111 protein-coding genes and 1 tRNA gene (2 of these 112 running past the window's edge) are annotated in these 115,343 nt (G+C 32.2%); 30 read left to right on the top strand and 82 right to left on the bottom strand.

Annotated features, from left to right (window positions below; all coding sequences use genetic code 11):
- The 6 genes in view from ABXT51_RS01980 to ABXT51_RS01955 are tightly spaced (at most 5 nt apart) and all read right to left on the bottom strand, a layout consistent with a single transcriptional unit that may run on beyond the window.
- Nucleotides 1–2,017 carry the 5' portion of a glycosyltransferase family 4 protein gene (locus ABXT51_RS01980; protein WP_416695913.1) on the bottom strand. Its footprint begins 254 nt before the window's first position, so 2,017 of the gene's 2,271 nt are visible here — the first part of the coding sequence; the start codon lies at nt 2,015–2,017; its stop codon lies beyond the left edge, outside the window.
- On the bottom strand, nt 2,017–3,954 hold the full coding sequence (asnB, locus tag ABXT51_RS01975; RefSeq protein WP_416695912.1) for an asparagine synthase (glutamine-hydrolyzing): 1,938 nt from the start codon (nt 3,952–3,954) through the stop codon (nt 2,017–2,019). The genes ABXT51_RS01980 and asnB overlap by 1 nt, the downstream gene beginning before the upstream one ends.
- Before the next feature lie 5 nt (nt 3,955–3,959).
- Nucleotides 3,960–5,192, bottom strand: a complete 1,233-nt coding sequence (locus ABXT51_RS01970; RefSeq protein ID WP_416695911.1) for a hypothetical protein — start codon at nt 5,190–5,192, stop codon at nt 3,960–3,962.
- Between the two features lie 5 nt (nt 5,193–5,197).
- On the bottom strand, nt 5,198–6,127 hold the full coding sequence (locus ABXT51_RS01965; protein WP_416695910.1) for an NAD-dependent epimerase/dehydratase family protein: 930 nt from the start codon (nt 6,125–6,127) through the stop codon (nt 5,198–5,200).
- A gap of 2 nt (nt 6,128–6,129) precedes the next feature.
- Nucleotides 6,130–7,041 (bottom strand): polysaccharide deacetylase, encoded by a 912-nt coding sequence (locus ABXT51_RS01960; RefSeq protein WP_416695909.1) that lies wholly within the window; start codon nt 7,039–7,041, stop codon nt 6,130–6,132.
- Nucleotides 7,034–8,206 carry a glycosyltransferase gene (locus ABXT51_RS01955; protein ID WP_416695908.1) on the bottom strand — a complete coding sequence of 391 codons (1,173 nt, stop codon included), beginning with the start codon at nt 8,204–8,206 and terminating at the stop codon, nt 7,034–7,036. Before ABXT51_RS01955 ends, ABXT51_RS01960 begins: the two co-directional genes overlap by 8 nt.
- Before the next feature lie 358 nt (nt 8,207–8,564).
- Here ABXT51_RS01955 and ABXT51_RS01950 point away from each other — a divergent pair, with 358 nt between their 5' ends.
- On the top strand, nt 8,565–9,251 hold the full coding sequence (locus ABXT51_RS01950) for an SDR family NAD(P)-dependent oxidoreductase (protein WP_416695907.1): 687 nt from the start codon (nt 8,565–8,567) through the stop codon (nt 9,249–9,251).
- Nucleotides 9,252–9,335: 84 nt separating this feature from the next.
- On the opposite strand, the gene ABXT51_RS01945 is transcribed toward ABXT51_RS01950, so the two are convergent.
- From ABXT51_RS01945 to tviB, 48 genes are all read right to left on the bottom strand, one after another.
- Nucleotides 9,336–10,319, bottom strand: coding sequence for a 3-oxoacyl-ACP synthase III family protein (locus tag ABXT51_RS01945; protein ID WP_416695906.1), 984 nt, complete (start codon nt 10,317–10,319; stop codon nt 9,336–9,338).
- The gene (locus ABXT51_RS01940; RefSeq protein ID WP_416695905.1) at nt 10,312–10,548 is read right to left on the bottom strand and encodes a hypothetical protein; all 237 of its coding nucleotides are present in this window, start codon (nt 10,546–10,548) and stop codon (nt 10,312–10,314) included. Before ABXT51_RS01940 ends, ABXT51_RS01945 begins: the two co-directional genes overlap by 8 nt.
- A complete protein-coding gene (locus ABXT51_RS01935) occupies nt 10,545–11,273 on the bottom strand; it encodes a methyltransferase (protein WP_416695904.1) in 729 nt (242 codons plus the stop codon). The genes ABXT51_RS01940 and ABXT51_RS01935 overlap by 4 nt, the downstream gene beginning before the upstream one ends.
- Nucleotides 11,274–12,269: an AAC(3) family N-acetyltransferase gene (locus ABXT51_RS01930; protein WP_416695903.1), complete on the bottom strand. Its 996-nt coding sequence runs from the start codon at nt 12,267–12,269 to the stop codon at nt 11,274–11,276.
- Nucleotides 12,270–12,278: 9 nt separating this feature from the next.
- Nucleotides 12,279–13,718 (bottom strand): lipopolysaccharide biosynthesis protein, encoded by a 1,440-nt coding sequence (locus tag ABXT51_RS01925; RefSeq protein ID WP_416695902.1) that lies wholly within the window; start codon nt 13,716–13,718, stop codon nt 12,279–12,281.
- Between the two features lie 14 nt (nt 13,719–13,732).
- Nucleotides 13,733–14,695 (bottom strand): Gfo/Idh/MocA family protein, encoded by a 963-nt coding sequence (locus tag ABXT51_RS01920; protein ID WP_416695901.1) that lies wholly within the window; start codon nt 14,693–14,695, stop codon nt 13,733–13,735.
- The gene (locus ABXT51_RS01915; RefSeq protein WP_416695900.1) at nt 14,692–15,459 is read right to left on the bottom strand and encodes an NDP-hexose 2,3-dehydratase family protein; all 768 of its coding nucleotides are present in this window, start codon (nt 15,457–15,459) and stop codon (nt 14,692–14,694) included. Before ABXT51_RS01915 ends, ABXT51_RS01920 begins: the two co-directional genes overlap by 4 nt.
- Nucleotides 15,456–16,610, bottom strand: a complete 1,155-nt coding sequence (rffA, locus tag ABXT51_RS01910; protein ID WP_416695899.1) for a dTDP-4-amino-4,6-dideoxygalactose transaminase — start codon at nt 16,608–16,610, stop codon at nt 15,456–15,458. Before rffA ends, ABXT51_RS01915 begins: the two co-directional genes overlap by 4 nt.
- Nucleotides 16,600–17,004, bottom strand: coding sequence for a hypothetical protein (locus ABXT51_RS01905; RefSeq protein WP_416695898.1), 405 nt, complete (start codon nt 17,002–17,004; stop codon nt 16,600–16,602). The genes rffA and ABXT51_RS01905 overlap by 11 nt, the downstream gene beginning before the upstream one ends.
- Complete coding sequence (locus ABXT51_RS01900) at nt 16,997–17,914, bottom strand: glycosyltransferase family 2 protein (RefSeq protein ID WP_416695897.1); 918 nt, start codon at nt 17,912–17,914, stop codon at nt 16,997–16,999. The genes ABXT51_RS01905 and ABXT51_RS01900 overlap by 8 nt, the downstream gene beginning before the upstream one ends.
- Nucleotides 17,915–17,999: 85 nt before the next feature.
- Nucleotides 18,000–18,866, bottom strand: a complete 867-nt coding sequence (gene rfbA, locus ABXT51_RS01895; protein ID WP_416696287.1) for a glucose-1-phosphate thymidylyltransferase RfbA — start codon at nt 18,864–18,866, stop codon at nt 18,000–18,002.
- Nucleotides 18,866–19,936, bottom strand: a complete 1,071-nt coding sequence (gene rfbB / locus ABXT51_RS01890; RefSeq protein ID WP_416695896.1) for a dTDP-glucose 4,6-dehydratase — start codon at nt 19,934–19,936, stop codon at nt 18,866–18,868. Before rfbB ends, rfbA begins: the two co-directional genes overlap by 1 nt.
- Before the next feature lie 27 nt (nt 19,937–19,963).
- Nucleotides 19,964–21,427: a hypothetical protein gene (locus tag ABXT51_RS01885; RefSeq protein WP_416695895.1), complete on the bottom strand. Its 1,464-nt coding sequence runs from the start codon at nt 21,425–21,427 to the stop codon at nt 19,964–19,966.
- A 126-nt stretch (nt 21,428–21,553) separates the two neighbouring features.
- Nucleotides 21,554–22,243 (bottom strand): DUF4956 domain-containing protein, encoded by a 690-nt coding sequence (locus ABXT51_RS01880; protein ID WP_416695894.1) that lies wholly within the window; start codon nt 22,241–22,243, stop codon nt 21,554–21,556.
- 11 nt (nt 22,244–22,254) lie between these two features.
- Nucleotides 22,255–22,971, bottom strand: a complete 717-nt coding sequence (locus ABXT51_RS01875; protein ID WP_416695893.1) for a polyphosphate polymerase domain-containing protein — start codon at nt 22,969–22,971, stop codon at nt 22,255–22,257.
- Nucleotides 22,961–24,763: a right-handed parallel beta-helix repeat-containing protein gene (locus ABXT51_RS01870; protein ID WP_416695892.1), complete on the bottom strand. Its 1,803-nt coding sequence runs from the start codon at nt 24,761–24,763 to the stop codon at nt 22,961–22,963. Before ABXT51_RS01870 ends, ABXT51_RS01875 begins: the two co-directional genes overlap by 11 nt.
- Nucleotides 24,753–26,141, bottom strand: coding sequence for a hypothetical protein (locus tag ABXT51_RS01865; protein ID WP_416695891.1), 1,389 nt, complete (start codon nt 26,139–26,141; stop codon nt 24,753–24,755). Before ABXT51_RS01865 ends, ABXT51_RS01870 begins: the two co-directional genes overlap by 11 nt.
- Nucleotides 26,142–26,277: 136 nt before the next feature.
- A complete protein-coding gene (wecB, locus tag ABXT51_RS01860; RefSeq protein ID WP_416695890.1) occupies nt 26,278–27,378 on the bottom strand; it encodes a non-hydrolyzing UDP-N-acetylglucosamine 2-epimerase in 1,101 nt (366 codons plus the stop codon).
- The gene (locus ABXT51_RS01855) at nt 27,378–29,537 is read right to left on the bottom strand and encodes a hypothetical protein (protein WP_416695889.1); all 2,160 of its coding nucleotides are present in this window, start codon (nt 29,535–29,537) and stop codon (nt 27,378–27,380) included. The genes wecB and ABXT51_RS01855 overlap by 1 nt, the downstream gene beginning before the upstream one ends.
- 12 nt (nt 29,538–29,549) lie before the next feature.
- Nucleotides 29,550–30,557 carry a glycosyltransferase family 4 protein gene (locus ABXT51_RS01850; RefSeq protein WP_416695888.1) on the bottom strand — a complete coding sequence of 336 codons (1,008 nt, stop codon included), beginning with the start codon at nt 30,555–30,557 and terminating at the stop codon, nt 29,550–29,552.
- An 8-nt stretch (nt 30,558–30,565) separates the two neighbouring features.
- Nucleotides 30,566–31,819: a glycosyltransferase family 4 protein gene (locus ABXT51_RS01845; protein WP_416695887.1), complete on the bottom strand. Its 1,254-nt coding sequence runs from the start codon at nt 31,817–31,819 to the stop codon at nt 30,566–30,568.
- The gene (locus ABXT51_RS01840) at nt 31,816–32,976 is read right to left on the bottom strand and encodes a tetratricopeptide repeat protein (RefSeq protein ID WP_416695886.1); all 1,161 of its coding nucleotides are present in this window, start codon (nt 32,974–32,976) and stop codon (nt 31,816–31,818) included. Before ABXT51_RS01840 ends, ABXT51_RS01845 begins: the two co-directional genes overlap by 4 nt.
- A 91-nt stretch (nt 32,977–33,067) precedes the next feature.
- Complete coding sequence (locus ABXT51_RS01835; RefSeq protein WP_416695885.1) at nt 33,068–35,626, bottom strand: NAD-dependent epimerase/dehydratase family protein; 2,559 nt, start codon at nt 35,624–35,626, stop codon at nt 33,068–33,070.
- Between the two features lie 177 nt (nt 35,627–35,803).
- Nucleotides 35,804–36,562, bottom strand: a complete 759-nt coding sequence (locus ABXT51_RS01830) for a class I SAM-dependent DNA methyltransferase (RefSeq protein ID WP_416695884.1) — start codon at nt 36,560–36,562, stop codon at nt 35,804–35,806.
- Complete coding sequence (locus ABXT51_RS01825) at nt 36,559–37,683, bottom strand: DegT/DnrJ/EryC1/StrS family aminotransferase (protein WP_416695883.1); 1,125 nt, start codon at nt 37,681–37,683, stop codon at nt 36,559–36,561. The genes ABXT51_RS01830 and ABXT51_RS01825 overlap by 4 nt, the downstream gene beginning before the upstream one ends.
- A gap of 5 nt (nt 37,684–37,688) precedes the next feature.
- Complete coding sequence (locus tag ABXT51_RS01820; protein WP_416695882.1) at nt 37,689–38,117, bottom strand: hypothetical protein; 429 nt, start codon at nt 38,115–38,117, stop codon at nt 37,689–37,691.
- The gene (locus tag ABXT51_RS01815) at nt 38,110–39,414 is read right to left on the bottom strand and encodes a hypothetical protein (protein ID WP_416695881.1); all 1,305 of its coding nucleotides are present in this window, start codon (nt 39,412–39,414) and stop codon (nt 38,110–38,112) included. Before ABXT51_RS01815 ends, ABXT51_RS01820 begins: the two co-directional genes overlap by 8 nt.
- A gap of 37 nt (nt 39,415–39,451) precedes the next feature.
- Nucleotides 39,452–39,883 (bottom strand): HIT family protein, encoded by a 432-nt coding sequence (locus ABXT51_RS01810; protein WP_416695880.1) that lies wholly within the window; start codon nt 39,881–39,883, stop codon nt 39,452–39,454.
- 55 nt (nt 39,884–39,938) lie between these two features.
- The gene (locus ABXT51_RS01805; RefSeq protein ID WP_416695879.1) at nt 39,939–40,712 is read right to left on the bottom strand and encodes an SDR family NAD(P)-dependent oxidoreductase; all 774 of its coding nucleotides are present in this window, start codon (nt 40,710–40,712) and stop codon (nt 39,939–39,941) included.
- Nucleotides 40,712–41,707, bottom strand: a complete 996-nt coding sequence (locus ABXT51_RS01800; protein WP_416695878.1) for a sugar phosphate isomerase/epimerase family protein — start codon at nt 41,705–41,707, stop codon at nt 40,712–40,714. Before ABXT51_RS01800 ends, ABXT51_RS01805 begins: the two co-directional genes overlap by 1 nt.
- A 13-nt stretch (nt 41,708–41,720) precedes the next feature.
- Nucleotides 41,721–42,485 (bottom strand): SDR family NAD(P)-dependent oxidoreductase, encoded by a 765-nt coding sequence (locus tag ABXT51_RS01795; RefSeq protein ID WP_416695877.1) that lies wholly within the window; start codon nt 42,483–42,485, stop codon nt 41,721–41,723.
- Between the two features lie 12 nt (nt 42,486–42,497).
- Entirely contained in the window at nt 42,498–43,313 is an 816-nt protein-coding gene (locus tag ABXT51_RS01790; RefSeq protein WP_416695876.1) for an SDR family NAD(P)-dependent oxidoreductase, read from the bottom strand.
- Between the two features lie 35 nt (nt 43,314–43,348).
- Nucleotides 43,349–44,071, bottom strand: a complete 723-nt coding sequence (locus tag ABXT51_RS01785; protein WP_416695875.1) for an HAD family hydrolase — start codon at nt 44,069–44,071, stop codon at nt 43,349–43,351.
- On the bottom strand, nt 44,064–44,804 hold the full coding sequence (locus ABXT51_RS01780) for an NTP transferase domain-containing protein (protein ID WP_416695874.1): 741 nt from the start codon (nt 44,802–44,804) through the stop codon (nt 44,064–44,066). The genes ABXT51_RS01785 and ABXT51_RS01780 overlap by 8 nt, the downstream gene beginning before the upstream one ends.
- A gap of 44 nt (nt 44,805–44,848) precedes the next feature.
- The gene (locus ABXT51_RS01775; protein ID WP_416695873.1) at nt 44,849–46,117 is read right to left on the bottom strand and encodes a glycerate kinase; all 1,269 of its coding nucleotides are present in this window, start codon (nt 46,115–46,117) and stop codon (nt 44,849–44,851) included.
- 88 nt (nt 46,118–46,205) lie between these two features.
- Entirely contained in the window at nt 46,206–47,207 is a 1,002-nt protein-coding gene (locus ABXT51_RS01770; protein WP_416695872.1) for a nucleotide-diphospho-sugar transferase, read from the bottom strand.
- Entirely contained in the window at nt 47,207–48,076 is an 870-nt protein-coding gene (locus tag ABXT51_RS01765; RefSeq protein WP_416695871.1) for an NAD-dependent epimerase/dehydratase family protein, read from the bottom strand. Before ABXT51_RS01765 ends, ABXT51_RS01770 begins: the two co-directional genes overlap by 1 nt.
- A 72-nt stretch (nt 48,077–48,148) precedes the next feature.
- On the bottom strand, nt 48,149–49,822 hold the full coding sequence (locus ABXT51_RS01760) for an ABC transporter ATP-binding protein (RefSeq protein ID WP_416695870.1): 1,674 nt from the start codon (nt 49,820–49,822) through the stop codon (nt 48,149–48,151).
- Nucleotides 49,823–50,001: 179 nt separating this feature from the next.
- Nucleotides 50,002–50,991: a hypothetical protein gene (locus tag ABXT51_RS01755; protein WP_416695869.1), complete on the bottom strand. Its 990-nt coding sequence runs from the start codon at nt 50,989–50,991 to the stop codon at nt 50,002–50,004.
- 95 nt (nt 50,992–51,086) lie between these two features.
- Nucleotides 51,087–51,950: an alpha-1,2-fucosyltransferase gene (locus ABXT51_RS01750; protein WP_416695868.1), complete on the bottom strand. Its 864-nt coding sequence runs from the start codon at nt 51,948–51,950 to the stop codon at nt 51,087–51,089.
- Nucleotides 51,947–52,906 (bottom strand): GDP-L-fucose synthase family protein, encoded by a 960-nt coding sequence (locus ABXT51_RS01745; RefSeq protein ID WP_416695867.1) that lies wholly within the window; start codon nt 52,904–52,906, stop codon nt 51,947–51,949. Before ABXT51_RS01745 ends, ABXT51_RS01750 begins: the two co-directional genes overlap by 4 nt.
- Before the next feature lie 4 nt (nt 52,907–52,910).
- On the bottom strand, nt 52,911–54,005 hold the full coding sequence (locus ABXT51_RS01740) for a DegT/DnrJ/EryC1/StrS family aminotransferase (protein ID WP_416695866.1): 1,095 nt from the start codon (nt 54,003–54,005) through the stop codon (nt 52,911–52,913).
- The gene (locus tag ABXT51_RS01735; RefSeq protein ID WP_416695865.1) at nt 54,002–54,565 is read right to left on the bottom strand and encodes a class I SAM-dependent methyltransferase; all 564 of its coding nucleotides are present in this window, start codon (nt 54,563–54,565) and stop codon (nt 54,002–54,004) included. Before ABXT51_RS01735 ends, ABXT51_RS01740 begins: the two co-directional genes overlap by 4 nt.
- A gap of 3 nt (nt 54,566–54,568) precedes the next feature.
- On the bottom strand, nt 54,569–54,967 hold the full coding sequence (locus ABXT51_RS01730) for a hypothetical protein (RefSeq protein WP_416695864.1): 399 nt from the start codon (nt 54,965–54,967) through the stop codon (nt 54,569–54,571).
- An 8-nt stretch (nt 54,968–54,975) separates the two neighbouring features.
- Complete coding sequence (gene rfbC / locus ABXT51_RS01725) at nt 54,976–55,500, bottom strand: dTDP-4-dehydrorhamnose 3,5-epimerase (protein ID WP_416695863.1); 525 nt, start codon at nt 55,498–55,500, stop codon at nt 54,976–54,978.
- Nucleotides 55,497–56,528 carry a GDP-mannose 4,6-dehydratase gene (gmd, locus tag ABXT51_RS01720; protein ID WP_416695862.1) on the bottom strand — a complete coding sequence of 344 codons (1,032 nt, stop codon included), beginning with the start codon at nt 56,526–56,528 and terminating at the stop codon, nt 55,497–55,499. The genes rfbC and gmd overlap by 4 nt, the downstream gene beginning before the upstream one ends.
- A gap of 17 nt (nt 56,529–56,545) precedes the next feature.
- The gene (locus ABXT51_RS01715) at nt 56,546–57,577 is read right to left on the bottom strand and encodes an NAD-dependent epimerase/dehydratase family protein (protein WP_416695861.1); all 1,032 of its coding nucleotides are present in this window, start codon (nt 57,575–57,577) and stop codon (nt 56,546–56,548) included.
- Nucleotides 57,578–58,846, bottom strand: coding sequence for a Vi polysaccharide biosynthesis UDP-N-acetylglucosamine C-6 dehydrogenase TviB (tviB, locus tag ABXT51_RS01710; protein ID WP_416695860.1), 1,269 nt, complete (start codon nt 58,844–58,846; stop codon nt 57,578–57,580).
- Between the two features lie 179 nt (nt 58,847–59,025).
- Between tviB and rfaD the strand changes: the two genes are divergently transcribed.
- Genes rfaD through gmhA form a run of 3 tightly spaced genes read left to right on the top strand, consistent with a single transcriptional unit; the run spans nt 59,026 to nt 62,032 of the window.
- A complete protein-coding gene (gene rfaD / locus ABXT51_RS01705) occupies nt 59,026–60,030 on the top strand; it encodes an ADP-glyceromanno-heptose 6-epimerase (protein ID WP_416695859.1) in 1,005 nt (334 codons plus the stop codon).
- Nucleotides 60,027–61,454, top strand: coding sequence for a D-glycero-beta-D-manno-heptose-7-phosphate kinase (rfaE1, locus tag ABXT51_RS01700; RefSeq protein WP_416695858.1), 1,428 nt, complete (start codon nt 60,027–60,029; stop codon nt 61,452–61,454). Before rfaD ends, rfaE1 begins: the two co-directional genes overlap by 4 nt.
- A 2-nt stretch (nt 61,455–61,456) precedes the next feature.
- A complete protein-coding gene (gmhA, locus tag ABXT51_RS01695) occupies nt 61,457–62,032 on the top strand; it encodes a D-sedoheptulose 7-phosphate isomerase (RefSeq protein WP_416695857.1) in 576 nt (191 codons plus the stop codon).
- On the opposite strand, the gene ABXT51_RS01690 is transcribed toward gmhA, so the two are convergent.
- The 7 genes from ABXT51_RS01690 to ABXT51_RS01660 all read right to left on the bottom strand — a co-directional run bounded on the left by ABXT51_RS01690 (nt 62,024) and on the right by ABXT51_RS01660 (nt 68,941).
- The gene (locus ABXT51_RS01690; RefSeq protein ID WP_416695856.1) at nt 62,024–62,950 is read right to left on the bottom strand and encodes a glycosyltransferase family 9 protein; all 927 of its coding nucleotides are present in this window, start codon (nt 62,948–62,950) and stop codon (nt 62,024–62,026) included. The two genes, gmhA and ABXT51_RS01690, sit on opposite strands and share 9 nt — an antisense overlap.
- Nucleotides 62,947–63,807, bottom strand: a complete 861-nt coding sequence (locus ABXT51_RS01685; protein WP_416695855.1) for a glycosyltransferase — start codon at nt 63,805–63,807, stop codon at nt 62,947–62,949. The genes ABXT51_RS01690 and ABXT51_RS01685 overlap by 4 nt, the downstream gene beginning before the upstream one ends.
- Complete coding sequence (locus ABXT51_RS01680) at nt 63,804–64,505, bottom strand: methyltransferase domain-containing protein (protein WP_416695854.1); 702 nt, start codon at nt 64,503–64,505, stop codon at nt 63,804–63,806. The genes ABXT51_RS01685 and ABXT51_RS01680 overlap by 4 nt, the downstream gene beginning before the upstream one ends.
- A gap of 16 nt (nt 64,506–64,521) precedes the next feature.
- Nucleotides 64,522–65,352: a hypothetical protein gene (locus ABXT51_RS01675; RefSeq protein ID WP_416695853.1), complete on the bottom strand. Its 831-nt coding sequence runs from the start codon at nt 65,350–65,352 to the stop codon at nt 64,522–64,524.
- Between the two features lie 216 nt (nt 65,353–65,568).
- Nucleotides 65,569–66,588, bottom strand: a complete 1,020-nt coding sequence (locus ABXT51_RS01670) for an MBOAT family O-acyltransferase (RefSeq protein WP_416695852.1) — start codon at nt 66,586–66,588, stop codon at nt 65,569–65,571.
- 488 nt (nt 66,589–67,076) lie between these two features.
- Complete coding sequence (locus tag ABXT51_RS01665) at nt 67,077–68,159, bottom strand: glycosyltransferase family 9 protein (RefSeq protein WP_416695851.1); 1,083 nt, start codon at nt 68,157–68,159, stop codon at nt 67,077–67,079.
- On the bottom strand, nt 68,156–68,941 hold the full coding sequence (locus ABXT51_RS01660; RefSeq protein ID WP_416695850.1) for a glycosyltransferase family 2 protein: 786 nt from the start codon (nt 68,939–68,941) through the stop codon (nt 68,156–68,158). Before ABXT51_RS01660 ends, ABXT51_RS01665 begins: the two co-directional genes overlap by 4 nt.
- Before the next feature lie 67 nt (nt 68,942–69,008).
- Between ABXT51_RS01660 and ABXT51_RS01655 the strand changes: the two genes are divergently transcribed.
- On the top strand, nt 69,009–69,800 hold the full coding sequence (locus ABXT51_RS01655) for a glycosyltransferase family 2 protein (protein WP_416695849.1): 792 nt from the start codon (nt 69,009–69,011) through the stop codon (nt 69,798–69,800).
- Nucleotides 69,797–71,200: a mannose-1-phosphate guanylyltransferase/mannose-6-phosphate isomerase gene (locus tag ABXT51_RS01650; protein ID WP_416695848.1), complete on the top strand. Its 1,404-nt coding sequence runs from the start codon at nt 69,797–69,799 to the stop codon at nt 71,198–71,200. The genes ABXT51_RS01655 and ABXT51_RS01650 overlap by 4 nt, the downstream gene beginning before the upstream one ends.
- Here ABXT51_RS01650 and ABXT51_RS01645 read toward each other — a convergent pair.
- The 3 genes from ABXT51_RS01645 to ABXT51_RS01635 form a co-directional block, all read right to left on the bottom strand.
- The gene (locus tag ABXT51_RS01645; protein WP_416695847.1) at nt 71,166–72,020 is read right to left on the bottom strand and encodes a glycosyltransferase family 9 protein; all 855 of its coding nucleotides are present in this window, start codon (nt 72,018–72,020) and stop codon (nt 71,166–71,168) included. The two genes, ABXT51_RS01650 and ABXT51_RS01645, sit on opposite strands and share 35 nt — an antisense overlap.
- A 217-nt stretch (nt 72,021–72,237) precedes the next feature.
- Nucleotides 72,238–73,329, bottom strand: a complete 1,092-nt coding sequence (locus tag ABXT51_RS01640) for a glycosyltransferase family 9 protein (protein WP_416695846.1) — start codon at nt 73,327–73,329, stop codon at nt 72,238–72,240.
- The gene (locus ABXT51_RS01635) at nt 73,310–74,512 is read right to left on the bottom strand and encodes an O-antigen ligase family protein (RefSeq protein WP_416695845.1); all 1,203 of its coding nucleotides are present in this window, start codon (nt 74,510–74,512) and stop codon (nt 73,310–73,312) included. The genes ABXT51_RS01640 and ABXT51_RS01635 overlap by 20 nt, the downstream gene beginning before the upstream one ends.
- 66 nt (nt 74,513–74,578) lie before the next feature.
- Between ABXT51_RS01635 and gmhB the strand changes: the two genes are divergently transcribed.
- Nucleotides 74,579–75,106, top strand: coding sequence for a D-glycero-beta-D-manno-heptose 1,7-bisphosphate 7-phosphatase (gene gmhB, locus ABXT51_RS01630; RefSeq protein ID WP_416695844.1), 528 nt, complete (start codon nt 74,579–74,581; stop codon nt 75,104–75,106).
- A 37-nt stretch (nt 75,107–75,143) separates the two neighbouring features.
- Here gmhB and ABXT51_RS01625 read toward each other — a convergent pair whose 3' ends face one another.
- Complete coding sequence (locus ABXT51_RS01625; protein WP_416695843.1) at nt 75,144–76,310, bottom strand: nucleotide sugar dehydrogenase; 1,167 nt, start codon at nt 76,308–76,310, stop codon at nt 75,144–75,146.
- Nucleotides 76,307–77,311, bottom strand: coding sequence for a lipopolysaccharide heptosyltransferase I (gene waaC / locus ABXT51_RS01620; RefSeq protein WP_416695842.1), 1,005 nt, complete (start codon nt 77,309–77,311; stop codon nt 76,307–76,309). The genes ABXT51_RS01625 and waaC overlap by 4 nt, the downstream gene beginning before the upstream one ends.
- 104 nt (nt 77,312–77,415) lie before the next feature.
- Between waaC and ABXT51_RS01615 the strand changes: the two genes are divergently transcribed.
- Nucleotides 77,416–79,083: a glutamine--tRNA ligase/YqeY domain fusion protein gene (locus ABXT51_RS01615; RefSeq protein ID WP_416695841.1), complete on the top strand. Its 1,668-nt coding sequence runs from the start codon at nt 77,416–77,418 to the stop codon at nt 79,081–79,083.
- Here ABXT51_RS01615 and surE read toward each other — a convergent pair.
- From surE to lptG, 5 genes are all read right to left on the bottom strand, one after another.
- A complete protein-coding gene (gene surE, locus ABXT51_RS01610) occupies nt 79,077–79,823 on the bottom strand; it encodes a 5'/3'-nucleotidase SurE (RefSeq protein ID WP_416695840.1) in 747 nt (248 codons plus the stop codon). The two genes, ABXT51_RS01615 and surE, sit on opposite strands and share 7 nt — an antisense overlap.
- Nucleotides 79,823–82,042, bottom strand: a complete 2,220-nt coding sequence (gene clpA / locus ABXT51_RS01605; protein ID WP_416695839.1) for an ATP-dependent Clp protease ATP-binding subunit ClpA — start codon at nt 82,040–82,042, stop codon at nt 79,823–79,825. Before clpA ends, surE begins: the two co-directional genes overlap by 1 nt.
- 100 nt (nt 82,043–82,142) lie before the next feature.
- On the bottom strand, nt 82,143–83,246 hold the full coding sequence (locus ABXT51_RS01600) for a TauD/TfdA family dioxygenase (RefSeq protein WP_416695838.1): 1,104 nt from the start codon (nt 83,244–83,246) through the stop codon (nt 82,143–82,145).
- Nucleotides 83,247–83,314: 68 nt separating this feature from the next.
- Complete coding sequence (locus ABXT51_RS01595; RefSeq protein WP_416695837.1) at nt 83,315–83,614, bottom strand: ATP-dependent Clp protease adaptor ClpS; 300 nt, start codon at nt 83,612–83,614, stop codon at nt 83,315–83,317.
- Nucleotides 83,615–83,618: 4 nt separating this feature from the next.
- Nucleotides 83,619–84,728 (bottom strand): LPS export ABC transporter permease LptG, encoded by a 1,110-nt coding sequence (lptG, locus tag ABXT51_RS01590; protein ID WP_416695836.1) that lies wholly within the window; start codon nt 84,726–84,728, stop codon nt 83,619–83,621.
- Between the two features lie 45 nt (nt 84,729–84,773).
- Between lptG and guaA the strand changes: the two genes are divergently transcribed.
- Nucleotides 84,774–86,348 (top strand): glutamine-hydrolyzing GMP synthase, encoded by a 1,575-nt coding sequence (gene guaA / locus ABXT51_RS01585; RefSeq protein WP_416695835.1) that lies wholly within the window; start codon nt 84,774–84,776, stop codon nt 86,346–86,348.
- 70 nt (nt 86,349–86,418) lie between these two features.
- Here the strand turns inward: guaA and ABXT51_RS01580 are convergent, their stop codons facing one another.
- Nucleotides 86,419–87,393, bottom strand: a complete 975-nt coding sequence (locus ABXT51_RS01580) for a glycosyltransferase family 9 protein (RefSeq protein WP_416695834.1) — start codon at nt 87,391–87,393, stop codon at nt 86,419–86,421.
- A gap of 352 nt (nt 87,394–87,745) precedes the next feature.
- On the opposite strand from ABXT51_RS01580, the gene ABXT51_RS01575 reads away from it, so the two are divergent.
- Both ABXT51_RS01575 and tadA read left to right on the top strand, forming a co-directional pair.
- Nucleotides 87,746–88,366 (top strand): LysE/ArgO family amino acid transporter, encoded by a 621-nt coding sequence (locus ABXT51_RS01575; RefSeq protein ID WP_416695833.1) that lies wholly within the window; start codon nt 87,746–87,748, stop codon nt 88,364–88,366.
- 30 nt (nt 88,367–88,396) lie between these two features.
- The gene (tadA, locus tag ABXT51_RS01570; protein WP_416695832.1) at nt 88,397–88,846 is read left to right on the top strand and encodes a tRNA adenosine(34) deaminase TadA; all 450 of its coding nucleotides are present in this window, start codon (nt 88,397–88,399) and stop codon (nt 88,844–88,846) included.
- Nucleotides 88,847–88,879: 33 nt separating this feature from the next.
- On the opposite strand, the gene fabG is transcribed toward tadA, so the two are convergent.
- The 4 genes from fabG to rplU form a co-directional block, all read right to left on the bottom strand.
- The gene (fabG, locus tag ABXT51_RS01565; protein WP_416695831.1) at nt 88,880–89,620 is read right to left on the bottom strand and encodes a 3-oxoacyl-ACP reductase FabG; all 741 of its coding nucleotides are present in this window, start codon (nt 89,618–89,620) and stop codon (nt 88,880–88,882) included.
- Nucleotides 89,613–90,548, bottom strand: coding sequence for an ACP S-malonyltransferase (gene fabD / locus ABXT51_RS01560; RefSeq protein ID WP_416695830.1), 936 nt, complete (start codon nt 90,546–90,548; stop codon nt 89,613–89,615). The genes fabG and fabD overlap by 8 nt, the downstream gene beginning before the upstream one ends.
- Before the next feature lie 76 nt (nt 90,549–90,624).
- Nucleotides 90,625–90,882, bottom strand: a complete 258-nt coding sequence (rpmA, locus tag ABXT51_RS01555; protein WP_271541775.1) for a 50S ribosomal protein L27 — start codon at nt 90,880–90,882, stop codon at nt 90,625–90,627.
- Nucleotides 90,883–90,892: 10 nt separating this feature from the next.
- A complete protein-coding gene (gene rplU / locus ABXT51_RS01550) occupies nt 90,893–91,204 on the bottom strand; it encodes a 50S ribosomal protein L21 (protein WP_271541774.1) in 312 nt (103 codons plus the stop codon).
- 118 nt (nt 91,205–91,322) lie between these two features.
- On the opposite strand from rplU, the gene ABXT51_RS01545 reads away from it, so the two are divergent.
- A complete protein-coding gene (locus ABXT51_RS01545) occupies nt 91,323–91,811 on the top strand; it encodes a peptidylprolyl isomerase (protein ID WP_416695829.1) in 489 nt (162 codons plus the stop codon).
- A 35-nt stretch (nt 91,812–91,846) separates the two neighbouring features.
- Complete coding sequence (locus ABXT51_RS01540; protein WP_416695828.1) at nt 91,847–92,554, top strand: UDP-2,3-diacylglucosamine diphosphatase; 708 nt, start codon at nt 91,847–91,849, stop codon at nt 92,552–92,554.
- On the opposite strand, the gene ABXT51_RS01535 is transcribed toward ABXT51_RS01540, so the two are convergent.
- From ABXT51_RS01535 to ABXT51_RS01525, 3 genes are read right to left on the bottom strand one after another with little or no spacing between them, the layout of a single operon-like run.
- The gene (locus tag ABXT51_RS01535; RefSeq protein WP_416695827.1) at nt 92,531–94,342 is read right to left on the bottom strand and encodes a ribonuclease catalytic domain-containing protein; all 1,812 of its coding nucleotides are present in this window, start codon (nt 94,340–94,342) and stop codon (nt 92,531–92,533) included. The two genes, ABXT51_RS01540 and ABXT51_RS01535, sit on opposite strands and share 24 nt — an antisense overlap.
- Nucleotides 94,343–94,389: 47 nt before the next feature.
- Nucleotides 94,390–95,052 (bottom strand): inner membrane-spanning protein YciB, encoded by a 663-nt coding sequence (locus ABXT51_RS01530; RefSeq protein ID WP_271541767.1) that lies wholly within the window; start codon nt 95,050–95,052, stop codon nt 94,390–94,392.
- A gap of 4 nt (nt 95,053–95,056) precedes the next feature.
- Nucleotides 95,057–95,260: a PP0621 family protein gene (locus ABXT51_RS01525; RefSeq protein WP_271541765.1), complete on the bottom strand. Its 204-nt coding sequence runs from the start codon at nt 95,258–95,260 to the stop codon at nt 95,057–95,059.
- 172 nt (nt 95,261–95,432) lie between these two features.
- On the opposite strand from ABXT51_RS01525, the gene ABXT51_RS01520 reads away from it, so the two are divergent.
- The 17 genes from ABXT51_RS01520 to ABXT51_RS01440 all read left to right on the top strand — a co-directional run bounded on the left by ABXT51_RS01520 (nt 95,433) and on the right by ABXT51_RS01440 (nt 112,792).
- Nucleotides 95,433–96,350, top strand: a complete 918-nt coding sequence (locus ABXT51_RS01520) for an alpha/beta fold hydrolase (RefSeq protein ID WP_416695826.1) — start codon at nt 95,433–95,435, stop codon at nt 96,348–96,350.
- Nucleotides 96,351–96,433: 83 nt separating this feature from the next.
- A tRNA-Leu gene (locus ABXT51_RS01515) sits at nt 96,434–96,521 on the top strand.
- A gap of 204 nt (nt 96,522–96,725) precedes the next feature.
- Nucleotides 96,726–98,114 (top strand): uracil-xanthine permease family protein, encoded by a 1,389-nt coding sequence (locus ABXT51_RS01510; protein WP_416695825.1) that lies wholly within the window; start codon nt 96,726–96,728, stop codon nt 98,112–98,114.
- Between the two features lie 357 nt (nt 98,115–98,471).
- Nucleotides 98,472–99,560, top strand: a complete 1,089-nt coding sequence (locus ABXT51_RS01505) for an ABC transporter ATP-binding protein (RefSeq protein WP_416652526.1) — start codon at nt 98,472–98,474, stop codon at nt 99,558–99,560.
- Nucleotides 99,561–99,588: 28 nt separating this feature from the next.
- The gene (locus ABXT51_RS01500) at nt 99,589–100,674 is read left to right on the top strand and encodes an extracellular solute-binding protein (RefSeq protein WP_416695824.1); all 1,086 of its coding nucleotides are present in this window, start codon (nt 99,589–99,591) and stop codon (nt 100,672–100,674) included.
- 122 nt (nt 100,675–100,796) lie between these two features.
- Nucleotides 100,797–102,191, top strand: a complete 1,395-nt coding sequence (locus ABXT51_RS01495; protein ID WP_416695823.1) for an ABC transporter permease — start codon at nt 100,797–100,799, stop codon at nt 102,189–102,191.
- A gap of 2 nt (nt 102,192–102,193) precedes the next feature.
- A complete protein-coding gene (locus ABXT51_RS01490) occupies nt 102,194–103,099 on the top strand; it encodes an ABC transporter permease (protein ID WP_416687489.1) in 906 nt (301 codons plus the stop codon).
- Nucleotides 103,100–103,148: 49 nt separating this feature from the next.
- On the top strand, nt 103,149–104,333 hold the full coding sequence (locus tag ABXT51_RS01485) for an MFS transporter (protein ID WP_416695822.1): 1,185 nt from the start codon (nt 103,149–103,151) through the stop codon (nt 104,331–104,333).
- 73 nt (nt 104,334–104,406) lie between these two features.
- Entirely contained in the window at nt 104,407–104,814 is a 408-nt protein-coding gene (locus ABXT51_RS01480; protein WP_416687485.1) for a RidA family protein, read from the top strand.
- Nucleotides 104,815–104,818: 4 nt separating this feature from the next.
- On the top strand, nt 104,819–106,885 hold the full coding sequence (gene recG, locus ABXT51_RS01475) for an ATP-dependent DNA helicase RecG (protein WP_416695821.1): 2,067 nt from the start codon (nt 104,819–104,821) through the stop codon (nt 106,883–106,885).
- 50 nt (nt 106,886–106,935) lie between these two features.
- Nucleotides 106,936–107,412 (top strand): chorismate--pyruvate lyase family protein, encoded by a 477-nt coding sequence (locus tag ABXT51_RS01470; RefSeq protein ID WP_416652511.1) that lies wholly within the window; start codon nt 106,936–106,938, stop codon nt 107,410–107,412.
- A complete protein-coding gene (gene cmoA, locus ABXT51_RS01465; RefSeq protein WP_416695820.1) occupies nt 107,405–108,118 on the top strand; it encodes a carboxy-S-adenosyl-L-methionine synthase CmoA in 714 nt (237 codons plus the stop codon). Before ABXT51_RS01470 ends, cmoA begins: the two co-directional genes overlap by 8 nt.
- 34 nt (nt 108,119–108,152) lie before the next feature.
- Nucleotides 108,153–108,737 carry an aminodeoxychorismate/anthranilate synthase component II gene (locus ABXT51_RS01460; protein ID WP_416695819.1) on the top strand — a complete coding sequence of 195 codons (585 nt, stop codon included), beginning with the start codon at nt 108,153–108,155 and terminating at the stop codon, nt 108,735–108,737.
- 2 nt (nt 108,738–108,739) lie between these two features.
- The gene (locus ABXT51_RS01455) at nt 108,740–109,153 is read left to right on the top strand and encodes a rhodanese-like domain-containing protein (RefSeq protein ID WP_416695818.1); all 414 of its coding nucleotides are present in this window, start codon (nt 108,740–108,742) and stop codon (nt 109,151–109,153) included.
- Nucleotides 109,154–109,158: 5 nt separating this feature from the next.
- Nucleotides 109,159–110,133, top strand: coding sequence for an NAD(P)H-dependent glycerol-3-phosphate dehydrogenase (locus tag ABXT51_RS01450; RefSeq protein WP_416695817.1), 975 nt, complete (start codon nt 109,159–109,161; stop codon nt 110,131–110,133).
- Nucleotides 110,134–110,170: 37 nt separating this feature from the next.
- A complete protein-coding gene (locus ABXT51_RS01445; RefSeq protein WP_416695816.1) occupies nt 110,171–111,940 on the top strand; it encodes an ABC transporter transmembrane domain-containing protein in 1,770 nt (589 codons plus the stop codon).
- 126 nt (nt 111,941–112,066) lie between these two features.
- Complete coding sequence (locus ABXT51_RS01440; protein WP_416695815.1) at nt 112,067–112,792, top strand: glucosaminidase domain-containing protein; 726 nt, start codon at nt 112,067–112,069, stop codon at nt 112,790–112,792.
- Nucleotides 112,793–112,864: 72 nt separating this feature from the next.
- Here ABXT51_RS01440 and rpsI read toward each other — a convergent pair whose 3' ends face one another.
- The 3 genes from rpsI to ABXT51_RS01425 all read right to left on the bottom strand — a co-directional run.
- On the bottom strand, nt 112,865–113,260 hold the full coding sequence (rpsI, locus tag ABXT51_RS01435) for a 30S ribosomal protein S9 (RefSeq protein ID WP_271541311.1): 396 nt from the start codon (nt 113,258–113,260) through the stop codon (nt 112,865–112,867).
- 11 nt (nt 113,261–113,271) lie between these two features.
- Nucleotides 113,272–113,700: a 50S ribosomal protein L13 gene (gene rplM / locus ABXT51_RS01430; RefSeq protein ID WP_271541310.1), complete on the bottom strand. Its 429-nt coding sequence runs from the start codon at nt 113,698–113,700 to the stop codon at nt 113,272–113,274.
- Nucleotides 113,701–113,824: 124 nt separating this feature from the next.
- Nucleotides 113,825–115,343 carry the 3' portion of a phosphoethanolamine transferase gene (locus ABXT51_RS01425; protein ID WP_416695814.1) on the bottom strand. It continues 74 nt past the right edge of the window, so the window shows 1,519 of its 1,593 coding nt (coding positions 75–1,593); the start codon falls outside the window, past its right edge; it ends in the stop codon at nt 113,825–113,827.

The following is a 115,343-nucleotide window of genomic DNA, read 5'->3' as shown; positions in this document are numbered from 1 at the left end:
GAGTCTTCATTGCCAATGCTTGCAACACAACATTAGGAAAGCCTTCTCTATAACTAGGTAAGACTAAAACATCTGAAAACTCTAAATAAGGCCTAATATCATCTTTAAAGCCAACCCAATGAATTCTATCATCAAGTTGAAGTAAGTCTAATAAATCAACTTTAATAGGTTCTCGTTCGTCCAAATTACCTACAAGAACTAGTGCCATATTTTTTGGGAGATCTTTAAAAGCCTCAATCAATTCTTTGATGCCTTTATCTATTGCCAATCTACCAACAAAACATAGTACAAAACTTTCTTTATGTATTGGTAAATCAATATCTGTTAAATTGAGCGAACTTGGCGCATAATAGCTTGTATCAACTCCTGCAACATTACCATCTCCAATTATCTCAATCTCCTTATTAGTAATTTTATATGTTATTAGGTCATTTTTAACACCTAAACCCTCTGCAACTATATATTTTGCGCAAAAACATAATAATTTGTCTGTAGACATAATAATCTTTTTCTTAAACCCACTTGAAGTTGGAAAGATTAGCCCAGTAAATGTATGAATACGAATTGGTGTTCGACATATCCATGAGGCTATCATAAAGATAAACCCTGCCTTAGGTGTGAAAGATTGGACAATTTTAGGCCTTAATTTGAGAATTAGCAATATTGCACTGAGTAATGAAAAAATGTCTAAGATAGGGCTAATGCCTCGATTCATAGAAATTTTATGAACATTAAGATCTTCATTTTTAATAATTTTTTCAGAACCTAAACTATCTCCAGCTGCAAGAGATACTTCATAGTGATTATTTAGATATTTTGGCTGACCACTTAAAATATCTGAAAAAAAGATACAAGAACTAGTTACTAATAAGAGTTTTTCCTTCTTTTTTGTAACTTGCTCAAACTTATCTATAATTAATTCATTAACTTTATCAACGTTAAATTGAGCTTCAGCAATTCCTCTGGAGGCAATTCCCATTTCTAATATAACTTGAGGATTATCAAGCATACTTATCATTGCTCTTGATAAATCTTCAGCTGACCTTGCTTTAACTAAATAACCATTTATATTATTTACCACTGTATCTCTACATCCAGGAACATCAGTAGTTATGATTGCCCTACCCATAGACATTGCCTCTAATACAGATCTAGGCATTCCTTCTCTATAAGAAGGCAAAACAAACACTGAGCAATCTTTTATATATGGCCGAACATCCTCCACTTCACCTAAATATTTAATAGAGCCATCAAGCTCCCATTTTTTTAAATCATCTGGCTGAATAGATGCAGGACTAGAATCAAATCCGCCTAATAAATAAAAATTGATTTTTTTATATCTGTTTAATTTTTTAACATTTCTAGCAGCTTGAACATATTCTTTAATACCTTTATCATTTAATAGTCTGGCTACCATAATAAAATTTAATTCTTTTGGAAAGCTCTCAGTAAAGCTATAATAATCTAGGTCAACTCCTGAGCCCATAACTCTTATACAATTTGCATTTTGAGTTACTACTCCCTTAGATCTAAATAAATTTAAATCATCATTATTTTGAAAGAAAACAACTTTTGCAGAACTTAAAGATAACCTGTATAAAAACGAAACAGCAAGTCTTAAAAGTTTTTTGCCAATAGAATCAACAGAAGTGAATACATAACCAAGTCCAGTTATCATGGCATAACGATTTGAAATGCCAGATAAACGCGCAGCAATCATTCCAAATATTACTGGTTTAATAGTATAGGTTAATATAGCATCGGGCTTTATTTTTCGAATTATTAAAATGAGTTGAAACAATAAAAATATATCATTAAGTGGATTGATGCTAGTTCTCTTAATATTTGCAGGAATATATTCAATGCCCATTTCATGCAATTTCATAGTAATTTCTTGATCAATGCCATCAGAGCAAGCTGTTACCACATATCCTTTTTTAATAAAAGACTCTAACAATTTACCTCTAAATTGAATAAGTGACTTAGGATAACCTCCAATAATGAGTATTTTTTTCATCAAGATTTTCCACTATGCAACCACGTCTGAAACATTAAAATATTCCATAATTTATGATGATGATTATACTTTCCACTTTGATGCTCTAGCCAAATTTTCTTAATTTCTTCATATTTAAAATAGCCATCAGAGCGAATCAAATTTTCATCTAATAATTCTAGAGACCATTCAAATAACTCATTTCTTAGCCATGAGTCTATTGGTATGCCAAAGCCCATTTTTGGTCTATTTATTAGAGAACTGGGTAAATATTTATTTAATAGTTGGCGTAAAGCCCATTTACCTTGGCCATTATAAATTTTCATTTCTAACGGCATATTCCATGCAAACTCTACAACATTATGGTTTAAAAAAGGAACTCGCGCTTCAAGGCCTATGCTCATAGACGCTCGATCAACTTTAGTTAAGATATCTCCTGGTAAATAAATACCAAGATCAAGAAACATCATTTGTTCAGCATTACTATTTCCATAGATATTTGGAAAATTATTATCAACTTTTTGATTACCCAAAACTATATCGTCTGCCTGCTCCCATAATGAAGTAAGGCACTGGTATAAGTCTTCAATGTTCAGCTTAGATAATGACCTTGAAACTTTATGAATTTTTTCTCCAGGTAAGCGCATCTTATACCTTATGGGAATTAAAAATTCTATTATGGAATAGATTTTATTAATCCTTTGCTCAGATGGTATTGAAATAATTACACTTAAGCTTTTCCGAAGCCATATAGGCAAATGTCTCATTCTACTCCAGGCACTATCTGCCCATCGGTGACGATTATACCCACCAAAAACTTCATCTCCACCATCACCAGTTAGCACTACTTTAACATCCTTTCTTGCTAAATTACAAACCAAAAAAGTAGGGACCTGAGATGAGTCAGCAAATGGCTCATCATATATATCAGACATTCTTGGTATTACATCTAACAATTCAGCAGGAGATACAATAAGCTCAGTATGACTAGTGCCTAGTCGCTTTGAAACTTCATTAGCATATTCAGACTCGTCATAAGCTGGATCAGTAAAACCAATAGAAAATGTGTTGATAGGTCTATTAGAATGACCTTGCATTAGTGCGACAATTAGTGAAGAATCCACTCCACCAGAAAGAAATGCCCCCACTGGAACATCGGCTATAATTTGAGATGCAACTGCATCATCTAGTTTTTGATGGAGCTCCTTTAAAATTAAACTTTTATTGATTGGCTCATCTCTACTTTGAAAAGCAGCAGGGCCCTCTAATGACCAGTATGAAGATATAGTCTTCACATTTTTTTCAAAGTCAATACATAAAATATTTGCTGCTTGTAGTTTGGAGATATTTGAATAAATACTTTTTGGGGAGTGTATGTAAGAATATCTTAAAAAATTAGTTATTGAACCACGGTCTAAACTATTATCAAAATTAGGGTGTGCCTTTAGTGCTTTTAATTCGGAACCGAATACAAAATCTTTGCCAACATTACCATAATATAACGGTTTTTCACCAAATCGGTCACGTGCTAAAAATAGCTTCTTATCAAGGCCATCCCAAAGGGCAATTGCAAACATACCTTCACATTTCTGTAAAGCAGCCTTTATACCCCATACTACAATAGCTAAAAGAAGCACTTCAGTATCAGAGTTACCTCGAAAACTGTATTGTGCATTAGATTCAATTAACTTTTTGCGAAGAAAATGGTGGTTATATATTTCACCATTAAATACAATAGTATATCTTCTGCAATCAGAGCTCATCGGCTGGTGTCCATTAGAAGAGAGATCTACTATAGATAATCGTTGATGAGATAAAGCAATATTTGTATTTTTATCAGCCCAAACCCCACTATCATCTGGGCCACGATAAGCTATAGCGGAAGCCATTTCACTTGCGATATATATAATTTTTTCGCGAGTCTTATTCGGTGAATATATTCCAGCAATACCACACATTCAAGTTATATGTCAGTTAATTGTTTAAACATAATTTCAAACTCTTTAGAAACATAATCATTAGAGTACCTTTCTTTTTCTTTTTTAATCGGTGATTTAATAGATTTATTTTTTAAACTACTAATAGCATACTCTATCCCATCAGAAATTGAGTCGATGCTATTTGGAAATGCATGCAGACCTCCTATATTTTTTAAAATATTTAAGCAACTTCCTTCAGGTGTAATAGCAAGTATTGGGAGGCCAGATCCAATATAGTCAACTAGCTTACTTGGGAAAAAAACACTACTAGTAAAAGGCGCATCTATTACTAATAATAAATCAGAGTTAGAAATTTCAGCAAGAGAATCAACATAGGTTACTGGACTTTTAACTTCAATCAGGCCCTCTGGTAAGTCATTAATTTTTAAGTTCCAATCATCATTACCAAACCATTTTCCAATAAACCTAAAAACAATCTCATCAAAAAAATCATTATCCTTTTGATAAATTTGACTTAAAGACTTTAAAAGTAACAGTGGATTTCTGGGTCCATAAAAATTTCCAACATAACTAATTACAAATTTAGTTTTTTTAGCATTATTTTTCTTATAAAGACTTGAGTCATAAGAATGAGGGGTTACATATGTTTTATCCATCCATGATAATGGATATTTACTCATAACCAGCTCTCTTGACAAATTAGTTGTAAAGTTTATGGCATTTGAATTTTTTATAACCCTCTTCTCAAAAAAATACTGTGAAGCCTTATAGCCTAGAAATCTTGCAAGGAAAGGGTTGTCTGACCATGGATCACTAAAGTGAGAAACCCATTGAAGTGATGGATACTTTTTCTTAAGCTTAGATGCAACTAGATGGATAGAGTGCCACTGAGACCAAGAAATAATTAAATCATAACTTTCGACATTAATTTCTAAAGCCTTTTTGTATATTTGACTATTAAAAAATCTAAATCTATCTGGGAAAAAGGATACAAACCTCATCATCTTAAATATCTTTTTATTAATCCACTTAGAAGGTTTTGCTCTGTATACCTTTCCAAAATTATCATTGACATAATTTTCAAGTGATTCGTCTCTTGCATAATTAATGATTGAAGCATCAATTGTTAGAACATCAACTTCGTGAGATTGAATTTTAGCCAATGCCTTTACACTAAGAAATGATTCAGGGGCCTGCAATGGAGGAAAAGCATAAGTTAATAATAGTATTTTCTTGGATGAAGATTTATTAATCATAAAACTTAACTATTAATTTTCATCAACCAGTCGCAAGTGTTTTTTATGCCATTTTTTATATGTGTATTAGCAGAGTAACCTAAAAGAGAATTTATTTTACTAATATCAGCTTTACGATGAATGACACAATCCCAGTCCCTTTTATCCTTAAAAACAATACCAGCTTTGTTATTACAATTGACATTAATATAATTTGCAATTTTAATTATTGAAGTTTTATTGCCAGTAGCGATATTGAAAATAGATCCAGGTTTTGTTTTACCAAATAAAACTAAGCAAATGCCATTTACTGTATCGTCAATGTAACAAAAATCACGAGTCTCTTCACCAGTCCCTGTAATAACAAGAGGCTCATTATCAATTGCAAGTTTAATAAAATTAGGTAGCACACTTCTGTAAGCACCAGGAAAATCACCCGGACCATAAACATTAAACAAACGAACTGAAGCAATATTTAAATTGTGGTGTTTTGACCAAAACTGGGCATACCTCTCACCTAGTAATTTTGTTATCGCATAAGGAGTATCTGGATGGAAATCTTCATCACTCTCTGACATTAATTTCTTATCACCATAAACGCAAGAAGATGAGGCGTATACAACCTTTGAAACGCCATTTTTATGGCACCAATCCAAAACTTTTATAGTCCCTAAACCATTGATATTAAGATCTAGATCTGGATGATCTACTGAATTTTGATTTGCAAAAAGTGCTGCTAAATGAATAACATAATCTGGATTATATTCAAAGCATTTAGACAATGCTAGGTCGTCAACTATACTTCCTTCAACAAATATAGCCTTATCATGAATTGACTCTCTATATCCTGAGGAAAGGTCATCAATAATAATAACTTCATATCCATCATGGATTAACTTATTAGCAAGGTTTGTACCTATAAATCCGGCACCACCAGTAATTAAGACTCGGATCACAATCAGATAGAGGTGATTAAATCATCAAATGAGGTATTTTTAAGATTCTTGGTCATACTCATACACTCAAAAAAAGGCTCCCAATCATAGACTTGGGATGGGTCAGCATAAATATTAAATACACCACTAGTAGATGGATCTTCAAAAAAATCAATCATCTTTTTAAATTGTTGAACATAGTCATTTTCATTAAGTTTACGCGTTGGTGAAAATCTAAATCCCCATGAATCAAGTATTCTTGACGGGTAATCATAGCAGCCAGAAACAGGGATTTCTAGTATACCTGAAGGTGTTTTTATAATGGGTCCATTCCACATTCCAGACACTGGTGTAGTTGAAGATGAAAATGAATATTTTAGATCATGTAGTATTGAATATAAATACTTAAGTTGTTTGTTTTTTTTGTATGTTCCAAAATGTGGAGTCCTAAAACCCTTTGGGCTTTCACCTAAAATGTCTTCAAAGTTATAATGCCCATTAAAAATATCATCTTTAACTTCAATATTGGTTAACTTATCATAAAATAATGAACTGATATATGATCTATCTTTTTCAATATATGAGGTATGAGATAAATATCCATGATTAATAAACTCTGCCCCATCATTCTTTAAACCCCTGTATGTAGAAGAGCCAAGCTTAAGGAGCTCTCCTGGAACAGCATAGGATGGAATTATATTATATTGGCTTAATCGTCGATGAACATCTTCAACAACTTCAATATCTTTTACAGTATCACAATCAAAGGATAAAATGAAATACTTACCATTAAGGCCAAATTTCTTTGATTTTTCTACGTACCGCTCTCTAAAAAATTGAGGCACAATGTTGCCCATTAAAAAACTAGCAGAATAAAGTGGGTCGCTTAAGCCCTTCCTTAAAAAATTAGTTACTTTATGATTAGTTTTAGTCATTATTTAATTGGTACTTTTTATTTATAATGTCTTGATAAATTTTTACAAATTTTTGTTCAGTTTTTTCAGGAGACCAATTTTTTTTTGCATAGCTATATGCACACTTTCCTAAATTCTCTCTAAAACTATCATCCTCAATGAGTTTTAATAAAGCCCCATGATAAGCATCAATTGTATTTGGCACTAGTATACATATATCACTGGTAAGCTCTTTAACTGGTTCCCCTTGACGCTCATTTAGCAGCACTGGAAGGCCTGTTAAGAGTGGCTCTAACACAGACTTTGAAATCTCCCAATATTCAGTATGGGTAGCAAAAATATCAAACTCTTTAAGCATGGTGCAAAGTTCGTCATTAGTTATTGCTTTATGAAATTGAACTCTATCTTCAATATTACACTCTTTTGCAACATCTAATAGATGCTGGTGATAGGAACCATCTCCTACCAATGTTAATTCAGCATTATCTAATAGAGCAACTGCTCTAATTAAGTTCTCAGGATTTTTTTCTTTAAACTGCCTACCTACAGAAATTATTTGAGTTGGCTCATGTAAAGAATAATTCACTTTCTTGCTCAAATATTTTGAATTTAAAGTGTTATAACATACTTCAAATCTAACAACTCCTAATCTTTCGAGATATGGAACAATTGGAGTGTAGACTGGCATTACTAGATCAGCATTTAGTAATCCAATACTTTCAATGGTCTTTTGAGCATGAGTAACAATCTTCTTAACAATACTGCTTGCTCTGCCCCGAACATCTTCATCAGGATTGATATGCATACTAAGGACATAAGGAATATTCAATTCTTTTTTTATTTGAGAGGCAGCAAAAGCATTTAACTGTCCGCCATGGCATCGAATAATATCTGGTTGGATTTTTTTAGCAAGTTTTTTCGCTTTTATTGCCCATGACCTTAGAAGCAAAGGCCTCCAACCTAAAGATAAAAAAAACATTAGATTTGCACTTGGTAGATTATAGATATAAAGTTTTGCTGAACCAGCCATTTTTTGCACCGCATTTGGATCAGGGTTATCATCATTTGTAAGAACTAAGTGAACTTCTGAGAAGAGGTTACCAGGGTTATAATAACGCTCAGTCACTTCACCTTTTTCAATTATATTTGAAAGTAAATCAGGAATAATTACCATAATCTTACTCATAACCTCTCTCCAAAACACATTACGTATAAGAAAATTCAATTTATGAATTGATATATTATCTCAATTTCACCAACTACTCGACTCTACTGACTTACGATATGAATATTATAAACAATAGCCATAATGAAATACTCTTTTAGTTAACAAAGACAATCACGAAAAAGAATCAAGAATACTAAGAAGAATTAAGGTAGAAGTTAAAATCTCAATTTTTTTAGCAATACTGAATAAATTTAAAAAAACTATACAAAGTAAATAATATTTAGAGAGAAATAAAAACAATAATAGCTATTCTTATTTTATTAATGCTTAGTAGCATTATAATATTACTAAATATTCTTGAAAAAATTAATCTTATATGATTATTATAACTGGCGCTAGTGGCGGGTTAGGCAAAAAAGTAGTAGAACAGCTTAAAGAGATTGATAATATTTTGGCTATTTATAATTCATCCCCACCACCAATTCAACATGAGGACAATGTAAGGTGGATTAAAGCTGATTTAAGTAAGATCTCTGGAGCTAAAAAAGTTGTTAGTGAACTTAAAGATCACCAAGATGATAATATTACTTTCTTAAATATGCTAGCAATAAAAAAAGATAAATTATTAGTTGATTATGATATCGACACATGGCACGAAACACTAAACATTAATATCACATCTTCATTTTATTTTGCTAAATTACTTCTGCCTCTCATGATAAAGGCTAAATGGGGAAGGTTCATATTTTTATCATCAACTGGTGGAATTCAGGGAGATATTGGGACCGTTTCATATTCAACTTCAAAAACCGCTATAATCGGATTTTCAAAAGTTATTAGCAAAGAATACTCAAGGTTTAATATAACTTCAAATATCTTATCACTAGGAACGTTCGATACAGGATTATTTCATGATTTAGACAAAAAAAAGCAAGAAACCATATTAAGAAAAATCCCTTCTAAGAAGACTGGGAAAATTTCAAACATAACTAACGCTATTGATTTTATAATTAAATCAGATTATGTCAATGGATCTATAATTAATATTGATGGTGGAGTATAAATTATATGCTGTATAGGGAAAATATTTTTCAAATCTTTCCTAGTTATATTTTTCTAATAGACTAAGTCTAAATTCATATAGCAATCAATATCTTAATATTGAGCCACTCCAAGAGAGTCCAATTCCAAATCCAAATAATAAAAGCCGATTACCCCTCTTTAACAATTTTTTATCTTCCGCCCTTTTTAATGCAATAGGTATGCTTGCAGAGCCAGTATTACCTATTTCTTCAAGATCAATAAGCATCTTGTGATCAGGTATATTAAGTTTAGCTTGGATAGTTTTTAATACTAATAAGCTTGCTTGGTGCAAAACAACAAGATCTATATCATTAAAAGAAAGCTCATTTTCCTTCATGAAAGTTTTTATTTCATCAACAATAACACTCATTGTGAAAAGATAAACTGCAGCCCCCTGCATCTCAAAACGACCATTATCATTGATTGAACAATTAGGCATATTACTATTTTTAATAGTTGTATTTATACCAGACATGGGATAAATAATATTTTTAAACCCTGCCCCATCAGTACCAAATAAAAATGGCAAGTTTTCTTTAGGCCTCTCAAGCAATGAACAAGCAACTGCATCTGAAAATAAAAGATAACTCGTTTTATCATTTTCATTAATAATTTTCGAGTAAGCATCTCCAGAAATCAAAAAAACACTATGTGACAGGTCTGATTTCAGCATGCTATATGCAATACTAAGTCCATAAGAATAACCACTACATCCTAAACTTATATCAAAGCATTTGGTTGAAGTTGGCAGCTTAAGCTTATCCTGCAATAATGCTGAACAATGAGGAATCGTAAAATCCGGCGTTTGGGTGCAAAAAATTAAAGTGTCAGGAATTTCATCACTTGACATCTTAGAAAGTACTTTGCTAGCAGCAATATAAGCCATATCAACAATTGTTTCATCTTTATCAGCATGATGCAAAACTTTAACACCAGTCTTTTTTATAGAGTTTTCAATGTCCCAATCTTTATGAGCGTCATCTAAATCTATAACATTTGTCCTGTTGCTAGGAATATAGTATTCTATTTTTTTAATAAAACTACGCACTGAGTAAATTATTTGAATCCAAAATTTGAGATAGTTTTTCTACAGAAGTAGCAACCGCTAACTCTTTAATTCTAGATGCTTTACCATCAGTTTCCTTATCAATGGTGATAATAATCTCAAGTTGTGCCAGGCTATCCCACTCCTCAATGTTATCCATAGAATCACTTAAAGAAACACTCTCAACTTTGAGAGCTAATTTAATTATTTCATATAATTTTTCTTGTGTCATTTTCTACCCTTTATTAAGCTTGCTTTATAAATAACAGTTTCCCATAAATACATACCAAATTTTTCTTCAATTTGAATATGTCTTTTTTCATTAAGTTTCAAGATTAACTCATTATTCTTGTCACTCAACTCTTTAGGCAAATAAAAAACTTTCCTAGATACTTCCTCAACTGATTCAAAAATGGATTTTGTATGCTCAATTATTCTAGTGGCATTAGAAAGTGATAAAACTGGGAAAAAAATAACCCCATCATCATTTAAATAGTTTTTACACTCCGATAAAAAAGCTCTTGTTAGTGCAGTTCCATCTTCACCTGATTCACAACTTATACTATCTCCAAACCATTCAGAAACTTGGGCTAATTCTTTAGCAACACCAGAAATATCATCAATAATTATATCGAACTTATTTCCAATCCATGGTTCAAATAATGAACCACTTTTAGCCACAACATCAACATTATTGATCTTTGAATTTGCAATAACATTTAATTTTGCATTTTCAGATATATCTGATGCAAAAATAGAATTTTGAAACCCCAGAGCCTTAAGTGAGACACTTACAACACCAGATCCACATCCTAAATCTAAAATAGAATTATTTGGATTACTATAACTTTTAGCTTCAGATTTAAAAAAATCAATAAACATTTTTGAAGTTTCTGTGGGATAGAAAACATCATCAAAAACCTTTATATTTATGTTTTCATAAGAAAATAATTTCATTTACTTCTCTCTATTAATTGGAAACAAAGTATTTTCTTTATTATTAAAAAAAACCCTTAGTACGATTCTTTTTACTATAAATCTCATGAATAGATCCTTCCAAATTGGGCCTAATCTGTACCAGTAAATATTACTTTTCATTAATTTTTTTAGGCCTATTAAACCTTTTTCAAAATTAAGTACAAATACATCAATTTCACCAATTGAATATTTATTAGGCTCAACCTCAGTTCCTTCAAAAACAATATAATTATCAATCAAACACCTGTATGGATCAATTACTTGAAATTTTTTATAAACAACTTCATTTTTAATTTTAATTCGACACATAATAGGGTAATTAAGTTCCTTATAAATATATTTATAAGAGGTAAAAAATTGCTCAATGTAATGAAAAGAAATTGAGGCTGGTCTTACTCCAATCGATATTTCTTTTGCATCCATTTCATATAATTTGGCGAAAGGGGATGCATCATGATAACAAAATTGGTTTTTTTCATGATCGGCGATGATATATTGAGCATTTTTACCAAATGCACACAAAGAATGAGTTGGATGAATACTTCTTAAAACCCCATCACTTGTTCTAAATATTTCATTAAATAAACTTAATCTCCCAGGAGATTTATTGACGTCAAAAATTGGATTTTCGGATAAATACATTAATGGACTTTTATCGAAGGTGTAAGCTGATAAAACAATATTACCATCTTTCCCAAAAAAATCTTTTAAAAAATCTACAAATGCAATTGCACCGCCTTCAAAAGCATTAGCACAAGAAAAAGTAGTTCTAAGGAAAACAGTATCATTTGCCTTAATATTTGCCTCTAAAAATAATTGCTTCCACTCTGAGGCAGATGTCTTAACTTTAGGATTGAGTTCTTTATTAAACCCAAGTTTTTTTTTATATAATATTTTATCTTTAGCTTTTTTTTCTCTGAATCGCGGATAAAATTTGTTATACAAATGAAAAATTAATAATTTAAATAGATGCATAGAATTTTATTAAAAATAATTTCTTTCACTAAGTTTTTTTTGCCCTGCTATAAAGTAAATGACAAAACTTAAAATTGAAATAATTATAAGTGAAGATTTTAGCATGAAGTTTAAATGATGCATGTAAGAAAAAAGTATGATAGATACGATTGATAAAGTTAGGTACATTTTCACAAAGAATGTTATTCTTATATCAATTAACTTTATTGCTATTTTATATCTAACTATATTAACAATAATTACAGACACCATTAAGCCTAAAACTGCTCCATTAATTCCGTACAGATAGACAAAAAAAGGCATTAAACCCACTAAACTTAAAAGCTTAATTGAATTGACCAAAGTACTTAGCTTAGGTTTTTCAGCAAGATTAAAAATAAGTTGATATTGGCCAAAAAGCTGATCAACAGCAACACCTGCTGATAGCCATAACAAAATATGTGGTAATTTTGAATACTCCTCTCCAGCAGTTAAAGACAATATCTCTTTAGATAAAAAAACTAAAATAATCATCAGAATTGTAGCAGCGGATATATACAAGTATTGCCATATTTCATATAAATTTCGTAACCTTTGAAATTCTCCTTTATCATAATATAATGCTGAAAGTGACTGAAATAATGGCATTATTGAATAAGATATAAAAACAATATAAGATGCTAGAGTGGCTGAAAATGCATAGACTCCAAGTTCAACAGGGCTTAGCATCCAACCCAATATAATTCTATCAGTTTGGATTATTATCCAGGCAAGTAAAATACTAGGGACCAAAAGATATGAAAAATTTAGAAATGTATCTTTATTTTTTAGTTCAACCTTATCTCTCTTAATTAATTTCTTTTCCAGAATTAACCATGGATAAATAATTAGCTTAATAGAAACAACTATCAAAATATAAGAAAATATTGCATTTGATACATGAGAGAAGCTCATAAAATAAAATACACTAATTACTGCTATAACCTCTGCAAATGTCCTAATAAATAAATAGGTTATCTGTTTGTTAATTAATATCCTAGCTTTAAAATACTTATCTAAATGACTATCAAGAATTGACCCCATTGTCATAACACAAGACACCATTAATAACCACTGATACTCTCCCTTTATGTTTAACAAAGTCCCAATATTATTATTAAACACGTAAACAAATACTGATAAAACTGCCAAAAATACTGCACTTTTTTTAATTGATAAAATAATATATTGATAAGCTACATCTTTACTAGCATTGGGGCCATATCGCATTAATGCTGTGCCAAGACCCGCTCCACCTAGGGCTGTTAGTAGAGTTTGAAGAACAAGTACAAGGGACCAGGCTCCAAATGCCTCAGGACCGACTGATTTTGCTAAATAACCTATTGTAAAAATCATAGGAATTCTAGATAAAATTTCACCTATGCTTAATAGATAATTATTTTTAAAATTACTTTTTTTTTGATCCTTCATTTATAAAAAATAAATTATTTACTGAAAGTTCTGATTTGATCCAGAATTGATGATTGCATTAAAAGCTTATTCCACTCTTTTGAAAAAAGTTCATTATTAATATTTCTTGTAAAACTATCAAACATTTTTACAAAATGATTATCTTGTCCTGAATCAATACTTTCTCTAAGCTCTCCATTTTTAGATACTTCAATTAATGAATTATGTATATCAAGTTTAGAAAAAGCTTTTTCTGTCAATATAATCCCATCTTCACACCAGATCTTTATTTCATTTTTATAACTTACACCCATTGACCACTTACAAATAGCTTTTATATCTTTATTTCTAAGTATTGCAATACCTGAAGTATCTACTTCATAGTTACTGTGATGATTAATAGAAGAAAAGATTAACTCAGACTCCTTGCCTAATAAATTTAATATCGCAGAAATTGTATAAGCACCAGCATCATTTAATGCTCCTCCAGCAAGCATTTTTGAATACCTAATATCATCTTTTTTCAGATGTGGATATCCAAAATCGGCTTCGACAAATATAACTTCTCCATATTTTTTTGATTTGATTAGCTTTTTCAATTCAATAAATTGCTTATGAAAAGTAAACATGAATCCCTCCATGACCAAGAGATTAAATTCTTGAGCTAATTTATAAATACTTTGGGCTTCTTTTAAGTTAGCAACTGCTGACTTTTCTACAATGACATGTTTTTTATTTAAGAGACATTTTTTTACATGTTCATAATGTAATGCATTTGGACTTCCAATATAAATCGCATCTATTTTATTGTCAGCAAGTAACTCATCCTCATTAGCATATGCTAAGCAAGCATATTGATTGCTTTGACTTATAAGTGTCTTTTGATTCCTTGTTAAAATTCCAACTAAATTTACGCTGTTACTTTTTTCAATAGCAGGAAGTATATTACGAATAACATGATTACCAGAACTCCAAACAGCTATATTGATAGCACTCATAAATGAGAAATAATACTTCTAATATGGGGCCCAACCCAACTATTTTCTTTAATTAGAAACTTAATTTGATATAGTGATAACCATTTAAAGGAAGATGGCATTTCTGGTAAGACAGTATTATTATTAATTTCAACAATCATTCCTTTATTTTTTTTTAAATACAATCTACCTCCATCTTCAGACATCCATTGATCGAACAAAACTTTACTATTTAAATAGCCTGGGTTTTCAAAAAATTCAGAAAATTTAGGTTTATTGCCTCCATGAGCTCGCTTTAAATTACTAAACGTTGCCTGAAGAGTTGGACTTATTTGAACTTTATCTGGGTTTCCTGGCTCAGCTTTTGCTTCAACTAAATAGTATGGAACAGAGTTAATTTTTTTTCTAAGAAGGCCCAATAGGCCACCATTGTAGCCAACTTGTGTAACTATAGGTTGGTCCCAACCCCCTACCACCTCACGTTTCATAGTGTTTTTTATTCTCAAACCTTGTATATAAAAAAATTCTCCACTTTTGTGCTCTAATACTCCTTTTATCTCATTATAAGACCAGCCATCACAGTCCATCAAGGAAATCTCTTCAATTGTCATTAAACATTGATCTTGTTGCTCTTCAAACCATTGTTTAATTGTATCTATAGTGTCTAGTTCTGACCAATCCTTAATACCTTCAATAACTGCTTCATTTCGAAAACTCTCTGCATCTTCGTTAGCAATGTTTAGTGAAAATATAGTAAAGTCCTTTAGTGCATCTTTAAAATTCATAATCTATATTCTATAAGTAATTTAATTATCATTTGTGAAATCATGAGTGAATCCTCTTTAATCATATTGTGATGAAGAGGGAGCCTTAAAAGTCTTTCAGAATATTCTTGAGTTAATTTTAAATCTTCTTTGGAATAGCCCATTTTAATCCCAACTTTTGAAGAATGAAGAGGAACATAGCCAATATAAGCATTAATATTATTGTCTAATAATGAAGTGCGTACAAAGTTACACTCCTCAATCGAAGCAAAAATTAGCCAAAAAGCATGGTAATTTATCTTAGAATCAGCTTTAACCTTATGAAAGTGCAAATTTTTAAAATTTTGATTTAAAAAAGCTTCATAGTAGCCAAGAAAAATCTCCTCTCTTTTAATCAGATTCTTTTCAAATGACTTTAATTGCGGAAAAAGAAAGGCAGCTTGTAATTCAGTTGGATAGAAACTGCCACCAATTTCAACCCATGAATACTTGTCTTCAAGCCCTTTTAGAACTTCTTGCCTATTAGTGCCTCGTTCCAAAATATGCATAGCTCTTTGATTAAATTTTTCATTATTTATTACTAAAGCACCCGACAATCCTGCATGTAAATTTTTTGTCTCATGGAATGAAAAACAACCTAAGTCCCCTATTGTTCCAAGGTGACGATCATTCTCTTTTGACCCATATGCTTGTGCAGCATCTTCAATCAAATATATTGATTTACCATCACAAAGCTCTTTAAATAATTCAGCACTTGCTCCAAATCCTCCATAATGAACAATAATAATAGCTGTTGTTCTATTTGTTAATTTCTTAGTAACATCATCAATGTCAAGCATCATTGTATGAGGATTAATTTCAGCAAAAATAATCTTAAATCCCACCTTTGCAAAAGCTGCAGCAGTTGAAGTAAAAGTATATGATGGCAGAATAACTTCTTGCTCATAATCCCAGTCTCTTAGCAAAAGAGCTGCCATTTCGAGAGCAGAAGTACAGCTATCTGTTAGAAGTACATTTTTAGCACCGACTCTATCTTTAATTATTTTCTGGCACTCTTGAGTGTAATACCCATTCCCATAAAAACTATTTCTTTCAAATACATCTTTTATATATTTTTCTTCATCACCAGAAATATAAGGTTCATTAAAGTTAATAACTCTATTATTTGGCATTTGTTATACTAATAGTCTCATTTTTATCCAAAATAGTTCGACTACCTCCAGATAAATTTGCGTAAGCCAGGATCATTACCCCCATGATAATCAATGCATAAGCTACAATCTTTATCAGATTTATTTCCTCACTAAAAATATAGTAGCCTATCATCCCACTTATAACCACTGTAAGTATATTAGCTGGAATTAATACTGAAAATTCAATTTTAGATGCTGCAATAAACCAAAATAATAATGCTAAGACGAGCAAGAAAATGCAAAGATAACTCAGAGGGTCTTGCAAACTTTTAATGATACTTCCACTATACTCAATAGACAAGCTTTTCAATATAGCCTGAACTATTGAAATTAATATAATGACAATTAATAAAAATATATAATATTTAATCATTAGTAATTTTTTTTACAACATATTGTGGCTTTTTATTTAAAGATAGATAGGATCTACCAATATATTCACCGATAATTCCCAAAGACAGAAGAATTAAGCCACCTAATAATAACTGCAATACAATCAAAGAAGTCCAGCCTTCAATTACATTATCAGATATAAAGTACTGAAAAATATAATATAGGCCTAATAAAAATCCAACAATAGATGCAATAAAGCCAGCCATTGAAGCCAACCTTAAAGGAAGCACAGAAAACCCTGTAGCATGCTTTAAAAATACTGATATAGATTGCCTGATATTGTAATTTCCTTTACCTTTATATCGTTTATGATGATTAATTGGAATTTGTGTTATTAAGTTTGTAGTTCGGCATATCAGACCATCCACATATGGATAAGGCCCATTATGCTCAATAACTGAATTTATGACCAGGCGACTAACTACTTTAAATGGTGACAAGTAAATATCTTTAGGTTTATTGGTTAAATACTCTGAATGCTTTGAATTTATATAGCTACCAATATTCTTCCACCAAGACTGATGCTTATTTGCGCTAAAATTTGCATAACAGACATCCCAATCATTTGATATTTTATCTAGTAAAATAGGAATGTCATAGGGTGAATGCTGCAAATCATCATCCATAATAACAACATAATCGCCTTTAGAAGACTGTAAACCAGCCATAATAGCATTATCTTGCCCAAAATTATTAGCAAGGCAAATACCACGAAAGGTGTTCAATTTATTACAAGCCTTTTTAATCTCATTCCAACTGTTATCATGGCTACTGTCATTAACAAGAATAACTTCAAATTTATATTTTTTCATTGCGTCACAAATTTGAAGACAAAGCTCTGGAATTATTAGTTCGCTATTGTATACGGGTATAACTATACTAACTTTCACATCATCTCCAAACTATTGGCAAACAAAAAACTTATTACTGATTAATTTTAAAATAATAATTTAATCTAAAATGGATTGAGCCTAATCATAATAAAGAAAAAATGTATTTTCCATAATTATTTTTAGATAGTCTTTTTGAGATTTTCAATAACTCATCCCTTGAAAGCCAGCCATTATTGTATGCAATCTCTTCCAAACAAGCAATTTTATAACCTTGCCTAGCTTCGATTGTCTGAACAAACATTGACGCCTCTAACAGACTCTCATGCGTCCCAGCATCAAGCCATGCAAAACCCCTACCAAGAGTTTCAACATTTAATTGATCGTTATCAAGATACATTTGATTTAATCCAGTAATTTCTAATTCACCTCTTTCTGATGGAATGACTTCCTTTGCCATTTGAACTGCTGAATTATCATAAAAATATAATCCAGTAATAGCGAAATTAGACTTTGGATTCAAAGGTTTTTCTTCAATACTAATTGCATTTTTATTATCATCAAACTCTACAACTCCAAATCTTTCAGGGTCATGTACCTGATAGCCAAAAATAGTTGCCCCAGTTTCACGATTTATAGCATCTTGTAAAATAGGAGTAAATCCATGCCCCCAAAAAATATTATCACCTAGAGTAAGGCAAACATTATCAGTGCCAATAAACTCCTCACCTATAACTAAAGCTTGTGCAATTCCATCAGGATTTTCTTGAACAGCAAATTTAAGATTAATTCCAAAATTACTACCATCTCCTAAAAGCCTTTTAAAAGCTGCAGCATCATGAGGACTTGTAATAATTAATATATCTTTTATACCAGCCAACATTAGAATTGATATTGGATAGTAAACCATTGGTTTATCGTAAACAGGTAAAAGCTGTTTAGAAATTCCATAGGTTACAGGATTAAGTCTCTCACCCAAACCACCAGCCAAAACAATACCTTTCCATTTAATCACTTGCCCTCTCCCAACCCAAGCCGCTCTCCTTGATAACTTCCTTTTTGAATGTTCTCACACCAAAGAGTATTATGAATAAACCATTCTACAGTCTTTCTTATTCCCGTCTCAAATGTTTCAGCTGCGCTCCAATGTAGTTCTTTTGAAATTTTAGTAGAATTAATAGCATAACGCTGATCATGCCCAGGCCTGTCTTCAACATAACTTACAAGTTCAGAATACTTTGAAATTCCTTTTGGGTGATTCGGTAATAGCTCATCAAGAAGTTTACAAATTTCTATAACAACCTCAAAATTAGTTTTTTCATTGTTTCCACCAATATTATAAGTTTCCCCATCCACTCCTTCATGCATAACTTTCATTAAGGCTTTTGCATGATCTTCTACATAAAGCCAGTCACGAACCTGATTCCCCTTCCCATATATAGGAATTAATTTTCCATTAATGGCATTCATAATGACCAAGGGAATTAATTTCTCAGGAAATTGATATGGACCATAATTATTGGAGCAATTAGAGATGACTACAGGCAACTTATATGTCCTATTCCAAGCTCGAACTAAGTGATCAGAACTTGCCTTAGATGCGGCATATGGAGAGCTTGGTAAATAAGGAGAATTTTCTTCAAATAAATCTTCATTATTTTTGAGATCTCCATAAACCTCATCTGTAGATATATGATGAAATCTAAAGTTATTTTTTTTATCAACGCCTAATGATGTCCAATAATTTTTTGAAACATCAATCAAATTAAAGGTACCAAGTATATTTGTAGTTATAAAATCTTTAGGTCCATCAATAGACCTATCTACATGGGATTCTGCAGCTAAATGCATAATTTTGTCTGGCTGATAGTGATTAAAAATTCTTGTTAGCTCGGTGCGGTTGGAAATATCAACTTTTTCAAAGAAATATCGAGGTGAATCATCTACTTTTAATAATGAATCCAAATTACTAGCATATGTCAACTTATCAATATTAATTACAGTATGCTCAGTATTTGCAATAATATAACGAATAACACTAGAGCCTATAAAGCCTGCACCACCAGTAATCAAAAAAACCATCTTAAATCTCTCCTATATTTAAATACATTATAGAAACTTATTTAATTGATTAAATTTTACATCCCAATCATCAATAACTTTTGAATTAATTTTAATTTCACTTTTAAGATTATTTTCATAAACAACAAAAGGATAATTTAGATATAAAATTCCATATCCGTCAAGATTTTTCTCATATTCTTGGACATACTCAAAACTAGATATAGTATTTATTGATTTAGCTCTTTTAATATTATTTGTATAAAAAATATACCTTGTATTAATGATAATATACTTAGGTGGTCTAGTCTTGTCAGTTATGAATTTTAAAAAGTTTGCCTGATAATTCGCAAGATATAAACCAGTTCTATCATCCGAGAGTATATGATCATTATGATTTAAAACTAAAAGTGGCTGTATTTTTTTAACTAATTGATTTTGATCTTGATAGTACTTAAATTGCCAAGGCTCTTTCAAAGAATATATTCCCGTAATTAGAACTATATTTACCAAAATAAATAAAGTAATCCTTTTTCTTGAAAAAGCCCCATACTTCTTTAAAATTAAAAATATCACAGGTAAGACTGGAAGAACATAATGCTCATGAGTCCAATATGACATGACAGTTCTATCTGAAAGAATACAGTATGAAAAAATTGGAAAAATTAATAGGGCATAAGTTAAAAAATCATTCTTACTAATATTTTTTAAATCAAAAAGAAATATAAATTGGATAAAAAAAGCTGAAATAAGTGCAATCTTAACCATAAAGGAATTAAAAAATATTTCAAAAAAAACTTTAATATTGCCATTTAAAATATGAGAATAAGACAAATTTAGAAGATTTCCAGTAGTGGAATGAGCAAATAAAAATTGGCGACCAAAGAGGTAGAGCAAAAAAATAATAATTGATGTAGAAACATAAAAAATAAATTTTTTGTCCCTACTTTGATAATATATAGCAAGTAAGAAAAAAGGAAGAATTATCCAGAATTGAATTTTTAACAGAAGTAATGGTAAATATATAAGTATAGATTTATGATAATCATTTTTAATAAAAGCAAAAAAATATGCAGCCATTAAAATAGGAGGAGAAATATAGATTGAGTTCCAACCATTGAAATTTAAGGCATAGTGAAAGATTACAGTGGTAGAGCAGAAAAATAGTATGAAAGATTTGAGGAAATTTTGATAATTAAACTTACCAAAATATAGTAAATAAAAAGTTAGAAACCAGCTCAAATATGTTAAATAATATAAAACATATGAAAACAGAATAGGATTCCTTATTAAAGCCAAAGGACTTATAAGAAGCAATAAACTATGTTCTGAGAAATTGTGCCTATCATTAAAAGAAGTTACGAATTCACCAGAATGGATAAAGTTATACAAAGAATTTATCCAATAACCTTGATCTGTTACCCCCATTAATTGAAAAGGTATTAATAATATGGTTAAAGCAAGAAATAGTAACGAGAAAGCAAAAACTATTTTTGAAATATTTCTTAACATCTAATTAATTCCTTAAAAACAATAAGTTAAAATCTTTCAACAGAAAATTATTAAAGAAAAAAGAACTGAAAAATTATGAAAAAAATTTAAGATAGGCTCTAGAGATGGCTCTCAATATCCAATTAGTTACGAAATATAATCTCCATTATAAGAAATTAGTGATGATTTTTGAATTTTTGGAATAGATTGAAGATTCCCTGTAAAGCTAATCTTTTTTTCTTCACTAAGTCTTATCTCAATAGCAAGTTCAGTTGTTTTTTCAGTTGTGGTTTCAGACTTAATATTAACTTCACCAAATAACTCTTTTAACTTTTCTTTAATAAACTCACTATCTGAAGAATTGAAATCGAGTATTAATAGATAAGGTGAGTGCGAAGATTTGTATTTTGAAAATAAAATAAGGGCAAACCCAACTACAATTGACCCAACTATTGATATCTTAAAATACCCAGCTCCATTTGCAATGCCAATAGCAATAGCCCAGAACATAAAAACAATATCCATACTGTCCTTAATAGCCGTTCTAAATCTTACTATACTCAATGCACCGACCATTCCTAATGAGAGAATAATGTTTGAAGATATAGTCATGATCACCATTGAAGTAACAATTGAAACTAACACCAAAGAAATATTAAACGATTCCGTATAAAGAACACCTCTAAAAGTCTTTTTATACATGTAGAAAATAAATGATGACATTAAAAAGGTGGATACGAGTATTACCAGTATATCGCTCACACTCATAGTTGAAGAAAAGCCATCATCTAGCAAGCTTTTCTTAAACACATCTACGAAACCTAATGATTCATTCATAATTTTTTCAATTAATTATCTTCCCAGGAGTTTAATTTTGTAAATTTTCTACAAATAACAAATTTAGAAATAGCATACCTCGTAGAGGATTCAATTTGTATTGCATTTCTAATAACGTCAGGCAAATAATTATCATATTTTACCTCCATTATTAATTGAGGTTCCTCAATAACTCGTACCATTTTTAAATCCTTGTCAAATAATGAAGTTTGATATAAGCCAGATTTAAGGTCTTTATCAAACGTTACTCTAACATTTCCAAGTCTGTATGTGAAAGGTTCTCTAAAATAATCAACTATTACTGAGGGGCGATAATTTTCTGATCTTAAGTCAGCATAAAAAGAATTTTGTAATTTATTTTCTGCTTCTTTGAGGCTAATTATATCACCTTCTAAAATTTTTTGACAATCGGTATATTTAAGAAGTGAAGAATATTTTCTAATGAACTGGCCAACTCTTTCTTTTCTCTCAAGCTTAATAATATTTTTTTCCATATTATATATTCTTATTCTGTATTTTTTTCTCTGCAAAATTCCAGACTGTTTTTCAAAAATTCCTGAATTTTTGAAATTATCAAAATACAAACTTCTTATGTGGTACTGATTTTTGGATAGTACATTTGAATCATATTTCATAATCAAAGAAAGTCTTCGCCTTAAGACTTCATATTCATGGTAATTTATAAAATATTTAAATTCATGGCGAAAAATTTTCTTATTAGAGCTCATTATATAAAGGTTTATTTTTCTCAATAATTAATAAAATTTTATTTCTAAGTGAACTTAGTTCATCTGATGAGCTATCTAAGAGATATTCATTTTTTTGAAATGTGATAGATTCAGAGGATAGCTCTTTAAATAAAGATGGCTGGCTATAAAATAATTTTTTATTATACAAGCTAAAGTTAATCGAGTTATTTTTAAACCTTGAACCTATCGAAAAAGCATTAGACCCATCTTTAATTGCCACACCAATATTATTTCCCTCTATAGAATTATTTTCTAAAATTGAAGACGAAGACTCTCCTATGGAAATACCCTTATCATAAAAATTATTAAAACTGTTGTTTTGAATCAGTACCATAGAATTACTTAAATCTAACCCATCACCATTAGACTGTTTAGAAATTTTATTTGCTTTACTATCAATCATAAAAGAATTTCCTAAAACCATACCAATACCATTATCAAGATCAACTTGATCTGAAAAATTATTCTTGAAGGTATTCTCAGCTATGTAAAAACTGGAATCTTTAATATTCAGTCCATCTTCGCCATTATTATTAAAAATATCAGAATCTTGGATAACTACAAACTGATGGTTGTAAATCGATAATGCACCACTTAAATAAGATCCATTAATTTCTGCTTCACTTCCTCCTGATAATTTCAAATGGCTAATAGCTACTCTAGAAAGAGAATTTCCAATTACTCCTAGAACTCCAAATGGTGATTGTAATTTTTTAATCAAAACTGGTTCTTTTTCTGTACCTCTTATTTCTAGTCCACCATAAATAATAATTGAACTTCCATTTTTAATACTGATAGATACATCTTTTTCAATAATTAGATTTAGGCCATAAGGTAGCACCAAATTATCATTTATTTGATAATCTCCTGATTTAAGAATAATAGTTTGTGGATTATCAACTTTCAGGTTTAGATTTTTATTTTCTGTTAAAAATAATTGGATATCTCTTGTAATATAATCAAAAGAGAAATTTTCTATTTCTGGAAGGAGAATAAAGTAATTATCCTGGGAGCTTATTTCTTTTAGAGAAAATGAGTTTAAGAATTTTGGATTAAAACTTTCAATATTTAAACCAAGCCCAGTTAATGTAAAGTTGCTATAGTATGGTGAAACTTCTAGGTTATCCTGAATAATATTTTTAAATTGATAATCCTTAAAAAATTTATCTATAGAGTTTTTATGTACTTTGACAACTTGAAAACTATCATTAATTTCCACATACTCTGGAATTACCCCAACTAAATTTAACTTTTGAAGAATAATATTGACATTAGCATCAGCTGAAATTGTTAACTTATATTTGCCTTTTTTAATATTCCTTAAACTAGAATAAACTTTGTTGTATTTAAGATATTGCTCTATCTTATCTAAATTTGATTGGAGTCTAATTTTTCTTAAAGAAAATGGTATTTTCAAAATTTGGTCACGGTTTTTGATTAACTCTCCTAAATAGAAATTTCTTTGAGTTAATGTTTCATTATTAAACATTTTTTTTCTATTAGCCTCTAAAGACTCATAAAGTTTATAATCAAAAGTTTTACTGTAACCCTCTTGTAATGGATTAATTTTTTTTATTTTGCAAAAATTTTCTTCTTTATCAAAAGATAAAACTCTAGAGGCTTGAACTTTTGAATAATTATCTCCCTCAAGTAAATGAGGATCATTACAACTATAACTGTATGGAAGTTCTATTTCATAATCATATGAAAAAACTATAAAAATAATAGTTAAAACTATTATTATTAAAGCTGATATTTTTTTAAAACTCATAATAAAACTTCTTGCCAGTAACCATATTGGTTATCTCTAAGTCATTATTTATAGCATCATCAGAAATTCTCATGCTATTTTTTATTGGGATCAAATCTGAATTTATTTTTGCAGCAATAATCTCATCTATACCATTTCCTTGTAATCTTAAGGGAACGTTACTATCATTTTCAAATAGGATTATATTACCTTTATCTTCGTCATAAGCCCTATAAATATTGTATTCGGTTCTCTCTAAATACTCACTTATAACTTCAAAATTAGCCCATAAAGCTTCGAATTTCTTATAATCATCATAAACTATTGTTTTGCCACTATTATGATGTGTTGGATCAGATAAGATTGCGCCCTCATAAGTCTCACGCATATCTTTGTACAAATCTATTAGCATTTCTTTTTTTGATAAAATTCTCCATAACTCTTTATTTCGCCTAAAACGAAAGTCATCGTCTTGAATTAAATTAACAAAAAGTTCATTTTGATAAATTTCATCTATTAAATATAGATTTCGATCTAACGAAACTCTTCCATCACTTTTGGTAATAGGAAAGAAGCTATTTTCAATACGAAAATTTCTTGAAAACCTGCCAGTAGAAGTATTGTAAAAAAGTGACTCATTATCCCCATAAATAGGATCATTAAATAGCGCTCTAAGGGCTTCAGTCGTTGATAATCTCTGCAAATCAAGCTTGGCTTTAATAGTTTTAATATCATTACTTTTATGAAGTTTTTCATATGTTTCTAGCTGACCTAGATTTCTTTCAGAAAGATTTTTAAAGTTGGTATATGCAATATTCCACGTATAAGGAAAAATATGATAACTATTATATTGATGGTCTTTTTCATCAAAGGGCTTTAGAATGTCATAACCCGCCATTCCATTTTTTTCAACTAATTCTTTAGATAGCTTTTCTTCAAAAAAATATAACCCCTGATTAATGCCATTTATTGATACTTTAACAATGTCAACTTCTACTCTATACCCAAGAAAAATTTCTTGAGCCTTATAACTGAATATTGCAGGTAAAGAAGCCTCATTCATTACAATTAAGGCAAACCTTCTCATTTTTTTATAAAGATTATCTTGCGAAAGTTTTACACTGAATGATTTCTTATCTCTAAGAAAATGAGCTAAGTTATTACCATGAAATTTTAGCTTTCCATTATAAGTAATTGAGTTTATTAGAAGCTTCGTATCAACCCAAGGGTTGTTATTAGCGCTCATAAATGGAAGATTCAAGTAGGATAAATCACTATATGAATTTTCTATTGTCTTATTAAGTTTGTTAAATTCTCTTTTATTTATATTAATGTCAATATTTATAAGATCTTTAGAAGATAAATTTAGCTCGCTAATAAATGGATTAAATGCATCCATAAATTTATAAAAGTAATTATTAGCTGTATAAAGTACAGGGTAATTTTTAGAATATAGAGCAATTTTATTAGACAACAAATTACTGTTAAGGTAGAAAAAAATTGGAACAAATAACATACCTATTAAAATTTTTGACTTAGTTTTCAAGCAAAACCTTAATTATTCTTTTTGAAGCGTTGCCATCCCAATATTTTGGTATTTTTTTCTTATGAACACTTTGTGCTAGAACATCATCAACATTTTCAATAATATCGCTATATTTTGTTCCAACCAACCTATTTGTGCCTTTTTCAACAGTTATAGGTCGCTCAGTATTTTCCCTTAAAGTAATACAAGGAACTCCCAGAGCAGTTGTCTCTTCTTGCAGTCCACCACTATCAGTAAGTACAACTTTAGCATCCCTCCAAATATTCAAAAACTCCATATATGGCAAAGATGAAATCAAAAAAATATTTGAACTAAATTCAATATTGAATTTTTCTAGATTTTGCTTTGTGCGAGGATGTACTGGAAAAATTATGGGTAACTTATTAGAGATTTTATTGATAGCTTTTACAAGCTGACTTAATTTTTCCAAATTATCTACATTTGAAGGTCTATGAAGTGTTACAACACCGTAATTACCTAAAGTTTTTTTAAGTTTATTAGTTATGAATATTGATGAATCCATTTTATTTAATTTTTTTACTTGATAACTAAGATTATCAATCATCACATTTCCAACATAATGAATAATAGCTCTGTCATGTCCTTCATGCAACAAGTTATCAACTCCAGCAGGTTCAGTTACAAAGAATAGATCCGAAATAGAATCTGTAACCATTCTATTTATTTCTTCAGGCATCTCATGATCACCACTTCTGAGGCCAGCTTCAACATGAACAAGTTTAATGCAAAGCTTTTTAGAAACTATAGCACAAGCAAGTGTTGAATTAACATCTCCAACAACTAAAACAATGTCTGGCTTATAGTTAACACAGTCAGCCTCAAAATCAATCATTATTCTTGCTGTTTGTTCTGCATGAGTGCCTCCCCTTCCGTTTAGATAAATATCAGGCTCAGGAATACCAAGTTCACTAAAAAAAACATCATTCATTTCAGAACTATTATGCTGGCCTGTATGAATTAGGCGATAAGTAAAATCCTTAGAAGCCTTCTCTAATGCTCTTACTATTGGAGCTATCTTCATAAAGTTCGGCCTAGCACCAACCACTAATGAAATAGATCTTTTAGTCATTATAGTTTTTTATTTTTATAATTTAAATAGATACTAACCAAAGCACACAAGCAGATTGCAGTAATTAACATAATACCTGCATATCTATATCTGACAAGTGCCCCTACATTTGGGTAAGCATAAACAGGGAATACTGTAAAAAATAAAGAAAAAGATATCATTACCCAAAATTCAACTTTACGCCTCCATAAGTAAATTGCAAATACAAGGCCTGAGAGTGATATATATATAAATAACATTTCAATTTGAACAATCGTCTGCATAATTTGAGATTGTAATGACCTATACATTTTAAATTTTTCATATAAAAATGGCCGAGGAAAGGGAGCCAAATAAGCAACTTGAAGAGCCCTAGGAAGGTATTCAAGCATCTTAATAGAACTATTTAAGTCTTTATCACTATCGAATGTTGAATTTGCATTAGACTGGAATAGATAAAAATAGCTCCTTTGATCATAGATTTTTTTAAATTTCTGATCGATATAGTATGGTATTAAGGCTGTTTCTTGCCATACACGTGATTCATATTTTTCAAAAAGCTGGGACATATCTTTTTGAATATAGGGGTTAAAATTAACTTCTTTAGCATAGGCTATAGCCTCAGCATCACTTTCACTAATGATTCTTGGGATAATATCACCATCCACCTGAGTGCTTGTTATATTTTTATTGATGAATTCATACTTAGCTTGCTTAGCTATAAATTCCATTTCAGTTTTGATTTCAGCCATCATTTCATCAGCTGCTATTCCTGCAGCAATCTGAGAATCAAATAAAGCCGTTTCTTTTTCCAACCTTTCTTGAGGGGATAATTCTGAAGCTTTGCTTTCTTCATAATCGAGTAGTTCTGAAACTTCACTTTCTTCATAGCCGGGTAGTGCTGAAGTTAATTGTTTTTGGGAAGCATTAATCTTTTCTATAGCAACCATTTCAGCCTGAGTTTCCTTCATCATTTCATCAGCTGCTATTCCTGCAGCAATCTGAGTATCAAATAAAGCCGTTTCTTTTTCCAACCTTTCTTGAGGTGATAATTCTGAAGCTTTGCTTTCTTCATAATCAAGTAGTACTGAAGTTAATTGTTTTTGGTAAGCATTAATCTTTTCTATAGCAACCATTTCAGCCTGAATTTCCTTCATCATTTTTTTAGAGGCTCTTTCAGCATTAAACTTGTCTACTTGAGATAATAATGATTCTTTTTTCTCAATGACATCATCATCCTTCTCCCAGTATCGATTAACACTTTTTCTAAGAAGGCCAGCTTCGTCGAGTGCTTTTAATTTAAGAATATTCATGTTATTTTCTTCCTCTGCATCAGCTGTATAGCCTGACCAAGTTGCAGAACTCATCTTTGGTGTTACATCCTCGGTAACAGAAAGAAGTTGCAAAATCATGTAAAGTAAAGATAATTGAATAAAAATACTAATTACTACCAAACCTAATTTAATTTTTCTTTTAGCTAATTTATAAACCAGCCAAATGTTAAAACTAATCAATAAGAGTACTAAGTATAGATAGTTCAATTCAACCATATAAGGTCTAATAACGAAAACAATCGCAAAACTTATATATATCAATGTGGCAGATAATAATTGTAACTTTATGCCTGCTTTAATTGAGTTTGCTTTCAAAATCCCAAATAAACTAACTACTCCATAAAGCATAATGAGAGTCGCATTAAGGGTAAAGACGTCTTTTAGTATTTGAGATACCCACATTACAGATGAGGGAAAAATCAAATATGGAAGGGCTGAGAAAAATGCAACACTTCTTTTGATGCCTAATTTCTGCATTAACAAAACAATGCACAAACTACCAAAAGCATGAAGAGAACTATAGAGTGGGATTAAAATAAAGGGCTTAGAAATTCCAAAAAAAGCATAAATCGCTGAGGTAACTCCAACCAAACCAAATCCTTGAGGATATAGACTCCAGTAGCTCCAGCCATTTACAGCTATATACGTAGCATAGAAGTCAGACCAGTATTGATATACAACCCAGTCACCTCCATACATTACCCCAGACCCCCTATGAAAAGATGGGAAAATTAATGGCAACACTATAAACTGAACAACTAAAGATATAATGGAAGAATAAATAAGGAAAATAATCCATATTCGAGATATTTTCATATTATTTACTTTAGCTAATAATAACTTCATAATATTTTCGAACTAAAACCAATCATGTAAAACACCTTCGCAACTTTCTATAATAGATTCTTTATAGGATTTCTGATTCTCCCAATGTTTAAATGCATTATCACTCAACTTATAATATGAATCTTTAGATTCCAATAACATTAAAATGTCTCGCACAGCCTCAACATTAGATTTAATAATAATTGCATTGTCACCATTACAGTATCTTGAGATTTCTCCTACAGCTGTAACAATAGGAACAAGGCCCAATTTCATGGATTCCATTACAGACATTGCAGCACCCTCATAAAGGCTAGTTTGAAGATAAAAACATGATTCTTGAGCATGCTGCCTAATTTCTGAAAAAATTGTCTCATTATAGAAGAATACAGAATGGTTAATTTTCAAATCATCACATAGTTTTTTAACATCTCCTAGCTGGCCTCCATCTGACCCAATAATTTTAAAAGTTGCTTTTGGATAAAATTTTAAAATTTTTGAAAATATTATAATCGATCTAGTAACTGCTTTTTCACGGCCAACCCTACCCCAGAAAATAAACTTTGGCTCAACACTTTTAATCTCAAGTCTTTCAATAATTCTTGAGTCAAACGAAACTACCCTTCCATTTTGTATTTTTTTTGAATAATTAAATCTCTGATTCAAGGATGTAATTGAGTCAGCCCAAACTTCTGTAGATAAAAATAGAGCAATTCTTGAAGACAAAAAATCAACAAAATGGACGTCAGCTTCACTATGAATAAAAAATATGAGTTTAGTACGAGGTCGAAAAAGTTTAACAAAAATACCGACTACTTGTGATCTCCATAATGAAATAATTAATACATCAGGTTTAATAAAAACTATTTTTTTAATTGAGTTAAATAGTTGAGATAAGCTATAAACTTTTGATTTATCTTTAAATATATACTCTATGTTGAATTGATATTTATTATTAGATATATCTCTAATATTTTTAACTGCAACTTCAACACCCCCACTAATTGAATCCACTGGAATTAAATAAGTAATGTTTATCATTAATACTTTTAATTATTCCAACAATAGCGCTTGGATTGAAAATCACGGCAAATCTCATTAATCACATTTAACCGATAATCATCTTCATAAACCTTTAGCTTCTGTTTACCTGCAATAACCAAATTTTTCTTAAACTCTTTATCATGAATTAATTTATTTATATGGACCGCCATGCTATCTGGATTGTTTAAATCTAATAATAATGCTGCGCCCTCAACTTGTTCACGCAGCCCATCTAAATCAGAATAAAGAACTGGTACACCAAGAGTAAAAGCCTCTAAAGGTGGAATATTTGTTGGGCCAAAATAGGTCGGCATTACTAAAGCAATTGAATTATTGTAAATATGCGGCACCATTTCATCTTCCACAAATCCTACAAAGATTAGCTGATCTAATATATCCAGCTCATATGCAATTTTTTTTACATATGCAAGATTTCCTCCATCACCGCCAGCAAAAACAGCGCTTATTATTACTCCATAATTTTCTTTTAATATTTTCAATCCCTGTAATATGTATACGTGATTTTTATGGGCCCAAAATTGTGCTGGATAAAAAATGTAGTCTTCAGGGATACTATATTTTTCCCTGATATTGATTGCTTTATCATAATCCCCATCAATAAATTTTTTAATATAAGCTGCTTCACTAAATGGCATAACATAAGTTCGGTTTTCATCTACTCCATAGCGACGAATAATGTTTTCTTTGCCTAACTCAGATTCAGCCATAACAGCAACTGCCTTTATAAGAGTTTTTCTATAAGACGACTCCCTTTCTTCAAAAGTACGGTTATATCTAACTTCAGGAAATTCAGGATAATCTCTATGACATAGGTCCCAAACAGTCGTTATATAATTAAGTTGTTCAAGATAGCCAGCCCAGCCTGAAGGCGAAATGAAATAAACAAGATCAATATCTTTATCAACTAAAGCCTTTTCAAAAGAATTAAGCCCAATAAGCTTATTTAAAAATTTCGCGAGCTTTTGTGAAGACACAATTCCACGAATCTTCAGAAACAAGCGACTTAATTTTGAAATATTCAAATAAATTACCTCAATACCAAGTAACTTTAAAGTGTCAACATTTTCTAAATGATTGGTAAAAAATATGGGATGACAGTATTTATTATTAACTTTTTTCACTAAAGTAGCCGCATTAATTGCCTGCTGGTATCCTCCACCAACATTAAGAATCTGATCAAAAATAACTGCCATTCTAACTGGTGAAACGCTATCTAGTGATGATTGTGATTTATTCATTTCATCTTGCCATCAAAAGTATCTATTTTATACAGCTCAATTTGAGAGTACTTGTAATCTGACATTAAAAAATATTCTTTAGCTTTTTTAATATAGCCTTCTTCTAAGCTAATTAAACCTAAATAATATGCAACAAGATCAGTGATATCATTTCGATTTGTATCTATTATAGTATGATTATTTTCTCTTTTATAATTTAAGAGTAGGTCAAGTAGTAAAGCCTTAGATGCCAAGTAATTTGCGTCTTTATAATAAAGGATTGCAAGGTTATATTTAGATTCCTTTGCCCAATAGCTATTTGGAAATTCTTTTATTATCAATTTATAAGAATTAGTAGCGCTCTCAACTCGATTTGCCAAACTGTAGTTTCTTGCTTTATAGAAAAGTCTAAAAGCATTATCATTTGTGTCAGAATAATTTCTAATCCACTTACTGCCTTGATCACTTATTTTTTTTATTCTATCAGACTCTAGGTACTGATCCTGCAACCAATAATAGTACTTATCCCCAAAAACTGAAAAGGCATACACTCCATAAACTTCAAATAATCTTCGGAACAAATTATAAGAGCGATATTCTATAAACTCAGGGCCAATACCATTCTTCCATCTAACTTCATTTTCAATAAAAATATTTTGATAGTTATTACTAAATGAAAGTGGTTTTGATGATTTTGAAGATGCTTTAATAATCCCCATAAAATCATCAATATTTGGATTTTTCAAATCTTCAATACCCAAATATTGACCATCATTATCTAAGAATATAAGACTAGAATATGGATCAACAACTATCCATTTATTAGCTACTCTTACCTCAGAATATGTATGGCCCTGAACATCTCTAAGTCTTGTTTTACTAACTCCAGATTTATTTAATAAATGCATTAATAGAAATGCCTGTTGATCACACCAACCAACACCTCTAACTAAATCAATAAAGCTATTTCTATCAACTACTTTTGAATTTTTATAAGTATGTAAATTATTTGCTACATACTCAAACATATTGATAAGAGTAGCATCTTTGCTATTACCAATTAAATCTTGCGCAACCTTAGAATATGTAATCTCTCGATAATAAAAATCTGAAACCTTTTCGGGTGCAAAAGGAATAATAAACGCAGGAAGAAGAAGAAACAAAATAAGCACGCTCATTGAAAAAAATAATTTTTTCAAATTAGTGGATTTAAGTAAATAACTCATCTTCCAAAAAAATATCCCAGATGCATTATTAAAACAAAAAACCTTACCAGTTTAAATCTTTTAAAGTAACAAATTTACATCCTGCTTTTACCAAATCGGGGTTATTTTTTTTAATATCATCTAAAAAATTCCACGCCAAAACTAAAATATAATCAGGAGTGCTAATTAAAGCCATTTCTTTTGCCTTAATAGGAATCTTCATTCCAGGCAAGAAGCGGTTATGCTTTAACTCATTATCTTCAATAATATAATCTATGTGTTTATTGGAAATACCATAGTAGTTTAGAACAGTAGTTGCTTTAGCTGGGGATCCATATCCAACAATAGATTTACCGCTATTCTTAACTTCTTCAACTTTACTTAAAGTTGAGGACTTAAGGCCCTCAATATTCTTACTAAAATTTTTATAAACTTCGAACTCACCCATTCCAAAAGTAATTTCTGAATTAATAAAAGTAGATACTGAAATATCAACTTCAGCATTTGACTTATTTCTTATATAGACCCTAATAGAGCCTCCATGGGTATCAACATGCTCAACTCTAAACAATTGTAGATTTTGCAATTTAAAGAAGTTATTAAGAGAAGTTACTGACCAATAGTTAACATGCTCATGATAAATATTATCGAAAGTAGTGTCTTTCAAAGTATCTAATAAATACTGCACTTCTATTACAAAGACCCCATCACTTTTTAGAAGTTGAAACACATTTTTTGCAATATCTTTCAAATTATCTGCATGTGCAAATACATTAAAAGCTGTAACTAGATCGGCATTCCCTTTATTTTTTATTATCTCATTAGCTACATCTTCATTAAAAAACTTAGGAATTGTTTCAATACCATTTCTATTAGCAATATCAGATAAGTTTTTTGCAGGATCTACGCCTATAATTTTGACACCTTTCTCCTGTATAGGCTTCAAAAAGACACCATCGTTACTTCCAATATCTACAACTAAAGAATTAGATTTCAGACTAAAGTCATTAATCAATGTATTAGCAAGATTTGCAAAATGTTCTCTAAATGTTTTATTTGTTGAAGAGACATAAAGATACTCATTAAACATTTTTTCTGGTGGAACTACAACAGAAAGCTGACAATTAAAACAATCAGGACAATAGTTTAATTCTAAGGGATATAAATCATCAACAGCATCAATAGAGTCTAACAGGCTATTTGCCAAAGGAGATAATCCAAGCGAAACTACTTGATTTAACCTTGGATTTCCGCAGCATCTGCATTCAGCCTTATAATGGTTAACTATAAAATTATTCAAATCCTTATTCACAAGTTCATAAGGCATAGTATGTGTTACACCATAATTTTCATGCTCTCTCTCACCTCTTACCAAATTTAAGAAAATTGAGTCTTCTAAAAACACCATTGTATGTGCAACATTAGGATGTATTGAAGAAAGATCACCAGCGTTCATTATTTTTGTTTCCATAACGGCATCTGAAAAAGATAAATCTTTCAGAACACTTATATACTTTCCCTTTATCAACAGACACTTTTGCTCCTGTATTGGATGAAAATGATTTGCCCTAACCGTTCCTGCTTTTGATTCAATATAACCAATAAGATTAATAGGCTCACTCAACTCATAGTTACTTATTTTGCCTCGCTCATCAATATATTCATTGCCTCCCTGCTCAATATTTTCTAACTCAGAATATTTTTCTTTTTTAGACCAATTCTCAATCATCTCCTTAATTGCAAGTTTAACTGGGTGTTTGAATTCAAAGCCCACATCAAGTAACTTTTGTTTTGACATTGTATATCCAAGATTTGGCACCTCGTCATCAGTTTTAATAATATCTACTTTTGGAGCAAATTCTTTGCAAATTTGAGCAACATCTTTAACTGTAGTGTTATCACTTGAACAATGAAATATTTCTCTCTTAACTGAGTCATATTCTGCTAAATATTTTAAGCACCGAGCTACATCAAATACTGTAACAATACTTTTATGCTGTCTACCTCCCGAAAACAATTTAATTTGCCCTTCTTGAGATGCAATTTTTGAAAAAAGATTGGGCATTATATTAATTCTCATTGTATCTAAAGAATAGCCAATTACAGAACCTAATCTGATTATTACGTAATTTAATTTTGATTGAATTAAGTCGTTTTCAGTCTGAACTTTACCTTTAGCATAAGTAAGTACTGGCTTTACTTCTTCATCTTCAGTAACATTAAACACCTCAGAATCAAAACCTTCAAAAACAACATGTGTAGATGGAAAAATAAATTTACATTTGCTAGGGCAATTCCTCATAACGATTCTTGAGCCATTTTCACCCACGTTTGTTATAGCTGCGTCTTTTACAGTATCTGACTCAGTATTTGTATAGGCAACATCTGTTATACCTGCAAGATGATAGACTATATCAGCATTCTCAAGAGTTTTTGAAATAAGCTTTTCATCTAGTATGTCTCCATGAATAAATTGTATCCCCCAATCTCTAAGCTGTTTTACTCGCTCTGAAACAAATCTATTATCTAGAACAACAATTTCTTTAAATCGAGCTTCGCCAGAATATATCTTGCATAATTCAGTTCCAATATATCCAAGGCCACCAGTAATAACTACTTTCATTTTTTCTCCCAAATTAAAAATCTTTATTTTATCAATTAATATATTTGATTTTTTTTATAAAATTGCGACAAATTTTATCCTAGCTTTAAATCAAGAAAAAATAAGAATCAAGATATTATTAACACAGAAAATTACAAAAAATTTATTATACAGATATGTGTGATTTTATCTTAGAATTCACACTTTTTTTCTTGCAATAATAACCCCTTGCCAGCTATTTAAACTTAACTCATCATCACTCATCCAGCTCAATGAATCTAGTATTTCAATATTTAAATCTTCAAGTATTTTTGTTAGCTCAGGTAAGAACAAATATCTCATAGAATGTCTTTCATTAAAAACACTTGTTTGATTATTAGCCTTATCAGTTACTTCGATATTATAATTAACATCAACAATGTTTTCATTACATCTAATTTGAGGCTCAGCAACTCGTAAAACATCGATGTTACTATCATGCATTTTTTTTGTGCGAACTGAGGGCAAGTCAGTTAATACAGCTGGCCCATACCAAAAATCAAAGATCAATACTCCACCTGGAATTAGATGAGTAGATGCAGTCAAAAACATATCTTCCAAGTCTGCATTAGATGACTGATAACTCGCAACGTGAAATAATGATATTACAACATCAAACAATTTATTAATACGATAAGTTCGAACATCGCCAACTTCATAACTAGTATTCTCCAGTTTATTTTGAAAGTTAGCAATATCTACCATGGATTTACTAAGATCAATCCCATGTATATTAAAACCAAAATTAGCTAAATGTGCGGCATGCTTTCCAGTTCCAGACCCTAACTCTAAAATATCACCAGAACTAACTTTGTATTTTTTTAGGAGCTTAAAAATATAATCTACTTCAAGTTTATAATTCTTATCCCGATATAGAAGGTCATAATAAGCCGCATAAGAGTCAAATACTTTACTCATTTTAAAACCTTAACTAAAGCCTCAGCTACACGATTTATCTGTTCATCACTTAAGGCCATGCCACTTGGAATATAAAAACCACGCTGATAAAGTTTTTCTGCTTCTGGATAATATTCACCTTTAAATAAGCCCATTTTTCTTAGGACAGGCTGTTGATGCATTGGATAAAAAAAGGGACGACAACCAATACCAAGCCGCCCTAATCTTATCATTGCTTCTTTAGCGTCAAAATCAATAGATTTATCTAATATTAATCCAAAAACCCAATATATATTATTTGCATATGGAGTACTTTCCAGTGGTAATTGAATACCTTGAACTCCTTTTAGAAGCTTATTATAAAGCGCTCCCATTCGAGTTTTTCTATTAACAAATTCATCTAATCTTGATAATTGAGCTACTCCTAGAGCAGCTTGCATATTTGTCATTCGATAATTCCACCCTAACCTCTCATGGACAAATCTCTTATTTGGTTGGAAGCAAAGATTACGTAAGCTTCGACAATTTTTAGCTAACTGGGCATCATTAGTAAGAATCATCCCCCCTTCACCAGTCGTAATATGCTTATTAGGATAAAAACTTAAAGTACTAATATCACCAAAACTACCACAAGGCTTGCCTTTATAGGACTGTCCATGCATTTCTGCAGCATCCTCTATAACTTTAAGATTGTAATTTTTTGCTAAACTTAATACTGGATCCAGATCAACTGGAAGTCCATAAATATGCACAACCATAATTGCTTTAGTGCGCACAGTAATTTTACCCTCTATTTGATTTATATTCATATTCCAAGTATTAGGATCACTATCTACCAATATTGGTATAGCCCCTACTCGAACAATTTGATTAATACAAGAAATAATTGTAAATGAGGGCATGATGACCTCATCGCCCTTACTAATTCCTAGCGCTTCAATTGCAACATCTAGAGCCGCTGTTCCACTGCTAACAGCAATTCCAAACTCCCTAAGCGAGACTTTTGCTAATTTTTTCTCAAACTCTTCAACAAATGCTCCTTCAGAAGAAATCCAACCAGTCTCTATACACTCTAAAAGGTATTTCTTCTCTTTTTGTCCTAATAAAGGCTCATTGACTGGAATAAAGGCTGTTTTACTCATGCTTGCTAGGTTATTCTCAAGTCTTCAAAATTAACTGGCTCAAAGCGAGTCTTATCACTATCACCAATATATGGGCCTTGCTTTATCTCAATGATTTCACTTTTCTCAATCATTTGAAATCCATGACCCCCATGTGCCAAAAGAATAACATCACCTTGATGCAAGATTTTACTTTCAAGGTAAAGCTTGTTATTGTCATAATAATCAACTCTAACCTTGCCACTTTTTATATATAGAACTTCTTGAGTAACAAGAACCTCACGTTGAACAGTATTATGTAAATGAGGTAGAATGGAATACCCTTCCTCTCTAGTCATATATGCCAATTGCTGTGAATATTCATTTGGCGTGAAAAACTCAATACCATTAGAATGATAATTAGATCGAATAATAATAGATAAAACTTTACCATCATGTATAACTTCTTCAACCACTTAAATTTTCTCCATTTAATTCAGTCTCAATATAGTCAACTATAAATTTACCTGCGCCTTCTATGTTTGGTCTAACCAAAGGAATATTTGCTAATCTTTTATCCAATAAAACATCTTCTTTATTAATCACAACATCTGTAATAAAGGTTTTTATTAAGTTATTATTAGTTGATGTGTAGTAACTTTTAACTAACTTTTCTCCAACTTCATTATACCGAATATTATTTAATTTGACGAGACGGAGAATTGGCTTTTTAGTTGGCAAATATTCTGCCAAAAATGAACCGCAGTCAGTAATTAATGCATCCGAGTCTTTAAAAATGTCAAAATATTCAGGATCATTATAAAAAGAAGCATTAGTCAATTTATCCCATGCATTATAGTAAGCATTAACCTCATCTTGACTCATAAATCCTATTTCTACCAAATAATGTTTTAATCTCTGATGTGGCTTAAAAACCCAATATATATTTGGATGCAAAGATGCATACTCAAGAAAAAAATTATAATTTTCATCAAATGTTGAATAACTATCTTTGTTTAACCCTATTGACCAATGAGGTGCCCAAATAATTTTTTTGAAGGATCGACTTATATTACTGTTTGGTTTATTATACTCATCCAATTTTGGAAAGCCTGAGGTCACTACATTTTTTCCCTTTAGAGGACCATAAATACTAAATTGTTTTTTGTGCCACTCACTTTCAGCAAAAACTTTCCAGCTACAATTTTGAAGAGGCATATTAAAATGAGCTTGAAAGAAAGCCGCAATCTTAAAGCCATATGGAATATAGCAAACCAATGAATTTTTACTTAATTTATTCCATAAAAGTGATTTATGTATTTGAGGAGAGGGCTGATCATAAAAAATAATATCAGCATTAATTTCTCCTGCAGAAAGATAAATATTTTTTTGTGAATCATATCCTTTTAAAACATTCATGCCTTTTTTTTTGAAAAAGACATAATTATCATTAATAGTTGATTCAATAGTATTGACCTTATCTTCATAATTTGGAAAAACAACAATTAAAGGTTCAAAATAATCACTTAAGAAAAACTCGTCATACAGAGATTGTCCAGCCCAAAGTTGTTTTTGAGTTATAAAAAATACCACTTTGATTATTTTTTTTTCAAATAATTTTCTCCTTTTTGAAGCAACTACACCTTTATATCTTCTTTGAATTAAACACATATTTATCAATTCAATATTTTTATTAATGAATGATAAATAAAACCTAATTCCTGAAGCAATAGAAATTGAAAATGGAATTTTTTTTAAAACACGTCTTAGCATATAAAAATAGTTAAAAATATTATCATATTAGAAACAGTCAATTTCTCTTAAATTGATCTATAAGATCTGCGAGAATTTTTTGCTCAAGGGGAAACTTGATACTATTAATTTTATTTAGAGCAGGTAAAGAGGGCCAACCATAATCTTTAAAGATAAAACCATGAAATAAAGTGTCTTTTGAGTATCTTGGAATTATATGATAATGGACTTCAGGATCTTGCATCATTAACATCAAGTAGTTTATTTTGTCACAATGAAAAAGTGAACTAAGTATAGGTTCAATTTCTTTAATAATTTTAGAAAGCTCCATAAATGATGACTCACTTATTTTAGAATATTGCTTTTCTCCATGCTTAGTAATCAGAATTAAAGACCCTAATGTAGGCTGCTCATATCTAAGAATTAAATACCAGTTTTCATACTCTTTAATAAGCAACTCTGGAAATTTAAATTTTAAAAGAGTATTCACTTTAATTAAACTATGACTTACTTAGCTTTATAAATTTATTCATTTTTTATCTAATTTACTCAGAATCAAAACTCTTTAAATCTATATATTCACCATTTGGAAATGAATTTGAGGATACTAATTTAATTATCTTATTTGCTACAACTATTGGACTAAGTAATTCACCCTTATTAAACATTTCTACAAATTTATTCTTTAATGGACTTTGTTCAGCATTACTCTGTCTAATTTCTTCTTGCATCTCAGTGTCTAATGGCCCAGGATTAATTGACACTGATTTAACTGGATATTTCCAACTATTTGTATCAGAAACAATTACTGCTGTTAGCATATTTAAAGCTGACTTTGAAATGCAATATAAACCCCACCCTTCGACTGGATTTAATGAAACTCCTGAGCTTATATTTAAAATCATCGAATTCATAGAGTTGCTTTTTTTACTATAGGCCATAAAAAATTTACTAAGAATTATTGAAGAGGTTAAATTCAGACTAATGATGTTAGTTATTTCATCCATTTTAACTTCATCTAAACGGCTGATTGGTGATATTGTGCTCGCATTATTAATTAGCAAATGATTTGAAAATCCTTCCCAATTAATTTCACTAAAAATTACCTCTAATTCAACAGAAGATTCAAATTTAGACAAATCAATAGTATGCATATCTACTGTTGCACCTAAAGAAATACAAAAAGATTTTAATTCTAATAATCGCTTCTTATTACGAGCAATAATTATTAAATGATTATTTTTTTTTGCTAACTGCTTTGAAATTGAAGCCCCTAAGCCAGAAGAAGCACCAGTAATAATATATAAATTTTTTAACATTATATTTCTAATCCATTAAGATATTTAACTGATAATTCCATATCATTTAATTCTGATAAATATATACTTTCTGGTGATTGCTTGTTTTCCCAAGTAGATTTAATTTCAATTTGAGTTTGGTAATTAGACTCAATGTACTTAATAAAATTTTGTTTTCTAAAATCACTCACTTCTGGCAAAGCATTCCAGAAATCATCAACATAGATATCAGAATTTCTTGAATTTAAAGCGCCCAGTTCAATAGTTACTGGTATTTCAATTTTCTTTTCTTTAAAGAAAGATAAGATATCAGAAAAATTAACCACTCCTTGACCTAGTGGACATCTTGAAAGTTTATAACCCAAATCTGTTTTATATATTTTGTAGTCTTTCAGATGAATATTTCCAATATAAGGATACATGGTATTAAGAAAATTATTTGGAGATTCTAGTGCAGGAAGCGAGTTACCAGTATCCCAATTTACCCCAATATACTCTTTTGGAAATCTATTCCATAACCTATGATAGTCATCAACTATTATGTCTTGATGATTTTCAATTAACAATTGAATACCAAACTCCTTTAAGAAAGGCAAAATTTCATCTACATATTGTGAAAATAATTCGAAATCAGATTCAAATTCAGGGTGCCGGTATCTATTGCACCCATAAAAGTTTGAAACCTTTACTCTGAAATATTTGATGCCATAATTAGCTAGTATAGGAATAATATTTTTTGAATATTCAGCAGAAATATTCTCAAAATCTATTTTGATCCCTAAATTATTCTTATAAATATTGTCAATAAATGAAGTAATCTCTATCTTATCAAAGGTTGGGAAATATCTATCTACCGGCAACTCAATTCCAGAATAGCCGTATTGATGACAAATTTTAATCATTCTTGCAGGAGTTATTATATTAAACTCATCTCCTCGCCTAGAATCACTAATAAAGCCTGCAGAGTAACCAAAAGAATAAATACTTATATATACATCATTAAATTTAAAGCTCATAATTTTATTTATTTCAATGTTGTGTTGAAAACTTTCCACCGCTAACTTCGAGACTAGTGCCTGTAATATATGATGCCATATCTGATGATAAAAAAAGTATGCTATTTGCAATATCTGAGGACTCTCCCAGCCTACCTAATGCAATTGGTTTAATTAATCTATCATAGTTTTCATCAATATATTTTGACGTCATTGGAGTTCTAATTACTCCTGGAATTACACAGTTCACTCTAATATTTTTTAGTCCTAGCTCAGATGCAGTAGATTTTGTAAAAGTAACAATAGAGCTTTTAAGTGATGAATATATACTTGAATTTTTGATAGGCAGTACACTGGCAAATGACCCAAGATTTATGATTACACCTTGATTTTTCATATTTTTTGCTGCATACTTAGTACATAATACTGTAGTTTTAAAAATATTATTAAATTGCTCGTCTAACTCTATAACACTTAATTCATTTACTGGCTTAATTATCCATGTTGCACAATTATTAATCACAATATCAATACTCTTAAAATGACCAATAACCTTCATAAAAACTTCATTTACCTCATCATCTTGAGATAAATCACAAGGAATTGATATGACCCTATTATTTGAGTTATTTACCTCAGAAGTCATCTTTTTTACTGAATCGATAAGCACCTCCTCCCTTCTTCCCAGAATTGCGACATTAGCACCATTTTGAAGGAATGATTTAGCAATCTCATAGCCAATTCCACTGCCTCCTCCAGAAATAATAACTGTTTTATTAATAAAATTAAAATTACTCATAATTAAATCTATTTATATTGGTGAAATTGACTGGCCGCCGTCTATTCTAATTATTTGTCCTGATATGTATTGCGCCTCTTCAGAAAGCAAAAAATTTACTACGGATGATATATATTCTGGCTCAGCAGGTTTAAGAAGTATTGAATTAGACTGACTAAGAATCTTTTCTCTATCTTCAGCTGATCTATTTTCAAGAGTAGCATTAAATCGGCCAGATAAAGAAGCTCCAGGAGCAATGCAGTTGACATTGACTCCAAAAGCCCTTACTTCAGCTGCCACACTTCTAGTTAATTGTGCAACTGCAGCTTTTGAAACTGAATATGTTGTTTCTTGAACCACACCATAATTAGCCGAAGCAGATGACGTAGTAACAATCTTACCAAATTTATTATCTTTAAAATGTGGAACTATAGACTTTAATGAGTTTAATGTTGTTTTGTAATTTCGATTAAAAACAGCATCATGATCAATCTCATCAATCTCAAAATTATTTATTATGGCTTTTCCACCACTTGCATCTGAGTCTTGGCCAACTACGTCTCCACCAACATTTAATACACAGCCATCTATTTGACCAAAATCATTTATGATCTTATTAAAAGTATTTTTAGCTTCAAGAAAATTGGTTAAGTCACATTTATAAAATTTGTTTTTAGAACCATTAATAGAAAGTTGTTTAACTAAGTCATCGACACTATTAGTCTCCCCATAAATAGTACCAGCATTTCTACTAATATCAATTAATGCGAGATTATGGCCTTTCTTAGATAAATACACAGCATGGCTTAAGCCAATACCTCTAGTACCACCCGTAATAATTATATTCATAAAAAATATGTCTCCATTAGATATCTAAATTAGTACTAAAATCCAATAAAATCACTCATATTATAAATTTTTTTATGTTGCTCTGAGTCAACATCGCCCATGTAACCCCAGCTCGTAAAAATAGTTACAATATCCTCTTTCATAGAAGCAACTTCATCTAAATTTGTAATATTATCATCGATGAAAATAAATTTGTTAGAAGTATAGTCAAATTGATAATCAGAAAGAAGCCTTTTTATCAATTGCTCTTTATATACCGATATCTCTTTTGAATAAATATCACGAATCTTGCTAAAGTACCCAAAATATTTAGCTAAAATTTCAACAGACTCTTTATCTTTATTAGTAATAATAAAAAATTTACTCTCTGGCTTTAACAAAAATTCAGATACATTTTGATATGTTTTATGGAGCGATAGCCAGTATTCTAAATCATCTTTAAGGGCATCTCGTTGCTTATAAAAACTACTTTGAAATAATTGAATTTCTTCTAAAAACTGTAATTTTAAATAATGAAAAATCTTAATATCAATATTCTTAAATAGTTCATAAGCCTTCCATAAAATAAAATACTCTCCTGCAGGCCTAACCATCCATCGATTTTGATAAAAAAAAATACGCTGTGCAGAGGAGATACTATCTACATATCTTAAATCACATTTATAATAGGTGTTGTAACTAACTATTAGCATTTCATCAAGACCATTACAAAGAACTCCATCAAAATCTAATAGAAGTACTCTGTCTTTTTCAGACATACTTTTCTGTGATTTGACTATTTATCCATTTTGCTTTTTGTATGTCACTTTGATCATCAATATCAGTCCATAATAAATTCTCAGTACTACATTTATATATTGAATGTTTATTGAATAAACTCACTAATGGATCATGAAACCCAGCATTCATATCTTCAGCTAAGGATTTTTCCGCCTCAATAAAAAAAGCAGTTGATAGTTCACTTCTAAAACTATATAAACCTATAGCATACCCCTCATTCTGTTCAAATGGAATATGCCTACCCAAATCAGAAATTTTGTCACCATTAAGAACAACGCCTGGAGAATCAACTGGACCTTTATACTCATAATCATCTATAGCTATTGCTGAAACATTATTCATAGCAGTTAATTTTTCAATTATCTCATAATCAAAAACCATATCACCATTACATAATATAAAGTCTTTACCATCTACAACACCTCTCGAGCAAAATAAAGTATAAAGATTATTTCTAGAGCTATAGAATTCATTATAAATAGGATTAATAGTTATTGACTCTGGACAACGCTCTTTAAAGCGCGAAATTATTTCTTCTGAACAGTGGCCAACAATTGGAATAAACTCAGTTACACCAGCTATAATAAAATTATTAATTAAATGGTCTAGAAGAGTATAGTCGTCGAGTTTAACTAAAGCTTTATGATTTCTGGTAGCCTGATTCCCTCCAAATCTTCTCCCAACACCTGCTATTAATATTACAACTTTCATATAAAATCCTATTTTTGCCCAACACTTATATAATAAAAACTAAATTAATCTTTAATAATGTTATATTTCTTAAACAGCTCTTGCCCAAGATAATCTTTAATACTTGATTTAAATATTACAGGAGTAATACTTTCAAACATTTTATTTCTTATTGCTTCATTTAATGGTATTTCAACATCATTATAGTAATTATGGCAACTAATTATTGCATGAATACCATTATTTTTATATTTCTGTGGCAAATCTAAGGCAAGATACTGATTAAAATACTTCTGCATTGAATCACTAACGCTTCCAGTTAAAAATAAAGCTAATTTATTATGACTTTTGGCTAATTTACAAATTCCTATAGGAGTTTTCCCATTGAATGAATTATCAAATCTACCCTCTCCAGTAATTACAAGGTCTGCTTTTTTAACTTTTTCAGCAACTTTAAATTTATTTATAAAGAACTCATAGCCCAATTTTGGTTTAAGATTAAAAATAAAACTTAGACTTAAATTAATTCCTCCAGCAATACCAAAATACTGTTGTTTATTAATTGGTAAAAATTTAAGTTTTGATATTTGTGTTAAAGTCTTTTCAACAATAACTCCATATTGCTTAATACCTAATTCAAGTTGATCATTTATTAGCTTATTGGTATCGAAAAAATACTGCCCAATTTTCTGATTATTTGGGGTTTTCATATCCCTAATTGAAGCAGTTCCATCACATAAAGTTTCAATGTAGATATCTTTATAATCATCGTTGACATTACTAATGTCAACTCTATTAATATTTACCAAATCATCCCCAGTAAGATAAATTCCATTTTTAGGGATTATTTCATTACTCTTGCTGTCATAAAAAATAACTCCCAGAGCTTGGGCCATTCCAATTCCACAATCAACTGTATTAGTGCCTCCAAGACCAATATAAATATTCTTATATCCTTTTGACACAACTTTAGCTATCATTTGTCCTAATCCAAATGAGGTCAATTTTAATGGATTCTTATATATATCTTCTTCTGGCAATAATCGCAATATACTAGAGGAATCAATATAGGCAGTATCTTCTCTAATCTCTAGATAGGATGAGCGAATATTATTACCATAAGGGTTAATAATATTATTTACATATATGTTTTTTAGATTAAAGTTTTCTTGCAGGGCAACTGCTGAGTACTCACCTCCATCTACCATTGGAACTTTATCAATAGTAACATTTTGAAGACCTAATGATTCTACAACAGAACCGATCATATCACATGCCTGCATTGGCGTAAAAACGTCTTTGAATGAACCTGAGGAAATTAAAATATTCATCATTGAATCCTCTTAAATATTAATTTGGCAATTATTATCAAAACTAAATAAATTTCACAAATATTTTTTATAAATTATATTAGTTTTATGACTAATTATTCTTCAGTAAGTTTTTAAAATATTTTAATGGTCTAGTTACCCACCTAGGGAATCTAGTATCAATATAATAATAGATATTATTAATAAAACTTCTATGAGAATTATATTTGAAGTTTAATTGATCAAAAACCCTATCAATTACTATAAATTTTGGGTGCTTTAATGGAAAACTAAGTTCATTTAACTCCATGTTTGAGTATCTACCATTCATAAGAATGGTATGAGTTGCCTCAGTATGGCCATGCCCTATATTTCTAATAAGATTTTTAGATGGCATGATATTAATAGAACTATTAATAATCTTTGTATATGTCCATTGAAAATCCCAAGTACTTTGAGTACTATAAGACATTTCGAACCAATTTAATAGTAATCTTTTAACTTCAGGTTGCCCATTAAGCAAACTATCAAATAAATTCTCTTCTTTGGCTTGAAGATAACTTTCCATTTCATACTCATATAATGCCCAAGCCCTTCTCCATGTTGCCCAACCCCATACTCCTCCTACGTTACAAAAATGGTAGCTATAATTTTGGAAATTATTTGGTTTTTCTACATATGTCATACCTGCAACATGCATCACTCTTTTATCATCTTTAAATTTTTCTAACATTTCTTCACAATACCAAAAAAAACTTTGGCTTGGTAAACAGTCGTCTTCAAGAATAACTCCCATTTCTTCATTTTCAAAAAACCAATCTATAGCACTAGTGCAGCCTTTTTTACAGCCTAAGTTTGCCTCATTGAAGCGAGTCTTTACTTCGCAAGGCCAATCAACGTTAGATATCAAATAATCTCGCACTATTGTAACCATCTCCAGCTCCCCCTCAATTTCAGGTCGGGCTCCATCTGAAGAAATATAAAGCCTAGGTACCTTTGCTTTACGTATTGACTCAAATACCTCTTTGGTTGTATCAAGCCGATTAAATGTCATCAATAACGTTGCTGTATTTAGTTTATTAATCTTAACAATATTTGATTCATTTTTACTCATTACAACTTCCAGTTATTTTTTTCAAGTTTTCTTATATAGTCTTCAATATTATGTTTAATAAACCAACCCAAAGCTTCAGTTTTAGTAGTTATAACATCTCCAGACATTCTATTGCCTTGTCTTTCTGGTAGCATTTGAACGTTACCCCCAAACATTTTTGCAATTTCAAGAATTGAATAGCTTTTTGGATTGCCAATTCCAAACTCATCGCCATGTCCTTTTTCGGCAACAAGAATGAGTCCCTCGATAATATCATCAACATGCGTAAAATTTCTCCTCTGAAGTCCGGGGTTAACAACTGTAAGATCTTCGCCTTTCCTCATCTTATCAATAAATGATGCAATAATAGTCGCATATTTTCCTGAAGATATTTCTCTTTTTCCATAGACATTATAAAAATAGGTAATTGCATAAGAAATTCCATACCATTGCCCATAATTTACAATTAATTCAGTATTAGAGGCTTTTGTCCATGCATAAGGACTTTGAGTTCTCCCAAGCGCACCATCACTATATTTTGTACTACTACCAGAATAAATTAACTTAGACTTGGTTTTTCTTACAAATTCAAGCATTGCAAAAATACCCAACTTATTGAATTTCCATACTTTCTCTATATCATCAAAACTTTGCTCTACTCTTGAATATTCACCAAGATGATAAATAATATGAGGTGAAAAATTTACTAAATTATCGATATTACCAACATCACCTTCAATATAAGTAACGTTATCAACATGATTATCGCGACTCCCCATAAAATAATTATCTAGTGAATAGACAATATTATTAGGATCTAATGAGAGCCTCTCACAAAGATGACTTCCTATAAATCCAGCTCCCCCAGTTACAAGTATTTGTTTTTTCATATATAAATATAATCAAATAAAATAAAATAAAATAAAATAAAATAAAAAGTCCATTACATTTATTTCATATTGCTACATGCTAATATCGCTATATTTGATTTCACGAAGCCCATTTGGAACTGTTAACTCAATTATCTTATTACAATGTTTCAAAGTTGTAAGTCTATGAGCAATCATAAGGATAGTTACATCTTTATTTGAATCAATTATTGATTTGATTGTATTTTCCTCTGTTTTATTATCTAAAGCACTAGTTGCTTCATCTAGAATTAATAAATCTGATTCTTTATATAAAGCCCTAGCTATACCAATCCTTTGACGCTGACCACCAGAAATTCTTACACCATGTTCGCCAATTAGAGTTTGATATTTGTCATCCCATCCATCAATTAGCTTAGAAAGTTGAGCTACTTTTGCAGCATCTAAAACTTTAGCATAATTTATTTCATCACCAGTCATACCAAAAGCAATATTTTCTTCAACAGAAGTATCAAATAAATTAATATTTTGAGGCACATTAGAAATTTTTTGCTGCCATAAATGCCTATTCTTAATATTTATTTCCTTACCATCAACTAATAACATGCCATCTGAAGGCGACAACAGCCCAATAATTATATCAATCAATGTACTTTTACCACTTCCAGTTTCCCCAATAAAACCTACTTTATCTCCTTTATTGATTACTAAATTGACATTTTCTAAGACAAAAGTAGAGTCTTCTGAATATTTGAAACTAACGTTCTTCAATTCTATCCTATGAGAAAATAAAACATCATTAAATGAATTATTTTCTAAATATTCTGGCAGAGGTTGTTTAAGCAACACAAGAACTTCCTTAAAAGATTCATCAGCACTCTTGTAAGAAATATAAGAGTTATAAACCTGTTGCAAAGCAGGTAGAATCCTTTGCGCTCCAATTGCAAAAGCAGCCAAAACAGGAATAGCGCCCAGAGGATGGTCACTTTGAGTAGTCATTAAATATGCTAAAACAGCAACTATTGACATCCCAAAGGCTTCAATAGCAAATTTTGGACACCCAGCTAGAAATTGACTATTTGCCATTGCATTACGAACAGGCAAATCTGCATTTTGAAAAATTTTTGAATAAAAATTTTGAGCTTGATTTAAAAGGACCTCCCTGAAACCCAATAAACCCTCTTGGAGTGCTTTTACTTTTTCAGTAGATTTAAGATTGATAGTAATACTATTTTGTTTAAGGCGAAAACTAGTTGATTTCATTATCGAAAAATATATTATGCTCAAGCTTGCAAATAAAACAAATGCAACTGCAGCATCAATAAAAATAAGAACTGATATCAAGCCAGTAATAATAAATATTGAACCAAATAATGCCAAGATTGGACTTATTACTTGATCGCTTACCATGTTTGTTTTTAAAAGGATACCATTGACTATTTCGCTACTATTGCGAGAAACATGGACTAAATAATCCTGATATAAAGTACGTCTATATATTTCAATACTAAGGTCTGCTCCAATTGCTTGCGTCAAGTAAGTCGACAGATATAATAATGTTATACGAATAACTCCAGCAAATAATGTAGCACAAACAAATATAACACTAAAGGGGAAGGCCATTTGATCAGGCCTAATTATGCCTAATAGTTCAAAAAGAGGCTGCATATACTTATTTTGAAAAAGATGTTCTGGATTAGTTAATGCAGCAATAAATGGCAGCACGGACCCAACACTCAGCATCTCTAAAAACGAAGTTAAAATCATAAGAGCCAAAAGAAGGACTAATTGTTTTCTCCGCTTTTTTGATATGTTTTGCCACAATATTAGCAAGTTAGTCATTTAAAAACCCTTTAAAAAGAAAACTTATAGTTAGTCCTATTAACAATACCTTCACTAAGAACTAAAATTCTTCTGAGCTCATTATTAATTGCATTAGCACTCACCTAAACCTTTATATTTTTTGATCCAAATAAATAATAATCTGATGGGAGATGTTCAATTTTATTATCAGCCCAAAATAACTTGTCACGTTTTTTTTGAAAAGAATTAAAATATTTTTTATTATCAATAGACGCAAAATTATCTTGATAAGCGATCAAAAAGCTTGATACATTATCACAACAATCTATAAATAAATCTCTTACCGAAATTGGCGCTTCACTTAATGACCATGTAGCAATAAGAAGCATTTTAGTTTTATTATCAAAAATATCTAAAATAGCCTTCAATTGTTCAAGATCAGAAATACAAACCACTCCTTTCTTAGTTTTCATAAATTCATTGACACTTACAACAGGAATATTGATATTTTTTAAATAGTACTTTTGTAAAAGTGAGAAATGAGAAAAGTCGAAAATTATATAGCCGCCATCAAACCCTAAATTATAGTTTAATCTACACATACTTCCAAAGCCACCACCAAATTCTAAAATACAATCCTGGTCTATTATGTTCGTATTTGTAATTGATTCAAACTGTGCAATATGATAGCCATGATGAATCAAAATAGCAGATGAGCTAGGATAGAAGGCATACATAGATCTATGACCAAACCAGTCTTCTCTTATGCCCTTTTTATATATCTTCCAATTCTTATGTTTTTTTAAATATTTAATCTCATCATAAATAAAATCTGCATTTATGCCTAAATTCATTGTCTTTGAAATTACTGGCCAACTCAAAAATAAATCTATTTGATTATTAAGAACTGATTCTCTTAGTACATTTAAATTTTGTTGCCATGCTTCTAAAGCATGCTCTTCACTTAAATTTGTAGAACTGATATCACCATAGGTAGGAAGCTCTTTATAACTAGCCCAAAGCTCATTTACTAACTCTTTATCTGGAGTTTTTATAAATAAGCTAATATTAAATAAATTTAATATTAGGGAATTAAGCTTAAGAAAAAATCTAAAAACTAAAACTCGCATCATGAAGCCTCTTAAAAATATATTTATTAGTTGAGAAGTATACCTTCTGGTAAATTTTTATCGCTTTAATCTAATTAAGTTAATATTATTTTCATACATTAATCTATATCAATAATTTCAGACCATGATGGTTGTATACCAGGATGAGACTCCACTTTTTCTCTCCAGCCATGCCAATATTTTGGAAAAAAAACTTTTTTCCTGTACTTCATTAAATATGAACCCCACCATGCAAAAGTACTATTTGACCCTATCCCATATTTACATAATGTCATTAGAGAAAAATCAACAATTGGATGATTAGAGGATATATACTTATCAGAATCACTTATGTGTCTAAATGCTTGCTCAACATATTCAGGGTCATCAGATAAAAAAATATAGTAAGGAAAATTTACCTCGTTTTCAATTAGACTAATTGCATTACTATAGTAGGAAAATGGAAGATTTACCCCTCTTTTGTTATTATAAAACTCTCTTAGATAGTCTCCTCTGCGAACATGAACAAATACCTTTGTTCTATCATTAGGGAAGCTATTAAAAATTTTTAAAGCACTTTGAAAATAATGATCTTTAGTCTTAACTTTAATATTATCAATATTAAATAGCATCTCACTTTGAAAAAAGCCTTGTTTAACTATACTGACTGGAATCAAGCCAGTTTTTTTAGACACTTTTTTATCGTAAACTCCTTTTTCATCCCTTAAATGTTCAAAATAATTGAATATGCGTTTTTTAGCAAGCCAATATAAAGCTGGAAAAATAAGGATTCGCATAATGGAGTTAATAGCTCTTGAAGGTATATAGATATGAAAATTTAAATCTTTTAGATCAAAGCCATCCGCCAACTCTTCCATCCCACCCAAGCAAAAAATATTTTCATTATTTTTAGCTAAAGATCTCAAATAAGCATACTGAAATAATTCATTACCTACCCCCCAAGAAGAATAATATACTATCATAAGTCTATTTTTTTCAAATAATCTTTGTAAGTAAGTTCGAGGCCATCTATTAAATTTATTTTGGGCATCCATCCCAACTTATTTAACTTTTGGCTATCTAGTAATTTTCTATTCATGCCCTCTGGAAGCGAAGAATCATATTTAACTTCCCCAGTATAGCCAACAACACTAGTAATACAACTAACTAAATTCTTAATTGAAATATCTTCTCCATAACCTGCATTAAGATGACTACAATTAAGATCAACAACCTTTTCATAAACACTATTTTCAATTTTCATTATAAATATAGATGCTGAAGCCAAATCATCAACAAAAAGAAATTCCCTTTTAGCATCACCACTTCCCCAAACAGTTAGTGTTTCATTCTTAATTTTTGCTTCATGAACTCTTTTAATTAGTGAAGGAATAACATGGCTATTTTTTGAATGATAATTATCTCCAATTCCATATAAATTGGTTGGCATGATACTTCTGAAACTTAAACCATATTCTTTGCCATATTGTTTATTATAACTTTCACACATTTTAATCCCTGCAATTTTTGCAATTGAATATGCCTCATTAGAAGGCTCAAGTGAGCCAGTCATTAGATAGTCCTCTTTCATTGGTTGGTCAGATAGCTTAGGATATATACTACTAGAGCCAATAAAAAGTAATTTTTTAACACCACTTTCAAATGCAGCATGAATAATATTAGTTTGAATCATTATATTTTCATAAATAAAATCAGCTGGAAATGAGCTATTGGCATATATACCACCGACTTTCCCAGCAGCAATATAAACCTCACTAGGCATTTCTTTTTTGAAAAATTCTAAGACTTGAGCTTGATCAGTTAAATCCAACTCAGAATGTGCTCTTGTAATAATATTTACTGGTTCATTTTTTAATTGTCTAAAAATAGAACTTCCAACCATTCCATTATGACCCGCTATATATACTTTTGATTTCATAGGGTTAGTTATAAAAATCTTTTATTAATCCACAAACTCTTGTAATGTCACTATTCTCTAATTGACTCGATGAAGGAAGCCATAAACCATTATTTCCAACAAAATTTGAGACAGGATGACTACCAGGAACAGAATAAGCAAGTTGATTATTAATTGGAGGATACATTGGTCTTGTACCAATATTATTTTGCTTTAAAAAGATAGATAATTCATCTCGTTTTTCTGCAATACAGTCAAAAAACCATGGAGCTGTATATTCAATATCATGATCAAAAAGATTTATTTGTTTGATATTTTCTAAATTACTAGCATAAGCTTGATATATTTCTTTTTTTCTTTCAACTCTATATTGTAATTTTTTCATTTGCTCAATACCAATGCAAGCCTGCAACTCAGTAAACTTAAAATTATATCCTATGGAATCATGTATATCATTTCCTCCACTAGATCGGCCAAAATCTTTTAGCCGCCTAAGCTTAGCCATAACTCCATCATCATTAGTGATAAGTGCGCCACCTTGACCTGTTGATATAATCTTTGGAGCAGAAAACGAGAAACTACCTACCATTCCTGCATTTCCAATATGCCTTCCATCTTTATAAAATGATCCAAGAGATTGAGCAGCATCTTCAATTAGGATTAGCCCTTTATCCTTACAAAGATTTTCAAAAGCCTCAATTCCTGATTTTGGATACCTTCCATTTGCAGTAACCAACATGATGGCTTTTGTTTTATTTGTAATGGCTTGCTTAACTAGTTCAATATCTAAACATAAAGTTTCAGCCTCTACATCAACAAATATTGGCTTAGCTCCAAGCAATTTAATTGAATTAGGGGTTGCAATCATTGTGTAATTAGGAACAATTACCTCATCATTAGCCTGTATTCCAGAAGCAATTGCTGCTAGTGTCAAACTAATAGTACCATTGTTAACTACTATGCAATGTTTAGCACCCGTATAGTTAGCAATCATTTTTTCAAATATTTCAGTACGCTTAAACTCAGTTATAAACCCATCTTCATCCATGTAACTACAAACAGCTTGTTTTTCTTCCTTGCCAAACCAAGGACGCATCTGCATAATAAAATCATCACTCATATTTTAGTAGCCTCAACGTTTAAGCTAACTAAAATACCATTTTCTTTATCCATATGTGGGAAGTAAGATTGTGAGTGATCATCATAATCTTTATGAAGAGTTTCTTGCCAGTTGTATTTCTTTACATCTTTGAAGCCATTATCACCAAGTAATTTTGACATACTATTAAAGTTGTAAACAGTCTTGTGAAAAAGAGTTATTTTTTCTGTTTGAGTTTGAATATCCATCTGACCATATAGTGGTCCAAGAATACTTTCAATCTTTCCACTCTTATGATAAACCTCAATCAAACTATCAAAATCTGGCAATGCTATTCTCAATAAGCCATTTGGCTTTAAGACCCTACTCCATTCCTTTAAAACTTCAAGAGCCTCGGCAGGATTAAAGTACTCAAAGTTATGACTAGAGTAGATTAAAGATACTGACTCATCTGTAAACATTGATAAATCATCTATTCCAGACTTATAATCAATATGACTCATATCACATAAATCTATATGAATAAAGCCCGGAATATATCTATGCCAGCAACCTAAATGTAGTTTTATGTCTTCACTCATAATTTAAAATTTATTTTTATCATGTTCTACACTTATAAATGGTCCATTTTTTGACTCAATGACTTGAGTATCATTTTCTAATATCTCATAACCATGCCCGCCATAACCAAATACTGCAAGATCTCCTTCATAAAGAATATACTCTTGTAAGAAGCTCTCCTCTTCAGTAAAAAGTGACACTTTCACAGAGCCTTTCTTTATATAAATTGATTCTTGTGTGCGAGATGAATTACGATCGAACTCCTTATGTACATGTTTATCTAATTTCTTACCTTTATCGTACCACCATGAGCCTACTTGAATAAATAGCTCATCCGGTGTAACAAAATTAAGACCTTTAACCCAGTCTGAATCTCTATAAATAATAGATATAATTTTTCCTTCATGATTAATTGTTTCCATCAAAACTCCTATCTGTCTCTGTTTGAAAGTAAAGGTGAATTGGACAACCAATTAATATTAATTCTTGGATCATTCCATTTTACGGAGAACTGCTCATCAGCATCCATATAGTTGCCCTCATAAGCAAGTTTATAATGATAAACTGCAAGCTCACTCTTTACATAATATGCGTTACCAACACCTGGAGGAATTAATATAAGTTTTTGATTTTTTTTACCAATATTAAATTCTTGCCACTTTAAATAAGTTTCGGATGACTCTCTCAAGTCTACAACTACTTGCTGAATCTCTCCAAAAACAGATGTAACTAACTTCCATGATTTTGTATCACCATGGATACCTCTTAAAACATTAAATTTTGATGTAGAAAACTTATCATGTTTAAAAAATAATCCATTTGGCAATAATTTTTCTAGGTCATATTTTAAAAATGATGTCCAGATATCTCCCCTCAGATCTTCAGAAATTGATGGTTTAATTATCCAAACTCCTGACATTTCATTTGACTCCTCTATGGAGAACTCTATACTCATTCAATTCCACCAAAGTCATCATTGTTCAAGTCATACTTAACCATCTCTGTAACTAATTGCTTAAAAGAAATCTCTCTTTTCCAATTTAACTCATTTTCAGCTTTAGATGGGTCTCCAAGAAGCAATTCAACCTCTGCTGGACGGAAATATTTTTCATCAATTTCTATTAAAATTTTTCCTGAATTTTCATCAAAACCTTTTTCATTAACACCACTTCCTTTCCAGCTAATAGACACTCCAATTTCCCTGAATGCTACTTCTACAAACTCTCTAACTGTATGGGTCTCACCAGTAGCAATAACATAATCTTGTGGCTTTTCTTGTTGAAGCATTAACCATTGAGCATAAACAAAATCTTTTGCATGACCCCAATCACGTTTTGCATCTAAATTTCCAAGTTTCAAGACATTTTGCCTTCCTTGGTGAATCCGAGCAACTGCTTGAGTAATTTTTTTAGTTACAAAAGTTTCACCTCGCCTAGGTGACTCATGGTTAAACAATATACCATTACAGGCAAATAAACCATATGACTCTCGATAATTTACAGTTACCCAGTAAGCGTAAAGTTTTGCTGCACCATAAGGTGATTTAGGATAGAAAGGAGTTGTTTCACTCTGAGGCTCAGTACCTGGAATGCCTCCAAATAGTTCGGACGTGGATGCTTGATAATATTTACAAACAAGTTTTAAATCACGAACAGCATCTAGAAGCCTTATAGCTCCTACACCAACAACTTCAGCTGTATATTCAGGAACCTCAAAAGAAACTGCAACATGAGATTGTGCACCTAAATTATATATTTCATCAGGCTGAACTTTTGTAAGTATTCTATTTAGATTACTCGAATCTGTTAAATCTCCATAATAAGTATAAAAATTAGGATGTCCATCTAAATGATCTATTCTCTTTGTATTAAAAATAGAAGTTCTTCGCATTATTGCATGAACCTCATAGTTTTTTTCTAATAAAAGTTCGGCTAAATATGAGCCATCTTGTCCAGTAACTCCAGTAATAAAAGCTTTTTTCACACAATCATCCTAATTAGTTATTTTTTTAAATACCAATCTACCAAACTTTCTAGCCCCTTAGCCAGAGAGTAATTTGATTGATAACCGAGCAATTTTTTAGCTTTACTTATATCTGCCAAAGAATGCTTCACATCGCCCACTCGAAATTCTCTATATTTTGGTTCTTTTTTAATTAAACCTTGAATTCTTTTGATAAGAAGCCCTTCTATAATTTGATGTAAATCATTAAGGTTTGTTTTTTCACTCACAGCAACATTATAAATTTGGTTAACTGAGTTATTATCTTCTACTAACGCTGCCAATATATTTATTTGAACAACATTATCGATGTAACAAAAATCTCTACTCGTTTTGCCATCACCATTAATGAATATAGGATCATGATTAAGAATGGAAGAAATCCATGCTGGAATAACAGCAGCATATGCACCATTAGGATCTTGCCTCTTACCAAAAATATTAAAATATCTGAGACCTATTGAATCAAACCCATAATTATTAGAAAAAACATTTGCATATAACTCATTTACAACTTTAGTCACAGCATAAGGACTTAGAGGGTTACCAATATTTTGTTCTACTTTGGGTAGCGAAGGATGATCTCCATAATTAGCACTAGAAGATGCGTAAACGAAACGTTTTATTTTTGCATCCCTTGAAGCTATCAGCATGTTTAAAAAACCATCAATATTGGTCCTATTAGTATTTATAGGGTCCTCAATTGACCTAGGGACTGAACCTAATGCGGCATGATGAAGAACAAAATCAACACCTGCACAAGCTAGATGGCAATCTTCTAAATTAGTAATATCACCTTTTATAAATGTAAAATTATGACCAAGTAACTTCCCCGAAGAATTTTCAGCATCCTCAATTGCTTGATCAATATTATGCTGGAAGCCAGTTTCAAAATTATCTACACCAACAACTTTTTGGTTCAATATAAGAAGATTTTCTAGTAAATTAGAGCCAATAAAACCTGCTACTCCTGTTATCAACCAATTTCTCTGATTAGTTTTTAACTCATTTATGATTTCTATATATTTCATTTATAGCCTTCCATCAACTTCTTCTTTATTAAGAATATGCTTAATATCATAAAGAATAAATTTATCCTTACTAAATTCCTTAATCCTATCTTTACTCATGCTTTTGAAATCATTATGTGCGACAGCCAAAACAATACAGTCATATTTTTTTTCAACCGGTTTATCTATAAGATTAATATTATAATAATTACTCACCTCTTCTTTTGAGGCCCATGGGTCGTAAACATCCACGTTACAATTTAAATTTTCAAACTCTTTAATTACTCCAAATACTTTAGAGTTTCTCAAGTCAGGGCAATTGTCTTTAAAAGTTAATCCCATTATAAGAATATTAGACTTAGGGATTTTAATTGCTTTTTCTTTCATTAACTTCAAAATTTCTTGAACAACATATGTACCCATACTGTCATTAATTTTTCGACCTGCAAGAATTACCTCAGGCTTATAGCCAATACTTAAAGCTTTATGAGTTAAATAATATGGATCAACACCAATACAATGTCCACCAACCAAGCCTGGTGTGAATGGTAAAAAATTCCATTTTGTAGCTGCAGCCTCTAAAACAGATTGAGTATCTATACCAAGCTTATTAAATATAATTGAAAGCTCATTAATTAGTGCAATATTAACATCGCGCTGCGTATTTTCAATTACCTTTGCAGCTTCTGCAACTTTTATACTGCTAGCCATATGGGTTCCTGCTTTAATAATCTCACGATATAGAATATCTATTTCAATAGAAACTTCCTTATTAGAACCAGAAGTAACTTTTTTAATATCAGCCAAACGATGGTTCTTGTCACCAGGATTTATCCTTTCAGGAGAATAGCCGCAGTAAAAATCTTTATTAAATTTCAACCCAGAATACTTTTCAAGTAATGGAACACAAACCTCTTCAGTTGCGCCAGGATAAACTGTTGATTCATAAATCACAATATCACCTTTTTTAAGAATTACTCCAATACTCTGGCTCGCCTTCTTAAGTGGAGCAAGGTCAGGATTCTTATCGCTATCTATTGGTGTAGGAACAGTAATGATATAAATTTCACATGCTTTAATTTCATCTAATTTTGATGTAAAACTCAGGTAAGAGGCCTCGTTTAACTCTTGCGACGTTATTTCAAGCGTGGAATCAAAGCCATTTTTTAAGTCAATTAACCTATTTTTATTAATATCAAATCCAATCACATGGCGCTTTTTACCGAACTCAACAGATAAAGGTAGGCCAACATAGCCAAGCCCTATAACTGCGATACTCTTCTCGGTCATTATGATATTAATCCTTAACTGTTATCGAGATAAAATGATAAAAAATACTATTAAAATACAGAAAGCATTTTAAACCAATATATTCTCGAATAATAAAATCCTATACCAATTATATAACACCGTGATTTTTTGAATTATTTATAATAAGACATTAGTTGAATTAATTTGTAAAGAGTAATATGAAATATAATAATATTAACTTTAATAATAAAACTATCTTGATAACTGGTGGTGCAGGTTTTATCGGCAGCAACTTAGTCTTTTATTTTCAACAAAACTACCCTAACTCAAATCTTGTCGTATTTGATTGCTTTCGGAGCGAATTAACTTTTTCTAATGGTAATCTTCAAAGTTTTGGTCATTATAAAAACTTAATTGACTTTAAAGGTGATGTTATTTGTGGAAATATAAATAACAAAAATGATTTATTACTACTTAAAAAGTATAATTTTGATTTCATCTTTCATCAAGCTGCTATTTCAGATACTCGAGTATATGATCAAGAAGTTGTTATGCAAACAAATGTTAACTCTTTCTATGACATTTTAAATATTGCCAAAGATAATGAGGCTGTAATAGTATATGCAAGCTCTGCTGCAACCTATGGCAGTCTTTCATCTCCACAAACTGTTGGTCAAGAAAGCCCTGAAAACCCTTATGGCTTTAGTAAGCATATGATGGATCAAATTGCATATCGCTTTGGAAATGAAAACCCAAATATGACAATAGTAGGTTTAAAGTTTTTTAATGTATATGGACCTGGTGAATATTACAAAGCTAAAACCTCTTCAATGGTAATTCAACTTGGTCATCAAATCTTAGATGGTAATGCGCCAAAACTATTTGAATCTTCTGATCAAATTCTAAGAGATTTTATATATATTGATGATGTTATACAAGCTAATATTAAAGCATGTAGTCCTAAAATAAATGGAGTCTATAATGTAGGTACAGGGATACCTAGGAGTTTTCAAGATATTGCCGATATTCTGCAAAATGAATTAGGAAGTAACCTTGGTACTGAATATTTTCCTAATCCACTTAAAGGCTACCAGATGCATACGCAAGCAAATATAGATTCTTCAAAAATATACTTAGACTTTATGCCTAAATATAGCCTAGAGGAAGGAATTAAGGACTATATATCTGAAATTAAGCGACTGCATGGAAGTGATAATAAATGATTGAACTCCAAAATAAAAATCCTCGAGTGCTTGTTATTGGAGACTTAATGATAGACCATTATCTCTGGGGACATTGTAAAAGAGTATCTCCTGAAGCACCAGTTCAAGTTATAGATATTGAGAGTGAGAGCTCAGTTTTAGGTGGTGCTGGAAATGTTATAAACAATCTGAAATCATTAGGGGCCAAAGTTGATGCGATAAGTATTATAAGTGATTCAAAGGCTTCTCATGAACTGCAAAAACTTTTAACTGATATTAATGTTGATACTAATTTTCTAATTACTCAAAAAAATCGAACTATCTCTAAAAAAAGTAGAATTATTGCCTCTCAGCAACAGGTCGTTCGTTATGATCAAGAAAGTACTGAAGACATAAGTGAAGCATCACAAGATCTAATTCTTAATACTTTTAAAAAAATTATTGATAATTATGAAGTTATTTTGCTATCTGATTATGGAAAAGGAGTCCTTACTAAAGGACTTACTAAATCTTTAATTACCATTGCAAATAAATATCAGAAAAAAGTATTAGTTGACCCAAAAGGTACTGATTTTTCTAAATATAAGGGCGCTTATCTTCTCACTCCAAATCAAAAAGAAGCTAGTGAAGCTACTCAAATCAATATTAAAGATAATACAAGCTTAATTAAAACAATTACTAAATTAAAAAATGATTACGATCTTGATGTTTCACTTATTACTCTTAGTGAAGATGGTATAGCAATTTTTGACAATAAATTTCGCATTCATCCTACTAATACTAGAGAGGTATTTGATGTAACTGGAGCTGGCGATACAGTTCTTGCATCACTTGGTTTTGCTCTAGCTTGTAACCTCAAAATTGATGATGCTATTAAATTCTCTAACCTTGCCGCAAGTGTTGTAGTAAGTAAAATTGGCAGTGCTACTGCTTCTCTCGATGAAATTATTGAACTTGAATCAAGCCTTAATAAATCTTCTAGTGTTGAGCATATTAAAACACTCGATGAAATTAAAGCATTAAGCAAAGACTTAAAATCAAGAGATAAGAAAATTGTTTTTACTAATGGTTGCTTTGATCTTTTGCATGCAGGACATGTTCAATATTTAGAGGCTGCCAAAAGCTTTGGGGATATTTTAATTCTTGGTCTAAATTCTGACCGATCAGTAAAAGCAATAAAAGGATCAGGACGACCAATTAATAATGAAACTGATAGGGCTTATATAGTTGCCGCTCTTGAAGTAGTAGATTATGTAGTAATTTTTGACGAAGATACGCCATATAATTTAATCCAAAAGATCAAACCAAATACCTTAGTTAAAGGCAAAGATTATGAAGGAAAAAAAGTAGTAGGACAAGATATTGTTGACGAATTAATACTAATTGAATTTATTGAAGGCAAAAGCTCAAGTCAAATTATTAATAAAATTCAAAAAGGTAATTAGTTATGAAATCAATCATATTAAATGAATTTAAAAAACATATCGCAGTTAGTTCAAAAACAATGGAAGCAATTAGTGACCTCATTGAAATTGCTGCTAATATTTGCATTAATAGCCTTAAAAATGGAAATAAAATATTACTAATTGGTAATGGTGGAAGTGCTGCTGATGCTCAACATATTGCTGCAGAAATTATTGGAAGGTATAAAGAAGAGCGAAAAGGCTTACCTGCTATTGCATTAACTACTGATTCATCTGTGATTACATCTATTAGCAATGACTTTGGATACTTATCTGTATTTACTCGTCAAGTGGAAGCTCTAGCTAACAAAGATGATGTTTTGATTACTATTAGTACTGGTGGAAGCAGTCCAAATATAATTAGCGCATTAAAACTTGCCAAAGAGCTTGATTGTAGAACTATTGGCTTTAGTGGTAAAGATGGTGGCGCTTTTAATGATTTATGTGATGTCAACCTTGTAGTTGCCTCTGACGATACACCAAGAATTCAAGAAATGCATATTTTAATTGGACATACAATCTGTCAATTAATTGACAATGCATTCATTGATTCACACTAGACCATCAATTACATTAAGAACGTCTTTTGCCTTAATAAGTTTCATGCAATTATGGTGTTTTAATGGGCAACTCCTCTTCATACATGGCTGGCAATCCAAGGTTTTTTTTAGAACAAAGCTACTCTTGTTCATCCACTGTGATGTTTCATTATCTTTTGTTGGGCCAAAAATTGAAACAGTAGGAATTTGAAAACATGCTGCCAAATGCATTGAACCACTATCGCCAGTAATAAATAAATCAAGATTTGAAATATGATTCATTAGCTCAGAAATACTAGTATGAGCTGCCAAATTTTGATAGTTAGTAACTCCTTTTTCAATTAAAGTTTTTTCTATATCTCCTGCAATATCTTTTTCACTAGGTCCTCCAAAAATAACAATATCATATTCAATAGACAAAGCACTTGCAACATTTGCAAATTCATCAGGATACCAACGTTTGGCATCCCCATATGAGGCACCAGGATTAATGCCTAATATTTTATTTTTTCCAGATTTAATTTTTCTTACATTATGTAATATCAATTTACCTGGACTAGAATTAGAATTAACGCAATCATTAATGAAGTTATTATATTTTTCAACTTGATGCCCTTTAGCGTATTTTTTTTTATCAAATTGAAACTTACTTTTAGATGAGACACAAAACTTTATTAATTTTGAGCGAAGAGAGCCTCTAAAAGAAACAAATGCATCAAACTCACCAAGGTCCATTATTAGCTGAAATGTTTTTTTGAAAGTTTTGTCTAAAATATAAGTTTTAAAAACCCTAGGATGACCCTTAATCGCCTCAATTGCAACAGATGAGCCTATTAATGTAATTTCAGCATCATCAAAGTGATTCTCCAAATTTTCAATAGCTGGAGTAGCCATAACAGCATCGCCAAGCCAAGTAGGAAGCTCTATCAAAACCTTCATTTAACTAACTTATAATGTTTTTTACTTAACTCTAGACCGAATAACAATTCCAGTTTAATCATTTGTCGATGTTTTTTTTGTTTTGTATTTAATTGATAATTAGCATCAGCTAAATACACGCCCTTCTCTTTTGGAAGCCAATTTAATACGCAATAGGGATGAGTCCCAGTAAACTCTTTAATAATAGACTGATCTATTTGAGAGTAATCAATCTTACTAGGAGACTTGCCCCAATATTTTTGAACTTTTTGACTCTTTAGGTTCATTTGAGCCTCACTTCGAACCCACCCATAATGATAACAATAGGCGCCTACTTTTTTAGCCTTAGGATACCTTCCTTTTTTATTTCCATCGAGAACGAGCCAAAATAAGCCATCAGGAGCATATGACCTTACAGAGCTCTTAATGACTCTCGCTTCAGATCGATACCAGCCAGGTGATTCTAGAAAACTATTAGAGTTGCCATAAAAATGGTAAAAATCAAAAACTAAAGCCTCTACATTTGAGTCATTTAAATGCAATTTCATTGACTCTTTAATTTTTTCTAAATCATTTTCATGGTAGATCTCGTCGCCTTCAATATAGAAAAGCCAATCTCCAGTACAATTAAACTGAGCAATCATTTTTTGCTGTCCATAAACATAGCCCTTGTCTTGCATCTGATCATTCCATTTAGATTCAATAATTCTAATTTTTGGATTATCAATTGCACGAATTTGCGACAAGGTATCATCTTCACTTTCACCAATATTTATTACAAATTCATCAACAATTGACAAAATAGATTTTATCGACTCTAAAAATGGATAGCCTAATATTTGCCCATTTTTTATAAATGTAAATGCACTAATTTTCATTTTATTTTTTTAATTACCACTTCCAAATTTGAAGAAAGAACCCCTTTAGATTGACTTGAAATTGATCTTATAAATTTTTCAGTTAAAATATGCAAAAATAACCTTATCAATCTAGAAGGCATCTTAAGTATATTATGTCTAAAAATAAAAGGTCGTATATCTCCTCTATAAAATATTACCTTTAAATCTGAGTTATAGCACCAGTAATTAAGCTTAGGTAAAGTAACAATATTACAATGAGTTACATCGCCGTGCTGATTCCCAAGCCCTAAAGGACTTGAGCCATTTGGAAACCTTAAAAATATTGAGCCAGCTTCCTCTAAATGAACATTAATTTCTTTAAAAAACTCTTCAACTGCATCTGCATTAATATGCTCAATAACATCAAATAAAATTATTAAGTCATACTTAGTTTCTGTATCTATCTTATCGAGAGAGGTGTATGCTGAAAAATTATTATCAATAGCTAAATCAACTAAATTTTCATTTGACTCAATACCATCATAATTAAAGTTTTGACTAACTGCATAACCAAGAAATGCACCATTACCAAAACCAATTTCTAAAATTTTAGAAGACTTCTTTAATTTTAATAATTTCACAATATTATTAAAATAAGTCTCTTCTAATTGAGAAGTCTTACCGAAAGAGTCTGTATCCCAATTCTTCCAATCTATATATGTGTTATTTTTACTCATAACTATTTAAAAATTATTAATTATCTTTAATTACAATATTACCAATATCTTGGCTTACAAAAGACAAATAATCATTTAAATTTTCTTTTGTTATCTGTACCCCTATTCTTTGATTTTCAATTGGGACTCTTGGCTCAAAAACCTCTTGAAATATTATATTGCTAACTTGAGGCTTAAAATGCCAACCATTATCAATAAAATTATTTTCTTTTTGAGTAATATTGTTTAGCCCATAATAAGACCAAACCTGAGCCTCAGTATTATTAACTAAAGTCGATATGGCCGAAAAATATTTATTCTCAATATCTTGATATTTGGCGAATAAGTAATAAAAAGACGCATGCTTTGGCAAGATTATAAAAATATCGTCCTTTGTTCCTAATTTAGCTAATTTAACTACCTCTTCAGATGAATAAGATTCAAAATTTGAAAAATTACTTTTATCCAAATTATTTAATACCCCTGAACTATTTAAAGATAAATTAAATCTAAAATCAGAATAGCGAGAGTTTTGTTCTAAATGCTGTTTATTTAAATTCTCTCCTCTAAGAGATTTGATAGCATGTTGAATAGATCTAATTGTAATGTCGCTATTAAAATATTTATTAAAAAAAATACTGCCCTCTAATTCTTTTAAATATGCCTTATATCTGGCATTAATTTCACTATATTTCTCCCTGCTTTTATTTGAAGAAAAAACATCAAAACTATAAATAAAAAAATTACCCTGTTTTTTTACCTTTGATGCAAGAAGTCTATTTTCAGACAAAGTTGCACCATCGATTTTTATATTATGAGTTTTTTTACCTGTGATATTTTCTATTACTATAGGATTAACCCTTGCCATCCTTGAGCTGCCAATTAGGTAGTAATAGCCATCAGAATGAATCCTTGCATTTGCAACATTTGGCTTATTAAACATTGTTAAATTTTTAACAAATTTATCATCTCTAGATTGATAGCCATATGGATCAATTAGATAATTCATTACACTAAAAAGAAAAAGTGTTAATAAAAATGAAAGGAATATTTTTAGTGTATGTTTTTTATACAAAAATTACCCCTAAAAGTTAAAGTAAATAAAGTCAACATTTTTATCTAAATTCATTAAAGAAATAGTAAATATTGAGACAATAAAGAACACAATTTTATTATCAGGCTTGTAAAAACTTACTATCTCATTCGAATTTTTAAAAAATAAGCATATAAATAATGCTATAAGCAACCACAAAGTAATTTCAGTATCACTATTAAAGTTAGCAAAAACCTCGCCAATTACTATCTCATTTCCTTGCAAAAAAGAAATATTTAGAAAAATACTTGGCAATACTACTCCTGAAAATCCAAACATTCCTTTTAAAACCTTTATAGCATCTTCCCATTGCTCAGCTCTAAAAAATATCCAAGATATATTTATAAAGTTAAAGGTTACAAACCAAGCTACTAGTTTATTTAAGTTAACCCCAGTATTACACCAAATCCTATGACAAATAATCGCTAATGCATGCAGAGCCCCCCAAAAAATGAAAGTCCATCCAGCTCCATGCCATATTCCTCCAATTAAAAAAGTAGCAAGCAAATTACAATACATTTTGAAACTACCTTTTTTATTTCCACCAATAGGGATATATACATAATCTCTTAAAAACCTTGAGAGTGTTATATGCCACCTTTGCCAAAAATCTCTAATATTTATTGCTTTATAGGGACTATTGAAATTTAATGGCAATTTGATATTAAATAAAAGAGCAACACCAATAGCCATATCTGTATAACCAGAGAAATCAAAATACAATTGAAAGGTATAAGAAAGAGAAGTTATCCAAGCTTCTATTAGACTCAATTGCTCTAACACATCAAATCCATTTGAGGCCCAAATAGAGAAAGTATCAGCAATAACTACTTTTTTAAATAGTCCTATAGAAAAAATAAAAACACCTAAGTAAATATTCTTATAATTTATGAACTTATTTCTTTTTTTAGTAAATTGAGGCATCATTTCTTTATGATGCACAATTGGGCCAGCAATTAGCTGAGGAAAAAATGTGACAAAAACAATATAGTTAAGAAAAGTATGTTTCACAACATAACCTTTAAAACTATCGACTAAAAAAGCTATCTGCTGAAATGTAAAAAATGATATGGCTAATGGTAAAGTTAATCTTAAAAGAGAATAGTTAGTGTAAAAAACAAAGTTTATATTTTGAATGAAAAAATCACTATATTTGAAGTAGCCAAGCAATAATATGTTAAAAAAAAGGCCAAATATTAACAAGGTTTTTTTATACAAAGTCGACTTGGTCATTAAGAAGCTAAATGCATAATTAATGATTACTGAAAATAGAATTAATGGTAAATAGATGATATTCCACCAGCTATAAAAAAATAAACTAGCAAATGCTAAAGATCCAGTAGCTAGAGTTGTTAACCTTTTTTTATTTAAATAAAAATATAAACAAAAAGTCAATGGAAGAAATAAAAAAATAAACTCAAAACTACTAAAAATCATTATTTGGATATTCCTTATTTTTTATCGGATGCAAAGTTTATAAATACTAAATTTAAATAGCTCTATCTTTCACTTTTAATCAACTTCATTAAATCATTTGCATGAACTAAAATTGATTCTACAGAAAACCCTTCAAGACTCTTACTATTGGCTGAAAATACAGTTCTATTTAAATCACTCGTAGGTGCAAATAATTTATAACTTTCATCATTATTTTCATGAATGGTTATAACTGGTATATTAAAAGTTGACGCAATATGAGCAATGGCTGTATCTGGTGTAATAATTAAATGTAAATTATCAATCAACGCTGATGCATCAAGAATATTATTTGTCCTATAAGCTATTGAAACATAATCTAGCCTCATATTGACTAACATTTCTTTTACACTTTGCTCCTTCTGCGGAGTAGAAAGAATAATGATTTGAATGTTGCGATTTATTTTATGAAGACCTTTACATATATCTATTAATTCTATGTAATGAATTTTTTTACCTTTAACCGCGCCTTCTAAATTAATGCCTATTAATATTTTATTTGGGTACTGACTAAGAAAATTAATTGCTATATTTTTTTGCAAATCATCATAAAATATATCGTATCGTTTTGATTCAGGCATCACATTAAAAGGCTTTAGAGTAGCTAACCAAATATCTCTAAAATGATTATCTTTTGGTTTTTCAGTATAGTAATCATAAATTTGTAACTTAGAGCCATGTAAACCATATCTTCCAGTCTTCTCAACTGAAATAACCTTCTTAGGATTAATTATTTTTAATCTAATAATAGCATGCCTTACAACAGAATGATCAAACTCAAAACAAACATCTATTTTTTTCTTTCTCAACTTAAATAGTATTGGCAAATCTAAAAATATATTATTTTTATTATTTAAATAAATACTATCAATATAAGGATTATTTTTTAAAATCATATGATTAGCTTGACTAGCTAAAACGTTAATTTCAATGTTCGGATACGATTTTTTTAATTCCCTAAAAACAGGAGTTGTTATAACCATATCACCAATTCTGTCATAACGAAGCATTAAAACTTTTGAAGATTTTTTAACATCAAACTTAATATTTTTTTTCTTCGTGATACCACTTAGAAGCAATGCTTTCAAATAATTTGTAACTATCATAAAAACTTATTAATGCCCTGGTCGCACCAATCAAGATTTTCAGTCACAGCTTTTTGAAGAAGCTTATCATTTACTGCTAAAGCCTTTCTATCTGCCTCATCATGCCAAAGATGATATTGTATTGCTGAAAATTTAAGTGTTATTCGATTAATGCCTTTATTTAGTAATCTGACAATAAATTCACTATCTTCGCGACCCCAACCTTTGAATTCATTATTAAACCCATTAACACTAATAAAGTCTTTTTTAAAAAAGGACATATTGCAGGTTTTTATACCCTTTAAATAATTTTTTTTAGTTGAAAAAAACTTAGATAAAAAATTTGAGTGGATTGAATTGAAGCGATTATTCAAGCCACTAGATAAAAAATTAAAAACTAACTGATGTCTGATAATTACATCTTTTGTTTTTTTTTCTGTAAGTAGAGATCTAGAGCCTTGAATAAAAAAACCAAATTTAGCATTTTTGAGATGGTCAGCAACAAACTCTGGATGAAGAACCATGTCACCATCTACCAATATAATATAGTCACTTTTAGAAATTGATATAGCCTTATTTCTTGCTTCAGCAGCTCTGAAACCTAGATCCTCCTGAAAGGAGTGTATTATTTCTAAATTTGACTGTGAATTGAATTCAGAAATTAGATCTTTAGTTTGCACATCACTTCCATCATCTGCAATAATTACTTCAGAAGGAGGCAGTATTTGACACTCAACACTTTTAAGAACTAGTATTAAAGCTTCAGGACGGTTATAAGTAGTAACTATTAGACTGATACTCATTTATTTGTTAAAAAAACACTCAGTAATTGGGTAACATTTAACCACACATTGCTGCTTACAACTAATAATGAAAATTTCGGTCTATATTATTGCCTTTAATGAAGCTGATAAAATCAGAGATTGCATTAACAGCGTCTTATGGGCAGATGAAATTATTGTTGCTGACTCAAATAGTACTGATGGTACAACTGAAATTGCTGAAAGTTTAGGTGCTAAAGTTGTCCAGATACCCTTTAGTGGCTATGGAAACTTAAGAAATAAAGCGATTTCTTATTGCACTAAAGATTGGATTCTTAGCATTGATTCTGATGAAAGATGTACTGAAGTTGTAAGAGATGAAATATTATCTTTAATAAAGACTACCTCAATTGATATTTTCAAAATTCCCAGAAAAAACTATTTTATGGGTAAGTGGATAAAACACTCAGGCTGGTATCCAAACTATAGACAGCCTCAACTATTTAGATCTGGAAAAATGTCTTATGACTCTATGCCAGTTCATGAAGGCTATATAAGCCATAGTGATAAAAAAATTGGTGTTCTTAAAAATAATTTATGGCAGTTTCCCTTTAAAAATACTGAAGAAGTAATTTATAAAGCAAATCGGTACTCAACTCTTGGTGTGTCAAAACTACAAGACAGAGGAATAAATGGTAGTGTTCTTAAAGGCTTTATTCATGGAAGCTGGTCATTTATAAAACATTACATTTTTAAACTTGGTTTTTTAGATGGTGGTGCGGGGTTTGTTATAGCATTTGGAAACTTTGAAGGAACTTTTTATCGTTATGTAAAGTTATCAGAAGTTCAAGCTGATTGGAAGCCTCCAAAATCAAATATAATACAAAAAATTAATAAATGATTGCACCTATTATTATTTCTGGAGGAAGCGGAACAAGGCTCTGGCCTCTATCTCGAAAACTTCAGCCAAAACAGTTCATTAGCTTGGGTAATGATACTACTCTTTTTCAAGATACTATTTTACGTCTCCCCAAAGAAGCCAAAGATCCTATTATAATTTGCAATGAAGATCATCGGTTTTTAGCAGCCGAACAGCTTCGAGAAATTAATAAATTATCAACTGGAATTATTTTAGAACCTATTGGTAAAAATACTGCCCCAGCAATAGCGTTAGCTGCACTAAAACTTTATAGCTCCTCTGAGGATCCAATATTACTTGTGCTTCCAGCAGACCATATGATTGAAGATACACAATCTTTTCATGAAGCAATTAAAATAGCTGAAACTCTTGCAATTCAAAATAAACTTGTTACTTTTGGAATATTACCAAACAAGGCTGAAACTGGCTATGGCTATATTGAAGCTGAAATGAATTTAAACTCTAAATTCTATAATATTAAATCTTTCAAAGAAAAACCAAGCCAAACTAATGCTAACAAATACTTTAAATCTGGAAAATATCTCTGGAATAGTGGGATGTTTATGTTCAAAAGTTCAATATACCTTCAAGAATTAGAAAAATTTGCACCTGAGATTCTTGCTTGTTGTAAAAATTCTCTCAAAGATGAGCGGCAAGATCATGACTTTATTCGCCTTATAAATGAAGAGTTCTTAAAGTGTCCTGAACTTTCAATTGATTATGCAGTTATGGAGCATACTAAAAGCTCAGTTGTAGTTCCATTAGATGCAAATTGGAATGATGTTGGGTCTTGGGAAAGTCTAATGAGCTCTAAATTAAAAGATACTGAAGGGAATGTTGTTGAAGGCGACGTTATTCTGGACAATGTTGAAAATACATTTGCTTATAGTTCAAATAGATTAGTTTCAGCAGTTGGAGTTTCAGGTCTAATTATAGTTGATACAAGTGATGCATTATTAGTTACAAGTAAAGAATACTCTCAAAATATCAAAAATATTGTAGCTAAGCTGAAAGATCAAAATCGTCCAGAAGCTGTTAATCATCGTAAAGTTTTTAGACCTTGGGGATATTATGATTCACTTGATGTTGGTGATGGCTTTCAAGCAAAAAGAATTTGCGTTAAACCAGGTGAAAAAATTTCCCTTCAAAAACATAAACATAGATCGGAGCACTGGGTTGTAGTGAGTGGAACTGCAAAAATTACTTGTGGGGATAAAATTTACAATCTAGAAAAAAATCAATCAACATATATTCCTAAAGGGGAAGTTCATAGGCTTGAAAACGAAGGCGCAGTTGATTTAGAAATTATTGAAGTTCAAACAGGCGATTATCTAGGTGAAGATGATATCATTCGTCTTGAGGACGACTATGAAAGAGATTAAAGGCCTCATGGTATTTTGACAGAATGTCATTAACTGAAATTGTATTTACATTATTAGCATCATACAAACTAAAAGCTGAAGTGTTTTTTGTTAGTAACATTTCTGGAGTAAGTCTTGCCAAGAGAGCCAGCGTATTAGCATTTACTGCTGTCGCACCATGAAGCAAGCCTCCATCACAACATAAGAATAATTTTGATTTCCTAATTACTTCAATGGTCTGATTGAAAGTAAGTCTTGCAACAAAATTTAAAAAATTATGTTCTGAAAATTTCTTTATAATTTCTAATGATTGTTTTAACGCATTATCAGATCCAATTAAAATAATACCTAAGTCCTGATTCTGATCAATTATTTGTTCAATTACTTCATCCCATTTTGTATAAGTTTTATATGGCCATTCGCCGCCTAATGCAATAGCAATATAATTTTCAGCTACAATGTCATTAACAATTAACTTGTCAGGTTTTGAAATTGTTATAAAATTTTTTGCTATCTTATTAATTTCACTCTCATTTAAATTATTACCAAGTAAATTATTCATTTGATGGAAACTAAAAAGAATTCGATTCACTTCGGGTCCATTAAAATAACCAAACATTCCAACATAGGGTGACTTTGGAGCAATTAATGACTTGACCTTAATGCTCCTGGTACTATAAGAATCTAGAATGACAAGATTATATTTAATATCTTGCATCTCATTTATTTGAGAAAAAATATTATTGAAAATTTCATCACTCTGGTAAATATGTTTATTTTTTTTATTAGTAAATAAATCAACATTTTTATCTGAAAGCATCACCCTGCTTGATAAATCCATTAAGCTGTCCCCTAGGCTTGATGCAGATAAATTTATCCAAAGAATTTTATGATGACAAGGATGAATAGAAAAAGTTTCAAGATTTTTTTGGCCTTTTAGTACAATAAAAATATACCGTTTAAAAAATTTAATAAACCGTTGATAAATATTTTTTTTCTTTAAGTATTGTTTCGTATAAGTTGGAATTGCATATTTAAAAGGCAACTTATAACTTCTATTAAATACTAACATTTTTATACCAATAACTTACTTCATTAAAAATCTTTTCAGGCATAATGACATAAAGACACTCACTCCTTCCATTCTTATCATTGCAACCCGCTTTTCCACACGAAACACATGGAAATGATGCTTGAAAAATTGTTATATTATCATAAGTTTGAAGTGGGTTATTTTGTGTAGTTCCAGTTTTTAAGGCATTTGACCATGGAGACCACATAGATAAATTTGTAGGCCCAAAAATTGCAAAAATACGCTTACTCTGACTTGCTGCAATATGCGTATTGAGAGTATCCATACCAATGTATGCTAGAGCAGTTTGACTCAGAGCAATATACTCCTCTAGGCTTGTTTCCCCAATGAAATCATAAATATTTGGCAATGATGGTAGTTCATTTTTTATATTTAAATCAATCTGATTATTGGTTCCAGTAATTAAAATTGGCACATCTAGCGAATTAAGCAAAAAAAGAAATCTATCCCTCAGATGTTTTGGATAAATTTTGTATAAATACTGTGCAGAAGGATGGAAGATAATATACTTATTTATTCCTTTTTTCTTAAGCATACTTCCAACAATTGAATGAGTCTCGGCAGAACTTTTGATTGGCTCTTGAATCTTTTCATGGTTAATATTTAATAAGTTTAAAGGCTCTAAATTATTTAACAATATGTGCTTTGATGAGTCAAAATAGTAATAAAAAGATAAAAAATATTTTTTCCACCAAGATTTTGCATGATTTTTTTCAACTGCACTTATTGATTTTTTACTAGCTAAAAGAGCATAGATAACACTTCGATCACTTGATGTCAAATTAACACTTAAATCATATTTTCTAAATATAGATGCAATAAGGTTTTGCTCTTGCTTAAATCTACTTGATTGTTTTTTTAGATATGAAAAAGTATAAATATGATTTATAAAAGGCAAAATTTTTGCAACTAGAATCGTATCGTCATTAACCAATATATCAATCTGTGGTTGATTAAAATTTTCAAACAAAGCCTTAATAAGAGAAAGACTTAATAAAACATCACCATTCGATCTTTGAATGATCAGTAAAATTTTATTAGTATTCTTTGAAGTCATTGTATATAAAAGAACTAAAAAAAACGTATAGTAAAGTTGTGTAATGACCAAGGAGATAGCTTTCTCCAAACATAATTAAAAGAAATAGCAAAGGAAGAGTAATTCCAACATCCCTCATAAACCTGCTAGGAGATTGAAAAGACTGCTTAATTTGATAATAAAAAATTGATAAAAAACTTAGCAGTCCTAAAAGTCCAAACTGAATAACTACTAAGTTATACATATTGTGTGGATTATCAGTTCTAATAAAGTCACGGTTGGCATTCATGATGCTGACTTTCAAAAATTCATTAGGAAAATCTCCTGTACCAACTCCTATGAAAGGGTTTTTCTTAATAATATCAAATGAATTAACCATATAATCAATTCTTTTTCCTACAGAAGTATTGGAATTAATTTCATATGTCACTACATCATTAATCGCAGCATTAACTCGATTTTCAAATAATGTGCTAGATTGATAAGCAATAAAAAATATCCCAGGAATTAGAATTGAAATAGTAATTAGTGATTTAATTTTTTCAGCTTTGAAAAATTGAAATATCAATATAGCAATCATAGCAAAAAACATTACGTGTCCTGAACGTCCTCCAGTAATAAACATATTAATAGTCATAGTTGTTGCAAAAAAACTATACATAAAAAACTTAAATTTATCTAAGTCTTTGTTCAAAAACATTTCATGGGCCACTAAATATATTGCAAAAGCTAAAATAGGATTATATGAAACATGGCTCATAAAAGGAACTGGGTTAGAGACACTGGCCATCTTGAAAGGTGGAATAATTTCAAACCATATTAAGTAAGAGACCAGCTCTGAAAAGCTTATAGCTACTAAAAAAGAAGTAATGTAGTATTTGATGTATTTTTTTTGTACAATTGTATAAAGAACTGGAAGTAGAAGAATAAAATACCACATTTTATGGAGCATCTCAAAACCCCATTTCAAATCTGAAGTCCAAATTAGGCCAACAACATGTAAAAGATAAAATAATCCACTTGCAATTAAAAATTTACTGCTGATTATCTTACGATATTTCAGCTTATAGTTTCCAGAAAAAAGCCATATTAAAACTATTAAAACAATAATTAGGTTAGCCCCAAATACTGTTAAAGGAAGAAGGAAGGCTAAAAATACTAATAAAAATTGATAGACCTTGCTTAAGAAAAATTGTTCTTTCATACCTTCCTTTATTTAAAAATTTAGAGTAGAAACTTTATTTGGAATTGATTATACTTACTTTAATATATGGCTATTAAGACAATTTTTCTTGACCGTGATGGTGTAATAAATCATGAAGTAAATTACCTTCATAAAATAAGTGAATTTAAGTTTATTGACGGTATCTTTGAAGCCTGTATTTCTTTTAAAAAATTAGGCTATCAAATTATAATAGTATCAAATCAATCAGGTATTGCAAGAGGATATTACTCTGAAGATGATTACCAGATTTTAACAAGGTGGTTGATAGATCAATTTAAAGAAAAAAGAATCAATATACTTGATTCAATTCATTGCCCTCATAGTCCTGATGATGGGTGTAACTGCAGAAAGCCAATGCCAGGAATGTTTTTGGAAGCACAAAAAACTTATGATATTGATATGAAGAAATCCTGGATGATTGGAGACAAAGAAACAGACATTCAAGCCGCTATTGCTTCTGGAATTAGTAACACTATCCTAGTAAGTAGTGGACATATCATCGATAAAGAATCTTCTTCAGCGCATTTCTTTCTTACCTCAATCAAAGAATCTAGCCAGGTAATAAAAAACTAAATATTGAGCTATAAGAGCATTATGTCTATTTAAAAAGTTAATTGTCATTAAATATATCCCGTGTATATACTTTTGACATTACATCACTTATCTCATCTGAAGTTCGGTTTGCAATTATTAGATTAGATATATTTTTAAACTCATTCAAATTTGATAAAACTTTTACTCCTTTAAAAGTTTTTTTATTAATTGAAGGCTCATAAATTAAAATTTCAATATTATTATCTTTTAATCGCTCAATAATTCCAATAATAGATGAGTCTCTGTAATTATCTGAGTTAGCCTTCATAATAAGACGATAAATTCCAACTACTTTTGGCATTTTCTGAATAATAGAATCAGCAATAAAGTCTTTACGCGTAGAGTTGGAGTTAACAATTGCAGAGATTATATTATTAGGTACATTTTTATAATTAGCTAAGAGCTGTCTTGTATCTTTTGGTAAGCAATATCCACCATAACCAAAAGATGGATTGTTATAGTCTGAACCAATTCTAGCATCTAGTCCAACTCCATCAATTATTTGTTTACTATTTAAATTATGAACTTCAGCATAAGAATCTAATTCATTAAAGTAAGCAATTCGCATAGCAAGATACGCATTAGAAAATAATTTAATTGCCTCTGCTTCAGTTGAGTTGGTTAATAACACTTCAATATTATCTTTAAGAGCACCTTCAACTAACAGATTAGCAAAGATATTTGCACGTTCAGATTTTTCACCAATAACTATTCTTGATGGATAAAGATTGTCATGGAGAGCCCTACCTTCTCTTAAGAATTCTGGTGAAAAAATAATATTGTTAAAATTTAACTTATCCTTCAAGGATTTAGTAAAACCTACAGGGACAGTTGACTTGATTACAATAATTGCAGTTGAATTAATACTAATAACATCTTGAGCAACAAGCTCAACAGTTTTAGTATCAAAACATTGTGTTGAAGGATCATAGTCAGTTGGTGTGGCAATAATAACAAAATCTGCATCTTTAATCGCCTCATTTTTATTCATTGTAGCTTTAAGATTGAGATTTTTTTTCTTTAAAAAATCCTTAATTTCATCATCATCTATTGGAGATTCAAAACGATTCAAGAGATCAATTTTTTCAGAGATTATATCAAGAACTATAACGCTATTATTTTGAGCCAATAAAACAGCATTAGATAGCCCAACATAACCTGAACCTATTATTGTAATGTTCATTTGGAATTACTTAAAATTAAAGTTGCTATTTTAACTATTTCATTAGCATCTATTTTTGAAATTGAATAATCATTTTTATTTATTTTTAATGGGTTTACTATCGAGTCAGAATTGATAATTTTGTTAAGCCTTGTTTCATAAGTGTTTCTATATCCTGGTGTACAGCCAAATAACATTAGTGATGGAACGTTTAGTCCCCAAGAAATATGACTTGGACCAGTATCTGATCCAATGATCATATCTGATTGCTTAATTAAAGAAATCAACTCATCTATGGATATTTTTTTAGAAATATTCACACTTGGATATAATTTCTTGATCTTCTCAGCTATCAGCTTTTCACTATCACTTCCCCAAATAATTATAAAATTTGCATCAATTTTTTTAATTACTTCAACATAACTTTCTATTGGATAACATTTAGAGGGATGAGAAGCTCCAGGAATTAAAATAATGTTTTTCATGCTTATGGAAAAACTACTAGGTACATATTTTTTATTAGGATATAAAAATGGTTCTTTATTTTTTATCTCATTTTTGTTAAAAATAAAATCTAACGAATTAGCAACAAGAGACAAATTACGCAAAATTATATTTTCTTTATAATCCATTTTGAATTTATGACTATAAAAGATAGATGAAATACTTTCTCTAGAAGAAGAGTGATGAAAACCAACAGTTTTATTAGAGGATATAAGACGACTTACAAATGCTGATTTTATAAGTCCCTGCATATCAATGACTAAATCAAACTTTCCAAATTGACGAATTCTTCTAATCTCTTTAAAAAAAAATAGCAAAGATTTTTTTTGTTTTGCCAGTTTAAAATTGACTGTATGAACCTCATTGATGCTTGGATTATTAGAAAGAAGCTCCTCATATGACTTTTCAACTACCCAATCTATCATTATATTTGGATTATATTTTTTGATAAATTGTAAAACTACCATGGCATTTACAATATCGCCTAACGCAGAGAGTTTAACTATAGCAATTTTCATGAAAACTATTTTACAACGTCATAGGCATTTGAAGCGCAACATATTAAATTAATGCTTTTAATGATATAATTTCTAAAGCCATATAAACCTCATAATTAATATAAATGAAGTCTCAAGATAAAGAAGATTTGTCAACTAATTTCATACGTAATGTTATAAATAAAGACATTTCAGCTGGTAAACATACTAGTATCAAGACTCGTTTTCCGCCTGAACCAAATGGCTATCTACATATTGGTCATGCCAAGTCTATTTGTCTTAACTTTGGAACTGCAATTGACTATGATGGTTCTTGCAACTTAAGATTTGACGATACTAACCCTGCTAAAGAAGATATTGAATATGTTAATTCTATAAAAAAAGATGTTGAATGGTTAGGGTTTAGTTGGGGTGGTGAAGTTAAATTTAGCTCTAGTTACTTTGATATATTTTACAAATGTGCTGAAGAGCTAATTTCCAAAGGTTTGGCATATGTTTGCTTTTTAAGTAGTGATGAAACTCGGACATATCGTGGAACACTTAAAGAATCTGGGAAAAATAGTCCCTATCGTGAGACAAGTATTAAAGAAAATTTAGTACTTTTTAGAAAGATGAAAGCACGTGGATTTAAGGAAGGTGAATGTGTATTGAGAGCTAAAATTGATATGTCTTCAAGTTTTATGTGTATGCGTGATCCAACTCTATATCGCATCCAATTTAAAGCACATCATCAGACAAATGATGATTGGTGTATTTATCCAATGTATGATTTTGCTCATTGCCTTGGTGATGCCATTGAAGGTATTACTCATTCAATATGTACCCTAGAGTTTCAGGATAATCGAAGAATTTATGACTGGACTTTAGAGAATTTAGATAATTTTAATACCATTAATCGACCTCACCAATATGAGTTTTCTCGTTTAAATCTAGAGTACACAACAACGTCTAAAAGAAAATTAAAACTCTTGGTAGATGAAAATCATGTCAATAGCTGGAATGATCCTAGGATGCCAACTATTTCAGGATTGCGAAGAAGGGGATACACACCAGCATCAATTAGAGATTTTTCTGCGAGAATTGGAGTTTCTAAAGTTAATAGCTTAACTGATATTTCAATTTTAGAATCGTCAATTAGGGATGACTTAAATAATTCTGCTCCACGGTCAATGGCTGTCATAAGACCTATTAAGTTAGTAATTGAAAATTATCCTAAAGGCGAAATTGAGTCTCTTAAGGTTCCGGTTCATTCGCAAAACGAAGAAATGGGAACTAGAGAAATTTTCTTTAGTCGTGAGATATATATTGATAAAAATGACTTTAATGAACTAGCCCCAAATAACAAATATAAACGACTAGCAATAAATAAAGAGGTCCGTCTTAGAAATTCCTATGTTGTCAAAGCAACTCATTTTGATAATGATAAAGATGGTAATGTAGAGATTGTCTATTGTACTTATGACTCAGAGACACTAGGTAAAAATCCATCTGATGGCAGAAAAGTTAAGGGTGTTATTCACTTTGTTGAGTCTAGCAGAGCCCTTAGTGCTGAATTTAGAATATATGATCGCCTTTTTTTAGAATCAAATCCCACTAACTTTGATGATTTATCATCTTCAATTAATCCAAACTCTCTTGAGATAAAAAATGGATTTATAGAGCCAAGTTTATCAAATGCAAAGGCCGAAGAAGCATACCAGTTTGAACGAGAAGGTTACTTTTGTAGAGATAGTGAGTCTGAAGGATTAGTATTTAATAAAACAGTTGGACTGAAAGATACCTGGAGTCAATAATCCATTTGTTGAACCCAGTCATTCACTCGCTTTACTTCGGAGTAGTTCGTTGTATCAATCTGAAGAGGAGTGACTGAAACAAAGTTATTAGAAATTGCATGAAAATCTGTACCCTCTGAATTGTTAGCTTCCTTTCCATTTTCACCAATCCAATAAAGAGATGCATCCTCTTTATCCTTAATACTTGGTTCAGATTTATATCTACTTCCTAGGTAAGTACTTTTAATTCCTTTAATTTCGCTAAGAGGAATATCTGGAACATTAACATTAATAATGGTGTTGTGGGATATTTCAGATTTATTAATTTGAGCAACTAATCTCTTGGCAATTTCTCCCGCTGTCTCGAAGTGATTACACTCCCAACTAGCTAGGGAGATTGCAATTGATGGAAGTCCTAAAAATCGCCCTTCTATAGCCCCTGCAACAGTTCCAGAATAAATAGTATCATCACCCATATTTGCCCCAAAATTGATACCGGTTACAACTAAATCAATTGATTCCTTTATAAAACCACACAATGCCAAATGAACACAATCAGTAGGCGTTGCATCGATTGCATAAATGTTTTTCTCAATTTGAATTGGTTTTAATGGTCTTCCAAGGGTTAATGAACTGCTTGCTGCAGACTTATTCTCACTTGGAGCAACAACAATCACTTCTGCAATTTCACTCAGAGATTTTGTAAGCTGCTTGATGCCCTTAGCTTGGTAGCCATCATCATTACTTATAAGAATTCTCATTAACTAATTGTTAAGGCAATCTTATCTTTACTAACACCTACTTTAACTATTCCACCAGAGCTTAATTTACCAAAAAGAAGTTCGTCAGCGAGAGGTTTACGAACTTCTCTTTCAATTAATCTCATCATTGGACGTGCACCCATCATAGAGTCATAACCATTTTTTGCAAACCATTTTCGAGCTAAATCTGAAACAATTAATGAGACATTCTTTTTTTCAAGGACATCTTCAAGCTCAAAAAGAAATTTGTTGACTACATAGACAACAGTCTCTTCATTAAGTTTATTAAAGTAGATAATTTCTGAAAGTCGGTTTCTGAATTCTGGAGTGAATATTTTTTTAAGCTCACCTTCATAGTCAAGGGAATGATCTTGCTCATTAAATCCAATGGAGGCTCTTTGAACATTTTGAGCTCCAACATTAGAAGTCATAACGAGTATTACATTACTAAAGTCAACTTCACGGCCATTAGAATCAGTAAGCTTTCCATGATCCATGACTTGTAATAGGATATTGAAAATATCAGGATGTGCTTTTTCAATCTCGTCCAATAAAAGAACCGCATAAGGATTACTATTTACTGCCTCCGTTAACAGGCCTCCTTCGTCGTATCCAACATAGCCAGGAGGAGAACCTATAAGTTTAGAAATAGCATGTCTCTCCATATATTCAGACATATCAAATCTCAATAATTTGACGCCCATGATTCTTGATAGTTGTTTACAAATTTCAGTTTTACCTACTCCTGTAGGGCCAGCAAATAAAAAAGACCCCATTGGTTGCTCAACTGGAGAAAGTCCTGAGCGAGAAAGTTTAATAGCAGTTGATAAAGACTCAACAGCATTATCTTGGCCAAATACTCCTAACTTAAGATCACTCTCTAGGCTTTTAAGCAAAGACTTATCATCACTAGTAACTTGACGAGAAGGAATGCGAGCTAATTTAGCAACAATATTTTCTATATCAGGAACGCCAATATTGACTTTACGTTTTGATTTAGGAAGTATCTGTTGAAGAGCACCAACCTCATCAATGACATCAATAGCCTTATCTGGAAGACGCCTGTCTCCAATATGTCGATGCGTTAACTCTGCTGCTGAAACTAAAGATGCTGCTGAATATTTAACCTTATGGTGTGATTGATAGTATTTTTTAAGTCCATGCAAAATTTTAATTGTATCTTCGACTGAAGGCTCCTCAATATCTACTTTTTGAAAGCGCCTTGTAAGCGCATGATCTTTTTCAAAAATCTTACGATACTCCTCATAAGTTGTAGACCCTATACACTTAAGTGATCCATCAGCAAGTGCTGGTTTAAGAAGGTTAGATGCATCCAAAGAACCACCAGAAACGCTTCCTGCACCAATTAAAGTATGAATTTCATCAATAAAAAGAACCGAATTTTTAACTTTCTCTAAATCTGTCAGCACTGACTTTAAGCGCTTTTCAAAATCACCCCGATACTTTGTGCCAGCGATTAAAACGCCAACATCTAAAGAATATATAGTTGTATTCTTAAGAATTTCAGGAACCTGACCATCTACTATTCTCTTTGCTAAGCCTTGAGCAATTGCAGTCTTACCCACACCAGCCTGGCCAACAAGTAATGGATTATTTTTACGCCTTCTTGATAAAATTTGAACAGTTCTAAGCACCTCTTCCTCTCTCCCAAGAAGAGGATCAATTTCACCAAGTCTAGCCTTTTTACACAAATTAATTGTAAAAGCCTCTAAAGAGGATGGCTTAGCTTGCTTATCACCTTCAACTTTTTTTGTTTCTTCAACTGGATTATCAGCTAGGTGAGAAGAAATTCCTTCCATAACATCCAATCTAGAAATATTATTTAATTTAAGCATGTAAACAGCGTGTGATTCTTTTTCAGAGAAAATACTAACAAAGACATTCATCGCATTAACAGAATTTTTTTGTGCAGACTGCGCCTGATAAACACTCCTTTGGAGAACTCTTTGGAAGCCTACTGTTGGAACGATATCTATTTCAGCGTCATCAGAAATAATAGGAGTGTGTGAGTCAATATATTGATCAAGCTCAGCCCTAAGTTCGTCGATGTTAACTCGCTTACCTCGAAGAAATGCAATAACTTCATCCATATTAAGAAGGGCGAGCAGTAAATGCTCTACCGTTACAAACTCAAGACGACGATTTCTAGCCTCAGTCATCACCATATTTATCTCTTGCTGTAATCCTTGTTCAATCATAAAGTACTGTTTTAGTTATTAACTCAATTAATCTTTAATTTTAACATCACTATAGGCAATTTTAATCAAAATAAAATTCAAATTAATCTTAAATAAATAGTTAGATAGATCTCAATTTGCTTTCAAAATCTTCCCTGTTATGATAACCACCACAAAGCTGACGATAACCTGTTAAAGATGAACGCGCATGAAGAAGTCGCCAATTATCAAAAGTTAAAACCTTTCCAGGATCCAACATAAATTCAAATTGACGACTTGAGTCATTTGCTAGATTATGAAATATTTTATAAGCATCATAAAACTTAACCATTAAATCACTTTCCAGCCTAAAAGGTGCGCGGTCATGATTATTAAAGCTTACTTGAATAACATCACCATTATCATTAACCCGAAATAAAGGTCGATGTGCCTCTAAATAAGTATCTGGCTTGATATAGCGTCCAGGAATATTAACATTGCATAAAATATTAAATGCATCTAGATGCTCAACTCTCATCTTTTCTGCAATTGCAAGGCCATCAATTAATTGATTTTCACCACCAATAGAATCTCTCTTTATGCAGTGCAATGTCTGAAGTCCTGGTGCGTCATGTAAATATGTTCCATCTGTATGTGGCTCAATAGCTAGTGATGTAAAAGCAGTATCATCTGGATTTTCAAGCTTATTATCCCAAACAGAAAAACCTCCAAAAATAGAGTTTCTGATATAGGCCATTTTCTCCATAAGATCTTTTGTTATCTCTGGAGCTTCAGGAGTCTCTGTTACTAACGCAAAGCCAACTCTTTGAATATGATTTAGCCAGGTTTTTATCCCCCCAACACTCACAAACTCCTGATAGGTTATTTCAGGGAAATTTTTAATTTCATTTGAAGAGTTCCATACATTGGTCGAATTCAATCCATATGACTGAGGGAAACTTGGCACTGACATAGTTTGAAGTAATTCAAAAGAAAGGCAGCTTTGTGATTGATCATCCCATTTAACACAGACACTTTCCAAGGCTTCATCAATCCAGGCTTTAATAACATTATTATTAAGAGGGTGACTAAATGAATCAATCTGACGCTGCTTAGTATCTGGATGCAAATCTTCTTTGCTTTCACTATGGTCTCTGAGCCAAAACCAAGGATAGCAACTCAAGGAATCATCACTCCAAAAAACATTTAAACCTTTATCTAATGATTCAATAGATTTAATTAACATTTCTCTTCCTTATTTAAATTTATACAATATTAAAATTTTATCATCTCAATTGGTATTAAATTAAAAAATTATATACTTAACTCCCTCAATACAGCCATCAGTGGCTGATCATTTTCTCTAGAATAGCCGATCACTTGTTTAACTTTTGTTTGAGCAACATCGTAAGAATATGATCCACATACTGCTTCTCCATCTAGATGAATTTTAAGCATAATTGCTTCAGCAGCTTGGAACTCTTTATGAAAAAATTTCCTCAACACATCTATGACAAACTCCATTGAGGTGTAATCATCATTTAGTAAAATAACGTCAAAACGATTTGGAATTTTCAGTTTCTGTTTTACAGTTTTTAAATTAGCCTGGCTCATTTGATTAGCTAAAAGATTTTTTTAATAATAAAATTATTGAAATAATCATTACTAATGCAGAGGGCAACATAGCACCTAAAAGAGTATTAAAGTCAAAGCTCAACGCCATTGCACTAGAAATTCTAGATAACATTTCAAATAACAAGCCAAGTGCGGCTCCAAAAAATATTTTTCTTCCAAGACTAACATCTCTTGTAGATCCAAAAATAAATAGCATAGCTAATAAAATCATAGCAATAAGGGTTACTGGTTTAATAAGACGCTTGTATAGCTCAACTTCAAAAACTCCAGATCTTAATTTATTATCAGATAAAAATTTAATCTGCTTAACAAGAGTCCAAGTAGTGAGGTCTTTAGGCTCTTTTTTAATACTATCAATTAAATCTTGATCAAATGATACTTTTTTATTGTAAGAATTACGTTCTTTTAAAGAAATCTTATCAAAAGTATTTGAGTCATCGACAGAAAAAATTTTACTACTACGACATTCCTCAATATTTGTTGGGCACTTCATATCTAACGAGCTTCCATCAAAAACAGCGTTATCTGATTTAATAACTCTTTCAATTTTATTTGATGAGCTAACTTCAATAATAGTAACTTCCGTAAATAAGTTACCATTAATATTTTTTTTAACATTAATAAAGTTATCGCCATCCCTAATCCAAAAACCCTCTTGGCCAATAGATACTGAATTATTGCCTAAAGCCCTAGTCCTTTCATTTTCAGAAAAATTACTTGAAATTGGTGCTAAAAATTCGCCAATAGTAATGATAATAAAGATAAAAATAAGTGCGTTTTTTAGAGTTATTACTGTAATTTTTAATATTGAAGCTCCAGAAACTCGAAAAATAAGTAGCTGACCAGTTGTTGCTAAGTGACCCATACCCAAAATACACCCTAATAATATTACTGGGGATGCTTGGTTGTATGCAACTTCAGGCATTTGAAAGGCTACATATTTAAATGCTGCTAGAATTGTATAGTTCTGTTGACCAACACTTTTTAACTCAGCTAAAAAGTTAAAAAAACTATAAATACTAAGCCAAACTAGAAGTACAACTAATGTGTAAGTAAAAAGTGTTTTAGCAATGTAGCGATCTCTTATTTTCATTAAAATGCAAGTAATTGATTGTTAATTTTTAAAAATACATCTCCTATGTCACACATTCACCAACATAAAATCTTAATACTTGATTTTGGCTCGCAATATACTCAATTAATTGCAAGACGTATCAGAGAAATTGGTATTTATTGTGAATTAGTTCCATATGATGTCAGACCTCATTTTATTGAAAATTTTAATCCTAATGGCATTATTCTTTCAGGTGGTCCTGATTCAGTTAGCAAGATTGATTCAGCAAGAGCTCCAAAAATTGTATTTGACTTAAACATACCAATCTTGGGAATATGTTATGGCATGCAAACTATGGCTATACAGCTTGGTGGGGAGGCAAAAAGTGCTGCTAAAGCAGAATTTGGTTTTGCGCAAATTCGTGCTAGAAATCAGTCAAAACTCTTATCTGATATTAGTGATGAAATTAACTCTGAAGGTCATGGCCTTTTAAATGTTTGGATGAGCCATGGTATTGAAGTTACGAAATTGCCAGAAAATTTTGAGTTAATTGCATCAACTGAGAATTGTCCTATTGCTGGATTTGCAAATAACTCAAAGAATTATTTTGGACTGCAATTTCATCCAGAAGTTACTCATACAAAACAAGGAACTCAAATATTAGATCGATTTGTTACAACTATATGTCAGTGCGAAAAAAAATGGATAACAGAAAATATTATTAATGATCTATTAACAAAAATAAGATCTCAGGTTGGCAGCAATAAAGTTCTTTTAGGGCTCTCAGGTGGAGTTGATTCATCAGTCTCTGCAATCCTTCTGCAGAAGGCAATAGGTGATCAATTAACATGTGTTTTTGTAGATAATGGATTATTAAGACATAATGAGGGAGATGAGGTAATGCATACGTTTGCTCAAAATCTGGGTGTCAAAGTCATTAGAGCTAACGCTCAAAAATACTTTTATGATCAACTTTCAAATGAGAGTGATCCCGAACAGAAAAGAAAAATTATAGGTAGAGCATTTATTGCAATATTTAACCAAGAATCTCAAAAATTGAAAAATATTAAATTTCTAGCTCAAGGAACTATTTATCCAGATGTTATAGAGTCAGCTGGTGCAGCCTCAGGAAAAGCAAAGGTTATTAAATCTCACCATAATGTTGGTGGGTTACCAGATGATCTTCAGTTCGAATTGGTAGAGCCACTTAAAGAGCTTTTTAAAGATGAAGTAAGGACTATTGGTGTAAAACTTGGACTTCCAAAAAAAATGCTGGACCGACATCCTTTCCCAGGACCAGGGCTTGGAGTCAGAATTTTGGGCCCAGTAAAGGAAGAATTTGCAGAAATACTTAGGCTCGCTGACAATATATTCATGGAGGAGCTAAATAATTTTGATTTATATAATGAAGTTGATCAAGCCTTTGCAGTTTTTCTTCCAGTTAAATCGGTTGGAGTTACTGGTGATGAAAGACGATATGACTATGTAATAGCTCTAAGAGCAGTTGAGACGGTCGATTTTATGACTGCACGCTGGGCAAGACTTCCATATGATTTTTTAGATCATGTTTCAAATCGTATAATGAATGAAATTTCGCGAGTCTCTAGGGTGGTATATGATATTTCAGGCAAACCACCTGCGACTATTGAGTGGGAGTAGCTCAAAAATTATATAAAAATCAATTTAATTAAATACAAGTTAATTGATACCAACTTTTTTTACTAGATTTTTATTTTGTAATATTTTGCATTAATTTAGAAGTCTTATTTACAATACTATCTACTTCAATGGATTTCAAACTATCTTCATAATCTGAAAAAACCACATAGTTAAAATCTGAAATTGGGTGCCATATTTTAAAGAGTGTCATATGATTTCTATATATTGCAACTAATGGTTTATTAAATGCACATGCCATATGAACTATTGATGTATCAGGCGAAATAATAAGATCTAGACTATCAATAATTGCAGCTAAATCAAGTATAGATTCAGTTGGATAACTTGGGAATGCATATAAAGAAGCCTCATTAGGAATTAATTTACTTATCCAATCTTTGTCACCTGGCTTATGTAAAAGAATAATAATAATATTATTATTGATAGCATGGAGTCCTAAAATAATCTTTTTTACATCTTCATTTGAGATTTTTTTTTCATCATTTGAACCCTCTATATTTAGGCCAATAATAATTTTTGATGATTCAAATAATGAAAGGAATGACAAGGCATCAAGTTTATTTTTTTCAGGATAAAAAACATCATAAGACTTATTTTTATAATCAATATTTAACAATCTAAGAATATCTAAACACGTATCTCTTTGATGAATGAGGCTTGAATTTGTATAATAATCATATGGCATTATTTCTTGTGGACTCATTCCATACCTTCCTTCGCTTTTACTAACTGAAAGAATGCAATTAGGATTTACAATCTTTAATAAAATTATGATTCTAGATATTACCTTGTATTCAAGTTCAACAGCTACATCAAAGTTTAATTTTCGAAGACTAAAAAGAATAGGTAGTAACTTTTGCCATTGATTTTTATATACATGAACTTTATCAACATAAGGGTTTGATAAAGCAAGCTCCTTATTTACTTCACTAGCCATTACATGTATATCAGCATAGGGGTATGCTGATTTTATTTCTCTTAATATTGGACTACAAACAATCATATCTCCAATTTTCTGATTCATTAGAATCAAAAATTTTGGAGCGGTACTTAATATTAAAGGACGAACTTTATGACGACTGATAATTTTTAAAAAATTTATCTTTATATAGTTACTAAAATTCATAATAATTGACTAATATTATTATTTAAAGCTTTTTATCATAAATAAAAAAACTTATAAGCTTATATCAATAATTCCTATAACTTGAAAGGGATATTATAAAATTTTGTTATTATAAAAGTTAACTTTTTTTTCTATTAATAAATTAGACGAAAGCCTAATAATTTAATTAGTTATTCATCTATAATTATTTACAAACTTTATAAGGAAATTATGGATTCTCTTCAAAAAGTGCTAAAAATAAAACCTTAAATTGATATCATCTTTTTTTACAGGTTTTTTTCTTGGAATCTCTCTAATAGTTGCAATTGGGGCTCAAAACACTTTTGTCCTAAGACAAGGTATTCTTGGCCAACATGTCTTTTATGTAGCTTTATTTTGTGCACTTTCTGATGCTCTACTAATTTGCATTGGCGTTGCAGGTATATCATTTTTTTTAAATAATTTCATTAGCCAAAATTTAAATATTCTCTTTGGCTTGTCTTCTGTTTGGCTAACTGGATATGGATTGTTAAGATTAAAGTCTGCACTTAAATCTAATAAAACTATTGAAATTGAAGCGTCAACTTTAAAAGGTCTTTTCCCAACTATATCAGTTGCTACAGTTTTAACTTTTTTAAACCCACATGTATATCTTGACACCATGATCCTTATTGGGTCAATATCTCAACAATTTTCAGGATTTCACAAAATTACATTTGCATTGGGTGCCGTATTAGCCAGTTTTGTTTTTTTCTTTAGCCTTGCTTATGGAGCAAGGTTATTAACACCAATAATGCTACGCCCTTTTTCATGGAAAATCCTTGATAGTTTAATAGCATTTATTATGTTTACTATTGCATTTAAATTAGCCTCAGCAGGAAACTGGCTTTAATGGAATTAAACTCTTTGTTAAAAACAGCTTATGATTGAAGATGAAAAGTGGATGAGTTTTGCACTCGAACAGGCTGGAAAAGCTGAAAAGGAAGGTGAAGTTCCGGTAGGAGCTATCTTAGTTAAAGATGATCTTATTATAGCAAGAGCTCACAATAAACCTATATCTACAAATGACCCAACAGCTCACGCTGAAATCCACTTATTAAGGGCTGCAGGTGAAGAGCTAAAAAATTATCGCCTACCTGGAACTACACTCTACGTTACTCTGGAGCCATGTGCTATGTGTCTGGGAGCTATAATGCATGCAAGGATTAAGCGTGTTGTCTTTGGTGCTCATGATCCAAAAACAGGTGTTTGTGGTTCATCAGAAAACTTTATGGAAGCAAGCTGTTTTAATCATAAAATTGATATAGCTAGTGGAGTGCTAGAGAATGAAAGCAAGCAGCTACTTAAGAATTTTTTTAACTCACGTCGATAAATTTATAACTTAAAATATATTTAATGACTGACCTTATGGCGCGTACATCCCACCATTAACATGTAAAGTCTGAGCGGTAATATAGGAGCCGCTTTCACCGGCAAGGAACAATACAGATTGAGCGATTTCATCAACCGTACCCAGTCGAGTCAAAGGAATTTGAGATGCTAAAGCCTCTTTTTGCTCGTCAGGGAGAGCATCAGTCATATCAGTCTTTATAAAACCTGGAGCAATTGCATTCACTGTAATTCCTCGAACTCCAACTTCGCGCGCCAATGACTTAGTAAACCCCATAATTCCAGCCTTAGCGGCAGCATAATTTGACTGTCCAGCATTACCCATAGAGCCTACAACTGAAGTAATAGAGATAATTCGCCCAGATCTTTTTTTAATCATACCTCGCAGTACAGACTTTGACATCTTATAAACAGATGAAAGATTAGTATTAATAATATCATCCCACTCATCCTCTTTCATTCGAACAAGGATATTATCACGAGTGATACCGGCATTATTAATAAGTATATCTACAGAGCCGTAATCTTCAGTGATGCTATTTATAAGAGCAGAAATTTGATCATTATCAGTAACATTAAGTTTCATACCTTTACCAAGAATGTTGTTTTCAGTAAATGTTTTAGAAATATTTGCAGCCCCCTCATCACTTGTTGCAGTTCCTATAACGGTTGCCCCAGCATTGCCTAATGTTAAAGCAATTGCCCTTCCGATACCCCTACTCGCTCCGGTTACAAGGACTAATTTTTTGTTAAGCATTTGATACTTCCTCAATAGTAGATTTTAATGTAGTCACATCTATTATAGCCGAACCGCTAAGAGACTTATCAATACGCCTTGTTAGTCCAACTAATACTTTTCCAGGGCCAGCCTCAATCAATTTTTCTACGCCTGAATTTTTCATTTTTTGAACTGTTGATGTCCATAGCACTGGCTTATGAAGCTGTTCAACTAATTTTGATTTTATCTCGTCAATATTACTTGAATAATCCGCATCAACATTATGAAGAACTTTTTTATCTCCAATTTGAAAATTAATATTATCAACCGAATACTTATATTCCATTGCGGCATCTTTCATAAGTGAGCAGTGAGATGGAACGCTTACCGGGAGAACCAATGCCCTTTTTGCACCAGCCTCTTTCATTAACTCACATGCATGGGCTAATGCGTCTTTTTCTCCAGCAATGACAACTTGTCCTGGTGAATTGAAATTCACAGCTTCAACAACCCCTTTATCGCTCGCTTTAAGGCATATCTCAATCACTCTTGTATCATCAAGTCCGAGTATAGCGGCCATAGAACCTGAGCCGCTTGGCACTGCCGCTTGCATGAGTTCAGCCCTTTTTCTCACTAATTGAACCGCATCAAAAAAACTTAAAGACTCAGAAGCCACAAGCGCCGTATATTCACCTAGGCTGTGCCCAGCAATCGAGATAGGCGTTAAATTAACTTCACTTGCTAAAACTCTATATGTTGCATAGCCTGCTGCGAGCATTACTGGCTGAGTATTCTCAGTAAGGTTTAGTAGATCTTGATCCTCATTAACGATCTTCCATAGATCTACATTAATTGCATCACTTGCCTCTTGAAAAATCTCATTGACAACTGAGAAATTACTTCGAAGATCAGACAGCATGCCTAGAGATTGAGAGCCTTGTCCTGGAAAAACGATTGAATATTTCATATAAATACTAATTATAAATGAGATTAATAATAAAAAAGCGCCAGAAGGCGCTTTTTAAAATAAGTAACAGTAAATACTAAGCTGTCTGGATTGAAACGTATTGACGATTAAATTTACCTTTCTTTTCAAACTGCACTTTTCCGTCAGCAACTGCAAACAAAGTATCGTCTTTACCTTTTTTAACGTTAGTGCCTGGATGAAATTTAGTCCCTCTTTGACGGACTAGAATATTTCCAGCTAACACCACTTGGCCGCCAAAACGCTTGACTCCAAGTCTTTTAGATTCGGAATCTCTTCCGTTATTAGTACTACCGCCTGCTTTTTTATGTGCCATAGATTACCTCTTATGCCTTAATTTTATCAATTTGAATTTCAGTAAACAGCTGTCGATGCCCTTGTTGCTTCATAGAGTGCTTACGACGTCTGAATTTTAAAATGTGTACTTTTTTACCTTTGCCTTGAGAGATTACTTTAGCTTCAACGCTTGCTTTAGCAACATGTGGAGAGCCAACTTGTACTTTATCGCCATCAGCGACCATCAAAACCTCATCAAAGGTTACTTTCTTTCCAGGCTCTATTTCAAGCTTCTCAATTTTTAGAGTCTCACCTTCTGTAACTCTGTATTGTTTTCCACCTGTTTTAATAACTGCGTACATAACAAATCCTAATCTGATTGCTAAAAAGGAAGGAATTATACTTGAACGTTGCTCTTAATGAAAGCACTGTTAACGAAATAAGTTATAATTCTCTGTTTTAAATCAACAGAGACAAAACATGATTATTTTAGAGACGAACATGGGTGAAATTCATATCAATGTTGACGCGGATAAAGCGCCAATTTCAGCTAAGAATTTCACTGATTATGCAGAAGACGGTTTTTTTGATGGAACCATCTTCCATAGAGTTATTCCTGGCTTCATGGTGCAAGGCGGAGGCATGACTGAAGACATGCAGCAAAAACCCACGAAAGCTAATATTGAAAACGAAGCTAAAAATGGCCTAAAGAACGTTAAGTATAGTCTTGCTATGGCAAGAACTGCCGCGCCACATTCAGCCAGTTCGCAGTTTTTTATTAATGTTAATGACAATCAATTTTTAGATTTTCCAGGCCAAGATGGATGGGGCTATTGCGTTTTCGGTGAAGTTGTTGCAGGCAAAGATGTTGTTGATAAAATTGAAAAAGTTGAAACAATAAATCTAGGCGGTCATTCCGACGTCCCTGGTGAGGCTGTAATGATTATCAAAGCCTCTATTAAAGATTAATTTTATAGGGCCAGATTAATTTTGGTCATAAAGATATGTTAACTTCATTAATCATCGCTGATCTTCACCTTACAAACGTTGAGAGTGATAAAGTTAATTTTTTTAATACCTTTTGTGAGACTCATGCGTCCAAAGCAGATCAGCTATTTATTTTAGGAGACTTGTTTAACACTTGGCTAGGCGATGACGTCTCAGTTGCAAGCCACAAAGCTATTATTTCCACGCTAAAAAAATTAACGCAACAAACAAAAGTATTTGTAATGGTTGGCAATCGTGATTTTCTGCTCTCACACAATTTTGAAGCTGCAACAGGTTGTAAATTAATCAATGAGCCTTACGAGCTTGAGCACAATACAAAGAAGTTCCTTCTTATCCATGGAGATAGTCTTTGCACTGATGATATTAACTATCAAAAGTTAAAGAAGGTTCTCAGAAACCCTCTGATTCAGTATATTTTTCTGCATTTACCAAAAAATATTCGCCTTAAGTTAACGGGTCAGCTCCGCAAAAAAAGTGTTGAAGCTCAAAGCTATAAATCCTCAAAGATTATGGATGTAAATCAGCAAGCAACAGATCTTTTAATGTCAGAATATCCAGACCATGATTTAATTCATGGACATACACATCGTCAAAATACTCATACTATGAAAAATTACATGCGCTATGTCTTGGGGGACTGGTCTCAAAATAAAGGTAACGCAATTAAATTAAGTGAAAGCCTAGAGTGGCTTGAAATTAACTGAGCGCTCAAAAAGATTAATTGAGCTGACCTTTAACTTCACTTTATCTTCAATAGTAACGTTTGATTTGAATTTGATCTGAGTCATCATCGCAAGAGATGGAATGTTGACTAAAGCCTTCTCGCCATTTACTTCAACAACAACGCCCTCCCCTTCCCAAGTATTATTTTGCTTCAGGTATAAACACTTAAAGTGCTCAATACTTTGACGAATTGCTTTATTTACTTTGGGTAATGAAGTGTTGACTGCTTTAATTCTCTCTTTAACAATGCTGTCATCCAAAATCGGTAATTTACTTATAAACCTAATTAATTGCTGCTGAACCAATAAATCAAGATAGCGCCTCATTGGACTTGTCACCCTCACATATGCTAAAAGCCCTAAACCTAAATGCATAGAAGGCTTTACTGAAATCTTTGATCTCTTGAATCCTTTGGTCGCCCCAAAAGCTTGTGCAATAGTTAAGTTTTGTATATTGTCAATAATGTCACTGCTGAAATTACCAGTCTCTTGAGTAAGGTATGGCATTGAAATGTTGTTTTCAATTGCAAACTGCGCAATTGTGCGCCCAGCAATCACCATCATCTCAGCAACTAATTCTCTACTAGCACTATCCACTTGAGGCACGACACTAACATTATCACCTTTAATCTTAACATCAACACTTGGGAGGTTTAATTTGATTGCGCCATTAGCATTCCTAAATATCTTATGAGAAATTGCAATATTATTTAATTTGGACAAAATTTCATTTTCATTAATCACTTTATCGGCATCCTCATAACTCATATTTGTAACTTTTATTTCACTCAAGTGTATCTCGATATCACTTATTTCAGAGCTATCAAGTCTTAAGCCAATGGAGATAGCATCTGAGATCTCACTGCTGCCCAAAGAGCAAAAAGAAGATAGCTCTGGTGGCAGCATATGAAGAATTTGATCAGGAAGATATAAATTTGAGGCTCTTTTTTGGGCAAAAATATCAAGCTCGCTATCAGTCTCTACATAACTTGCAACATCTGCAATATGAATCCAAAGCATATCCCCATCAATGCTAATAGCGTCATCTGCATCACTAGAATCACTATTGTCGATGGCAAGACAGGTTAAGTGAGTTAGGTCTTTTCTTGGAAGTTTTTTTGATTCAACTTGCACTTCCTCATCTAAATAAACTTTATGTCTTTGTGGGTAGGGATTCGTAAACTCAGACCAGTACTTAAGCTTGACAAGAAACTCGTGAGCATTTTCTGGAGTATTTTCAATAGATAAAGCGCTCATTGCTTTGCTATGCTTTGATTGATTTAGGGCAACCTGCTCTATTTCATTGATCCAAACAATGTCATCATTATCAAATACATTGTTATTTAAGTTGGCTACACACCTTTCAAGGCTTTCCGCTGCCAAAGCTTTTTCATTTCTTTGTGTTTGAATTATTTTGACTTGCTCTATTGGGCGTAGCATTAAAGCATCTTTAGACCAATAGAAGTATAAACCGTCTTCAGACATTAAGTAAGCGCACCAAGCATTTTGGCTAGTAAAGTCATCAAAAATCCACTCAGTTATTTCTTGAAGTGATAGTGATTCTTCTTGAAGATCATTGAGGATACTTATATCTGCATTACTGCATTGGTCCGTTACATTTGAGAACTCAGGATGTATATAACGAAAATCTTTTTCTCTCACTTTTTGTGAAGATCCATCAGAAAAACTGACTTCATACTTATGGGTAGTTGCGGCGACAACCTTTGCTGGCTTACCTTTGTATGCAACGAGTGCGCCAATTATTGACAAGAATTACTCCAATGTAAAGAATTTGATTACTGAAGACAATAGAGTTTCTATTTGGGCTCTACCTGCTTTTCTTTGATATGCTTGCTAATTGATAAAACAGTAATAACTATTAAGATCAAAGTAAGACCTAGAGTTCCAAATAATTTAAAGTTTACCCAGGCTTCTTCAGTTCTTTGCGCAGATAAGCACAGATTTTCTAGAGGCGTTTGAGCGCAGTCAAAATTACTCAGATCTATCTTTGGGTCGACTAGCATTCCGCTGTCTAAAAATTGTTGCCTAGACGTAAGCGCAGTATTTACAAAATAAGCATTAATAACAGCAATGCCTACAAAACCAAATCCCCAAAACCAGGTTAAGCGAGTCCAAATAGCTCTTGGAAGATCAAGCTCTTTACCCATCATTCTTTCGAGCAGCGTCTTACTTCCAATCCAGTTGCTAGCGATAAGTGCAACTGCAAATATTACGTACAGAACGCTTACTTTCCACATAACGAATGCAGGATCTCTTAATGCAATACTGATTCCACCAAAAACTATCAGCAAAATAAAAGTAAGGACCTGTGAGGTCACAAACTTTCCAGTTGTTATTCTGGCATACATCATTTGTGCAAAAGTTGACGCAATCATTGCATATATAGCGGCGTAAAGTCCGAAGAATTTATACACAACAAAGAAAAGGATTATGGGACCAAAATCAAATAGGAACTTCATTTATTTACTCCGAATGCTCTTTAGAGCAAAAAATTTTACCATTTTTAATAATAGCATCCTGCTCTGGAATGTAAGTTTCACAAACTGAACATGCAAGCATTTTTTGCCCAGTTTTTTTCTTTGAAGAGCTAGCTGGGACTTGACTCATGAATTTCTTAATAAGAGAGAATCCAACCCAACCCAAAAGTAATGCTAATACATAACTCATTATAGAAACAACCTCAAGAAATTAAAACTCATAATAGATAAATTTTACATAAATAATTTATCTTTCTGCATTAAAGGTTTAATCGTGTCATTAATATTTATTATTTATACTTATTCATTAAATGGGCTACTATATTATTTGTAAGTAATTAAAGAATAAAATTATTAATTTTATGCAAACCGAAATTCATCAAAGCCCAACTGGCTCAAAAATTAATCTACATAGCTTTTTACCTTTAGGTGAAGCAAGGGCTGTAGTCCATATAACTCACGGAATGGCTGAGCACTCTAAGAGGTACTCTCGATTTGCATTGGAGTTAACGGCCGCTGGCTTTTCAGTTTTTGCTCATGACATGAGAGGTCATGGACGAACTATAGCTGATGATGCCCCTCAAGGAGTGTTTGCTAAATCTGATGGACTCAATAAAGTATTAGAAGATCAAAATGAAATTATAAATCTAATTAAAGAAAGGCTTCCTAACAGACCAGTAATTTGCTTCGGACACTCTCTTGGCTCAATCATTAATTTAAACTTTGCATTAAAGTATCCAAATCAAGTCAATGCTCTTGCATGCTGGAATAGTGGAATTGAAACAGGGCTATTACCAAAGGCCTCAAGAATAATATTAGCAATAGAAGGTTTTTTTCGTAATCAAAACCTTCCAAGCTTAATTGCCTGGAAACTTTCATTTGAGGCTTGGAACTCAAAATTTAAACCGAACCGAACTAAATCTGATTGGCTATCTCTGGATGAAAATGAAGTGGACCTATATGTCAACGACCCTTATTGTGGGTTTGAAGTATCAATATCTATGTGGAGAGAGGTTCTGGATGGTATTTTCTATGCAGGCAATAAAAAAAACATACAAAAATTACCTAAAGAGCTTCCAGTTCATATTGTTGGTGGATCTGAAGATCCATGCACTCAAAACGGAAGTGACATGAAAAAACTAGCAACAAAACTTCAAAACAGTGGACTCTCTGATGTCACCTGCACGATTTTAGAGAGCACTCGTCATGAAAGTTTAAATGAAATTAATCGCGATCAAACAACCAAGCAGTTTATTAAATGGCTTGAGGAAAGGTTTTAATAATTCTTTAGCTTTTCTTAATGAGTAATTGATAAAAAAAATATTATCGATAGTATATAATTTCCCGTTCTTAATCCTTCTTCGCCCGGATGGTGAAATTGGTAGACACACAGGACTTAAAATCCTGCGCCTTTAACGGGCGTGCCGGTTCGATTCCGGCTCCGGGCACCATCTTCTCAATTCTACTAAACTTTCTCCTAATTGCTTTATCTTCAGAAGATTCTTTTTTATGGGTCAAATTTAGCCATAAATAATATTATTTAATGGTAATATGCTAATTGTTAAGAATTGTTGTTGGCAACTAAAATACCTTCAATATGACTTCACAAAGTAGGATAAATATAGATAATTTTAATTAATAAAGGGAGATTGAATATGAGCGATGGAGAGACTCAAGATTCAGAATTAATTTACGAGCTAGAGGCGAATCCGCCAACCGCTGAAAAATTCTTTGCAGCACTCCAACACGTGCTCGCAAGTTTTGTAGGCGTTATAACCCCAACCTTAATCATCGGTGGCGCACTTGGACTTGGCGAACAAATACCTTACCTTATAAGTATGGCGCTTATGGTCTCAGGTGTTGGAACAATTATTCAAGCAAAAAAACCAATGAATATTGGTGCTGGAATGATCTGTGTTCAAGGAACAAGTTTTGCGTTTCTTAGCTCTGTTCTTGCAGCTGGTTTTCTTGCGAAAGCTCAAGGTGGTGGGCCAGATGAAATTCTTGCAATGATAATGGGTGTGTGCTTCTTAGGAGCGTTTATAGAGATTGGCTTAAGTCAGTTTTTACCGCAACTTAGAAAACTAATCACTCCGATTGTAACGGGTACTGTAATTACTATTATTGGTATTAGCCTTATTAAGGTTGGTTTAACAGATCTTGGTGGCGGGCAATGGTTGCTGGATAATAAGCCACAGTTTTGGGGTTCTTTAACTAATATAGCCCTAGGATTCATAGTGATGATTTCAATCATTATATTGAATCGCTCTAACAATCAGTGGATACGTTTATCATCGATCGTTATTGGACTAGTTATAGGGTTTGTTGTAGCAGCTGTTTTGGGTAAGATTAGTTTCAGCTCATTGTTCGCTGTTCAGCAGGTTATAAGTATTCCTATACCTTTTAAATATGGCTTTGATTTTGATATTATTGCCTTTATACCTATTGCGCTAATTTACATAATTACCACAATAGAATCTTCTGGCGATATTACTGCTAATTGCATGATATCAAAACAAGAAATTAAGGGTGAGGGTTACTTAACTCGAATCAAAAATGGTGTTCTAGGTGATGGCGTTAATTCAGCAATTGCAGCTGCTTTTAATACGTTCCCTAACACAACGTTTAGCCAAAACAATGGCGTGATTCAGTTAACAGGTATTGCAAGTAGGCATGTAGGTGTTTGGATTGGAATAATCCTTGTTATTATGGGCCTATTCCCTCATGTAGGATCAATCCTTAGAGCGCTCCCAGCTTCTGTTTTAGGCGGCGCTACGATCGTAATGTTTGGAACTGTTGCGGTGGCAGGAATCAAGATCCTTTCAACAGTAAATATGAATCGTCGTAATATGCTTATATTAGCTGTATCTTTTGGTATGGGTCTAGGTGTTTTGCTAGTGCCTCAGTTCGCAGGAGCTCTAGCTAATAATATAGGCGGTACATTTGGAAAGCTTATGGGAAGTATTTTTAGTTCAGCAATCACCACTGGTGGTATAACTGTTCTGATTATGACTGCTCTTATGGGTGAAAAAGTAGAAGACTAGTATAGTTTTCTTAATAAAAAAGGGCAGCTTAAGCTGCCCTTTTTTTATGGCTGTAATCAAAACTATAAATACATTTAATTAAACCTCTTTTGACACTTTAATATAACTAAATTATTAGAATTCAAAATGTGATTTGTACCAATATTAGAAACACTCACTTAATTATGTATGGTATATTTCGTTTTGTTATATAAAATTTTATTGAATTAAGCTCAATTTAAGCTTTATAAAAAGCCTTCAATAGGCAGTTTGAATAAATCCTAAAAGTTTAATATAATGTAATTATTTAGTAACTAAAACAGACGGTCAAAAGCCGCCTTTTTGGAGTTTATTTTTGTTTAAAAAAAGTGTTTATCTATGAGTAATAAAGAACCGCTAGTAAAGTTTGAAAATGTGCAAAAAAGTTATGATGGTGAAATACTTGTTGTTAAAGACTTCAATTTAGATGTCGCACCAGGTGAGTTTGTTACAATGCTAGGGCCATCTGGCTCTGGAAAAACGACCTGTCTAATGATGCTTGCAGGATTCGAGCCAACAACTAATGGCACAATTTATTTAAAAGGAAAGCCAATTAACAATGTCCCTCCTCACAAACGAGGTATTGGTATGGTATTTCAAAACTACGCCCTCTTCCCGCACATGACGGTTGCTGAAAATCTAGCGTTTCCTCTTGAAGTACGCAAATTTGGCAAAGCTGAAAGAGAGGCAAAGGTTAATCGCGCCCTGGATATGGTTCAGTTAGGTGAATTTGGTCAAAGACGCCCAATGCAACTATCAGGCGGTCAGCAACAGCGCGTTGCTGTAGCAAGATCTCTTGTTTTTGACCCTGATTTAGTTTTAATGGATGAGCCCTTAGGCGCTCTAGATAAAAACTTAAGAGAGCAGATGCAGTATGAAATTAAGCACCTTCACGAAAGCCTTGGATTAACAGTGGTCTACGTAACGCATGACCAAACTGAAGCGCTAACTATGTCGAACCGAATTGCTGTTTTTAATGATGGCGTTGTTCTTCAGTGCTCCTCACCAGAAGATCTTTATGAAAAACCTGAAAACTCATTCGTTGCAAACTTCATTGGTGAAAATAATCGCCTAATGGGAACCGTTGAAGCCATTAAAGGAAATACAGCCACAGTAAAAACAGACTCTGGAGATATCGTTGTTGCCACCAAGGTTAATGTTGGCAAGGTTGGAGATCGCGCGACACTATCATTAAGACCAGAGCGCATCATGGTTGCACCAAAGAAAGGAAAAACGCCAAACACATATTCAGCCAAGGTAGAAGAACTTATCTATCATGGCGACCATATTCGCACGCGCTTTAGTGTGTGTGGACACGACGATTTTATCGTCAAAATTCCTAATTCAATCGATAATGTTGACCTTAAGAAAGGTAAACAAGTTGATATTGGTTGGATGTCGGAAGATTGTCTTGCTTTAGATGGTTAGAGCTTAGACTTAACTTTAGGAGAAATATATGAAAAATGTAATAACAAAAACTCTGGTTGCCGGTGCTATTTCAACAGCGATGTTGGCTGGTGCAGTCCAAGCAGAAGTAACTTTTGTTTCTTGGGGTGGTGGCTATTCAGCTTCACAACAAAAAGCTTACGTTGACACTTACTCAAGTGGAGATGTAAATATGATTAGTTACAACGGTGGTTTGGGTGAGGTTCGTGCTCAAGTTGAATCTGGAAGTGTTCAGTGGGATATCGTTGACGTACTTGCATCGGATGCTCGTATTGGTTGTGATGAAGGTCTTTTCGAAGAGCTAGATCGCAGCATGTTCCTGCCTTCACCTACTGGTGTTGCAATGGATGATGATACGATGGTACCGGTTCCAAATGATTGCGTAGTTCCGCAAATTTGGTGGTCATACGTTCCTTTCCATAAGGCTGACACCTTCTCAGGTGATCAACCATCAACTATACAAGACTTCTTTGACGTAGAAAAATTCCCAGGAAAGCGTGGTATTCACACTTGGGCTTCTGCAATAACAGAGATGGCATTGTATGCTGACGGTGTTGCTATTGATGATATCTATGAAGTATTAGGCACTCAAGCAGGACAAGATCGTGCTTTTGCTAAACTTGACACAATCAAAGATCACGTAGTATTTTGGTCTTCAGGTGCTAAGCCACTTGATCTAGTTAATTCTGGTGAGGTTTCTATGTCACTAGCGTATAACGGCCGTATCGGTGGTGCTGTTCTTAATGACGGCGCTGACTATGTTACTGTATGGGATGGACAAGTACTTGAAGAGGAATGGTTAGTTCTTCTTAAAGGTGCTCCAAACCGTGCTGCAGCTATGCACTTCTTAGTTCATGCTTCTAGCTCTCAGGCGCAAGCAGATCAAGCTAAATGGATCAACTATGGTCCTATGCGCACATCTGGTCTTGATATTATGCAAGCGGGTGAGCCATGGTTCAATACTGGTGTAGCAATCATGGAGCATATGCCTAATACTGATGAGCATATGGCAGGTGGTATTATGGCCAATCCTGATTTCTGGGCAGATAGTGGTCAAGCAATAAATGATCGCTATGCAGCTTGGATGGCTCAATAAGTAGCTAACCTAAAACGAGCTTATTTATTTAACCTCGTTTAATAAAACAGGTCGGTTTTTATAACGACCTGTTTTTATTTTTTAAAAACTAACAAACAAGTTATAGATTTAATGAATATTTTATGAGTGATACTTCGATAACAAATTCTCAAGAACCATTACTAACAAACGATGGTGTACCGCTTAAAGTAAGCTTACGCAAATCTTTGCGTAGAACAAAAATTCGCTCTTTTCTGTTAATTCTACCTCCACTATTATTCTTATTATTAATGTTTGTAACGCCTATAGGCTCGCTTCTATCAAGAAGTATTGATGACATCCAAATTAATAATGTATTTCCACAGACATTTGCTCAGTACGAATTATGGGAAGATAAATCCCAACTCCCTAGTGAAGAAATGTTTGCCGCAGTTGTAAACGATATTAGAGTCACAATCAAAGTTAAAGATGGTGAAGGAAATGTTATTGGTAAGAATTTACTTGGTAGATCTGGTACTCGAATGACTTATGAGTTCTCTGGCTGGAAAAGTTTAATAAATAAAACAGTCAAAGAAGCTCTAAAGGTTGATAAAAAATCAAAGGAAGTAGTTAAACCTTTTAAGTGGGAGGCGCCCTACAAAGAAAAGATGATTAAAAGAGATAAGCGCTGGGCCAAGGTTGAATTCTGGCAGTCGTTAGGGGCAATGAAAGACCCCTACACGATGGGCTATTATCTAAACGCTGTTGACCTGAAGTATGACGCCAATAAAAATATCATTCAGAAGGCAGAGTATTTAAAAATTTATAACACAATTTGGATTAGAACTCTCCAAGTAAGCCTGATGGTGACTATTTTCTGTTTACTGCTTGCCTATCCAGTTGCTTATTTACTAGCAACACTTCCAATGAAAACCTCAAATCTATTAATGATATGCGTATTGATGCCATTTTGGACGTCGCTCCTAGTAAGAATTGTTGCTTGGATGATTATGCTTCAGCAAAATGGTGTTGTTAATGACACCTTAATGTACATTCTGCCTTGCTTTGAAGGAATGGTGAACCTGCCATTTTTTGGTGCTACCAATATTGATCTTTGTTTTAGTGATGAAGATCGACTTCCTATGATGTACAACTTTACTGGAACCATTATTGTAATGACGCAGGTACTTCTGCCATTTATGATTTTGCCAATCTATAGCGTCATGAAGGGAATACCTCCAAGCTACATGAAGGCAGCTCAAAATCTGGGTGCCACTCCTACGCGAGCCTTTATTCGTGTTTATATGCCTCAATCAGTTCCAGGTATTGGCGCTGGATGCATATTAGTATTTATTGTTGCCATTGGCTACTACATCACGCCAGAATTGGTTGGTGGTAAAGATGGAATAATGATCGGTAACTTTGTTGCGCGTGAAATGCAGAGAACATTAAATTGGGGTCTTGCTGCTGCTATGGGAGCAATTCTTCTAGCTGCAGTTTTGGTTCTATATTGGGCATATGACAGACTGATTGGCCTTGATAACTTAAAAATGGGATAGTCATGAAATTTCCTTCATACACAACACCTCGAGAAAAACTATGGCACTATACTTATAGGATATTTTGTGGGCTTGTATTGTTTTTCTTAGTAGCCCCACTGATTGTTGTTATCCCACTATCATTTACTAATTCTGTTTTCTTGCAATTTAGCCCTGAAATGAAATTCTTTAGCTTTGAGACTTGGTCTTTTAACTTTGATGGCTATGGAACTCGCTGGTACAAAGAAATGTTTGGTATTTGTTCTGAAAATTCAGGAACAACTGTCTGCACAGACAGATGGATGATTGGCTTTAAAAATAGTGCTATTATTGCAATTTTTGCCACTTTCTTTGCAAGTGTCTTAGGCACATTAGCAGCACTTGGTTTGTCTAATAGACATATGCCGTTTAACCGTTTAATAATGGCGCTTATGATTTCTCCAATGATTGTCCCGCTTATCATTACTGCTGCTGGAATGTTTTTCTTTTTTGCTAAAGTCAACCTTGTTGCAACCTTACCAGGCCTTATTATTGCCCATACTATTTTAGGGATACCATTTGTTGTCATAACAGTCTCTGCTTCACTCTCTGGATTTGATAGTAACTTACTGCGCGCTGCTTCAAGTTTAGGCGGTACACCGCTAAGAAATTTTTTCAAAGTTCAAGCGCCACTAATAGCGCCAGGGGTTATAGCAGGCGGACTATTTGCATTTATTACCTCTTTTGATGAGGTCGTTATTGTGCTCTTTGTTGGTGGCCCCGATCAGTACACGCTTCCAAGACAGATGTGGTCTGGAATTCGCAATGAGATAAGTCCAACGATTCTAGCTGCTGCCACTCTTCTTGTGATTTTCTCGATTGTATTACTTTCCACACTTGAATGGCTTCGCCGTCGCTCTGAAAAGATCCGAGGCATAACCCCTCACTAAAGCTTTTAATTTTTATCCTATTGATGATTCTTAATGTATAGTCTCATTAATGGAAAAACGTGCCCCTTTAGATAAGAATAAACAATCCTTAGTTATCATTTCGTGCCTTTTAATTACTTTTTGTATGGGCACTATTCATGCATTTAGTACTTTAATTGAAGGCATTGAACTGCAAATCAATGCAGGCAGGATGGCATCAAGTCTTATCTATTCAACTGGGTTAATCAGCGTAACAGTTGCTGTATTTTTTGGATCCACCCTATATCGTAAACTGTCTCCATCATTGATCATCGTTTTAATAGCAATATTGCCCTTAATTGGCGTCCTTATATCAAATACAGGTAGTTGGATTGGATGGATATTTGGCTATGGCTTTTGCTTTGGGTTTGCAAGTGGCCTAGGATATGGATTTTCACTGTATGCAGCCTCCTCTGTAACCTCAAGCCAAAAGCTCGGCTTGGTGCTTGGCGCTGTGTCAGCATCCTATGCGTTTGGTGCTGTTATTTTCTCGATGCTTTACCCACTACTTTTTAGTTATTTTGACTTTAAAGCTGGCTACATGATTGGCGTTTCAATACTATCCATTGTTATTATTATTAGTTTAATTCTTTTTCGATTAGCAAAAAAAGACTTAACTGCAAAAACAAAATCCATTAGCAAAAATCAAAGTGTTAAAGGAAAAATTATTAAGCTATGGCTGGCCTTTTTCCTTGGAGTTTTTGCTGGCCTTATGACAATAGGTCATGCAGTGCCAATTATTAAAGCATCAGGAGGGTCATCTGAAATTGCAATAACTGCTATTTCCCTAATGGCTCTTGGAAGTGGAATTGCAGGTATATATGCTGGCTGGCTTGCAGATCGATTTGGTTGCAAGCGCCCTATTTTAGTAATTTTGACTATAAGCTCTCTCGCCCTATTAAGCCTTTCAACATTTACAAGTATTAATCTAATGTTAATATTTTTGACTCTTATTGCTTCTCTTTATGGCGCCTTAATTGCAATTTATCCAACCTTAGTGAATCACGTATTTGGACCTGATTACTCAGCTTGGGCCTATGGAAGAATTTTTACCGCATGGGGAGCAGCGGGCTTAGTGTCGCCTTCTCTTGCCGGCTGGTTATTTGATCAATATAATAACTACAATTCATCATTATTTTTTGCCTTCATTTTATCCATTTTTGCTGGATTAATCATTTGGAGTCTCAAATATGACGTTAATGATGCAACACATTAACTATTAAAGAGTTCTCCAAAAAAATGACGATCCAGAATATAATAAAACATAATTATTACTTAAATCTATCATCATGAAAAAACATATTATTTCCACCAATAAGGCCCCTGCTGCAGTAGGAACATACTCTCAAGCTGTTGCTGTTACAGGCGGAACTACGATCTATCTTTCAGGGCAAATTCCTTTGGTTCCTGAAACAATGGAAGTAGTGGAAGGCGGCATTGAAGAGCAAATTCACCAAGTATTTAAGAATTTATTAGCCATGTGTCAAGAATCAAAAGGCAGCTTAAGCGATATCGTTAAACTTAACATTTTCTTAACAGACCTAAGTAATTTTGCTACATTAAATGAAATTATGGCTACCTACTTTACAGAGCCATATCCAGCCAGAGCAGCTATTGGTGTAAACGAACTCCCAAAAGGTGTGAGCGTTGAAATGGATGGCGTAATGGTAACTGACTCAAACTCCTACAGTTTCTAATTTTATGCCTTCACTCTCTGATCCAATTATTTCGATTAGTGGATTAGGACAGAAGACTTCAGATAGGTTAAACCAACTAGGGATTCATACGCTTGAACACTTACTGTTTCACTTGCCAAGTCGTTATCAAGACAAAACAACTATAACGTCGCTTTCCAGAGCAAGTGTTGAAGACGAAATCCTAATTGAAGTAACGATTGATAGAATTGAAGTCATTCCTGCAAGGCAAAGACAGCTTCTTTGTTACTTATCGGATAATCAAAACCAAAGAGTTCTTTTGCGATTTTTTCATTTTACGCAGTACCAAAAGCAAGCACTTATTCGCGGTGAGACTATACAGTGCTTTGGTGAAATAAAAATCGGCCGCCAAGGCCTTGAAATGCACCATCCTGAATATCGAATTATTTCGCAAGATCAAAAGCCACTCCTTGAGTCAACCTTAACGCCGGTTTATCCTCTTTGCGCTGGAGTAAGTCAAAATAAAATGAAACAATGGGTAAATAATGCTTTAGACGTCTTAAAAGCGAGCGTAATTGATGATTATTTTGAAAAGATAACACAAAGTACGATGCCAAGCTTAAAAGACTCTTTATTCTTGCTTCATCACCCTAATAAAAATGAAGATTTATCAAAAATTGAAGCCTTTACTCACATTTCTCAGCAGAGATTAATTATTGAAGAGCTGGCAGCCCACCAACTCAGTCTTCTGAAAATTAAAGAAGCAAGAAAAAGTAAAGAATCAAAAAAAATTTCTATTAAAAATGCATTGAGTAATAAACTTCTAAGCTCACTGGAGTTTGATCTAACTTCTGCTCAATCTCGATGCATTAGCCAAATTAATGAGGATCTATCAACCTCTGAGCCAATGCATAGATTACTTCAGGGTGATGTAGGTTCTGGAAAAACAATCGTAGCAGTGTTTGCACTTCTTCAAGCAGCTGAAAATAATTTCCAAACTGCCGTAATGGCGCCAACTGAAATTCTAGCGCGACAGCATCTTCAAAATTTTAGTAATTACCTCACCCCACTTGGTATTCAAATTGCTTTTCTGTCAGGCTCTCAAAATACTCAAGAAAGAAAAGATAACTTAAGTCTTATAGAAAATGGAAAAGCAAAAGTTATTATTGGAACTCATGCATTATTTCAAGAAAATGTTTACTTTGAGGATTTAGCATTAGTGATCATTGATGAGCAGCACAAGTTTGGAGTTCATCAGAGACTATCACTTTCTAAGAAAGCCATCTTAACACCTCATCAATTAGTCATGACCGCTACGCCAATCCCCAGATCATTAACGATGAGCGCTTACGCTGACTTAGATACTTCAATTATTGATGAGTTACCTCCAGGTCGCCAAACAATTGAAACTGTTGCACTAAGTAACGCTCGAAGGGATGAACTAATTACCAAAATTAAACAAATTTCAAAGGAAGGACGTCAAATTTATTGGGTGTGTACTTTAATTGAAGAGTCAGAAGCTCTTCGAGCCGAGTCTGCTAAAAAAACATATACATATCTCACAGATAACCTTAGAGATCTAAAAGTTGTAATGATTCATGGGCGCTTAACAAAGTCAGAAAAAGAAATTATTATGGCAGACTTTTCTAAAGGAGAAACCAACCTTCTCGTTGCTACAACTGTAATTGAGGTTGGGGTCAATGTCCCTAATGCAAGTCTGATGATTGTTGAGAATGCAGAGCGTCTCGGTCTGGCTCAACTTCATCAATTAAGGGGCCGGGTTGGAAGAGGCTCTGAAAAAAGTGCTTGTGTCTTACTGTATCAATCACCCCTTAGTCAAACAGCCAAAGAAAGACTTGATATTCTTCGTCAGAGTAATGATGGATTTTTGATTGCTCAAAAAGATTTAGAACTGCGTGGTCCGGGTGAAATTTTAGGGACACAGCAAACTGGCATTGCATCAATGAAAATTGCAGATATTGTTAGAGATTCTTACCTACTCAAGCAGGTGGGATACTACTCATCAAAAATGCTAGAAGCAGAGCATACTAGTCAAAATGCTCTAATGACGCGCTGGATTGATGAAGAGAAAACTCACTATTTCGATGCCTAATGTCTTCTAGAACTCATTAAAATTAAAGACTCTTGTAAAATACCTAACCTATGTTCAATCCAGATAAGTTTCAATGGCGAATTTTTAATCCTCAAGAAGGGGTTCCTGAGCACGTCTGCAACTGGCTACTGGATGGCCAATCTTTAACTGCTAAACTTAGAGATAAATATGAAGATTTCAAAGTTAATGTTCTCTCTCAAGAGCAAGATAATCCCTATGATTGCGAATTAAAGCTTCTCGCAGCTAGTAATAATCAGACTTTTATTGTAAGAGAAGTTGAGCTTATTGGATCTCAAAGACCCGTTGTTATTGCGCGCTCATTAATCCCGTTGACAGCAGATACAAGTGAAATTCTAAAAATTGGAGCCAAGCCATTGGGAGAAATTTTATTTAATGATCCTGAGATTAAACGTGGTCATCTTGAAGTTGGAAGTTTCAATAAATCATGGGCCAGGCGTTCAACTTTTAAAATTGGGAAAACCAAATTACTTGTTTCTGAAATTTTTTTGGAGTCACTTTATGCGTGATAAATTGTTTAACAGTATTGTTGATATAGCTGATTTTCGTTTCGATGCAGATGTGGTTAAGGTATTTGATGATATGGTTAGAAGATCTGTTCCTGGATATGACTCTATGATTCAAATGGTTGGCCTTGTCGCCAGAATGTATGGGCAAGATAATACTAACTATTATGATCTTGGCTCGTCGACAGGAGCAATATCACTTGCGCTAGCACTAAATAATAAAAATAAAAATAACAAATTTATTGCTATTGATAACTCAGCTGAAATGGTAAAAAAATGTCAAGCAAACTTATCTAATAAAATTGATAACTTGCAAGTGCTTTGTTCAGACATTACTGACACCGAGATCAATGATGCGTCTATTGTTGTTTTGAACTTAACGCTTCAGTTTATTGATGTTGGAGCAAGAGCTGCGCTCTTAAAAAAAATATATGATGGCCTAAACCCTGGAGGCGTATTAATAATTAGTGAAAAGATACACTTTGAGGATCCTGAAACACAAGATCATATTACAAAGCTTCACTTAGATTTTAAAAGGGAAAATGGCTATAGCGAGCTTGAAATTGCAAACAAACGACAAGCGATTGAAAACGTGATGAATACTGAAACTAAAAAAACTCATATTGACCGACTAAGAGATTGTGGCTTTAGGGAGACTAGCTGCTACTTTCAGTGCCTCAACTTTGTATCATTTTTATCTGTAAAATAAACTTCGTTTAATCGGCTTTAAATTAGGTTTTTCTATGTTACTAATGATCGACAACTACGATTCATTTACTTATAACTTGGTTCAGTATTTTGGTGAACTTGGTCAAGAAGTTGTCGTCTATAGAAATGATGAAATCTCTATTAATGAGATTGAAAGTTTAAACCCTAACTATATCGTAATATCGCCAGGCCCATGCACTCCAAATGAAGCTGGAATTTCTTTAGAGCTAATCAAAAAGTTTGCTGGAAAGTTTCCTATACTAGGCGTATGTTTAGGTTTTCAGGCAATTGTTCAATCATTTGGTGGAAATATTATTGGCGCCCAGAAGATTATGCATGGTAAAGTTTCACCTGTTCATCACACCTCTAAGAGCGTTTTTAAAGGCCTTAAAAATCCTCTTAATGCAACTCGTTACCACTCACTAGTAGCCGAAAAGACGACCTTACCAGATTGCTTTGAGGTAACCGCTTGGACTAATACAGAGTCTGGAGATATTGAAGAAATAATGGGTGTTCGTCATAACTCTTACCCAATTGAAGGTGTCCAATTTCATCCTGAATCTATTCTCACAGAACATGGACATCAAATGCTTAATACTTTTTTACAGGACAATCAATAATCATGGAATTAATTCAATTTTTACAAGGTGAGCTTTTACTCACTGGAACCTTACTTGCTCTTATTATTCTTCTTATAGTAAACATCTATGGAGACACGTTTAAAAAATATGCAGTAGTTGATACCCATACTGCAGTTTCTTTGATGGATGATGATGAGCTGATCATTCTAGATGTGCGTGAAGAAAAAGAACGCTCTTCTGGATTTATTAATAATGACATTAATATCCCTATGAGCCAAGTTAAAAATAAAATGGGCTCACTTGATAAATCAAAAAATATACTTGTCTATTGTAAAAGTGGCACTCGATCTGATCAAATTTCAGGCTTTCTCTCTAAAAATGAATTTCAAAATGTATCTAGCCTAAAAGGCGGCTTTAATGCTTGGCAAAAAGCTGAATTACCAATTCAAAAATAACTAATATGAAAAAATCTTTAGCGATTATTGGAGCTGGTGCATGGGGAAGTGCTCTTGCAATTGCTCTAAGTAAAGAATTTGAAAAAATTTTTCTAATTACAAAAGATAAAGCAAACACTAAAGGACTAGGTAATCAGCATGAAGCACTATCCGTCCCGTTTAACTCTAACATCTGTATAGGCAATAGCTTTGAGGTTATTGAGGAATCGCAAGCCGTTCTTATTGCAACCCCAAGCTCATCATTTAATAGCGTACTTAAAAACCTCAGCTCTCATGTAAAAAGTAAACCGATTGCTTGGGTAACAAAAGGGTTTGATCCAGACAATGGGCAACTCCTTCACGAATCGTTTAGTCAAAAATTTCCTAGTCATCATCCCTGCGCAATATCTGGGCCAACTTTTGCTGCAGAAATTGTTGAAAAAAAACCTGCAGCCATAGTTGTTGCCTCTCAAGATAAAATAACAAGAGATTTTTGGGCTGAAACAATACAAACTAACAATTTACGGGCTTATACAAATTCTGATATAGTTGGTGTTCAAGTTGGTGGCTCTGTAAAAAATATTCTAGCAATTGCTGCCGGAATTGCAAATGGACTTGGTTTTGGTGCAAATACACAAGCCGCTCTGATTACAAGAGGCTTGGCAGAAATGACGCGACTAGGCGTAGCTCTTGGAGCAGATAAGGTTACTTTCCAAGGACTCTCTGGAATGGGTGATTTAGTTCTCACCTGCTCGGATGATTTATCTAGAAATCGTCGTTTTGGTAAAGAACTGGCTAATAATATACCTACCGATAAAGCTCTAAAAAATATCAATGCTACAGTTGAAGGGTTTAAAGCTTTAGAGCTGGTAATTATGATTGCAAATAATCATCAAATCGAAATGCCAATTTGCGAACAAGTTCTTGCAGTAACCGAAGGTAGGACCACTCCCAGGGAGGCTGTTAATGAGCTCCTTTTAAGAAAGCCTAGGGAAGAGTAACCCAATTCAAATAAAACCCTTAAGGCGTGCCTAAAAAATGAGCCTAATTAACAGAAAAATTTCTAGTACTGAAAATATTCAGAAGCAAGACTTACGTCTCCTGCTTCGATTAGCACCCTTTTTAAGACCCTATAAAAAAATTGCCTTAATTGCTATTATTGCGCTCATTTTTAGCTCATTGGCATTTTTATTATTTGGACAAGGCATTAAATTATTTATAGATGAGGGGATTTATACGCTTGATAATAAGGCAATGCTACTCATTGCAGTAGTTTTAATCACCATGGTAGTAGCAACCTTTATACGCTTTTACTTCGTCTCATGGATTGGCGAACGAGTCAGTAATGATGTTCGCCTAGCAGTATTTAATCACCTGCTTACTCTTCATCCTCATTATTTTGAAGTAAACCGAAGCGGAGAAATAAATGCCCGATTAACAACTGACACCACTTTGCTTCAATCTATTTTTGGTTTCTCAATATCAATGGCCCTGAGTAGCGTCCTTCTATTTTTTGGCGGACTCACAATGATGATTATTACCAACATTAAACTTGCTCTCATTGTTCTTATTAGTGTCCCCATTATCCTTCTTCCTATGGCAATATATGGTCGACGCTTAAGATCGCTTTCAAGAAAGAGTCAAGACACAGTCGCAGACATTGGAACCTACGCTGGAGAAATAGTACAAAACATTAAAGTAGTCCAAAGCTTTACTCGTGAGCCTGAAGAATCTCAAGCATTCAGCGAGGAAGTTGAAAAAGCCTTTACAGTTGCAAAAAAGCGAATAATGCAGAGCTCCCTGCTAATTGCAGCGGCAATGATTCTAGTTTTTACGGGCCTAGGCTCTATGATATGGGCTGGCGCTAAAGATGTTGCAAATGGACAAATCACAGCCGGCGAACTAGCTGCGTTTGTTTTTTATGCAATCATGGTTGCAAGGTCCGTTGCTGTTATTTCAGAGATTTATGGGCAGCTCCAAAGAGCAGCTGGTGCAACAGAACGACTGCTTGAATTACTCGCAGAAAAATCAAAGATTTTTGCCCCAGCTGCGCCTAGAAAATTAGATAATGGGGCCCTCTCTCTAAGCTTTAACAATGTTCACTTTAGCTACCCATCAAGACCAGAACAGTCAGCTCTTGAAGAACTTACTTTTAAAGTTAAGGAAGGTGAAACAGTTGCAATTGTTGGCCTCTCAGGTGCAGGCAAGACAACTATTTTTGAGCTACTACAAAGATTTTATGATCCATCTAAAGGCAGTATTGATGTTAGTGATATTAACCTAGTTGATCTGGATCCTAAGACTCTTCGTTCAAGTATTGGAGTAGTGCCGCAACAACCAACATTATTCTCAGCTGATGTCACGCATAATATTGGATATGGCAACCCAGCTGCAAATATAAATCAAATAAAGGATGCTGCAAAAGAAGCCTATGCGTTAGAGTTTATAGAGCAGCTTCCTGATGGCTTTGATAGCTATCTTGGTGAGCAAGGTGTTCGCTTATCAGGAGGCCAGCGTCAACGTATTGCTATAGCGAGAGCAATACTCAAAGACCCATCGATTCTTCTTCTAGATGAAGCCACCAGCGCTCTAGATGCAGACAGTGAACAAAAAGTGCAGGACGCTTTAAAAGTCTTAATGGAGGGCAGAACCACATTAATAATTGCTCATAGACTTGCAACAATTATGCATGCAGATCGTATTTTACTGATCGATAAGGGTCGATTAATTGCTGAAGGGAGTCATCAAGACTTATTATCCAGCTCAAAGCTCTACAAGAAACTTTGTGAACTTCAATTTAACTTCTAGCATAGTCATATAATTTGAAGATCTATTAGGAAATTAAAGACTAGTTATTATTTTTAAAATTAGAAAGATAAAACTTTGTTTTTACTGGATAATAACTTTAAATTTCAACTGTGAATTGATTGATTAATGGTCAATAAATATAGAAATATCAAAAAAATTCTAAAAAACCTCTGTCTTTTAGTTACGCTATTTTCAGTAAGTACTCTTGTTTCTTCAGCATCACTTTCATCGTTTAAGCCTAGTTTTGATTCCATTGAAAACACTATTGTAAGAAAAGAAGTTTTTTTTAATTACCTTCTTCCAGCAATACACCAAAAAAATGCTGAGATAATTGAGCTTCGAAATTCTATATTAAATAATGAATTAAACGTCAATGAACTCGAAAAATTAGCATCAAAGTATCGGGTCAAACATCCAGCTACTCAAGAAGAGTTATTAAAAGTTATTGATATCCTCCCCCCTTCTCTCGTTCTTGCTCAAGCGGCAAATGAGTCAAATTGGGGAAGATCAAGATTTGCCAAGGATTTTAATAATTATTTTGGAATCTGGTGTTTTTCTGAAGGTTGTGGAATAATTCCTAAAGAAAGAGATGTAAGTGCAACGCATGAGGTTGCTAGTTTTAATTCATTAGAAGAGTGCATAGATTACTATGTACTTAATATTAATCGAAGCTATGCCTATGAAGAGCTTCGACAGATAAGAGAAAGGCAGCGCAATGATATGCAGCCCATTAAAGGAATCGTTCTAGCAGAAGGTCTAGGTAATTATGCATTTCCTGGCATTGAATATATTGATTCAATTAAATCAGTTATCCAATTCAACCAACTGGGTCGCTACGACTATACAAACTAAGTCAATAGAAATTTAGGTATAAAAAAACCCGCGAGTAGCGGGTTTTTTTTGAAGTAGATTTAGTTTGCAAGATTAACGTTTTGAGTACTGCTCACTCTTACGCGCCTTCTTCCTACCAACCTTCTTACGCTCAACTACACGTGCATCACGTGTCACTAGTCCAGCACTTCGTAATCCAGGACGAGTCGCCTCATCATAAGCCATCAAGGCTCTAGTAACTCCCAGTCTAATAGCACCAGCTTGACCTGTATCACCACCACCTTTAACCATGATAGTAAAATCAAACTTGTTATGCATTTCAACCACATCCAAGGGTTGGTTGATAATCATTGAAGATGTCTCTCTACCGAAATATTCAGCCATTGGCTTTTTATTAACTGTAAAAACACCCTTACCTTTAGTCATGTAAACACGGGCAACTGATGTCTTTCTTCTTCCAGTTGCGTAAAAAACTTCTTTATCTGCCATAATAATATGCCTTAAATATCCAATACTTGTGGTTGTTGAGATTGATGGGTATGTTCACTACCAGCAAAAACCTTCATTTTTCTAAACATTTCTCTGCCTAATGGGCCTTTTGGCAACATTCCTTTAACAGCTTTTTGAATAACTTCCTCAGGCTTTTTAGCAAGAAGATCTTTAAATGGAACTGATTTCAGATTACCAACATATCCAGTATGATGATGATACATTTTGTCATTAAATTTATTTCCAGTCACGGTTATTTTAGCCGCATTAACGATAACAATATAATCACCTGTATCCACGTGAGGCGTAAATTCAGGCTTATGCTTACCACGAAGACGAGATGCAACTTCAGTTGCTAGACGCCCAAGAGTCTTACCATCTGCATCTACTAAAAACCACTCTCTTTTTACTTCTTCAGCTTTCGCACTAAATGTTTTCATAACTTGCTTCTATATGTCGGATCAGAATAATCGGACTATTATAATCACTTTTTATTCTTGATGTAAGTTTTCATATGGCAAACACATGAAATATCAATACATAAAATTGGAAACAATTTCCAGACTATTCTGCCATTAAATCAAGACTCTTATCATAAAGCTTAGTTTCAACGTCCATTAATCCCAATATAGTGTGAAACAAATTATCATGGGAAAGAGGAAGGTCTTCTTTATTCTTTATTGACTCAACATCAAAAACGTTAGACATAGAATCATTTAGCCACATCAATGCTGGAACATCAATCTGCTCATCTGGGGCCATAAAATATGGCATTCCATGCAAATAAAGACCGTTTTCTCCTAAAGACTCACCGTGATCACTAACATAAAACATTGCTGTATCTGACTCTTGTGAATTTCTCTTTAAAAGCCCTATAACTTTTGAAAGAAAATAATCTGCATAAAGAATTGTATTGTCGTAAGCATTACTAATTTCTTGATCACTACACTCGTTTAACTGGCTTGTTTTACATACAGGAACAAATACTTCAAATTCCTTTGGGTATCTCTTGTAATAAGCTGGACCATGACTCCCTATAGTGTGGAGAATAATCAAAATATCTTTATCATTTTGATCGTCAATATAGCTTTGTAAATTAACCAGCATCCCTTCATCTCTGCACTCAGGATTGCATATAGAATTCTGCTCTGATGTTCGATAGTCTTCAAAAGTAATTCGATCTGCGACACTCTTTGAACTGGAGTTGTTTTCATACCAAATAACACTGGCACCTGCATGGCTTATTAGATCGAGAATATTACTCATATTTTTCCCCTTTTCATGAGAGTATTTATCACGACCTAGTAAAGAAAACATGCATGGAACAGACCAAGCAGTATCTGTTCCACACGAAGTCAAATTCTTGAATGAGATGATATCCTCTTTTTCCAAATAAGGATTAGTTTGAAGGCTGTAACCATTAATTGACATATGGTCCCTTCTCACAGTCTCTCCTATGACAAAAATCACCAAACGCCTTTTGTCAGACTTCTTGTTAATTTGTGCATCGAGACCAATCACCTTAAAAGGAGTTGAAGAAGTCACCATCTTTGAATCAATAAACTTAGCTGCAGAATATAAATAATATGTAGGATTAATATAGAGTCTTAAATCACGATTTTCTCTTGCAAAAGATGTGTAGTGCTTTGAAAATGACAAGACAACCACTACAAAAACAACTACCAAAACTATGAAATATTTAAGCCTCTGAAGAAATTGTGCATTTAACTTTAATTTTTTTAACTCAACTTTGAATACAATAAAGGAAGGTAGAAGCCCCAAAACTAGAAAATATAAAATTGATTTATAATTTACCAAGTCAAGAAATTCACTAGTGTCTGTTTCAAATGTATTGGTTATCATGTTATGGTCAAATACAATGCCATAATTATTTGTACTGTAACTAACTAGTGATGAAGTTAATAGTAATAGAATTAAAATTGGCTTAGTTGACCTTCTATAGCAAATCAAAAGCAGTAAAGCAGCCAAGAAAGTAAATAAAAATAAAAATAAAGACCCTAAAAAAAACAAGTTCTCAAAAAGAGGATAAACCAGCAATGTTTTTTCGAAAAATGTAAAATTA

Origin of the sequence: Candidatus Pseudothioglobus sp. Uisw_050_01 (genome assembly GCF_048085775.1) — a bacterium.
In the GTDB taxonomy this organism is placed as follows: Bacteria; Pseudomonadota; Gammaproteobacteria; order PS1; family Pseudothioglobaceae; genus Pseudothioglobus.
Note: the sequence above shows the minus strand (reverse complement) of the source record. Positions and strands in the feature narration are given on the sequence as shown.

Excerpts from the sequence above, each read along its gene's own strand:
- asnB (WP_416695912.1), bottom strand. The coding sequence starts at position 3,954 with ATGTGTGGTATTGCTGGAATATATTCACCGAATAAGACTCGCGAAAAA.
- ABXT51_RS01970 (WP_416695911.1), bottom strand. The coding sequence starts at position 5,192 with ATGATTAATAAATCTTCATCCAAGAAAATACTATTATTAACTTATGCT.
- ABXT51_RS01960 (WP_416695909.1), bottom strand. The coding sequence starts at position 7,041 with ATGACTAAAACTAATCATAAAGTAACTAATTTTTTAAGGAAGGGCTTA.
- ABXT51_RS01955 (WP_416695908.1), bottom strand. The coding sequence starts at position 8,206 with ATGAGTAAGATTATGGTAATTATTCCTGATTTACTTTCAAATATAATT.
- ABXT51_RS01950 (WP_416695907.1), top strand. The coding sequence starts at position 8,565 with ATGATTATTATAACTGGCGCTAGTGGCGGGTTAGGCAAAAAAGTAGTA.
- ABXT51_RS01940 (WP_416695905.1), bottom strand. The coding sequence starts at position 10,548 with ATGACACAAGAAAAATTATATGAAATAATTAAATTAGCTCTCAAAGTT.
- ABXT51_RS01935 (WP_416695904.1), bottom strand. The coding sequence starts at position 11,273 with ATGAAATTATTTTCTTATGAAAACATAAATATAAAGGTTTTTGATGAT.
- ABXT51_RS01930 (WP_416695903.1), bottom strand. The coding sequence starts at position 12,269 with ATGCATCTATTTAAATTATTAATTTTTCATTTGTATAACAAATTTTAT.
- ABXT51_RS01925 (WP_416695902.1), bottom strand. The coding sequence starts at position 13,718 with ATGAAGGATCAAAAAAAAAGTAATTTTAAAAATAATTATCTATTAAGC.
- ABXT51_RS01920 (WP_416695901.1), bottom strand. The coding sequence starts at position 14,695 with ATGAGTGCTATCAATATAGCTGTTTGGAGTTCTGGTAATCATGTTATT.
- ABXT51_RS01915 (WP_416695900.1), bottom strand. The coding sequence starts at position 15,459 with ATGAATTTTAAAGATGCACTAAAGGACTTTACTATATTTTCACTAAAC.
- rffA (WP_416695899.1), bottom strand. The coding sequence starts at position 16,610 with ATGCCAAATAATAGAGTTATTAACTTTAATGAACCTTATATTTCTGGT.
- ABXT51_RS01905 (WP_416695898.1), bottom strand. The coding sequence starts at position 17,004 with ATGATTAAATATTATATATTTTTATTAATTGTCATTATATTAATTTCA.
- rfbB (WP_416695896.1), bottom strand. The coding sequence starts at position 19,936 with ATGGTTTTTTTGATTACTGGTGGTGCAGGCTTTATAGGCTCTAGTGTT.
- ABXT51_RS01885 (WP_416695895.1), bottom strand. The coding sequence starts at position 21,427 with ATGTTAAGAAATATTTCAAAAATAGTTTTTGCTTTCTCGTTACTATTT.
- ABXT51_RS01880 (WP_416695894.1), bottom strand. The coding sequence starts at position 22,243 with ATGAATGAATCATTAGGTTTCGTAGATGTGTTTAAGAAAAGCTTGCTA.
- ABXT51_RS01875 (WP_416695893.1), bottom strand. The coding sequence starts at position 22,971 with ATGAGCTCTAATAAGAAAATTTTTCGCCATGAATTTAAATATTTTATA.
- ABXT51_RS01870 (WP_416695892.1), bottom strand. The coding sequence starts at position 24,763 with ATGAGTTTTAAAAAAATATCAGCTTTAATAATAATAGTTTTAACTATT.
- ABXT51_RS01865 (WP_416695891.1), bottom strand. The coding sequence starts at position 26,141 with ATGGATGCATTTAATCCATTTATTAGCGAGCTAAATTTATCTTCTAAA.
- wecB (WP_416695890.1), bottom strand. The coding sequence starts at position 27,378 with ATGACTAAAAGATCTATTTCATTAGTGGTTGGTGCTAGGCCGAACTTT.
- ABXT51_RS01855 (WP_416695889.1), bottom strand. The coding sequence starts at position 29,537 with ATGAAGTTATTATTAGCTAAAGTAAATAATATGAAAATATCTCGAATA.
- ABXT51_RS01850 (WP_416695888.1), bottom strand. The coding sequence starts at position 30,557 with ATGATAAACATTACTTATTTAATTCCAGTGGATTCAATTAGTGGGGGT.
- ABXT51_RS01845 (WP_416695887.1), bottom strand. The coding sequence starts at position 31,819 with ATGAATAAATCACAATCATCACTAGATAGCGTTTCACCAGTTAGAATG.
- ABXT51_RS01840 (WP_416695886.1), bottom strand. The coding sequence starts at position 32,976 with ATGAGCGTGCTTATTTTGTTTCTTCTTCTTCCTGCGTTTATTATTCCT.
- ABXT51_RS01835 (WP_416695885.1), bottom strand. The coding sequence starts at position 35,626 with ATGAAAGTAGTTATTACTGGTGGCCTTGGATATATTGGAACTGAATTA.
- ABXT51_RS01830 (WP_416695884.1), bottom strand. The coding sequence starts at position 36,562 with ATGAGTAAAGTATTTGACTCTTATGCGGCTTATTATGACCTTCTATAT.
- ABXT51_RS01825 (WP_416695883.1), bottom strand. The coding sequence starts at position 37,683 with ATGAGTAAAACAGCCTTTATTCCAGTCAATGAGCCTTTATTAGGACAA.
- ABXT51_RS01815 (WP_416695881.1), bottom strand. The coding sequence starts at position 39,414 with ATGCTAAGACGTGTTTTAAAAAAAATTCCATTTTCAATTTCTATTGCT.
- ABXT51_RS01805 (WP_416695879.1), bottom strand. The coding sequence starts at position 40,712 with ATGTTAAAAAATTTATATATTATTACTGGTGCTTCTTCTGGCTTAGGG.
- ABXT51_RS01800 (WP_416695878.1), bottom strand. The coding sequence starts at position 41,707 with ATGAGCTTTAAATTTAATGATGTATATATAAGTATTTATTCTTTTGGT.
- ABXT51_RS01795 (WP_416695877.1), bottom strand. The coding sequence starts at position 42,485 with ATGAGTAATTTTAATTTTATTAATAAAACAGTTATTATTTCTGGAGGA.
- ABXT51_RS01790 (WP_416695876.1), bottom strand. The coding sequence starts at position 43,313 with ATGAATATAATTATTACGGGTGGTACTAGAGGTATTGGCTTAAGCCAT.
- ABXT51_RS01785 (WP_416695875.1), bottom strand. The coding sequence starts at position 44,071 with ATGTCTGAAAAAGACAGAGTACTTCTATTAGATTTTGATGGAGTTCTT.
- ABXT51_RS01780 (WP_416695874.1), bottom strand. The coding sequence starts at position 44,804 with ATGAAAGTTGTAATATTAATAGCAGGTGTTGGGAGAAGATTTGGAGGG.
- ABXT51_RS01775 (WP_416695873.1), bottom strand. The coding sequence starts at position 46,117 with ATGATGAATATTTTAATTTCCTCAGGTTCATTCAAAGACGTTTTTACG.
- ABXT51_RS01770 (WP_416695872.1), bottom strand. The coding sequence starts at position 47,207 with ATGAGTAAAAATGAATCAAATATTGTTAAGATTAATAAACTAAATACA.
- ABXT51_RS01765 (WP_416695871.1), bottom strand. The coding sequence starts at position 48,076 with ATGAAAAAACAAATACTTGTAACTGGGGGAGCTGGATTTATAGGAAGT.
- ABXT51_RS01760 (WP_416695870.1), bottom strand. The coding sequence starts at position 49,822 with ATGATTTTAACTTCGTTTTTAGAGATGCTGAGTGTTGGGTCCGTGCTG.
- ABXT51_RS01755 (WP_416695869.1), bottom strand. The coding sequence starts at position 50,991 with ATGATGCGAGTTTTAGTTTTTAGATTTTTTCTTAAGCTTAATTCCCTA.
- ABXT51_RS01750 (WP_416695868.1), bottom strand. The coding sequence starts at position 51,950 with ATGATAGTATATTATTCTTCTTGGGGGGTAGGTAATGAATTATTTCAG.
- ABXT51_RS01745 (WP_416695867.1), bottom strand. The coding sequence starts at position 52,906 with ATGAAATCAAAAGTATATATAGCGGGTCATAATGGAATGGTTGGAAGT.
- ABXT51_RS01740 (WP_416695866.1), bottom strand. The coding sequence starts at position 54,005 with ATGAGTGATGATTTTATTATGCAGATGCGTCCTTGGTTTGGCAAGGAA.
- ABXT51_RS01735 (WP_416695865.1), bottom strand. The coding sequence starts at position 54,565 with ATGAGTGAAGACATAAAACTACATTTAGGTTGCTGGCATAGATATATT.
- ABXT51_RS01730 (WP_416695864.1), bottom strand. The coding sequence starts at position 54,967 with ATGGAAACAATTAATCATGAAGGAAAAATTATATCTATTATTTATAGA.
- rfbC (WP_416695863.1), bottom strand. The coding sequence starts at position 55,500 with ATGAGTATAGAGTTCTCCATAGAGGAGTCAAATGAAATGTCAGGAGTT.
- ABXT51_RS01715 (WP_416695861.1), bottom strand. The coding sequence starts at position 57,577 with ATGAAATATATAGAAATCATAAATGAGTTAAAAACTAATCAGAGAAAT.
- tviB (WP_416695860.1), bottom strand. The coding sequence starts at position 58,846 with ATGACCGAGAAGAGTATCGCAGTTATAGGGCTTGGCTATGTTGGCCTA.
- rfaD (WP_416695859.1), top strand. The coding sequence starts at position 59,026 with ATGAAATATAATAATATTAACTTTAATAATAAAACTATCTTGATAACT.
- rfaE1 (WP_416695858.1), top strand. The coding sequence starts at position 60,027 with ATGATTGAACTCCAAAATAAAAATCCTCGAGTGCTTGTTATTGGAGAC.
- gmhA (WP_416695857.1), top strand. The coding sequence starts at position 61,457 with ATGAAATCAATCATATTAAATGAATTTAAAAAACATATCGCAGTTAGT.
- ABXT51_RS01690 (WP_416695856.1), bottom strand. The coding sequence starts at position 62,950 with ATGAAGGTTTTGATAGAGCTTCCTACTTGGCTTGGCGATGCTGTTATG.
- ABXT51_RS01685 (WP_416695855.1), bottom strand. The coding sequence starts at position 63,807 with ATGAAAATTAGTGCATTTACATTTATAAAAAATGGGCAAATATTAGGC.
- ABXT51_RS01680 (WP_416695854.1), bottom strand. The coding sequence starts at position 64,505 with ATGAGTAAAAATAACACATATATAGATTGGAAGAATTGGGATACAGAC.
- ABXT51_RS01675 (WP_416695853.1), bottom strand. The coding sequence starts at position 65,352 with ATGGCAAGGGTTAATCCTATAGTAATAGAAAATATCACAGGTAAAAAA.
- ABXT51_RS01665 (WP_416695851.1), bottom strand. The coding sequence starts at position 68,159 with ATGATAGTTACAAATTATTTGAAAGCATTGCTTCTAAGTGGTATCACG.
- ABXT51_RS01660 (WP_416695850.1), bottom strand. The coding sequence starts at position 68,941 with ATGAGTATCAGTCTAATAGTTACTACTTATAACCGTCCTGAAGCTTTA.
- ABXT51_RS01655 (WP_416695849.1), top strand. The coding sequence starts at position 69,009 with ATGAAAATTTCGGTCTATATTATTGCCTTTAATGAAGCTGATAAAATC.
- ABXT51_RS01650 (WP_416695848.1), top strand. The coding sequence starts at position 69,797 with ATGATTGCACCTATTATTATTTCTGGAGGAAGCGGAACAAGGCTCTGG.
- ABXT51_RS01645 (WP_416695847.1), bottom strand. The coding sequence starts at position 72,020 with ATGGATTTATCAAGCAGGGTGATGCTTTCAGATAAAAATGTTGATTTA.
- ABXT51_RS01640 (WP_416695846.1), bottom strand. The coding sequence starts at position 73,329 with ATGACTTCAAAGAATACTAATAAAATTTTACTGATCATTCAAAGATCG.
- ABXT51_RS01635 (WP_416695845.1), bottom strand. The coding sequence starts at position 74,512 with ATGAAAGAACAATTTTTCTTAAGCAAGGTCTATCAATTTTTATTAGTA.
- gmhB (WP_416695844.1), top strand. The coding sequence starts at position 74,579 with ATGGCTATTAAGACAATTTTTCTTGACCGTGATGGTGTAATAAATCAT.
- ABXT51_RS01625 (WP_416695843.1), bottom strand. The coding sequence starts at position 76,310 with ATGAACATTACAATAATAGGTTCAGGTTATGTTGGGCTATCTAATGCT.
- waaC (WP_416695842.1), bottom strand. The coding sequence starts at position 77,311 with ATGAAAATTGCTATAGTTAAACTCTCTGCGTTAGGCGATATTGTAAAT.
- ABXT51_RS01615 (WP_416695841.1), top strand. The coding sequence starts at position 77,416 with ATGAAGTCTCAAGATAAAGAAGATTTGTCAACTAATTTCATACGTAAT.
- surE (WP_416695840.1), bottom strand. The coding sequence starts at position 79,823 with ATGAGAATTCTTATAAGTAATGATGATGGCTACCAAGCTAAGGGCATC.
- clpA (WP_416695839.1), bottom strand. The coding sequence starts at position 82,042 with ATGATTGAACAAGGATTACAGCAAGAGATAAATATGGTGATGACTGAG.
- ABXT51_RS01600 (WP_416695838.1), bottom strand. The coding sequence starts at position 83,246 with ATGTTAATTAAATCTATTGAATCATTAGATAAAGGTTTAAATGTTTTT.
- ABXT51_RS01595 (WP_416695837.1), bottom strand. The coding sequence starts at position 83,614 with ATGAGCCAGGCTAATTTAAAAACTGTAAAACAGAAACTGAAAATTCCA.
- lptG (WP_416695836.1), bottom strand. The coding sequence starts at position 84,728 with ATGAAAATAAGAGATCGCTACATTGCTAAAACACTTTTTACTTACACA.
- guaA (WP_416695835.1), top strand. The coding sequence starts at position 84,774 with ATGTCACACATTCACCAACATAAAATCTTAATACTTGATTTTGGCTCG.
- ABXT51_RS01580 (WP_416695834.1), bottom strand. The coding sequence starts at position 87,393 with ATGAATCAGAAAATTGGAGATATGATTGTTTGTAGTCCAATATTAAGA.
- tadA (WP_416695832.1), top strand. The coding sequence starts at position 88,397 with ATGATTGAAGATGAAAAGTGGATGAGTTTTGCACTCGAACAGGCTGGA.
- fabG (WP_416695831.1), bottom strand. The coding sequence starts at position 89,620 with ATGCTTAACAAAAAATTAGTCCTTGTAACCGGAGCGAGTAGGGGTATC.
- fabD (WP_416695830.1), bottom strand. The coding sequence starts at position 90,548 with ATGAAATATTCAATCGTTTTTCCAGGACAAGGCTCTCAATCTCTAGGC.
- rpmA (WP_271541775.1), bottom strand. The coding sequence starts at position 90,882 with ATGGCACATAAAAAAGCAGGCGGTAGTACTAATAACGGAAGAGATTCC.
- rplU (WP_271541774.1), bottom strand. The coding sequence starts at position 91,204 with ATGTACGCAGTTATTAAAACAGGTGGAAAACAATACAGAGTTACAGAA.
- ABXT51_RS01545 (WP_416695829.1), top strand. The coding sequence starts at position 91,323 with ATGATTATTTTAGAGACGAACATGGGTGAAATTCATATCAATGTTGAC.
- ABXT51_RS01540 (WP_416695828.1), top strand. The coding sequence starts at position 91,847 with ATGTTAACTTCATTAATCATCGCTGATCTTCACCTTACAAACGTTGAG.
- ABXT51_RS01530 (WP_271541767.1), bottom strand. The coding sequence starts at position 95,052 with ATGAAGTTCCTATTTGATTTTGGTCCCATAATCCTTTTCTTTGTTGTG.
- ABXT51_RS01525 (WP_271541765.1), bottom strand. The coding sequence starts at position 95,260 with ATGAGTTATGTATTAGCATTACTTTTGGGTTGGGTTGGATTCTCTCTT.
- ABXT51_RS01520 (WP_416695826.1), top strand. The coding sequence starts at position 95,433 with ATGCAAACCGAAATTCATCAAAGCCCAACTGGCTCAAAAATTAATCTA.
- ABXT51_RS01510 (WP_416695825.1), top strand. The coding sequence starts at position 96,726 with ATGAGCGATGGAGAGACTCAAGATTCAGAATTAATTTACGAGCTAGAG.
- ABXT51_RS01505 (WP_416652526.1), top strand. The coding sequence starts at position 98,472 with ATGAGTAATAAAGAACCGCTAGTAAAGTTTGAAAATGTGCAAAAAAGT.
- ABXT51_RS01500 (WP_416695824.1), top strand. The coding sequence starts at position 99,589 with ATGAAAAATGTAATAACAAAAACTCTGGTTGCCGGTGCTATTTCAACA.
- ABXT51_RS01495 (WP_416695823.1), top strand. The coding sequence starts at position 100,797 with ATGAGTGATACTTCGATAACAAATTCTCAAGAACCATTACTAACAAAC.
- ABXT51_RS01490 (WP_416687489.1), top strand. The coding sequence starts at position 102,194 with ATGAAATTTCCTTCATACACAACACCTCGAGAAAAACTATGGCACTAT.
- ABXT51_RS01485 (WP_416695822.1), top strand. The coding sequence starts at position 103,149 with ATGGAAAAACGTGCCCCTTTAGATAAGAATAAACAATCCTTAGTTATC.
- ABXT51_RS01480 (WP_416687485.1), top strand. The coding sequence starts at position 104,407 with ATGAAAAAACATATTATTTCCACCAATAAGGCCCCTGCTGCAGTAGGA.
- recG (WP_416695821.1), top strand. The coding sequence starts at position 104,819 with ATGCCTTCACTCTCTGATCCAATTATTTCGATTAGTGGATTAGGACAG.
- ABXT51_RS01470 (WP_416652511.1), top strand. The coding sequence starts at position 106,936 with ATGTTCAATCCAGATAAGTTTCAATGGCGAATTTTTAATCCTCAAGAA.
- cmoA (WP_416695820.1), top strand. The coding sequence starts at position 107,405 with ATGCGTGATAAATTGTTTAACAGTATTGTTGATATAGCTGATTTTCGT.
- ABXT51_RS01460 (WP_416695819.1), top strand. The coding sequence starts at position 108,153 with ATGTTACTAATGATCGACAACTACGATTCATTTACTTATAACTTGGTT.
- ABXT51_RS01455 (WP_416695818.1), top strand. The coding sequence starts at position 108,740 with ATGGAATTAATTCAATTTTTACAAGGTGAGCTTTTACTCACTGGAACC.
- ABXT51_RS01450 (WP_416695817.1), top strand. The coding sequence starts at position 109,159 with ATGAAAAAATCTTTAGCGATTATTGGAGCTGGTGCATGGGGAAGTGCT.
- ABXT51_RS01445 (WP_416695816.1), top strand. The coding sequence starts at position 110,171 with ATGAGCCTAATTAACAGAAAAATTTCTAGTACTGAAAATATTCAGAAG.
- ABXT51_RS01440 (WP_416695815.1), top strand. The coding sequence starts at position 112,067 with ATGGTCAATAAATATAGAAATATCAAAAAAATTCTAAAAAACCTCTGT.
- rpsI (WP_271541311.1), bottom strand. The coding sequence starts at position 113,260 with ATGGCAGATAAAGAAGTTTTTTACGCAACTGGAAGAAGAAAGACATCA.
- rplM (WP_271541310.1), bottom strand. The coding sequence starts at position 113,700 with ATGAAAACATTTAGTGCGAAAGCTGAAGAAGTAAAAAGAGAGTGGTTT.